We start from the raw sequence: 115,343 nt of genomic DNA, 5'->3' as shown, positions 1-115,343 counted from the left end.
GCAGAAGCCAATGATCTTTTAAATACTTACCAATTGTCATTTTCTTCTCCTATCCTATGGTACGATGTAACCTTGTCCCACTTTTGTCTCAATATATCCTTCCAGGCCTGCCTGCTCGATTTTTTTTCTCAAACGATTGATGTTCACAGTCAATGTATTATCATCTACAAAGCGCTCATCTTCCCACAAGGCACGCAATAATTTTTCTCTCGTTAAAATTTTACCGTGTTTCTTGATCAAGATATACAATAAGCGATATTCATTTTTACTTAAGTCGATCACTTCGCCATTGATTTCCATACTGCCGTTATCAACGTTTAACGTAATTCCATTGTGGGACATAATCTCACTGCCCACTTCAGAATAATTATATGAACGACGTAACAAGGCATTGATTTTTGCGATCAGTACATCAATTTGAAATGGCTTCGTGACAAAATCATCAGCGCCCATATTCATAGCCATGATCATATCCATATTTGTATTCCGGCTGGAAATAAAAATAATCGGAATTTTAGAAATCTCACGGATCTTCTGACACCAATAGTAGCCATCAAAAACGGGAAGATTGATATCCAACAAAACTAGTTGTGGATCTTCACGTTGAAAATCTTCTAAAACAGCGTTAAAGTCAGTCGTTCCAAATGTGTCAAATTGCCATTTCTGCAATTCTTCGCTGATTAGCTCGCGAATCGTTGTTTCATCTTCTATAATCATGATTTTTGCCATTATTTGCCCTCCAGTTGTTTCTTTCTATTGTACCTTATCAGAAAACCTGCGTCATTCATATAGGACTTTTAGCCGACTTTTTAACAGAAAAAAAAGAATGAAATAAAACCAATAACGGTTTTCCCACTCTTTCATACTTCACTCCAAAACAGCAACGCCATTATCTGATATCGCTTTTCCAATAAATAAAAAGACTCCATCTAAAAGTAAAATCGTCATATTTACACCAAAAAATATTGACAATTTTTCGATTCCTTGGATTTTTTCTTTTGTCTTAAGAATCAGATATAAAATAAAATTACTGCCATATGTGAAAATTGTCAGCACTATAACTAGTTCTATTAACATTTTTTCACTCCCACAAACTCATTCATTTTTGTATACACTTACATTTTACGCTAATACAGTTTTTTTTTAAAGGAAATAATATCTATAAATTTTCTGAATCGGTAAAATGAAAAGTGACTAGAACAAAAATATTTTTTTACAAGAAATGTATTATGGTCGTAGTTTTTCTAGCCTTGAGGAATTAAAACGAGCTGTTACAAATTATATTGATTATTACAATCATCATCGATTTCATTCCTTGAATTTTCTTTACCAACATTAGTTAACAAAGAATCAAAAAAAACTGGATAAAACTCAATGAGCTTTGTCCAGCCTACTAAAATTGCTTAATATTGCTTTAAGTTGGTTATTTAGACTCTAAAAAACAATAGGGTTCTGTCCCCTGTTTCTCAGTTTTTCGTTTACCTTATCTTAATTTTTAGCAACCATCCATTTACTTATTAAAAACAAAAGGAAGACGTTCAGATGAAAAATAAGCATGATTTAAATATAAGACTTGCTTACTCTTCTCAAACGATATTGGTTCCAATGTGAAATGAAAATAATCATCAATATTCTTTTTACCAAATATTTTTTTCATCCCTGATTCTGTGTATTCAATGTGTAGGATCTTTTTATCATCCGTAATTTTTTTGTACAAAGGATTTTCTTTTTGTAATGCAGAAATTTCCGTTTCTGGAATCTTTTGTTTATCTAAAAGAATTTGAACTTTTGTTTGTTTCCCCTCATAGGTATTGATACCTGCTGCTTGCCACTGCCCTTTATAAATAAATGTATAGCCTTTGACACCCTGATAATTCTCTATTTTAGCTGTCCATGATTTTCCTTCACTTGATAAATTCATTCCAAGTTCAGGATTGCCCCAAGTTCCACTGATTTTAGGTGAAAAAGGGTAGAAAAGATAACTTCCGATTCCGACTCCGATAAGCACTATAATCAATAATCCAAGCAAAACATAAAACATTGCTGGTCTAACTATAATTTCTTCAACTGACTCATCATCCATGTACGTCTCATGTTCTAGCATACATTCTTCAGATAACTCTAGCTCTTCAAAACGACTATCTTTTTCGTTTTCCAGATTGTGCAGCTGGTTTTCTTTTTGCTCCTGATGGTTGCCTTCCTGATCCATTCCTTGCTTCCTTTCCTTTTTTATTAGCTGGTCGTTTGCCTTTAGCTTTTTTTCTACGTTGTTTTTTCTTACGTTTTTTTGATAAAGTAACTAATAAAATAATGATCAAAAGTAATAAAATAGCAGCCCCGATTGATCCATAAATGATATATTTCATATAATCTTTTTCTAAATCAACAGCTTTTGCATTTAATTCTTTGGCTTCTTTCGCACTGATCGTAAAGTTCTGTTTAAAGTTCCAAGTTTGACCCGTGACCTCTGATTTTGCAGTCATTTCTAATTGATAACTTCCTGCTTCGAACGGTTTGTTATCCCATGAAATCGCATAGTCAAAGTTTGTATTTGGTGCTACTCGATAATTACTGACCTTATGTTCGTGAAGTACGTCAGAACTGCCTTTTTTCATGATTTTTGCATCATATGTTACTTTATCAATAATTGTCGGTGTAGGATTTTGTAAATTAACTTTTACTGCATTTCTGCCAACGACTTGTGATGCTAAGATCTTCTTTACTTTTAGATCTGATTTTGGAAGTTCCTCATTTTCACGTATTCTCATTGCAATCGTATATGCATACTTATTTGCTATGCTAAAGCCGCTATCTTCTTTTTCTGATTTTGAGTTACCTTCCTTCTCTCCTTCAGCATCTGTTACTCGAATACCGCCATATACAATCCCTTCAAAAGGTTCTGTCGGAATCGTTAAATTAATCTTAACGTCTGCTTCACTTTTAGCAGGTATACTTATAAATTCATCCGTTTTAGCAATATCCGATAATGGTAATGTCATGCTTTCATCACGTTTTGAAGCATCCAAGGCATAGACAAACGAGCCACTTGCCCCTGTATAAGCAGGATTGATTTCGATTTTTGCTGTCGTTTCTTTATCACCCATATTATAGACTTTCAACGTCAATTCTTGTGTTTGACCAGGTTTTACCTCTAAGTCATAATAGCCCGCATCTTTTGTCAGCTGATTATCTGGTAATTCTGCTTTAACAGATAAATTAGATTCTTCGCCTTCTGCATAGGTATTCACGGGAATAAAAAAACAAAGTATAGTTATTAAACTAAATAAAAAAAAGCTCTTCTTAAATAAAGAAGTATGTATTTTCTGAGTTACGTTTTGCATGATTACTTTCCTCTCAGTTGCTTGATTTACGAATAAAAGGATAGGTGTAAAAGGGGACAACTCTTTGTATTCTTGATTCCTACAATGAATTACTTTTACACCACTATTTATTCATTTTTAGAGGGTGTGGTGAACTCATTTTACCCTTTCACCACAGCCCTCTTAAATTCTTATTTATTCTTCTCTTTTACGGCTCTACAGTTAAAGACCATGTAAGTTTTGTTGCGTACGCTTTCGCTTGTGCTTTATCTGAAGCTGGGACATTTAATTGAACGTCATCATATCGTGCATCTAAAGCTGGTGCGTCAGTTGCCTTTGGACCGTAGTTAGCTTCATCATAAGCTTTTTTGAACACAACAGATGAAATCGAACCATTCGTCGTTCCTTCATCTGTATCTAGCATTTTCGAAGAAAATACACCTAGTGAATCTGGAGTATCACCCGCTACAGGAATCACAGCATGTCCATTTTCAGGTATCGTTATACCATTCACCATGTTGCTAGCATTAGAATTATTTAAGTTATTTGTAAACGATTGATTGAAAATACGGATACGTGAATTAGTCAACTCATGGCCATCAGCTTCTTTGAAAGTTGCATCTTGAGTTACAGAGACTTTCCAATCTGTTCCACGTTTTCCTGAAAAATCTCCAACTTGGACAAATAATGGTACAGCATACTTAACCTCTTTATTGTCAGCGTATGAAAATGCTTCATGGACAACATTTAAGTCATCCCCTTTTGCTTTTAACTCGTTTGTACCAAAATCAAATGCTGGTGCATGCAATAATTGCACACCTTGAACGTTTATTTTGTCACCCTCGATTACGATCTCTTCATCTGTTCCAGGTTTGACAGGATTCTCAGTATCCTCTGGTATTTTAAACGTTGCTTTACCATCTGTTTGTACGGATTTTACTTCTGCTGATGCGATTTGAGCTGTTGCAAATAAGCTAGTTAATGCCACTGCGCAAATTCCACTATATATAATTGATTTTTTCATTTTTTTTCCTCCTTGATTTTAAAACGCCTTAAAATAAATACCCCTTTTGTTTGTAACTGCTTGCTATTACTCAGTAGGTGCTGATTCTGCTATTCCTGGTTCTACAGCTAAAGTCCAAGTTAATTGTGTTGTATATTTTTTCGCTTTTGCTTGATCACTCGCTGGAACATTTAATTTTACACCATCATAAGCTTCTGCTACATTCGTTTTTTCTGGACCATAATTTTCTTCTAAATAGCCATTACTGAAAACAGCTGACGTCGTTGAAGCATTGGTAAATCCCTTTTTTGTATTCTTCAATACAGTTAGTGTTCCTTCGTTCGTCTCAGCATTAGCAACTGGAATAGCAGAGTAGTTGCTACTCGTTACATCCTCGTTCTCTAGTCCAACACCTGTAATTCCCTCTGCTAACTTTTCACTATCATGCAGTGTGTTAGTAAAGGTATTACCAAAAATACGGATACGCGTATTCGTTAATTTTGAGTTGTCCTTTGATTCAAATGGTGTATCTTGTACAACAGATAGACTCCAAGTAGCATTTTCATTCCCTGAAACATCACTTACTTGAACTGAATGAGGCATATAAAAAGTATCTGGATTGCCTGCCTCAACAGATTTCAATTTGCGCATTTCTGTATAAGCTTGGTATTCTTTCGTTTTAACACTTGTTTGATTATTCTCTCCAAAAGAGAAATTCGGTAAATGGGTGACATAGATTCCACCATTATTTGGTAATGGTATAGGATTCTTATCCTCATCTAAATCCTCTTCAAGAATTTGTCCATCTTCTTTAGGACCTTCTACTGGTTTCGTTACATCAGGTTTTCCCCCATGAATGAAAGTAACATCCCCAGTTGTTTTGCTACTTTCTAAGTTTTCAGCAGAAGCCGCTTGCGCCCCAACTGATAAAACAATAGCGCTTAATAGTAAACTTGCTAACATTTTTTTCTTCATTCTATACTCCTCTTTCTTCTCTTTTTATTATTGTTAAACTAGACGTGTTGTCTACGAGCAACCCTGTTTATTTCGCCTCTTTATTAAGACAATAACCGCTGTTACCGCCAATGAAATCATTCCAATAATGGTTAGATATCTCAAAAGTTCTTCCCCGGTTTTTGGTAATAGTCCGCTACTTTCCTTTTTGGGCTTTTCTTGATTTATCTGATTTTCAGATTCTTTCACTACTTCTTCATTTCCATCAATAAACCCGATTTCCCCACCTGTTTTTCCATTTGGTTGAGCAGCCACCGCTGTCACATTGTTTACAAAAAACACACTTATCAACAGAAGGAACAGTAAACAAATTTTTTTCTTTTTCATTTCTTGATCCCCTTGTCTCATGGTTCTTGAACTAATTCCCAAGTGATTTCAGCTTTGTAACTTCCTTCAATTGCGCCACTGCCTTTAGGAACAAGTAGTTTCAAGCCCTCTTTTTTGTCTGTTTGATTTGCCAGTTCTAACTCATAATTAGTTTGTGGACGTGCTGTTTTGTTATTGTAAATCGTTACCCCATTCACATCAGAGATCTCGTGCTCCGCTTCACCATTGTTATAAATAATTTGAGCATCTTTTAATACGTCTCCACTGATTTCATGTTTAAAAGGTTTAGATAACGAACCATTGATTGTAAATTGACCTCGCTTAAAGCCTTCATTCGGAGCTGTCCGTCCACGTTTATCTGCAATATTTAACTTAAATGGACCTGCAGAAGCATATTCTAATTCTTGATCACGGGACTGGATCAATCCGGTTTTAAAGATCATTTCATTTGTTGCTCCTATGGCCACTTGACCTTTAAAGACATAGGTTCTTTCATTTTCACCTACAAGTATTTCGACTTTTGTCTCATCAGCTGGCGGTGTAAGTAGTTCATACAAATCATCTTTAATTGCTTTAACGACCGTTGAAATTTCTGTTTCTTCAGTTAAGTCAACCAATTCTTTTGGTTTTTTCAAGAGCGTAACAACTGGTTTGATCTCATTGCCATCCTCGTCTTTAAAATAAACATTTAATTCAACTTCACTTTTACGATAGAATAACTTGATGGTTTGAACTTCTTTTTTTATTGTACCTGTTAAAGGTGCACCTTCAGAACGTACATAATCATAGTCCGTAACTACCTCAGTTAGTGGATCGATTGTATAGGAATCCCCAATAATTCCTGAAATTGATTTACTCTCTTTGAGTGTTAAATTAGTTAAATCTTCATAATATTCAACAACGATATTTGATTCATTTGATTCTGCATATACTTTATAGACATTTTTAGCAGCATCAAATGTTATCTTCTGTGTTGCAGCAGTCAAAGAACTCGCACCTGCTCCATTAAAGTCTAATTTATTGTACTCGGCTACACCTAGTTTATTACTAATAATTTTCAACGCTTTAGCTTTCGTCAGCGTTTCTCCATATTTCAATGAAGATAAACCAGAATCTTTTAATGAATAGTCTTTACCACTGTATAATTGATAATTAGAGCCTACAATCGTTTGTTTTAGTTCATAATTATCTGCACTAGTAGCTGCTCCTGTCCCTTTATACTTATAGACCTCTATAGCCGCTTCTGTATACGGATGGAACAAGTTCGGTAAGGTTTTGAATGGAGTATTATGCGACTTATATTCTGAAGCTGAAAAAGTTACTCCGTTCGTTGTTGTTCCTAATGCGCTAGTTGTTCCCATTATAGAAGAAGTCGCATCATCAAAAACTGCTTTAAACGAACCTGTATCACCAATATCTGTATCACCATCATTCTCATTTGCAATCGTTAGCGTTTTTTTCGTTGGTGACGTTACGACAGGATTGTTCTTTGAACTCAACGAAGATGCAACATAACCATATTTTCCGAAATTTAAATCTGCTTGATATGCTCGTGACGGGTTAACTGGTAACGAGTCGGTAAATAACTTCATAAATGTAGTCGTTGCATCTGATGCCGGAACTGCGTGTGGATCCGTGCTGGTTTTATTTGTCGCTGTTACAGCCATCCAATTCCAGAACTTTCTATCTTTTACCACATCATCTTGTAAACTATTGTAAGTTCCAGTTTGACCTGGGCTTTCGATTTTTCCGCCAGCCCAACGTGGCAATCCGGTCTTAGGATTATAATTTCCTGAATGATCGTATCTAACCGCAATATAGATAGGACCTTGATCCCCTTGCACAGGGATGTTATTAAACCTGGTCAGAATATCTTTGTAATCAGTGACTACATTTTTAGTTGGCGTGTTAGTTGGTCGAGCTGAAAGCTGAAAATCGGTTAAATAAACAATAACAGGGATCGCATCAGGATTCCTTTCCTTTTCCATAAGCGGCACGACATATTCTAAGTTACCAACCTGATTATCTTCATCATATGTCTTGTCTTTTTCAAATGATTTCTCCACTATTTGTTCCCAACCAGGAACCTTTTCTAGAAATTCTTTTTGATTCACATCATCGTTAATTGTCGCACTGTTTCGGGTAGGCGAATTTAAACCAAATATGCGGATTCTACTTCCACTGTAATCATTCAATACTAGCTTTGACAGGTTTATAATCATTTCTTTACCGTGAAAACGAGGAATCGCAGGCTCTAATCCAGCAAGTGTCGGACTATTCATCGAACCTGACCAGTCTAAGACAAACATCACATCATATTTCACCTTTTTATTTGCCGGCAAACCTAAAACAGTTGGTAAGTCATATTCCAGTTCATACTGACCAGCATCATTTGGAAAGTTGTTCAATGCTTTAACTGAAGGATCTAGCCTACCAAGCGTAGTAGCTTTTTCCAATTTCCGTACTGTTTCTATCAGTAGCATTCGAGATAAATCTGAACTAACACCTGATTCTGCAGTCAAACTTGACTGATAGGCTTTATCTAGGGCTGCCAACGAGCCTTCTGTCCATTCTTTATTCCCTTTATAAGGTCTGTTTTTATCGGTTCCTTTTTGCTTATCTAAAAAACCTTTGACCTCACTTTTAGCTGTTGATAAATTCTCAGCTTCCCAAGTTTTATAATTTGAACTTTCGACAGCAAAAGATACTAGGTCATTTTCTGCTTTGATTTGAGTGACGTTTTTTGCTATCAGTAAGCTAATCAATAAAATACCCATGATACCTATTACCATCATAAATATAGTTTTGCTCCCCTTTTTATTTATCATTCCAGCCCTCCCTTTATTATAAATTAGATATAAATTCCATAAAATAATACAATTTTCCACACTAAAGCTTGTACACGCACACAAACCCAACTGAATTTACATCTTATTTTTATCATTATTATATCTTTTACGTCACTTTTTAGTTATACACTTTTTTTAAACGAAAAATAAATCATTATTTCCTTTACTTGTAGGAAATAATGATTTATTTTTACTAAACATTCATGTTACATGATTCTTTTTTATCACCAGGATCTATTTCGACTAATTTTCTTTGTTATTTCTTTCAGTATTGTTTCACACATTATATCAAAATATTGAGAATCAGAAAATGTTGGGATATAGACCCTTGAAGGATGTTCGACTTGATCAGAATAGTTCTTATCAGAAATAACTAAATCTATTGATTCATCATAACAATTGACGATTTCCACATTTTCTGCAAATACTTGCTTAATTTTAGTTTTTAAAATATCTGCCACATATACTTTAGAAATCTGAACATAAACACGAACTGTGACAATATTTTCTAACTCAACTCGAGATATCAAGCTATAAATCAGTAGGAAAAGTTGATTGATCAACATATCAACTTTTTCTCCATGAAATAATCGTTCAAAAAGCGGATTCTTCGGAAACTGTTGCAGTGTTGGATCTGCAAATCCTTTGATTTTCTCTAATAATTCTTTTTCATATTTGGTTCTGGAATAATAGTTATCTTCATCATAAACATATAAAAAAAGTCTAGAATCAATAAAACTATAATAAACATACAATAAAAATATTGTTACATCTTGTTTAACTAATCGTCGTCTTTCAGGATCCTCTTCAAAAAATTCTGTGATTATGTTTTGGGTAAGATATTCCCTAGTCTCATTAAAACTTTCTAGATGGTCAATTTCAATACTCATCTCTTCCTCTAAATAAGGACTTGGTATGATCAGTTGTCCACGAAGGCAAAAGAAAAAAAAGAACTGAATTTCTTCCTCCTTATTTTTAAAATAAGGACAATATGTATTTATAAATCTAGCTATTCCTTTATAAAAACGCTCATGAGCACCATTTTTTTTGAAATGAATTGTCGTTTTTTGATCCAAATAAAAGCCTTGATTGTTTCTGATTTTACAAATAAAAAGTAGTAAACAGATCATACTTTTTTTGGAAGAATCAAACGATACCTTGTCAAAAAAAAGTTCTGATAATGAACGTTCAATCTCTCGATAGCTTTCCTCTGAAAAAAACCAATTTGAATGTGCAAAAGAAAAAAATAAGAAATAGAAATTACGAATGCGGTACTCTTCACCAACTAGTGTATTTTCTTTAGATAATTCAAATTCAAACTTTTTCAGAATTTTCTTCAATTGATTTTTATATCGTGTAAAAGTTGATTCACTGATGAAATGATTTTTGCAAATTCTGCTCTTATCAAGATAACCACGTAAGAATAAGTCTTTTACCATAATATAAATAACTGACTTTTCTAAGTAAAAAAATGCTGCATCTGCTAAAGAGATATTAGAAACAATAATTGAGTTGATTTTCCCTTTCTCATTATAATTAATCGTCATTTTTGTTTCATCAAGATAGGTATTATCTTTTAAAGATAACACGATCCCCCTAACCGTTTTATCAGATAAACCTGTTACAGCGACTAGATCAGCTATTTTTACTTCTTTTAATTCTTTAATTAGATACGCTAACACTTCGATTTTTCTATTATCTATATCACTGATAAATAACTTCATAAATCTCCCCCTCTATTTTTAATGATTTCAGACCTCACTCCGTCACTATTGGAGTCTTCTTATAATAGAATACTCAAAAAAAAGGCTTCATTCCTTTCTTCAAGCACTACAGATGCTACTAATTCTCCATTTACCTCGATGATTCTTCACCCATTATATATGTAAAAAATAAAATAATCACTAGAATTCAATAAAAATTATACTTTTAGTCTATCTTCTATACTGTTAAAAACATATCAGAAAAAAAGAATAATAAAAACATTTGCAAAATAAACAAGCATTCAAAATCTAATATAAAAACATACACACTTATTATTTCATAAATAATATAATTAAGTTCTTCTTTTTTACTATTTTTTGTTTTTTTATAATTGAACGATTGTTCTAATAAAAATTGCCCAAAACTTTTCCCTCATTTTCCTCTTGGAGAGTACTATGACTGTATGATATACTAAGAATGCTTTGTTCTAAAGTATTTTCCTAGTAAATCTATCATGAAAGGAGTCAATTTATTTTGGATGAAGAATACTCTCGACGTAAACAACAACGTCCCCCATCTACATCAAAATTCACCATCGTAATCGTTATTTTATTATTGTTAGTCAATACACTTGCATTAGGCGGATTGCTCTATTTGAATGTTCAGGCTAGTTCTAAGCAAGAAGCACGATTAAACAGTATAGAAAAACAAGTAAGCAAACTTGATCTCGGAGCAAACGCCCCAGTTCTTGCAACTGACAATACAGAACATAATGTTCCTGTAAGAGAAAGTTCCACTCAAGTAAGCAAAATGGAAGAATCAAGTTCGACTATTGAAAGTTCAGATCAGCCAGCACAAACGCCCCCATCATCTGAGGCTGTAGAACAACAAACTGAACGCTCAACCGAACCATCACAAGTTGCAGCTACAAGTTACACAGTTCAATCTGGAGATACACTTTCTGTGATTGCTGAAAAAAATAAAATATCGCTTCAAGATTTAATGCTAAAAAATAATTTAACTGATTCAACAGTCTACGTTGGACAAGTGTTATCATTGCAATAAGCAACTTATTTTTCTCTACATAATTTTGCCTAACAAATTGATTACACACATTTTTTATAAACAGAGGGTGCAAAACTTTTTTTAGTTTTGCACCCTCTGTTTATTAGCTATACTGTCGCTTACTTACAAGCTTGTTTCACTCTGTAATTCAAGCTTTTAGGCAATACAATCTCGTTTTGTGACTGAATATAGTCAACGATCAACCCGACAATCTCTTCTGCCCCTTCATTGATTACTGGACATTCTAGGTAGGTTGGAAAACCACCTCCACCACTTGCTCTATAGTCGTTTAAAGAAATAGTAAATTCGTCCGTATCTTTAATCGATTGATTTTTATACCGCAACTCAGTTACGCGCGCTCCAACCTTCTGGCAAAGATCAATCGTATAATCAATCCCAACAAAAAAGTCAAAATGATAATGTTCAATTTTAGGATATAAATAACTTGGCGAAATGATTACTTCATTTTGTTCATCTAAACTAAAATAATCCGCATTTTTATCCACAACTTGCTTCAATTGAGCACCAGTGATTTTTAGCGTCATCAACTGATTCGTATATGGATAAGTTGCGATCACATCTCGCATCGTTACATTTTTGTGGAATCCAGGTGACGTATTGGCCAAAGACACGACTGTGATCTGAGCTTTGCTAGCTTGCAGTTGAACTGCTCCGATCAATTCTACAACTGGAGTTCCATGTAGTGCCATCTCTAGTTTATCCTTAGCTAATGCATCTCTGTTCAATTTACCGATTGCTTGATCCAACCACTCTTGAACTTTTGTTTCTACAGGTTGTAGCTCACCCGTTAATTTCGGTTTTGGTGGAGTAGTCGGTTTGCCGATCGTTGAAGTTATTTCTATATTATTCTGTACTTTTTCAATATTGATTTCAAAGTAATTCTGGGCATTAGACGAAGGCTGCACAATATAAGTGCCATGTAGTAACTGTCCCTCGATCAATAAATGCTGATGCCCTGTCAACAGTATGTCAAAATCAAGTTCATCACATATTTTATACCCTATATTTTCACTCGTTTTGGATAGAATAGTACCAGATTTTACATCTCGTTCAAATCCACCATGATAAATACAAATCGTAAGATCAACGTGTGGTTTGACTTCTTCTAATGCTTGTTTGGCAGCTGTAAATGGATCTGAAATGATAACATCTTTAATATTTTCTGCTTTTTCCCAAACATTGATGTAATCTGTCACTACACCGACAATCCCGACTTTTAAACCATTCGCTAACGTCTTGATGGTCCATGGAAATTTTTTGGTTTGATCTGCATTTAGTAGATTCTCACAAACACACGTTGCATCAAGTGCCTCTAAATACTTATACAGATAACTTGTTCCATAATTGACGTCATGGTTACCTAATGTTACAAAATCATAGCCAGCATAATTCAATACCTTGGCTTGAGGGAATCCTTCTTCTGGATGGGCTTGACAGTAGGTTGCTAAAGCTGAGCCTTGTAGCATATCTCCACCATCGATAATCAATGTATTCTCGTCTTTTTTAAAGTTTGGGATGCATTTTAACAGTCCCATATCTTTTTCCTGGGTATCAGCGTAATTGGTTGGAAATAAATAGCCATGTACATCTGATGTATAGTAGATTTTCATTTGTTGTTTCATTTAGTTTCACCTCAAGTTTAACTTACTCTTTTATGCTTACACTAGCAATATATTCGTCGAAAACATTATAAATATAATTCGTTTCTAAGCGATAACTTGGAAAAATCGCTTTATTAGATGTTATGCGATAGTCTGATTGATCTGGTAAAGGTTGACCATTTTTTAAACGTATCCCTTGAACTGTTCGACTTAATAATAATTCTACCAGTTCACTTTTTGATACATGGTAAGTTGACAGAGTGTATGGCGGCTTAAAATTAGTTAAAAATGCTCCAATTGTTGGCGCATTAAGTTCAACTGCATAATAAGTGCCCGGAACTTTTCTAGCCAAATATTGATCAAAATGGCTTAAATCAAGTGGCGTTTCCAACCATTTTTCGAAACTTACTTGGTCGTATAATTGCTCATTCACTACTTTGTATTTTTTTGTATCAATCAATTGTGCTTTTTTATCAGACATATGATTCCCATCAATAGAAAAAGTCAATTCCCCAATAAAATTCCCGCGATATCCAGGCTGCACAAAAGCTGTACTATTTAATACACCTGCATTAATTCGATGTTGATGCCCACAAATTACACCGTCAATCCCCGCTATTTCATGAATGATTCGATAGGTTTGGTCTTCTCCTGTATCATATTGCGTTGGTTGACCTGTGCTCATATCTCGCTCGATCCCACCATGATAACTTATGATCAATACATCAACTTGTTCACGTACTTGTGGTACCCAATGGTTTAACGTATCGATTACATCGATGAATTTCAGGTCTTTGATTTGCTCATAGTCAGTGATTTGCGGCATCGCGCCAGTGATCACACCAATTACACCAATTTTCAATTCACCACGTTCAATGATTGTATAGGGATCAAAAATCAGTTCATCTGATAAATCTAACACATTAGCGCAGAGATACTTTCCATTAAAAGCCTCCGCTTGGCGTTTCAAAAAATCGATTCCATAATCAAAATCATGATTTCCTGGAACCATTACATCAAATCCAATTTTATTAGCTAATTCGACCAAAGGCGAAATTGTCATAGTTGTATTAAAAAAAGTAGTCTCAGGACTACCCACTAAAAAATCGCCATTGTCGATCAAAATCGGTTCATGATAATTTTCAGCAATCGCATGAAGAGAACAAAGACCGTTCTCTTCGTTTGCTGCGGCTGTCAAAAAACCATGGACATCTGTTGTACTTAATATTGTTACTTTATCCATTTTTTTATCCTCACGAATTACTGTAGTTTTTTACGTAAATAACCAGTTCCAGCATCAATCAAAAATACTGTAATAATGATCCCAAACAAAATAATGCCAACTTTATCCCAGGCTCTTGATTGAATTGCAAAAATCATCGGTGCACCGATTCCTCCTGCTCCAACTAAACCAAGCGTTGCAGCACTACGAACCGCTATTTCAAAGTGATTCAAAGCTAGTGATAAAAATGTTGGAATCAATTGCGGTAAGCGTGCATAAAACATCGTTTGCCAGAAGTTTGCGCCAACAGCCGTCATTGATTCTACAGGCGCTTCATCCATCGACTCAATTTCTTCCGTATATAATTTACCTAGCATTCCGATTTGATGAACACCGATTGCCAAAACACCAGCAAAAGGTCCAGGACCAACCATCTTTACAAAGATGATAGCATAAACAAGTTCAGGAAACGCTCTTAAAACATTACAGATAAACTTGCCGATTTTAGAGACGATCGTATTTGATTTCCATAGATTATGAGCGCTGATAAAAGTTAACGGTAACGCTAAAACAGTCGCAATAACCGTCCCTAAAAAGGCGATTCCAATCGTTAACAATAGTAAACTCAGTAAATCCTCTCCGCTGCCATCATAGACATAACCCCAGTCAGGATGGAATAACCCAGAAAGAACGGATTTGACCATATCAAATGACATGTTTCCAGCTTCTGAATAATCAATCCCTGCTGCAGAATAAAGAATGATCGCTAAAACAATAATGATTGGCAAATAGCTCTTTAACTTCCGATTCATGCTCATTATACCAACCTCTTTCTGATAATTTCACTAATCCAGTCGATCGTGATCACCACAACTAAAATAGATAAAATAATAATCGACACTCGGTCATAGCGCATCAAGCTCAATGAAGAGTTCAAAATCACACCGATTCCGCCAGCACCAACATAACCTAAGATCGTTGAAGCACGAATATTGACTTCAAAGGCATACAAAGAATAGCTGGCAACTTGGTGAGATATTTGCGGCGCAATCGACCAAAAAGCAATCTGAGTCTTTGTTGCACCGACCGATTCAGCCGCTTCGATTGGCCCATGATCGATTGTTTCGATGGCTTCGTAAACTAACTGTGAAACCATACCGAAAGTAAAAACTGCAATCGTCAATACACCTGTAAATTCACCGATACCAAACATGGCTACAAACAAAGCTGCCAATAACAAGTTAGGAATCGTACGAATAATACTCATTAGAAAACGAATGATCGTTGTCACAAAAAAGTTTCTAGTGACCACTGTTGTAGCTAAAAATGCAAATGGTACTGCAAAAACGACCCCCATTGTTGTTCCCACAACTGACATTTTGATCGTTTTCAACATCGGTTCAATAATTTTAGGAATATAATGCCAATCAGGACTAAGAAAACGTTGTAAAAAAATACCCATCTGATCTAAGTTATTGAAGACATCCGCCATTTGCGCTCCAGTGACTCTAGCACTTGAAAACACACATAAAAGAACCAATACTAAAATAAATAGATGCTTATATAAATCACGGTGAATCGTATCTTTTAACTTCATTACGCAACACCTTCAGTTTGCTTCAAAATATCCGCACCATAAATACTTGTCAACACTTCATCGGTCGCTTCTGCTGCAGTCCCATCAAAAACTACTTCACCATCACGTAAGCCAATGATTCGACTAGAAAATTCACGAGCTAAATCTACTGAGTGAAGATTGATCACCACAGTATGGTTCAATTCCTGATTGATTTTCTTTAAGTCTTTCATGATTTTTTGTGTTGTGATCGGATCTAAAGACGCAACTGGTTCATCCGCTAGAATAATCGATGCTTGCTGAACCAGCGTTCTTGCAATTGACACACGTTGTTGTTGTCCACCACTCAACTCATCACTTCTTGAATGTAGCTTATCTGCTAATCCAACACGCCCTAATGCATCATTGACTAAAGCGTAATCGTCTTTTGAAAAAATCCCAAAAATACTTTTAATGGTTGAATAATAGCCTAATCGACCTGAAATAACATTTTTTTGAACAGAACTTTTTTTCACTAAATTGAAGTGCTGAAAAATCATCCCGATATTTCTACGGATTCGACGTAAGTCTCTTTTGTTTGCTTTGGTAATTGAAGCACCATCGATGATAATATTGCCTTCACTGATTTCATTTAAGCGATTGATCGAGCGTAATAAGGTACTCTTACCCGCACCACTTAATCCGATCACGGATACAAATTCACCGTCGTTGATTGTTAAATTAATATTTTTAAGCCCTTTAACTCCATTATTATAGGTTTTTGTTACATTTTCAAACTGAATCATGATTTCTCCTTTTAATAAAAAATAGAAAAGCTGAACAAATTACGTTCAGCTTTTAAGTCACTCATTCATGTAGCAAAGCTTTATTCTGCTGCTTTTTCTGTATATTCTTCAACTGTATCGTAATTTTTATCGTCCGCTTCTACATAGCCTTTGTGTCCCCACATTGCCATCGCTTCTGCGCCTTCTGTATCTTTAGGCATTGCTATGAAAACGTCTTTGACTTTCGCTTGTAAGTCTTTGTCCATTTTTGGCTGAACAGCGATTGCATCGTTTGGAATATCACCTTTTGTTAAATACAGGACTTTTAAATCTTTAAACAAATCGTCTTTTTCAAATTTTGAGGCAAACACATTACGTGCTCCTTCAAAAACAAAACAGGCATCTTGCTGACCATTTAAAACAGCTGTGATTTCACTAGGGATATCATTAACAGTTGTTAGCGTAACATCTTTAGTTGGATCAATTCCTACTTCTTTCATTTCAACCACGGGATAAATATAACCACTAGCTGAATTTGGACTTAAACTAGCAATTTTTTTGCCTTTTAAGTCTTTTAACGAATTGATTCCGCTATCTGCACGAACTAGAACTTCACCTTTAAATGTGCTTGATAGCTTGTCTTTTTCAGGCTTCCCTGTTTCACTATTAAACGCTCCTAATTCAGAGGATAAAATCGCTGTTGCCGCTTTTTGGTTGCGTGCTTGAACATATGCTGACGGCGGCATAATTCCGATATCTACTTTACCTGACGCCATTGCTTCAACGATTGTTGAGTAATCTGTTGCTAACGTAACATTGACATCCCGTCCTAATTTTTCAGTTAAATATTTTGCGAAAGGTTTCGCTTTTGCTTCCATTGAGCCATCGTTGTTGGTTGGGACAAATTGTAATTCTAGTGGTTTCGTATCGTCAGCGGCTTTTTTATCGCCACTTGACCCACATCCTGTAAGTAATCCTACACTCAAACCAATAACAGACAGCAACCCTAACAATTTCGTTCTCTTTTTCACTCTTTCCATCCCTTCACATGTTTGGTATTACTCAAGCAAGAAATTATTCCTATGCTTAGTTATACCTATTGTATTTTAGTGGTGTAAATTTATCATAATAATGACGTAAACGTTATGTAAATATTTCAAGTCAACTTCATTATTATTAAGTAAAAAAATGGAGCCCATGCTTGATACTTTTCAGTAATTTTCAGTGTTACTCTCATAAAAAAATGAACGTACCAAACTAAAATCAGTATAGCATAAATTCTAATTTTTTCTAGACTAGTTTTCATTTTTTACTTATTTTACTCTCATTTCTATTTCAGAAAAAAAGGTAAATAAAACCTTTATTCATAAGGGTTCGATTGTTTCCGACTAATTGTCATTGTTCGATTACATTAAAATATCGTTGGGCTTTAATCTTAAATTTGATTACAAAAAATATATAAAATCAGCGTATAAATTCCATTCGATCCTCCTCTACAAAAATCATATTTTTTTTACACTTCGTTTAATATATACTATTCCCAATAACTCTAAGACAGATGAAATTTTCATATTTCACAAGATTCAAAAGTCTATTTTTATTGAAGAAATAACACAACTTTATCGGTTATAAAAATAATTAGGTACATAGTGATCGAATACTGACATTGTGAGTAAACTATAGTTATTTTTTATAATAAACTTTCAACATTGGTAAACTAAAAATTAGGAGGCTATTTATGAAACTTTTCAAAAAATTATTTATTGTAAGTACCATGTTCGTATTTTTTGGCACATTCTTTTCTAGTTCTGCAAATGCAGAGAGCGCAGAATCACCTCGCTCTGGTGCGTATACATCAACTACAGCATTTTTATCAAACCTCGATATGAATATCGATGGTGAAGTCTATGAGGGTAAAATGAATGATTTACTATTGAATGTAGACAAAGAATCATTTACTCTTACCTTTAAATTGAACAATGAGACACATGTTTTTAAAGGAAAACGTGATCCGAGCAAATCTGTATTTACAGCTTGTGATCGTTTCTTGATTGACACGATCGATGATCAAAAAGTTGGAACACGCGTAGTCATCGAATTTTTCCACTACTCTAGTTCTAAATATAGAAGTTATCAAGCTTATTCTCCAGGACGAGCGAAAGTTACGAATGGATTAGATGTAAACTTGAGAACAAGCGGCGTTTTATATAACAAGTAATTACTGTTGTTTTACCAATGTTGAAAACTAGTAAAATAGAAAAGAAGGTCAAACACATCGCTCTTTTTGCTTTGTGTCGACCTTCTTTTCTATTTTTCTGGATACATTTGATCTGCTAATTTTTCGATTCCATCTAACGACTGGTACCCATAACCAAACATATAATTATAATCGACCGCATAAACTTGTTTATTTTTAATGGCTTTCATACTTGAAAGTTTTTGATTTTTCAACACAGCATCGATCATTTTGTCACCAGAAATGCCATCTTTCATCGTACCCCAATCCGCTACGATCAAAACGTCAGGATCCGTTTCGATCAATTTTTCTACGCTAACTTCGCCTTTTTCATCTTTGAAAATATTGTCTAGTTTTACCATTTTGAAAATATCATTGAAAAAAGTTTCATTGTGGGCAGGATAAATATATAATTCTGCTGGATCTGCAGTATGAAGATAAGCGAATGTTTGATCCTCTTTGATTTTAGCTAGTTTTTTATCTACTTTTGCTTGACGCTCTTTTAACTCTGATTTGAATGCATCTGCTTTATCTGATACGTTAAAAACTTTACCTAAGTTATCAATATCATCATAAATAGAATCAAACGTGCCACCAGTTACAGAAGAGTTCAATACGAAGGTTTTGATTCCCATATCATTAAGCGTATCAACTGTGCCCACGCCCCAGTCTTGGTTATCAAACAACCCACCACGTCCGTATACCAAATCTGGATCAACACTTAACGCCATCTCTTTGCCGATATAGTCTGTCGATAAATGATTCAATTCATTAAATTCTTTTTCAACTGCTTTATCCGGTTCACCAAAGACCGCGCCTACGCCGACGATTTTATCTTTTAATCCTAAGTGCAGTAATAATTCTGCTGCAGGTTGCGTATTCGCTAAGACTTTTTCTGGTGCTTTATCAAAAGTTTGTTCTTTCTTTTGCCAGCTTTCTGCACCTTCTGCTTTAGAAAAATTCTGAACGGTTACAGGATAGCCTTCACTTTGATTTTTTTCAGTAGCTTTTTGTTCTTTTTGACCACAACCTGATAACATTGTTAAACCTAATAAACTAATAATAAGTGCTTTTTTCATTTTTTCGCTTCCTCTACATATAAATTTAAATCTGGTGACTAGTCCAATGAATAGGCAAAGCCTAATCGCTGGGTCACTGGATTTTGATAAATCGTACATTTAACGCCATATATCTCTTCGATCAATGCCGCTGTAAATAAGTCCGCGGGTTTACCTTCTGCAATGATTTTGCCTGCCTTCATCGCATAAATATAATCACAATAATGTGCGGCTAATTCTAAATCATGTAGTGCCGCTAAAACACCGATCCCAAGATTTTTTACACAATTCAATATCTCAAGCTGATAGCGAATATCCAAATGATTGGTTGGCTCATCCAAAATCATATAACTAGGTTGTTGGGCAATCGTTCGTGCTAAGATCACCCGTTGTTTTTCACCACCAGATAATGATAAAAAACTTCGATCAGAATAGCTCGTCAAATTCGTCTTAGTCAACGCATCCATCACAATCTCAATATCTGCTTGTGTATCTGATTCTAATAACTTTTTATGGGGCGTTCGTCCTAATAAAACCATTTGAAAAACACTTAAGTCAAAATTCAGTTCATTAAATTGATTTACTACACCTAATTTTTGAGCCACTTTCTTTTCGGAAACCGCTAAAAGGTCCAATTCATCTAAAAATACGCGACCTGCTTGTGGTTTGATTCCTTTATAAATTCCTTTTAACATCGTTGATTTCCCACAGCCGTTGGCACCGATGATCCCCACAAATTGTTTCTTTTGTGTTTGAAAAGAGATACTTTTAACGATCGATTCTTGTCCGATCATGATTTCTAAATCTTTTACAGTTAATTCCATTGTTACCCTCCGAAATTGTAACCTTTTTTGACAATAATATAGATAAATAACGGTGCACCGATCACTGACGTAATAATCCCTATCGGCAGTTCTACACTTGGAATCATAACTCTTGAAAGTAAATCCGCCCAAATCATAAAAAGAGAACCTGACAAAGCTACGATTGGCAACAAGCGTTTATGATCAGAACCAATCAAGCCACGAACGATATGAGGAATAATCAATCCTACAAAACCGATCATGCCAGAATACGCCACAATCACTCCTGTCAAAAGAGCAGCCAATAGTAAATACAATTGACGATATTTACTCAAAGGAACTCCCAACGTAATCGCCGCTTCATCGCCTAACAACATCACATTCAAGATACGATGTTGAAATAAGAAGAAACCTGTGATCACAATAACGGTGATCGACAAAATGGCCAGCTTATTCCAACTTGCAGAAGCCAAACTCCCCATCGCCCAAAACGTCACAGTCTTTATCCCTTCTGCATTATTGGCAAGATACACAATAAAGCTAGAAATAGAACTGCAAAGAGCACCAATCACTGAACCTGATAAAACTAATTTAACTGAAGTCATCCGACCTCCGATCCCCGATAATATCAATACACCAAAAGCCGCTGCCATCGCGCCCATAAAAGCACCAAAAGCCAACCCAAATTGAGAAAAAATACTCCCTGTACCAAATCCAACTAAAATCGCAAAGGTCGCACCAAGTGAAGCCCCCGAAGAAATCCCTAAAATATAAGGATCAGCTAAAGGATTTTGAACAACTGCCTGCATCACAGCCCCAGTTATTGCTAGACCCATCCCTACAAAAACAGCTAAGATCACTCTTGGCGTTCGCACAAACCAAATAATATTCACCGCTGAATTACTGGTAATCCCATCAAGCGATCCAAGTCTACCACCAGATATTTTCGTTAACAGAATCTGAAATACATCTTCCATCGAAATATTCGCTTGCCCATTGATCAACGAGTAAACGATTGAAAAGAAAATTAGTACGATTAATAATAACAGTATCAACGGGAAAATTTGCTGATTTTTCGTCTTATTCCTTACATCACTTGCCTTGATTGCTTGCAAAAAAATACGCCTCCTGTGTATCTGAACTATTCATTACCTTCACTCATTTTCGCTATTTTATCGGACAATTGAGCTGTCCAGTGTTCTAACGGTTTTCTACGACTTGTCGGTATTTTCATCGTTTCATCTATTACACTGATATCAAGCAACCCGATAATTTGTCGTTCTGCAGTCACGCCAACTGCTTGTTTGAATTTGCCATCAAAAATTACTGGAATCGTACGCCAAGTGACACCAATTTGCTTTGACCAAGCAGCTAATTGAAAATTCTGGATAAATGCTGAAACAGCCCCTACCGCTTCCAAGTTCAACTTTTCACTTTTATGCTTAGGCGCTGTTATGATCAATGTTAAAGGAACATCTAAAAAATAATCCCGTGTTCTTTTTTTAGCCGTTTCTAGATTTTGCTGCTCGTAACGTGCCCAAGTATCTAATCGATCATAACTTTCCATGATTTTTTCTACGAATAACTGACGATCTTGTGTCGTCTCGACGATGACGACTTCCCACGGTTCTTCTCTCGAATGATATGGGGCATAACTGGAACTTGCTAGTAGTTCCTCTATAACTTCCATAGAGATCGCTTGATCCGATAATGTCCGAATCGTTCGGCGCGCTCTAATGAGCTGTTCAATTGAGTCAATGTCCATCATTTTTCTCCTATTCTTTTATCCTTGATAGAGCTTTAGAATAAAACTTCACATTAATTGACAATGAAAATCATTCTCAATTAGAAATTAAGAGTACCATTTCACTATTTTATTTGCAAGTCTCTTTTCTATTTTTAGTACAAAAAAATGAGCTTGAGACATAACTCTACGAGTCATATCTCAAGCTCAGCTTTTATTACTCATATCAATGAAAGATTCTTTAATCGTCTAACTCTTTTTCTAAGACATCTCCGGTTTGGGCGTTGATTTTCACCGTCATTTCTTTATTACCAGTTTGTACTTTTACTTCCCAATAAGTAACGGATAACTCTCGTTCTAATGACCATTCTATCGCCGTGCCTTCTCCCAGACTATCTTGAGCGATTTTTGACACATCATCTACGGATCTGATGTCCTTTAAATCTAATGCTTCATTTTTCTTTTCTACACCATTTTGTTCATCTTTATCTAGAGTTTCTTCACGCTCTTTTTTTAGCTCTCCAGTTTCTGCATTAATTTTCACTTCATATTCTTTAGAATCATCCACGCCTTTGATTTCATAATAATAGACGCCAAATGAAGGATCCAAATCCAGAGAGGTAATCGCTGTATTTGGGTATGCCTCGTTGTAAGCTTTTATCGCATCCTCAACATTTATTTTTATCTGCGGTTGATTTTTCGTAATACTATTTGAAGTATCATTAGAATTTTGAGTTGCTGATTGACTCGTTTGTGTGCTCACTTTACTTTGTTGTTTTGTCTCCAATGACTTATCCGTATTTGTACAGCCCGCTAGAACAAAACCTAAACATAGTGTACCGATCATCATTTTTTTATTCACGTTATCCATCCCTTTCAATGTTCCATTTCTGAGTTTGCTTTACATTATTATTTTAGCAGGTAAATCATGTAAAAAAATAAATCAGCATGAAAGTTAAATGAAGAAATCTTCATTTTTATGTGTGTTTATAAATTCTACTGTGAAACGTGTTCCTTTAGGTGATGCATCCGTTACATTTATTTTACCTTGATATTTTTCAACAAGCTCTTTAACAATCGATAAGCCGATTCCTGTACCAGAAATTTCACTAGAATGTGATTGATCCACTCGGTAAAAACGTTCAAATATTTTCGTTTTCTCTTCATCTGGAATCCCCATACCAGAATCTTCTATTATCAATTGAATCGTATCTTCATCTGAGAAAAGTCTAACGGTGATCGTCCCAGAAATATCCGTGTATTTCATAGCATTTTCCAGCAAGTTCCGAGCGATTTGATAAAAATGTTCTGCTTGTCCCTCTACAAAAATGCCTGTTTCAATTGTAATAGTGATATCTTGTGGCATCATGACGTTCAGTTCGTCGACCGTTTGTTGTATTATCAAAGATAAATCTAGCTGTTCCATGTTAAATTGTGTATCTAATCGACCTAACAATAACAATTTCTCTACAAGTATTTCCAGACGTTTCGATTCCTTATCGATATAATCAAGTGAAGTTGGGATCACTTGTGGATGTGACTTTCCGCGACGTTTGATCAAATTCACATGCCCACGAATTGCGGCGATCGGTGTTCTTAGCTCGTGAGAAGCGTCTGTAACGAATTGTTGCTCCCTTTTCAAATACATTCTTTGCTTCACCAGTAGCTGATTAAATGACTTCGAGATATTTTGAACTTCTTGTGGTGTTTTTGGAACCGTTAGTTGTTGTTTAGAATCTGAAACCTTTAACTGATTGATTTCTTCATCCATAACAACTAACGAACCGCTTAATTTTTTAGAAAAACGATACGTAACCAACGAACCAAGCGCAATCACAGCCAACGTGATAAAAATCGTTAACGAAAAAATACGCCCAATCAGTTCAAATTGGTTTTCCATATCCACTAGGATCGTCACTTTCGTCTCATCTTTTTGAAAACTTGTATAATAATAAGGCTCTACCTCACTTGTCCATAAGATACGATCAAATAAAATGAACTGCTTCAATTGAGGAAACTCTTGAAATATCTCTTTGGCATCTTCAGAAGAATACACGACCTCACCAGAGTTTAGCTGAACATGAATAAGATAAAGAGAATCGTCACTAAATGTATCCTTCACTAGAACTTTTTGCCAATCTTTCGCTTCTTTTGCACCACTATTTTTTAAAGAATCTTCCAACAAGTCGGCTTGCTTTTCTGTTGATTCATATAGTTCTGCAGCTGTAATCCCCATAATCGCTATACTTAAAATCAGCACAGCTGAAGTAAGTAAGCTAATAAACCGAATAGTCAATTGAAATTGTGTTGTATTTTTTCGTTGATTCAACGTCCTTTTATTATTTTTCATTGGTTAGCCTCAATACATAACCTACTCCTCGAACAGTTTGTATCAATCGGCAAGTCGGCTCATAATCCATTTTATTTCTAAGCGAACGTATATAAACATCTACTGTATTCGTTTGACCAAAATAATCATATCCCCAGACTGCATTCAGCAATTCGTCACGCGAAAGTACTTCTTCTGGATGTTGGATCAATTCTGCCAATAACTCAAACTCTTTTTGAGTCAATTGAATCTCTTCACCGTATCGTTTAACTACTCGTTTGGTTAAATCTAAGGTTAAATCATCATATTGAAACAATACAGGTTGTTGTTGCAGTTTTTGTAAGTGTTCTTTGCGGCGGATAATCACTCTGATTCTAGCCAACAATTCTTCAATCTCAAATGGTTTCGTAATATAATCATCTGTGCCAGCATCCAATCCAATGATTTTATCTGTTAATTGGTCTCTGGCGGTCATCATGATGATCGGTACTTGACTATTTCTGCGAATTCTTCTAGCAACAGTAATACCATCATATTTTGGCAGCATCCAGTCTAATAAAAGCATTGTGATTTTTTCTTGATTTTGTTCATACAGCTCCAACGCTTGTTCACCATCCGTTGCGTGCAACACTTCATACCCTTCAAATCGAAGTTCTTGCGAAATAAAACTTGCTAAACTCGCTTCGTCTTCCACTAGTAAAATGACTATATCCTTCATTTTTCCACCTGCCTTTTTGTATAGAGTACCCAGTATTTAAAACAAGGTCAATCAAATCATGATGAAAAAATCTTCATTTTGTGTTTCTACGCAAAAAAAGAGCGTGGACAAAACTAAAGATTAGTTTTGTTTCGCGCTCCAAATCCGAATAAACGGCGAGAAAAAAGCAACTCCTTCGAAAATAAGCTTTTATCTCGGCCTCTTTTAAAGATTACTTAATATTACGCAATTGGAAAAATGAAACAATTTCGCCAATTCCCATAAAAATCAGAATGCCGCCAAATAATTGGAAAAGTACGAGCAAACTGCTAAATGGATTAAACGTTAATACTAATCCGGCAATAATCAAAATCACACTATAAATCATCATCGGCATCCAGCTAACATTGACATATGTGCGTAAGTTGACTGATTGAATCGCACGAGTGACACCAACGATCACAATCACTAACCCAAGGAAAATCGGTAAAATACTTACGATTCCCTTTGCAAAAACCAGTACGATTCCTGCAAACACTAATAAAATGATCCCACCTAGAAAACTCATTCCATAGGTTCCCGTTGCTTTTTTTACTTTAAAACCGTCATAAAGATTTAATACACCCATAATTGCAATATAAGCAGATATAAAATAGACAGCCAATTGGAATACACTTCTTGGATTGATCAAAATCAACAACCCAAAAATCATATAAACAATTCCACGTAAAAGTGCATACTTCCTTAATTGCTCCATAACGTTATTCATTATTATCCCCTCCATTAATGCTTTACTTGTTTTCTATTATATTGTATAGAATTTCTTTGAATAAGACGAGTAATATGGATCAGTAATTGTTATTTTTATGAATTTAGCCAGATAATAAATCGATCAGAAAAAGTTCCACCCATAATTAAATCTTTTGGGCGGAACTTTTTCACATTTCTATTAAGGTGTTTGTTCAACTTGCCATAAAATCGTCGCTCGATAGCCACCTGCTTGCAACACTTCCCCAGAAGGAACTTCTAACAACAAGCCGGATTCGTTTTTATCCCACTCATTACTCACGTTATATTGCCCTTTGGTTTCATGTGTTCTTTTCGCTATTGGTTGTGTCGTATTCTCAGATAAGATGACTGTTTCTGTCTCACTTACCTTGTAACGAATAGCCGTAGGTAGAATTTTGCTCGGGTCTTCTTGGCTGGTCAATGGTTTCTTTAATGTTGCTGTTAAATTCCATGCACCGCCGTTTTTGCGATTATCCCAAACGATCAATGGTTTGTCGTATTTTGCTTTTTCGACTTTTATAAACGGAATCCCTAAAGTCTTACGCCCAAAATTCAAGAAAGTTGGGGAAGATTGTACAAACAGCATCCCTTTAAATTGGTATTGAACAGTACTTTCTTCACTTGTAACAGGAATCTTCGTTTCGTTGTCTGGCTTTTTCACTAATTGATAGTTCTCAGCCTGAATAGATTCAAGTACTTTTTGGACTTCTTTTTCTTCCGTCAAATCAATCGTTGTTCCGATTACTTTATCGAAAGTGATTTTATCATGTAAAGCAGCTCCTGTTTCATCAACAAACTCTACGTTCACTTTTTGATTACTTTGAATATCGATCGTGATTGTTTTCTTGACCGTTTCTGTTCCTCTGACCGCTTTTAATGTTGCTTTATAGCTTCCTTGTTCAGGATTTAGAGGAACTGTCGTTGACTCTACTGAAAGCGTGATATCTTTACTTGAACCTGTCGCAACGTCCCAAGCAATCGCTTCAGATTTTTTAAGAATCAGTTGATTGATTTCACTTTCAGTTAAATCTTGAAATGGTTCTGGTCTGCTGTTGAAATCGTTCGCTGCAATATAAAGCCCTCTAGATGGCGGTGTTTCATCGATCACTTGGACTGGCACTTTGATCAACGTCGTCTTATCTGGTTGATTTGCATCGGTCATTCGCACCATTACGCTGGTTAAACCTGTGATCGAAGTATCTGGCATATCACCTTCATATTCGTATGAAGCCGTATGCCCAGGTAAGATAACTGCATCCTGAATCACTTCAGAAGCTTTTTTATTAAAGGTCGTTCCTTTTTTGATGATTTGCGGAATTGGTTTTGCCCCAAGATTATAGACATTGATTTTCACCGCATAATCTTGTGAAGGCAATCCATTATAAGGTCCTTCTGACTCGTTAATAGCTAATAAAGAAGTGTCATAGTTTTTGATAGTTCCAGGTTCGTTGTTTAACTCTTCAGGTAATCCTGTCCTTGGAATCGTCAATGGACTATTAAATTCTTTTTGACTATTCGAGATAAAGGGCATTGTAACTTCAACACCTGTAGGATAAGTGACATAAACAGTCCCATGATCAGTTGCTGTAGGGATTTTGCTTAGTTTGTAACTCGTATTAAAATCATCTACATAATCTGGATAAATATTGAAGACTTCTGGATCAGCTTTTATTTGCATATAGGGAAGCTCATCACCAGCAAAAATCTCGTACCCTGTGTTTAATGCTTCATCTGGGGAAATATCTTTCCACGGTGCACCTAGTTGATAGGCTGAATCGACATTGGATGCGATGACTTGTCCGGCAGTGTAATTTTTGCTTTCAGAACCTGATCCCATAAAATCATTTCCAAAGTAATTGGTTCCCCCAGAAACTCCTGTTCCGCTGTATGAACCAGCTATATATTTAGTATAATCTGATAGCCAATTTCCTCGGGAATCTTTTAGTCGAATTGTAAATCTCTTTCCAGAAGAGGGCTGAATGTAAAAGCCGCTACTATTCCCTAATGCATAGATTGGAACTGAATCTGTATAATAATCCGTATCCACACTTTCTAACATCGAAAAATTCTTCGTTGTATTAGAAAGGTTGTACATGTCTAACTGGACAGTGAAATTTAAATTTCGATTCAAAGATAAATTATATACATACAGAATCTGATTTGGTTCATCTATTAGAATTTGCTTTAACTCATTTCCTTTTCGCAAAAAGTATTTAGAGGTCATTTTGGGAGCAACTCCATCATAGCCAAGTCCGCTTCCTCTAGCCCAAGCAGTCCCATAAATAGGGCTCTTATTCAGCCCAGGAATATCTGATACCCGACCTTCACCACCACTGTAAATATAGCCTCTTCCAGCACTATCTTTGATAATAAAACCTACTTCATTTTTCTGTGAAGTTACAGAAATCCCTCTTTCAGGAAAGCCCATTTTAGAACCATTTAATGGATTCGTAATAACACCATCAGTAGAATTTAAAGGAATGTTGTTCCACCCCTCGAGCGTACTATTTCCAAATACCTGGTCTGGAAGAACCAATACATTAAACGTATAGGTCAACAGTTGCTCACCTAACGTTATCGTAATGGTCACTTCTTTGGAGCCTCGACTGGAATTCACAATCATTGATTTGGTGATTCGTGCATCAAGATCTTGTCCTGTCATTAGATCCCAAGCTTTTGGGGCTAATTTCTTAGTAAGCAATTGAATAATTTGCGGAACAGTTTTCCCTTTAACTTCACTTACATTCAAAAACGGTAGGTAATTAAAACTCATTCCTGCTTTTGACTCTACAATAACTGTTTGATTATCTAGTGTCACTGTAATAGGGACCGGAATAATTGTTGAAACAGCGGTATCCTTCTTATCCGTCATTTTTATATAGCCCCAGTGAAATCCTGTTTTGCTCGTATCAAACTTATTGACTGGCTCAGTCGGATCACCTGCTGGATTCTTGACCCATTCGTAGGTGGAGCTGGCTGCTGCTGCGTCATTTAAAGACTGGTATTTTGAAAAAACATTAGCAGCATTCGTGCCCATCGCCATGTCTTTGTTTTGATCCACTTTAAAGTAATAAGGCGATTTTACATCTGCACCGAATATCGTGACATTTCTAGTTGTGGTCGCTGATGTACCATCCAGCTCTACTTTAATGGTTCCAGTATAAGAACCCACTGAATTATTGACCGCAGTCGTGTCAGTAAATGACACTGGGATTGCCGCTCCTGTACTCATATTCCAAGCACTCAAATGTGCGCGTGACTGAATCATCGCGATTAGTTCTTCTTTGCTTTTCCCTTTTGTTTCATTTGGGTAAAAAAGGACTTTTGCATCAGCTTTTACCATTACTTTGTTTGTTAAAAGGGCTGTAGTATCTGCGCTTGTCACGTTGATTGGAACTTTGATGATCGTCGACACATTTGCATCAGCTTTCTCGGTCATTTTTACATAAGCCCAGTGAAATCCAACGGTCGACGTATCGAATTTGTCTATTGCTTCACCATTTTCGTTAACAAATTGATACAGCGCATTTGTCGAAGTTGCACTATTAACTGTTTGAAATTTCGCAAATAGATTAGTTGGATTTGTACCTAAAGATAATGTAGCATTTTGAGCGATAGATACAAACGGTTGCGGATTAGCACCAAACACTGTAACATTTCGTGTTGTCGTGGCTGATGTACCATTTAGCTCTACTTTGATTGTCCCGGTATAAGATCCTACAGAATCATTAAGTGTCGTTGTATCTGTAAACGATACTGGTACTGCTGCACCTGTACTCATATTCCAGGCACTCAATTGTGCGCGTGACTGAATCATCGCAATTAGTTCTTCTTTGCTTTTCCCTTTTGTTTCATTTGGGTAAAAAAGGACTTTTGCATCGGCTTTTACCATTACTTTGTTTGTTAAAAGAGCTGTAGTATCTGCGCTTGTCACATTGATTGGAACTTTGATGATCGTCGACACATTTGCATTAGTTTTCTCTGTCATCTTTACATAAGCCCAGTGAAATCCAACTGTTGTAGTATCGAATTTTTCCAATGGTTCACCATTTATATCCACAAATTGATAAAGTGCATTCGTAGCTGATGTACTACTCACCGTTTGAAACTTTGTAAATAGATTGGTTGGATTGGTCCCCAAAGCAAGTGTTGTATTTTGTGCTACTGATACAAAAGCTTGCGGATCAGCACCAAACACTACCACATCTTTTTGAACTGACGCTTTTTGTTCACCTTCACCAGTTCCGACAGTAATTTCAAAATCTGCCTTATACGTTCCGATAGAAGTTGCTGAAATAGTTGTTTTTGTAACATCAGCAGGAACAGTACTGCCATCTTCCAATTTCCATGAACGTACATTAGATTTTGTTTTTACTAACTGCTGTAGCTGCTCTTCTGTCTTATTCGCAATTTCGTTTGGATACAAAATAATTTTACCATTCACGTTATCGACTTGAAGGGCAATTTGATTATCTAACAAAAGTGAAGTCCCTAAATCGGTAACCGTTACAGGTATAGGAACGCGAATACTCGTCAGATTATAATTTTCGGTAATCTCTACATAAATTGTCTGAAATCCTGCTAGCTCACTGCTAGGATTAGCAGGTGTGCCATCAGCATTCACATATTCATATAAAGCACCATATTCCGGGTGCGGAATAACTCTTTCTGAAAAAAGTTTTGCGAGACCTGCTTCACTATTAAGATCTGGGAAGACTTCGTTTTGCTTCATCGTTAACACTTTAGGTGTAGCTTTCAGTCCTTCTTCATTTTCAACTGGATCTAGCGCTCTCACTGTATAACTTTGTGTTGCCTTTTCGTTTGCTGCTTTTAAAGTACTTGCATCAGACTCTTTATTGATTGTCTGTTTTGTCTGTTTTTTTACGCTCGTTTCAGGTTTAGCTAATATAGGATTCGTTGCGGTGAACAAAACGGTGACAGAAAAAATGCTAAATACAGTTAGTCCGATGAGTGTCCAACGTAGTTTATTTTTAGTAGGATTCTTTTTTTCATTTTCCATTTTCTTCTCCTTTCTTTATTATTTTTGATCGTCTATCAGATACACTCTTATCGCAACACCTCCTTTGTATCGCTATCACCTATTTAGTTCAACCACTCGAACCAGATTATTGATTGGGGTATTAGAAGCGATGCCGAAGAAGAGTGTTCGTGTTGATTTACTACTGTCTATTTTAAGTTGTTCCATTTTCATGATTTTATTTCTGAAAAACGACTACTTATTCGTTTCATTTTTACTTCGTTTACGTTTTATCGTTTTATAACTCAAAATAAAGACAAATGCACCCACACATAAAATCAAAAAACACACTAGAAAAATCAGTTTATTGCCGGTTTTATTTTCGACTAATTGCCTATTGAGACCATTCGCTTCTAACGCGTTGACCTTAAAATCTTCTGTCCAAGACCATTTACCACCATTTTTTGATGTGACATTGATTTGAGCTGAATAATCTCCTGCAGTTATGCCTTTATCCGCTAAATCAACAGGAAGATCGATCATCGAATTTGGTGCCATTCTCATTCCTTTTTTTTGATACTCAAATAACACCTTTTGTTTATTGGCTTTTCTTACTTGAATGGCTACCTCCATGCCTTCAACATAAACAGGACGGACATTGGAAATGTTGACAAAAAAATGGCTTTTACTCTCTTTAAATGCTATGTATGTTTTATTTAGTTTTAGCTCTGGTTCTATGGGATCAGTATCACCAACTCTTACTAACATCCCAACTAAAAAAGCAAATTCGTTTACTACGACATCTTTTTTACTTTGATCCTTCGTTTTACTATCTACCACCGGCTGCAATTGAATCCCACCTGCTATCAAACCTACGGACGTCTCTTTAGGTAAAGAAATCATTAAGTCGACCTGCGTACTACCTTTAGAAGGGATCGCTACTTTTTTGGGTCCCTTGACGATGTTGATAAAATCATTTGTCAAAGATGAGTCTTCTTTTAAATCGTTTGGTCCATATTCAACCTTACCGATGCTATTGGTTTTTGCAGTATTTAACCGAACTTCTACTGTTAACTCTTTCGGTAATGAATTGTATAATTTTAGGGATACTTTTTGTTCTTGTCCTGGCTTCATTTGGAGATCAAAATAACCTAGGTTCTTGTTTTTTTGGTTTTCTGGATATAAAACTTCATACGACAATCCACCAATCAAATTCTCCACATCTTGTTTAGCAAAACCTTTACTGGGATCAAAGAATAATGCAAGGTAAAACAGGACTAGTAATACGCAGGTAAGATGTTTTTTCATCTACGGATCCCTCTCTCTTTGTAAAAATAAAAATTTGTTTTTAAGTAGTATCTATTAATTCTGTGAACAACTTATAACAATAACTGTCAACCAACCTATTTACTTATTTATAGAAACACATGACCAAGCTATTTCTTAGTATGTGTTGTCAAGACTCCAGTTCACGCTACCTTTAAATGCTTTACCAGCAGCGCCAGTACCTGTAGTTACAGTTAATTTAGTATCAGTTAGTTTTGTAGCAAATCCGCCTTTAACAGCATCTGCTTGTGTTTTAGCAATGATGTTTGTTGCAGTTGTATTGCCAGCTTCCAATGTTACGTTTTTACCTACAACGATATTGTTAGGATCAGCAAGAGTACCTAAGTTTCCTTCAATCGGATTTGGCAAGAAGTCATTTGTATCTGGATCAACTTCACCAATATCATAAGATTGTGGATCGCCTAAAGTAAACGTTAATTTTGATGGCAATTCTGTAGCTGAGCTATCTTTAGAGACTAATTTAGACAATGTCGCGCTAACTTTCCAAGCAGACGTTGTTACAGCTCTTGTTCCTTCGCCGCCAGTTTCAGTACCTTGTCTGTCATCATTTACGACAACATATTGATCTCCGGCTACAGTATTGCTATATGTAGCAATATTCGCTGTTGCTGCTTGACGACCAAAATCAAATTTAGATGGTGTCCATACCAATGCTAAGTTATCTTTAAATGGTCCAGGTCCAGGTTTTACTGGTCCGTCAGTATCAAAACGAATCCCCAAATCTGTTTGCTCACTGCCAACTTCTTCTGCATTCGCAGGTTTTGCAAAAATCAGCAATGCTGATGAAGCAAGTAATGTTGTAAATAGTATTTTTTTCAAAATTTAATCACCCTTCTTATTTAGCGTAAATAAAATTGGCGACAGTTACTGTTGTAAATTGTTCACAGAATAATGCTTGTTCTTTCTGATCTAGCCAATCAATCTGATTTGGTCTTTTAGTAACACAAATAAATAAATAATCAGCGTTAAACTTGTGATCGACACTGCTAATAGAGTGAAATTGACTGCTAGATCAAGCTTCTTTTTCTTTAGTTTTCTTGCTAAAAATACATCTCTGGAAAGTGTTACCAGAAAAAAAATCAACGACACAGAGGCAATGCCTCCCAATATATAAATCCACAAATAATCTTTCATCTTACACTCCTATACATGTATGCTATATACCTTACGTAAACTGATAACACCTAGAAATACGATCAAACAAGTGACACCCAACAATAATAAAATGAACGATGTCATCATTTGTCCTAAATGCGGCAGTGCACCATCTGTTGCTGGATAGACTGGTGGTTTCGTTTCATAAATAGGTGGTTTGGGTTTATCTGGTTCAACAGACTGGTTGAAGGATATGCCAGTTTCTGTCTTTTCTTGCTCGGCAAACGCATGTGGTGCTTGACTGAACAAGAGTCCAAATACACAAATCACAATAAATAGCGGCCAAATAAAGTAAGTTTTTTTCATCCTTATTCACCATCTTTTCTATTGATTTTTTTTCGTTTTTTCTTTTGATTCCCTTGTTTTTTACGTTTCGCGATTCTGATTTTTTTCCATTGTTTCTCCCATTTTTTTCTTCTAAAAAGAGTTAATGACATAATCAAAACGGTAAGCACTAATAAGCAAATCGCGCTACCTTTGATCCATGTTGGCGTAATGATCTTAAACGCACTTTCTTCATTCATTTTTTTGGCTTGTTGGTTGGTGATCGTGAATTCTTTACTAAGTTGCCATTCTTGATAGTCATTTGATGCATCCAATTTCAAGGTATAAGTACCTGACGGCAGATTCGCAATCCCCCAATCCATTTCAAAATCAAATGAACTGTTTGGTGCCATACTATAGTTTTCTACAGATTTTCTTTTAACGACTTCATCCGTTCCTTTTTTAGTCATCGTACCGACGATACTTAGATTCTCTAAGACTTTAGGTTCAGGATTTTGTAAGTTCGCTAAAACCATTTTTTTCCCGCGTTTGATTGAGGCCTTTACTGAATTTAAATTCAGCGTTTGCGCATTATTGAATTCATCTCCTGATTGGGAAGTGATCAACCCTACTCGATATGAAAATTCTGTTGAAACACCACTTTTTGCTTTTTCGCCTTGATCTAACGCAAAGACGATTGCACCCATTTTCACACCATCATACTTTTCTTTTGACGGTGTAAGTTGAAATTTCACCGTTTTCTCTTCATAATTACCAACTGTAATTTCTGGAGTTGGAATTTGGAGCATCGACGTTACTGGCTCTTTTAATGTCGAATCGTAATATGTTTTATCATCGCTATATTCGATCGTTCCGCCGTCACCTGTGATCGCATTAGTTCCAGATATCTTAATTCGCACATTCTCTTTTTTGGTACTTTTGATTCTTACCTCTAACGTTTGTGCTTCTCCAGGTGTGGTTTTCACATAAAAATAACTTTTATTTGGATCTATTTGCGTGTTCGACTGTACTAGGGTTACTGTATAGCCTAAATTATTATCATCCTCTGCAGCCATCACTTGATCTGCAAAAAAAAATGATAAAAAGACACAGATAAATGATAGATATATCGCATTAATCTTTCTCATGAAAAAGGGTTCTCCTAACTACTAATATTTGTTCTTATTTAATCGACTGAACGATGATCTCTACATGCCATTCATTACTTGCATCACATTCTATATATTCCACTAAGTTATATCCTTTCTTAGTAAAATAGTCTGTCCAATGAGCTAAAAACTCTTTTGAGTATTTTTCAGCCGCTTCTTTCGTTTGAAAAGGGCCTTCTACTTTAACTGTTTCATTTTCTTCATATCGGTCATCTTTTTCTTCATATAAATACTTCGTAATAACGTATATGATATAAACAATCGTCATTGATACAATAAATAGTAGCAAGAATAAGGGCCAGATAATCGTCGTCATTAGTGCGATAACATTAACGACCAGAAGCACCAGAAATGCGATCATTGAATAATTCATTTCTTTTTGCTTGGTTACTTCTTGCTTGTTTTTAATATAAAATATCAAGATCAGGAAGAGATTTAGAGTCATTAGTAAAAAGGCAACAAACAAATACTTTAGTAGATCTTCTAAGTAGTAATTCACCACGAACAATAGCTGAATAATCAACTTGGCATTTTTATCTACATAAAATATGGCTTCCTCATAAAACCTTGAAAAGAATACAAAGTTAGTGATCCACCCAATTAAAAGTAAAATTTCACCAAGATAATAATATCGATATTTTTGATAATAATTCTTTTTATCTTTCACACATTTAGCCTTCCATTTCTTTACATAATTGCTTAGGTTCCTCAAATTATTTTCTCTCTTACCTGAATCAAGTTAACTGGTACGACAATCAATTTAAGGATCGTTGTTCTTGCTAATCGTTGCTTATAAAAAAACTAGATTATTGTAAAACTTTTTCACTTGTATTTTTGAAAGAAAATCGTTCGTTTTTTGAATAAGTAAGAAGATAGCCCTTTGTTCGAATGATTTCAATTTCAAAATACGTTTGTTCTTTTAGTTTATTTCTGATATGAAAAATGAAATTTGCTACTCTGTATTTTTCTAGCGCTTCTCCTGTTGTCGCACCATAGATTACTTCGTTGATTTCATCGTAGGTAACAACATTGCCTAAATTTTCATATAACAGCTCAATAATTTTGAATTCTTTTCGGGTTAATGCTATTATTTTGTCATGAACTACCAGACTCAGCTTTGATGGATCTAGGAAATGATCGTCAGATGCTTTTTTTGGTCTCCCTCTGTTTAGTAACTGGTTTTTATAATTGAGTGCATTTTTTATTACGGTCCCAAGCATCTCAAATCCTTGATCTGATGAAATAATTTCTATTACAGAATTTTTACTCAAGTGAGGATACAATTTTGTCAATTCTGAGTCAGAATCTCCATTTAGAATCCAAATAAACAAGGGATGATCTTCTTGTAAGTCAATCAACCATTGCATCGCCTTAACATAGTCTGATGATTTCTCCAAATTAATGACTAAACCATCTAATAAACCAATTTGTTTTTTTTCTGTAATTTCAATTAGTGAATAACTTTGTTCATTGAGGGCCCTGTTTATCAATAAACCTATGTTATCGCTCTGTTCAGAATCATCTCTGATATGTAATATGCCAATTGTATTTTCCATTTGGCTTCCCTCCTCTTCAATTTTTTCTACTATTTTTTCTTGTTTTATTAACAAACAGGAAAAATCACTATGAACCTATAAATATCAACAGTTTCAGGGACTTTTGACGGCAAATTTGACGGCTTAAGTCGTAGTATGAAACAAACAGATCAGAACGATTTAGATCAGATAAAATCAATTAAACTAATTTTTCGAAAAAGGTTCGTTAATTGAAAGCGAAAAAAAGACTATCTACTTCCCAAACGTGATAATTTTTGAAAAGTAGATAGACTAACTGATTAAATTAATAGCTTTTCTTTTTTCTGACATAAAAGAATTTACATAAACATCTAGCGTCATTTTCGTAGAATGATGACCCAACAAAGCGCTGATTGTCGCTATATTAACCCCTTTTTCTAGACAACGAGTAGCGAAGCTGTGTCTAAGTTGATGAAAACGAATATTTGCAAAATGAAAACTTTGACAGATTTTTTTTAGCCAGTTTGAAATTAGACGCGGTTCTGCTGGCTTGTTCCCTCCTAATACGAAATCTCCATTACTTTTTTGTTTTTGTTTGCTCAAAAGTTGATTTACATTCTCAGAAAACGGGATAGTCCGCTTGGAGGTAATGCTTTTAGGTGTTCCTTCAATAATTTGTGTTTTTCTGTTTAAGCCATTAACCACTTGTATTCGTTGAATTGTGCGTTGAACTGTAAGTATACTTTCTGAAAAATCAATGTCTTCCCACTTTAATCCAGCAATCTCTCCGATTCTCATCCCAGTTTCTAACGCTAATATAATCGCAAGCCCCTTAGGGTGTGCGGCAGCTTTTTCTTTTAGTTTTGTTTGATCCTCCGATGTAATTGCATGTATATTATTTGGAGTTTTTTTCGGTAAAACGACATATTTACAAGGATTGTCTACAATTAATTCCCTTTTTACTGCAGCTGTGCAGCACGACATCAATACTTGATAGACGATTCGAACAGAATTAGGAGACAAGTGCTCCTCTATTTTTTTAATCCAGTCATTTAAATTGACCGTTGTGATGGATTGTAGAGGGATGTCTCCTAAAAAAGGCAGGATGTGTTTTATCATTTTATTTGTGTAACTAACATAGGTGCTGGGTTTCAACTGATCTTGTATTTCTGTTAACCAACAAGTTGCCCAATCATTGAGCGTGCCTTGATAAGCAATTGTTTTAAAAGTATAATTATGTGAATAGAGTGCTTTCATTGTTAACAGTCTTTCTTTTAAGTCCATATATGTTTTATTATATACATATCCGTATATAGCACTTCCATCACTTTTTCTTCCTTTTATGTATCTTCCTTCCCAACGACCATCTTTTCGTTTATAGATATTTTCACCTTTTCTTACCATAAATCATTTCCCCCTTAACTTTATTTTGACGGCGATTTGACGGCGAATAAAATTATTGTATAAAAGCCATTAAACAATAAGATATAAAAGCAAACACAATGATTAAAATACAAAAAAATACATAAAACAGTGTTGACAAACTGAACAAAACATTATATTATCAGCTGAGAGACCTGAAAATAACATTATTCTTTCAGTTTTCTTGTTTGTTAATATAACAAGAATAAATTATTTAAAATAACATATATAAAACAATTTTTTCTGCAAAAAAATAATCTTTTCAGATTCATTTTGCTACGCAATTTTCTGTATTATTTGAATTATCCATAGGCATCATTGGGGATTTTTACTTTCTAGGTCTTTTTTTAATGCTTATGTATGTTTCAGTTAAGTGAATAGAGTGACCAAATAGTAGTAGGAAAACGAATGACAGCATGTCACTCTATTATACCTTTTATAAATATAACTTCTAGTTCCATTTTTTGTTGACTTTGTGATAGTTAAATATTGGATGTTTAGAGGTTTTTAATGGATAAAAAAGAAGAAAACCAGGCTAAAATGCTTGGCTTTCTTCTTTTAGTTATTTTATTTTGATGTAATCAACTGATTTTTAGTACTTGATGAGCTATCCTAAGATAACTATAAACGTTGTAATCGAATTTCGCTCTGAACAGAGCTAGACAAAATAAAACAAGAGCCTACCTCATCCGCAAAATATTTCAATCCACTAGCTCTAAACAGAGCTAGACCCAATGATCGTTGTAAATAACAGAAGAATGGTCATGCACCTCCTTTCTGCGATACGTATCGCCATCGCAAAAGAGAAAGCGACCATTTTCAGCTTATCAAACTTTTTATCCCTCGCTACTTTTTCCTTATAAATAATTCTGATTTTGTCAAACTTGTCCTATTTTTTGGACTCATTTGATTATATACTCTATTTTACGCTCTGCAGAAATAGTCAGCCAACTCAAAAAAAGTTTTGTTATTTTTTCTTATATATAAGGGACATGTTTTTCGTGTTATTTAATCCCTTCCCCCAAAAAAATTCGTTGTGAACAAGCCACTCTTTCTGTATAATAAAACGCATAGGATAGAAATAACTAACATTAAAAATAAATAAATTGGCTCTTCGTGGTCTGGCGCCAACCAAACCAGAAGCCTTGTTTAAACAGCAATCCCTGTAAAACAACTTTGCCAATAGCGTAAGGATCGATCTATTTTTGTTGTACACTTCTATAGTGACGACACATTTTATAGTTTCTTTATCTTGCCTATTTGTAGACGATTACAGGTCACCTGTGGATCGTCTTTTTTTGTTTCTATCCTATAAATTTTGAGAAAAAGAAAAATAGGCACTTCATTGTTCGGCGCCAACCGTTCAATGAAGCCCTGAATAGAAAGCAATCCCTCTCTATCCAAGTTGCCCATTTACCAGTACCGTAGCACTAGCTTCTTTATTGTACCTAATTCTTTTAAGAATTTCTAGACACTTTTTGAATTTTTCTCTGGTTATACAAAGAAGTCCCTACATACTGGCCTAATTCAACGATAGAGACAGACAGCTTTCATTTTTTCTTTTGTTCTACATACCAATAAGAAAAGGAGAACTATCATGAAAAATTCCGTCATCTGCATTAAAACTGTCCCGTATCAAGAGATTCTAAATCTTCGAGATTCACTGGAACGCTTAGAATCTTGGAAACAACCATTGGAAGTTCTTGAAAAGTATTTTACCAATCCAACGACACCAATCAACAAAAAAAAGGTCGTTAAACAGTATTACGCTAGTGCAAAATTGTTCGAGACGTTTAATAAAGAGTTTGAATCTCTGATAGCTGAGTCACAAAAACAATTGGCTATTATTACACAAAACCAAAATAGTTGATTAAAAAAAAAGGAATGTTTCTTTGCGTACTTAGATAGTGTAAGGGATAAATTGATAGGCTAAAAATTTAATACAACATCCATGTAATTACTTGTAATTACATGGTATAATTGTAAAAAAGGAGGTCATCTCATGGATACCGTAAAAGCAAGAAAACAAGGCAATGCAATTATGGTTACCTTATCAAGTAAGTTAGCTGTAAAAGAAGGTCAGGAATTTTTTTACTACAAAGATAATGAAGGAATTATTTCTCTCATTCCAAAAGTTGATGATTACTTTGCTAATGCTAAACTAGGTCAATTTACAGATAGTGATGACCATTTAGCAACTGATTTTACACCTAGAGGAAATGAACTCGATGATTAAACAAAGAGACATTGTAACCATTGATTTTGAGCCTTCAAAGGGCAGTGAAATAAAAAAAAGACGTCCCGCTTTAGTCATGAGTCGTGATGAATACAACCTTTCTTCAAATTTAATTATTGTCTGCCCAATCACTTCAACTAAGTCGAAACAACCTTACTTTGTTTCAATAAATAATGAGGTTTTTGAGAAAGAAAGCAAAGTAAATACAAAACAAGTTTATTCACTGGATTTTACAGAAAAAGGTGGACGTAATGTTCAAGTGATTGGTCATCTACAAACAAAAGAATTTTTAAATATTGCCCAGCATTTCCTACTAAACTTCAATTTCCCTTTTTAAAACAAATGAAAGGCTTAGAAGCGAATAGTCACTTGCTAAGCCTTTTTCTACTATTCATTTATAAACATCTTTCCTGTGTCCTATTGTCACAACAAGAATCGTTATTGTCTCATCGTCTATATCCGCAATAATACGATAGTCTCCAACTCTATAACGCCACTGTCCATCTTTGTTACCAACTAATCCCTTACCTATCATTCTAGGATTCTCAATACCTTCTAGATATTTATCAATCCATGAGAGAATTAGCTTTGCTTGGAATCGGTCCATCTTTTTTAATACTTTTTGCGCTTCCTTTTCATACCGAACAACATACTTTTTCACCGTCATAAACCAAGTTCCCTCATCATTTCCGCATGAGAAATACTTTCGTCTTTCGTTTGATGTTCTTTCATCAGTTTATTATAAGTTTCTAAATCAATTTGATCTTCTAAACTTTCCAAAATTTTAGTTCTAGCAAGCTCAGATAAAGATAATCCATTAAAATCAGCCATTTTTTGCATGAATTCTTTTTCATCATCAGATAATCTAAATGTCACAGTGCTCATTTCATTACCTCCTTTTGTACACGTTTGTCTTACTGATTATTGTAACACAAAAGTGTACACATTCAAAGGGATCGTCCTCCCATTTCGGACTCTTTATACCAGACACTCTAATCCTCAACCACAAACTCAAAGGTCCTTTTAATCAGTAGGGTCAGCACCAGCAGTTCTTAGTTCTTGTTTGATCGCTTCATAGTAACCTAACTTGTAAAAGTTATACCATTGTTCCACTTCTTTTTCAGGCATTACTTGAAGTGCCAACAAAATTTCTTTCGCAAACTCTAAATACCCAGTCCCATTGGCTGTAATCAGGTTGTTTGCTCTTATTGCTTGAACTTCTAAATAGTGATTCCCACCAGTATAACGCGCGCCAGCGTAATCTTGTAAGTCTTGTAATTGGTTACTTGTATGCTTGTGATCATTTAGTAACCCTAGACTTCCCAGATAGACAGTCGCATCACAAATCGCTGCAATCACAGCACCTTGTTGTTCCGCTTTGGCTACTAAAGCATCGACTTCTTTGGCTTTATCCGTTCGCCAAGACGTTCCACCAATTAAAATCAACGCAATAAACTCTTTTTGACACGCTTCGGCAAGCGTATAATCTGGTAATGTCGAAAAACCGCCCATTGAATGAATCGCTTGTTTTTCATTTGAAACAGTTTTAACCGTGAACCCCTCTTGCTGATTCAAGACTGCTGCGATTGATGCTGCTTCCCAATCTGCATATTCTTCTAATAATACAAAAAACACTTCTGTCATGATTTATTCCTCCTTATATACAGGTAACAACGTTCCGCTATGCTACACCTTGTACTTTTCAACATCAGTTCGTTTTATTCACTGTGTTTCAAAGCAAAAGCGAAGCGGGCTCGTTTAACTCTGACAGGAAAATAGGAAAATCTAACTGAGGTACTTTTTGCCTCATTTAGATTTTATCTTTTTCCCGAAGAGTTAGCCCGCGTAGCTAGATAACATACGGTAACAACGTTCCGCTATACTACACCTTGTACTTTTCAACATCTTAATAACAGGAGGAAGCAACGTTCCTTTCAGTCACCTTGTACCAATCAATATCAACTCATAACTTCGTTGTATTTCTTGGCATGTTTCAAAGCAAAAGCGAAGCGGGCTCGTTCAGCTCCGACTGGAAAATAGGAAAAATCGATTGTGGTGCTCTTTACCACAAACTATTTTTATCTTTTTCCTGAGGAGCTAGCCCGCATAGCTAGATAACGGTAACAACTTCCCCATTTGATGGAAAAAGGATAAGCTAGATACCTGTTGGAATTCATCATACAACAGAAGTGTGACAACTGATTGTCAGCTTTTGTAAAGAAAATACATTTCTTCGATTTTCGCTTTGACTGCATCAACTATGCTCGGCGGTTCAATAACTCGCACTTTATCTTGTAAACGTAAAATAAAGTCTACCGATTTTTTATGATTTATTAGTGGAAATACAATCGTTCCAGTAGTTAAATCTTTTTCATGTTCCTGAAAAAATTCTGCCCCTAGTTTATCAATCAAATATAATTTATCTTTTTGCTCATAAGTTAAGACGATTTGCTGAACGTCTGGCGATACCATCGCTTCTAAATAATCAATTTCAGACTCTCTGGTTAGCTCCACAGGGTCTAGCGGTCTAAGTTCAAATCGCTCCTCTAACAGTGTGTATGTTTGAATCCTTGTCAGTTTAAATAAGCGAAACGCCTTTCTTTTTAAACAAAAACCATACAGATACCAATGTGAAGCTTTAAAAATAAGCTTGTATGGTTCTATTTCCCGTTCAGAATAGCCTTTCTTGGAATGGTATTGAATCACAATGATTTGCTGCGTTGCTATCGCTTGTCGTAAATCATCCAATTTATTGTTTCCTTCATTTGGTTTATACCAGGAAGATAAATCGATCAGCAAATCACTTTGCGGCTGTTGTACCTTCGTATTCGGGGCAATTTTTGCCAGTAAAGGACTAATTTCAGAGGATGTTGAAATACTTTGAATCGCTGAGAGTCCTGTCATAATCGTCGAAATATCCTCAGTTGAGAAGACATGTTTACTTACTTTGTAACCATCGACGATACCGTAACCACCATGAATCCCTGAATAAGAAATAATCGGAATCCCCGCTAAATTCAAGGTTTCAATATCACGATAAATGGTTCGTTTAGATACTTCCAGCCGTTCTGACAACCCTTTGGCGGTCATTCGGTCATTTTCCGTCAATAAATTTACCAAGCTGAGCAAGCGATCGATTTTCATAATTTCTCCTTTTCACTGTATCTATACAGATAAAAAAGGAATCCATTTGCTAAATGCTCATCGATTCCTTCTTTCTTGATTTTTATATTATCATTATACTTCGTAACTGGTTATCACACAATTTAATCCAGTAAGCAAACAGTCCAAAATCAGAATTTCTCTACGTGGCTCTACAAAATAATATTATCCTTCAAAATCTCCAGATCTGTAATGACAATCTTCCGTTCCTGAATCTTGATCGCTCCTAGATCCTTCAACTGCTGCATCATTCTATTGACGCTACTAGCAGAAGTGATGCCACAAAAATGAGCAATCTCTTCATTTGTCACCACAAAATCAATCAATAATCCGTCATCTATTTGCACACCAAACGTATCATATAACTCATAAATCTGAGTACAAACTGCGCCAAATTTTCCATTCATCAACATCTGCTGCATCTTTTTCATTGAATACATCAAACGCACACGATAATAATCTTTCACATACATCTGCAGTTCTTTGCTTTGATTGATATCCTTCCAAAACTGAACACGATCGATCTGATACAACTCTGCCTGCTCTGACTCGATTCGAATGTTAAACGGCGCATCGATAAACTGGGAATATTCATCCCTTAAAAGCGAAACGATTTCCAAGCTATTGATATATCTAAGATTGAATTCTCGTCCATCTGGCGAAATAACGCTGGTTTTGATAATACCGCTTTTTAAAATATAGGCATAGCGATCTTGTAACCCTTCATAAGTAAGGTACGTTCTCTTTTTCTTCACTACGATTGGAAACGAATGATCGTCTAAGTATTCTTGTAACACGTGGCTGTCCATTTAGTAACTCCTCACCATTTATATGAAAATTTCCTGTAAAAGCTATTCTTATTTAAGATGATAACACATCGAATAGCAACAACAAATGTATATGACTTTTGTTGTGCTTTTTTGTTACTAACTTTTTTTAAAAACAAATCCGCATTTTTTTTACTAACTTTTTTCGTATAGTATCTATACAACTAGCTTTCAGAAAAGAATTGTAATTTGCAATTTAAGCTTATCCTAACAAGAAAGAAGGAACGTGCAACAATGACGGAACATTCAGAAGAAAAATTATTCAATAAAGGGTTTATCAGCATTACGTTGATCAATTTTGTGGTCTATCTCGTTTATTACTTATTGATGGTAATCATCGCAGTGATTGCGCAAGATACCCTTCATGCTTCACTAGGTCAAGCCGGTCTGGCCTCTGGGATTTATATTATTGGTACTTTATTTGCTCGGCTATTTATGGGAAAAATGTTGGAGTTACTTGGTAGAAAAGCGGTCTTGCGATATGGCGCTTTATTTTATCTCATCACAACGATTGCTTATCTCTATATTCCAAGTATCGGAATTCTTTATTTTGTTCGTTTACTCAATGGCTTTGGTTATGGAACGGTGTCGACTGCGACAAATGCGATCGTGACGGCCTATATTCCTAAATCAAAACATGGTGAAGGAATCAATTATTATGGGCTAAGCACTAGTTTAGCTGCAGCGATTGGTCCATTTATTGGGATGATTTTGTTAAATACAACGAGTTTTTATTTTATTATTTCGTTTTCGATCGTGCTGATTTTCCTGACAACGATTGCTTGTTTTATCTTCCCTGTAAAAAATATTCAATTAAGTGTAGCTCATAAAGCCAGTTTGTCACGTTGGACATTTGATAGTTTTATTGAAAAAAAAGTGCTATTTATTTCGTTTATTGCCTTTTTGATGGGACTTTCTTATTCAAGCGTCCTTTCATTTCTTTCCTCTTATGCCAAAGTGATCGATCTGGTCGGTGCTAGTTCCTTTTTCTTTGTAGTCTATGCGCTGGTGATCACAGCGACTCGTCCAATGTCTGGCAGAATCTTTGATGCTCGTGGCGAAAATGCGGTGATGTATCCTAGTTTTGTCTTTCTAACGGCAGGATTACTCTTATTGAGTGTGACCACAAGTGGTTGGATGTTGCTTGTTTCAGGTGGATTGATTGGTTTAGGTTATGGTACGTTTATGTCTAATGGTCAAGCAATTTGTTTAAAAGCCAGTCCCAGCAGTCACCGAATCGGTATTGCCTTGTCCACTTACTTCATTGGTTTAGATCTTGGTTTGGGTGTAGGACCTTATATTTTAGGAGAGTTGCGAAGTGTCCTTTCATTCCAAGGTTTATACTTCGTTGCAGGTTTGATTCCAGTGATTTGTATAATTCTATATGCCTTGTTTTACAAATCAAAAGCACCTATTTATGTAAATAAATTGAACGAACAATAAAAGGAGACTTATGATGAACACAGATGAACGTATGCTTGAAGTTTTACAACAAACGTTAACTAGAATTGAAGAATTAAACGCTCGCTTAGGTCATATCGAAAAAGATCTCACTTCGATCGACAAGTATCAAACCAATATGGATCACTATGCAAGAGCTATTGAAGCCGCCACAGAAAATAATAATATCATGGGGTAAATCGACACAGATAAAAGGAGCTTAGGAGACTGAGCTCTTTTTTCATTGGTTTTTCATTTTTCTATTTTTTTTATTTAATTATCGTATATTTTTATTGATTATTTTAAAATAAGTATTATGATTCACAAAGGAGGTGGTATCCTGTGAAAAATTTTTTTATGAAAAAAAGTGATAAACAAAAATTCGAACTTTTCAAATTAATTGTGTTTAGTAAAAATGGGGTCTCTGTCAATACACTTGCAGAGAAATCTGAGTTGTCCTTAAATTTGATTTATCGAAAGCTTAAAGAGCTCAATGACGACTTGACAGAAATTTTTTCTCCCGAAGATGTTTGTATAATCAAAAATGATATTTTTCTGTCTGTTTTGATCGATAATTGTACAAATATAAGCTTGGTTATTGATTCAGTAAGGCTCTTTTATATACAGCAATCCCATGAATATTTGATTTTCCATTCTGTTTTCTCAAACTATTTCTACAGTGTTGAAGCACTTTCTCAGGAGATTAACCTAAGTGTTGCTCAAACTTATAAAAGCCTCAATACCATCAATAAAGCTCTGGGTTATTTTGATGTCAAACTTATTTTTAATGATGATAATTTACAATCAAATTTCCAGGGCTCAGAGATAAATATTCGATTATTTTTATTTTATTATTACTGGTCTGTTTTCAAAGGGGTGGTTTGGCCATTTAGAAAATCTTTGAGCTATCTTCAAGATATTGATGTCGCTATCTATGATGTTTCGGAGTCACAAAGAGGGCGCTTAAAGTATTTCCAAACCTTATCTATTTGGAGAATTCTTTATAGGAATAAGTTGGTAGACATTGCACCTGATTTTTTAGCAGTAATTCAGTTACTCAATTCCATTCATCCAATTAAATTTTCTGTTGGCCTAAATATTCCTGAGGAAGCTCTAATTCAAGAAGAATGCTATTTTGGTTTTCTATGTCGACTTTTTATCTACAATAGCGATACGCATGCTCAAAAACTAGAAACAGCTACTGCCTTTATCCAGTCTGATTTACCAATTTCAAAGAGTTGCACGTTTATTTTGGATAGAGTTTATGCAGCTTATGCTATTGAACCTAAGCATGAGGATTATCTTTTTGCTTATTATTCACTATTGCTTGCTTTGACCTCTATTACGTACTTATCTATCGATAATACTGATTTGTTTGAAAATGACCAAAATATTTCAAAATTAGGGACTGACTATGCTGATTTCCCACAAATGGAAGTCGAGCTTTCAGAACTTGCACAGCAATTATTTTCAGAAGCACCTTATCTCAGTGAATTAAAATCAAAAGGCTTTTTCACATATATGGTTTATTTATTTTATTTCTTTATAGACAACTCTAAACAATCGCAAAAGTTAAAAATTTTTATTCAATACTCTAAAAATCATATTACCGTAGCTGAAATAAAAAGAAGTCTCGCCAGTTTCTTTAGCTCGGAATCAATTGCCTTTGTCGATGATCCTCACCGATCCGATATTTTGATTTCAGACTGTTATGAAAGAGATTGTCCTAATGAAAATTTCTTTTATTTTGATAACCCTGTGAATACAAATGAATGGCAGGCATTGATCAGCTTTATTAGTACCAAGCTTTACAAGAATGTTTTCTACAAACAATTATAATCACTATATAAATTTGATTCTAACTCTCTCTACTCTTAAAGGAAAAACAACGCAAGGGACAATCTTAATCCTGTCCCTTGCGTTGTTTTTCGTTTTTTTAAAATGCTGGAGTCAACGTTTCACTGTATTTCGTTTCTAGTAATTCTTTGACTTTATCACTTGTCATCGCTTTTTTCAACGCTTTAATTTTATCTGAATCTTTGTTATCTTCTCTGGCAACCAGGCTGATTGCAAAACGATCATCCACTTTCTTCTCCAATAAAATCGCATCTTTGGGTGTCAAACCAACTTTCGCAATATATGTGGGGTAATTGTAGACCATTGCTATATCTTTTTCATTATACGCTTCCGCTAAGTTTAATAAGTCGACAGATACCCAATCAAATTTTTTCGGATTCTCTATGATATCTTTGATTGTCCCATTAAATCCTACGCCTTCTTTTAATTTGATCAAACCAGCTTCATTTAAAATAGCTAATGCACGACCTTCATTAGAAACATCACTTGGCAATGCGATTTTCGCCCCTTCTGGAAGATCTTTTATATCTTTAAACTCTTTAGAATAAAAACCAACTTTTGCATTATAAATTTTTTGTACAACTACTAAATTACCGTCTTTTTCTTCATTAAACTTTTGCATAAATGGCTCATGTTGAGCAAAGTTTGCATCGATTTCTTTAGCATTCAATAATTCATTGTATTGAATATTATCATTGACTTGAACTAGTTCTACTTTGTAGCCAGGTTCAATTTCTTTTCCCGCTAACTCAACTACTTCGACCGTTGATGGGATGTGTGAAGCAACTTTGATGATTTTATCTTCTTTTTTCTTTGTATCCGCAGCTTTTTTCTGACCACCGCATCCAACAACTGCTACCCCTGCCAACACTAACATACTGATCAATAATTTTTTTTTCATGATTTTGCCCCTAACTATTATTTTTTATTTATTTTTTTAGCAAACCAACTACCACTAATTTGAATAACACTGACAAAGATGATCATAAGCACAATTGCCGTATACATTACTGCATACTCATAACGTTGATACCCATAACGCAATGCAAAATCTCCGATTCCACCGCCGCCGATCACACCCATCACGGTTGAGTAAGAAACCATGCTGATTACGACTGATGTCAACGCCAAAACTAAACCCGAACGTGCTTCCACATAAAGAAAACGGCTGATCAACTGTAACTTGGTACTACCTAAAGATTGAGCAAGCTCTAAAATATCGTTGGGTATTTCTAAAAGGACTTGTTCCACAAGTCTAGCGTATATTGCGACTGCTACAAAACTTAACGGTAAAGACGCTGCATACGTCCCAAATGCAGTTCCTAATACAAGTCGCGTAAAAGGAATAAGCGCAACCACAAACAATAAAAAAGGAAACGAACGAACAATATTAATATAAGCATTTAAGAAAATACCTATCCAGTGATTGGATTTAGTCGGCATTTTTTTTGTTAAGTAAACAAACGTTCCAAGAGGTAAGCCAATTACCACAGCCGCAATGATTGAAATCAGAATCATGATGCCACTTTCAGATAAAGATTTCGTAAGTTCTGGAAGGTAATAACTAATTTTCTCTATATAAGCTGTCATCATCCTAAACTCTCCCGAATTCTTTCATAATAGGTGCTAAACTGTGGTTGCTGCTGGCCTTGTTGAATTGTTAGTGTTTCTAGCACCTTTCCTTTTTCTAAAACTGCAGTTCGGTTACACAATTGCTTGATCAAATTTAATTCGTGGCTAACAATGACCATCGTTGTCCCAAAGGTTTGATTGATTCTGCGCAATAATGTCAAAATGTCGTACGCATTTTGACCATCTAAAGCAGATGTCGGTTCATCACAGAGTAAAATCTTGGGTTGTGTGATCAGGGCTCTGGCAATGCCCACACGTTGTTTTTCGCCCCCACTAAGCTGTCTAGGATACTGCTCCCCTTTGTCTGTCAAACGTACAAAATCCAAAACCTCTTGAACTTTTTGGCGATCATACTCTTTATTCAACCGTAAAGGCAGCCCGATATTTTCATTGACTGTTTGGTTGTAAAGTAAATTAAATTGCTGAAAAATCATACCGATTTGTTTACGACTTTGCCTTTTTTGTGACTCACTTAACGTCATCAAATCAATTCCAGCGACTTTTATAGAACCACTGCTAGGTTGTTCTAATGTATTGATCATTCGTAATAATGTTGATTTTCCAGAACCACTTTCTCCAATCACACCAAATAACTCGTGCTCTTGAATTTGTAGATCAACATGATCTAATGCTGTGACAGTTGCGCCATTATGAGTGTAGCTCTTTGAAACTTGATTAAACGTAATCATCTTATTTCCTCCACCTTAGTCAACCAACAACTGAATAAACTCAGCTTTAGAAACATTGTTAAAATAATCCCCCACTGAAGTTTCAGCCAACGCTTGTTTAATTGATTCCTGATCATACTTACAGCCAAGCAACAAGTCTGTGATTTCCTTCGTATCTTTTTGGCTAAAATAATCACCATAGATTGTGATTGCTGAGATTAGGCCTTTCTCTACAGAAATATTCGCTTCTATTAATCCGCCTGTAAATTTTTCTTCTCTTTTGATTGTAAACTTCGGTTCCTCACCAAATACCCAAGCATCATTTCCATAAATTTCTGATACTAATTGATCGATTGCTTGCTCATCTTCTTTTGTTAGCTGATATTCCTGTGATTTGATTTCTTCCAACCTTGTGGCCTTAAACAAATGTAGCAATAAACGATCACGAAATGCTTCCGTGGAAATTTCTTGGTATTCTTTCGCTAAATATGGTTTAAGATTAGTTACTCGGCTTCTGACTGACTTCGTCCCTTTTGATGCTAGTTTTTTTTCAGAAACAGTCAATACTCGACTGACTTCATCCAAATCAACATCCAGCATCAATGTACCATGTGAATACATTTTTTTATTTTTCGTATACATAGCATTGCCTGAGAATTTTTTCCCATCGATCAATAAATCATTACGGCCACTGATTTCAGCCCCTAGTGCACCCATTTCGTGTAACGCATCAATGATCGGCTGAGTAAATAGTTTAAAATTGCCAAATGATTCGTGCTCTGCATTCACAACAAAACTAAAACTCAAATTTCCTAAATCATCATACACTGCTCCGCCACCAGATAACCTTCTAGTAATCGTGATTTCGTGTTCTTTTGCGTAAGTCAAATCAACTTCTGCCCTTACATTCTGATTGCGCCCAACGATGACACATGGTTTTTGAATATAAAATAATACCAGTGGATCATCAAAAGTTCGCTGATTTAGCAGATATTGTTCCGTCGCTAAATTCCGACGGATATCGTGAGAGGGCATAATCATATAGTACATTTTATTCCTCTTTTCCTATTGTCTATCTCTTACATAAAAGTGCTTTCAATATAAACGGTAAAAAACTTTCTGATAATTCTAATAACAGGTTCAGTCTATCATTCCTAACTATAATATTACATATATTTGCTCAAAAAAGCTTTATATTATAAGGAAAAACGATATTTTATATAACAGAAATTTCAATTTAGAACAGATTTTAGTACACAAAAAAGTAATTTACTAGCTAAAAAAATAGGAGAGAGCTTGGAACGTAAATCCCAAACTCATCTAAAAATGTATTATTTGTCATATATTAATAAAAAAATTAAGAAATAGATAAAATGAATCTTACTTATATCAAATTATAAAATACGCCTACGATGTTTTAAACATTCTATTCATCACGATGACTGAGGTATCTATGCTATTTACACATTTATTAAAACTAGACCATTCGCTCACATCTGGCATTCTTTTACGTTCTATGTTATTCAATTATTATCGATTGAAGCCTACTGAATTAGTTTTTTCAGCGTCTAAACATGGCAAGCCATTTTTAGCTTCTCATCCAGATATTTTTTTAATTTAACTCATTCTGAGGACTATGTTTGCTGTTCCGTAAGTAACGCTCCTGTTGGCATTGACATTGAGCAAATGAAACCAATTGATATTCTGGGCATAGCTAGTTTCTTTTCTGTTTCTGAACAAGAATACATCCATTCAAAAAAAACTGAAGCAAAACAATTAGAGGCAGTTTATTCCATTTGGACATTAAAAGAAGCTTTTAGTAAACAAATTGGTCTGGGTCTGTCCGTTCCCTTGGATACGTATCAATTTATTTTAAATGACGAAAAAATTTTACTCTCAACACAAATAAAAAATGATGCTCAATTTTACTCTCGCACCATTGATAATCACTATAAATTTGCTCTTTGCTCATCGATTCTTTCAAAAAATATTCAAAAACAGTTAACACTTACTGAGCTCGTTACAAAAGTCCACTTTTAAATAAAAATAGATTGAGTGACAACTTCTTTAAGTTATCACTCAATCCCCTATAATTATCACAAGTACTGAAATTAACATTCTTACATAAGTCTGTAACTCGATTCTTGCTCTATATTTTACTGATTAAAATTTTCAAACGAATTCTTCGAAAAATAACTCACTAGTAGCATAACGAATCCTGTAAATAAAAACAAAATATAAACTGAATTCGAAAAAATATCGAATAAAAGTCCATATACAGCTTGAGAGAGCGGCTGTGCACATAAGCTTAACGTTGTTACATAAGACATTACTTTTCCAACTAATTGAACAGGTGTATTCGCTTGGATATTTGAAACCACGAAAATTGAAAAAAGCGTAAACAAGGCTTGTAGCAACATGATCGTCAGGGTAAACAAAACAAAAGTTACTGTATCAGGCATGTTGATCATAAAAATAACGCCCATAAGCAGAACCAAAAGACTAGATAATCCAACAATCAAATAGCTATTTTTCATATTCAGTTTTTTTGAAAATACCCCGACCATAATAGCGCCTCCGATTCCTGCCAAAGAAATCAACCCTTGATTGATTCCTAAATACTGGCTGTTAAGACCTAAAACGATCCTAATAATATAAGGAATACCAACAAATAACAAACCTGAGATAAAGAAACTGATCGCACCTAAAAGAATGATTATTTTTATTATAGCTGGCTCTTCTTTTCTAATGAACATCCAGCTTTCTTTCAAGTCTTTGATAACAGTTGCGATTGCTCCATTTTCAAATTTAACTATTAAAATCGGTATTTTAATAAAACACTCAATGCAGGCAGCACCAAAAAATAAAATAAAACAAATAATAAAAATCCATTCGATTTTCACTAGGCTATATAGAAATCCTGCAAGAATAGGTCCAACAAAATTTGCAAACAGCTGGATTTGATTAACCACTGAGTTTGCTTTTAATAAATTATCTTCTTTGAATAGTAATGGCATACTAGATTGAACAATGGGTGTTTCAAATGCCGAAACGACTGACATCAATAATAGACACATTGCTACAACAGCTATGTTTGCTCTTGAAACAACAGCCAAATAAACCAAAATAGCAATACAAGCGTACAGACCATCCATGATGACCATCATATTTTTCTTATTGAAATTATCCGCCAAGACACCGCCTATTGGTGAAAGGATAATTGTTGGAATGATTGAGACAGCTAAAAGTGTACCAAATAAAGCAGCTGATTTTGTTAAATCTAATATATAAAGCGACAGAGCAAATTTCATAACAGAATTTGCTAAAACAGAAAGGGTTTGCCCCATTATGATATATCCAAAGTTCTTATTCCAAATCACACGATTTTCAATTTCCATTCTTTTCCTCCTAAATATAAAAGCGCCAATTCCTAGAATGAACACTTTTATTCAACGCTTTTTATTTATTAATAAAAAGTTAGCACCAGCTAAAACACCTGGTATTAGAAAGATAAATGAGATCTTTATACAAAAAAGGCTAATAATCATAATGAGTAAACTAATCAAAGAATACTTGTTTGTTACTTTAGGTAATTTCACTTTGATCCCTAAGCTTTGACCAATATTTTCAAAAAAACGAGTCATCTGATCCATTTAAAAACATTCCTTTCTCTCCTATAATAAACTGGTTAGTAATTGCGCTCCCTGTGCTAAAACAATAACAACGCCTCCCCAAATCAAGACCTTAGAAACATTTTTATTTTTACTCTTATTTCTTTTCCCTAAAATCAACCCCATAATAAGCAACACAATCCCCAAGATAATCGTTCCGCTCCACACATAGATTAAAACTGATTGATCAGGAATTTTGATAAATGAATTGTCTAAAATTTTGTTTGGCATAATTATATTCTCCTCAATATAAAAGCGTAGCAGGCTTATTTATCTGAAACTACTATTTAAGTAGTGATTACTTAGTTTGGTCGAAGCAAACCGTAATGCTAGCCTGCTAAGCTAAATTTTTTTAAATTTCTTTGACTAACATTGAACGGTAAGTCACGATCATCAAGATCACACTGACTGCACCTAAAAATAATGAAACGATAGGAATTCCTAATAGCCCTGCAGGTGTGGCTTGTGAATTAGAGCCGATTACTACAATAACTAATGATGAAACAACTGTTGCAATAACTGAAACATTCTTCATCCCAATAAATAAAGGTAAAAAACCCAGACAACTATTTGAAAGAAGTACGATGATCAAAGACCATATACTTTCTTGAACAAATGTAACGAATGTAAGTCGTTGGCTCAATAAATAAATGCTAACTTCCTGAAATAGTGTTGAGAATACCGCAAATGCTACAGTTAACAGAAAAATAAGTAAAAATTTAGTTAGAATCAGCTGGTTTTTCCCGTATGGATAAGTAAACAAAACTGTGATCGTTTTGGTTTTGTATTCTTCAATGATGATTTGAACAATTAAAATCGCTTGCCACACAATTAAAATAGCTCGTGTAATCAGTAAGGCTAACTCGGAAGTCCCTAGTTGAACTGCTATACCTGCCGAATTGGCTTCACTTGTTGGGTCAGCTAATAGACTTGCTGTGAAAATAGATAACAACAACACAACGATATTCATCACAATTAGTGAAATGATCTGGTTTTTTAAATTGATTTTTTTTAATTCATTTTTCAATAGCTTCGTCATACACTCACCTTTTCTTTAACTAAGGATAGGTAGTACTCTTCAATATCCAGCTCCAGCTCTTCTAGCCTATTTTTACTAATTTCTTTGATCAGTTTCCCTTTAGAAACGATACCTATCATATCAGCTATTTTGAATACTTCAATCAGAATATGACTAGAAATCAAGACTGTCGTCCCATATGTTTGATTAATCGATAAAATCAACTTTCTAAAATCAATAATACCTTCCGGGTCTAGCCCATTTATCGGCTCGTCCAAGATTAATAATTCAGGCTCGTTCAAAAGCGCTCTGCCCAGACCTAATCGTTGCTTCATGCCTAATGATAGTTGATCGATCCTTTTTTCTTTCTCATTGAACAATCCGACATCTTGTAGTACTTTGTCTATATTATTTTTAAATTGTTCGCCCATATAATCGCAATGAAGGAGTAAATTTTCTTCCACAGTCATATTTTCGTAGAAAACAGGCGTTTCAATAATACTACCTACTTTTTTGTATTGTTCTACAGACTGGGGCATTTTTTCATTGAAAAGATATATTTCTCCACTTTGAGGTTTTACAAGATCAAAAATGGCTTTGATGATTGTCGTCTTTCCAGCGCCATTAGCACCTAATAATCCATAGATCATCCCTTTTTTCAATGAAAGAGATACGTTGTCTAAAACAAGCTGCTCTCCAAATGCTTTCCTCAAATTTTTAATTTCTAACACATTATCCAATAACAATTTCACTCATTTCTTTTTTGAATATTTATCTATGAATATTCATAACTTCATATTCACATAATAATGCTTACAATTATTTCTGTCAAGTGTTTATAATATTTTTAGTAACAGATACTAATTTCAAATATTTTTTTGGGTTATATATAGGATAAAAACTTGACAAATTTTTTATTTAATCTACAATTATGAATATTAAGATAAATATATTCAACGTTAGAAAGTAGGCTACTAATGAAGACAGGCACTAAGGGATTTTCGGAAGAAAAAAGAGCAGAATTAAGAAATACTCTATGTATGGAATGCGAAAAAAGCTGGGGAACTAACGGCTATAAGAAAACCAATATTGCTGAATTAACGTCCAAAGCTTCTATTTCTACTGGTGCATTTTACTTATTATATGGAACAAAAGAAGATTTATTTGTTGATACATTAGACAGAGTACAAAATCGTTTGAAAACCAATTGGCGTAATATCTTAAATGCAAACCCTTCTAAAAAAGGTTTTGTCGAAGCCATGAAATTTTTATTCAGAGAATACAAAAATTCGCCTTTTCTTTACGATTTCTCAAATCCTGATTTTTTAGCCTTCATTGGTAAATTACCGCCAGATCTCATTACTGAGCTTAAAACGGACAACTGGAAGTTTTTTGAAGAAGCCTTACACATTGCTAATTTAAACCTTAAAGTAAGTGAAAAAAAAGCCTTTGAAATTATCAATACTTTATTAAGTATCATTATTATTCGTGATAGAGTAACAGATGACTTTGAAAGTATTTTTGAATTTATTTTAGACTCTACCATTGATAATGTGATTGAATAACTATATGACTGGAGGAATACTATTGTTAACTGAAATTAATTCTACTTTAAACAAGATCAATGATTCATTGAATGTAAACGTTGCTTTGCCCACACCTAATGACGAACGATTAGCTAAAGCTTCTACTATTAATTTATTATTGGGCACAACAGCAATCTGTTATGGTTTGATGAGTAAAAAGAAAAGTTATTATTTAATGGGTGGACTTTCTGTACTGTCTGCTTGGTTTTTAAAAGAAGAAATAGGTCAAGATAAGTAACTTTTTGTATTTTTACTAGTTATTTATCCGAAAAAAAAAGAGTGGATCAAAACAAACAACATTTTGATCCACTCTTTTTTTTGCTATTTTCAGGCTTTAAATGTGGGGTTATTTTGAATGATTTCTTGATACCAATCAAAGGATTTTTTCTTTTTCCTTTCCAAGGTTCCTGTCTGATCATCATTTTTATCTACATAGATAAAACCATAGCGTTTTTTCATTTCGCCAGTCGTTGCGCTAACTAAATCAATAGGTCCCCACATTAGATATCCAAAACACTCAACATAATCTTCAACGATTGCTTTTTCCATTTGATCCAAATGTTTTTGTACATATTCGATCCTGTAGTCATCTTGAATAGAGCCATCTTCCTCCAACTGATCAAGTGCGCCCAAACCATTCTCAGTAATAATGATCGGCAACCCGTAACGTCTGTAAACATAATTCAATAGATACCTTAACCCTGTTGGATCGATCGCCCAGCCCCACTTACTTTGCTCTAAATAAGGATTTTGGACACCACCGAATAAGGTTTCTTCGTTGTTGTCATCCCCTTCATAATGGGCCACACTGGAAGAATAATAGTTCAAACCGATAAAATCTAATTTTCCTTCTTTAAAAGCTAGTTGATCTGCTTTAGAAACAGTTAAATCGATCCCTTGTGCTTGATATTCTTTCAGTTTATATTCTGGGAATTTCCCCATACACATCGCATCGATCTGATAAAATTCGCGATCAGTTTCTTTCAATGAATTCATGACATTTTGCGGATCACAATTTAAAGGATAGGCCGGTGTCAATCCGAATACACAACCAACTTGATTGGTAGGATCGATCGTACGCGCTAATTTAACAGCCTTCACACTTGCTAACGTCATATTATAGCTAATGGTTGCCAGTGTTTGCTTTTTATTTTCCATTTCCGTATACTTCAACCCTGCAATAATATAAGTAAAAATATCTGAAGCTTCTGTCTGAGGGTCGATGTGATTCATTTCGTTAAAGGTCACCCAATAACGGACTTTTCCTTTTAAGGCTTCAAACATTGTTTGACAATAATTTAAATAAAAATCGATCACCTTTGGATTCGTCCATGAGCCGTATTCTCTGACCAAATGAACTGGCATTTCAAAATGATACAACGTAACGATCGGTTCGATATTATTTTTCAATAGCTCACTAACAACATTTTGGTAAAACTGGATCCCTAATTGATTTGGCTCTTGTTCATCTCCCTTAGGGTAAATCCTCGACCAATCAATTGAAATTCGTAGTGCTTTGAAGCCCATTTCGGCAAACAATGCAATATCTTCTTTGTATCTATGATAAAAATCGATACCGTCATGAGAAGGATAATATTTCCCAGGTTCAATCGTTTGGCAGATTTCACGTGGCGTTTCATACGTACCTTGCGTGACAAGATCCATAATTGCTACACCTTTGCCATCTTGATTCCAAGCGCCTTCGCATTGGTGAGCAGCAATACTTCCACCCCATAAAAATTCATTTTTATTCATTTAAAAACCTCCTTGATCCGTTAGTAAAAAATGGATGCTTCTTTATTATACTAGAAAGAGAACGTGTATGTGTCTGTCCTTTTTGTAGTATTATTTTTTACAGAATAACTGTTAAACACTCATCCGTAGTAAATAAATTTTCTTGAGCTACTGGAATCACATCTAGATAATCCATTGTATTCGTCACGACCACTATCACTGTTGGGTCATAACCATCTTTTTGAATTCCTGCAAAATCAACTGTAGATAACAATTGCCCTTTTTCTATGATCGCGCCTTGTTCTACGATCGTATCAAAATGCTTCCCATCCAGTTCTACGGTATCAATACCAATATGGATCAGCACCTCTACTCCCTCTTCTGTTTTTATCCCAATAGCATGTTTTGTTGGAAATACAGCAGAAACTTCGCCAGAAACTGGCGCAAGGACCTTGTTATCTGTCGGAATGATTCCTAATCCTTTACCTAAAGCACCTGTTGAAAATGCTTGATCATTAATTTCAGCTAAAGGAACTACTTTTCCTTCAACAGCAGAAGATAATGGAACCTTCTTAAATTCAATCGTTTTTTCCAGAACTTCTTCTTTGGGTGCTTCTTTAGCCTGAACTGATTTCTCCTCTTGAGGAATCCCTAAAATATAAGCTGCGACTGCTGCTGTAACAAAACCGATCACAACACTAATAATCATAAAAACTAAGTTAGAAAAATCTTGATTATCCGCATAAGATGGTAACCCCATCAAGCCCCAAACGATAGAATACGTTTTAACATTCATTAATCCTGCAAACAAACCTCCCAGGCCACCACCGATCATAACGGCAATAAAAGGTCTTCTAAATTTAATAAATGCACCATAAATCGCAGGTTCGGTAACCCCCATTAAAGCACTGAAGCTAACTGTTCCAAACAATTGCTTTTGTTTGGAGTCTTTCGCTCTTAAAAAATATCCTAACATGGCACCTGATACTGCTAAATCAGAAATGGTTGCCGCTGCCAAAAAGATCGGATCATACCCCATTTTATTCACAAAATTCAATGCTAACGGCATCATGAAATTCCCTGCACCCAACATAATCAAAAATGGCTGAAAGGCTGCATACAGCATTACCACGATCCAACTGCCAAACGTATTATGAAGTACTTCAAAGAACCAGCCAATACCATCACCGATCCAAATGCCAATTGGTCCAAAAATCAGCAACGTCACAGGCAAACAAATCACCATGATCAACAATGGATTTAAAAAGTACTGTAAAAATTTAGGGACATATTTCTTTAATAAGACTGTTAATTGTCCCATAAACCAAACAGCTAAAATAATTGGTATAAAAGAATTCGCATAAACCATTTGTGGTAGCTGAATACCGAAAATACTTAAACCAGCCACATCATTGATTGAACTTGAAACAAGTGTTGCAGCTAATGCCACTGCTAAATATGGACTAGCTTTTAAACGTTTTGCACAAGACATTGCAATAAAAATTGGTAAAAAGAAGAATACAGCTGAACGGATCGAATCTAATAATTGATACGTTGGACTATCAGCAGAAATCAGTCCTGTGATTGAGAATAAGGATAAAAATCCAGCTAACAATCCAGAGGCAATGATTGGCTCGATCACTGGTGTCATTGTTTCAGAAAGTAGATCCATTGCAGCTTTGAATGGATTTTTTTTCTCTTTGACTTCGTTTTCCTCACCTACATTGGGTGTTAATCCTAGCATACTAATCAATTCAGCGTGAACTTCATTAACATGCGTGCCAATAATAACTTGATACGCCACATTATTAGAAACAACATCGATTACACCATCAAGTGCTTTCAATTCTTCTGTGTTCGCTTTTTCACGGTCCTTTAAGGTAAAACGTAAGCGAGTCATACAATGTACCACTGCTTGGATATTTTCTTTTCCGCCTACTAGACGGATGATTTCTTCATTAAATGATTGATATTTCATTGTCTTATGTCCTCTCTTTTTGACTCCGATTCGTCACTCGATGGATATGGAGCATAAGATAGGTTTCTTCATCGATCGTTAGATCACAGGCGTACTTTTGCTTGATATAGACTCTGATTTTCTGCACGCATTCAAATGAACTGGCATACATCAATTTAATTTGCTCATTTAAAATCGTGTCACTTTCTTCATAACTATTTTTAGCCATGATTCGTTGAATAAAATATTGCAGATGGGTCATCAGTCTCATATAATTCATAGAGCCTTCATCTAATTTGATTTGAAAATGGTACTGAATGATCGATAAGATATCTCTTAAACTTTCCATAGAGCGGATCGTTTCGTCTAGATTATTCTTATCCTCCTGCAGATTGACAAAGTGTAACGCGATCGAAACGGCTTCATCTTCTGGAAATGTCAGTTGAAATTGTTCATTGATCAAGTTCAATGCATACATACCAATGTCAAAATGCTGCGGATAAAATTTCTTTACTTCCCATGTTAGCGGGCTGCGAATAAATTGTCCTTTGGCTGCACGTTTCAATGCAAATTCAATATGATCTAGTAAAGTCAAACTGAGATAATCATTTGATTTTTCACCCAACTTTTCTTCTCCGTAAGCAATAATTTGATTGACTAAAGTAATGTGATTGGCATCAGAATGGGACAACAAATAACTAAAATGCTCTAACATATCATTTGAATCTAGAACATAGGTCTTTTCAATCTCATTTTCGTAGATTACCTGTCCGACTTTTTTTCTAAAGGCCAATCCTTTAGCATAAACAATAACCTCATTGTTTCCACGACTTACAATTGCTACATTGTTGTTTAAAATTTGACTTACTTTCACTTGTTTTACTCCTTTCCAGAAAAAAAACTCAAACTACCTAGGAAAGGACATTCCTAGGTAGTTTGAGTTCTGCCTGCATTATTCAGTAACATACTCTATAAAATGACTGCTTCGCCATTAACGTTTTTTTTCTTATGTTTAGTATAATCGATTGAAATGAAATAAGCAACGCTTACATGAATATATTTCGGGATTATTTTCTTACTCTAAATTGGCTCCATTTGTTTCAATTACTTTTTTATACCAATAGAAAGAATCTTTACGAGAACGATCTAACGTGCCTTTCCCTTCATCATCTAAATCAACGTAAATAAAGCCATAACGTTTTGACATCTCACTAGTACTAGCACTAACTAAATCAATACAGCCCCAAGGAGTATAGCCCATCAAATCTACGCCTTCATCGATGGCTTGTTCCATTTGTTCGATATGACTTCTTAGATAATCAATACGATAACTGTCATGAATACTGCCGTCTGCTTCAACCACATCTTTAGCTCCTAAACCATTTTCCACGATAAACAAAGGAATTTGATAACGATCATATAGCTTATGCAAGGTTACACGAAGTCCAACTGGATCAATTTGCCAACCCCAGTCACTTGCCTCTAGATATGGATTTTTCTTAGAACCAAGCAGATTGCCCCCTGTTGTCTCTCCGTCTTTCTTATGAGAAGCGATACTACTCATATAATAACTGAATGACATAAAATCAACGGTTCCTTCACGTAAAATTTGATCGTCACCCGCTTCTTTTTTGATGGTAATATTATGATCACGGAAAAATTTGTTCATATAGCTTGGATAATAGCCGCGAATTTGGACATCTGAATAGAACAAGTTAGTATGGTCACTATTGACACTTTCCATCACATCTAGCGGATTACACGTTTCAGGATAAGCTTCCATTCTCGCTAGCATACAACCGATTTGTGCATCAGGAATAATTTCATGACATGCTTTGACTGCCAAAGCACTTGCGATAAATTGATGGTGCGCTGCTTGATATTGAGCTTGCAACATGTTTTTCTGTCCATCAGCTAAAATACCACCACTTAAATAGCCAGTCATGCCGATGATATTGATTTCATTAAATGTCAGCCAGTATTTCACTTTATCTTTGTAACGATTGAACAAGACACGAGCATAACGTTCAAAAGCTTCAATCGTGTCGCGACTTTCCCAGCCATTTTGTTTAAACGTTAAACCTAAAGGAAACTCATAATGAGAAATCGTCACTAACGGCTCAATATCATATTTCAAACATTCATCAAAAACTGCATCGTAAAATGCGAGACCGGCTTCGTTTGGCTCTAATTCATCCCCATTTGGAAAAATCCGCGGCCAAGAAATCGATAAACGGAACGTTTTGAAACCCATTTCGGCAAATAATGCGATATCTTCTTTATATCTATGATAAAAATCGATTCCATGTCGTTTAGGATAAACGCCTTCTTTATCGTTCATCGCAAATTCAACATCTGCTTTTGTCGTTGGTCTTAACAGTTCTGCCATACTGATTCCATTTGCTTTGATAAATCTTGCTGTATCAGCCGTTGACCAGCCTTTACCATCTTCTAAAAATGCCCCTTCAAATTGATTAGCTGCTGTTGCGCCGCCCCATAAAAAATTTTGTGGAAATCCACTCATCTTTTTCCATCCTCTCAGTCATTGATTTAGTGTATAATTGACTTAATAAACTTATCTTAACACGAGAAGATGCGAAGTTATTTTTATGTTTCTTGCGTGATTTTCATTATTTACATCCATTTTCATACTTGTGAAAATGAATCATTTTAAAGGAGTTTTTTTGATGCTTGATCTATTTGATTTTCTCCATTATTTAAATACAAATAAACGAGATGCCACCTATTCTCGAATCATCATTTACCTTTTTTCTCATCTCACTGATATTCAGATACTGACCATTACTGAAATCGCTGAGCGCTGCTTTGTCTCGCCAGCAACACTAACACGATTCTGCCGTCACTTTGGGATATCAAGCTTTGCTGCTTTACGGGAATCTTTGGTTTCTTTAGAAACGATGAAAAAACACAGCGGTTTACGAATGAAAGAACACGAATTAACTGATCTAAGAAGTGATCCTAAAAGCTATCTTGCTTCATATGGAACTGAAATTATCACAGCAATAAACGATGTTCAACAAACAATCGATATTGCGCAAGTCGATCAGATATTAGCAGATATCCATGAAGCAAAAGAAGTCATTCTGATTGGCTATAGCTCAACCTTGGAATTAGCAAAAGATCTGCAAACATCTTTTCTACTAAGTCAAAAGCTGATTTTTGTAGGTGAAACAGAGGAAACACAAGAAGCATTTGTTACAGATCTCAGTAAAAAATCAATTGTGATCGTTATTTCATCTTACGGCTCATTACTGAATCGCAGTAGTGAACTAATGAGAAAAATCAGTGATAGTCCAGCTAAATCGATTCTTTTGACCCAACATACACAAAATACACTGACCAATCAATTCGATTTATCTATTAACGTGACTACGACAAACTATGTGCGTATCGGTAATTATCCTTTAACATTTTTTCTGGATTATTTTGCACGACGATATGCAAGTTTGTATCAACAAATTTAGGTAAAATCATGGATACATTACTATAAAAAAGGGAGAAAAATATGGGGTTATTTGATTTTTTTAAACACACCGAACCAAAAAAGAGCATCAATTTAGATAAGGAAGTAGCTAAAATCATCGCAATCTATGAAACGTATCCAGAATTCCCAGTAATGTCGGAAACTCGGAATGTTGATGCCTGGCTAGAATCCATTGCTAACGGTACAGGGAAACTCGTTCCAAAAGAAAGCATGATCCGTAATGAAGATGGTTTACTTCCCGGTGAAGTGATTATTCTCGATTGGGTCAATGGAAAACAGTCCACTACTGAACTGTTTCCAGAATTCTTCGAAATGGAGCTAGGAATTGATCCAGTAGAAACAACCAATGAACTGCTATTTGCTGACTATTTAGATATTTTGAATGATGCTACTGTTATTAATTATTGGTCTTTGTTCCAATTAAATGAGGTATTGAAAGAAAATGGATTGACTAAATGTGATACCAAAGAACAAGCCATCCAATTGATGAGAAAAGAATTTACTACTGATTATATTGTCAATATGGTCGATCCTGGCATTTATATTTTAATGGATAAAGGGCAAAAGATCGTCGAAAAATATGCGGATGTTATTCATGATTATTTAGACACTCCGCCAAAATAAAAAGAAAAGCTGGCCTAATAATGAAGTTAGGCCAACTTTTTTTATTTCTATCCAACTAATTCCCAAGGTCCCCATTGTTCTGTTCCTGGTACGTTGCCTTGAGTCCACCATTTCGCTTTATATGTTTTACCTTTATATGTCACAACATCTCCACCATTATAAGCTTTCGCTGCATCCCATGCATTACTTACAGGAGGAGTTGTACTTTCTTTTGTTTTTACAGCAAGAGTATTACTATCTGCTGAAAGATTTCCAGCAGCGTCATATGCTTTCACTGAGTAGTTGTAAGCAGTATTCGCTTTTAAGTTTGCATCTGTATAGGTTGTTTCAGCAACTGTTCCAACTAATACACCATCACGGTATACTTTATATCCAGCAAGCTTCACGTTGTCAGTAGAAGCTGACCAGCTTAATGCAGCACTATTTTCGGTAACTGTTCCGGCAACTAGATTTGCAGGCGTTGTCGGTGGTGTTGTATCTGTCGGATCTGGATTGACTGCTCCTCCGCCATAAATCGTTTGTTTGCTAAGTTCGGCACCATTTTTGGCAATCCGTTGAGTCAAAGCAATACTGCTGATTCGATTTACATCAACTGTTGCCGCACTAGATTTCAATCTAAAAGTATAGCTTGCCCCTTGTGGAATTTGCTGTGCATCGTAAACCGAAGATAAGTCCACTACCACATTACCATTTTCTACTGTTACGGTTCCAGCTTTATAATCACCTGCTGTCAATGTTTCTGCTGCATTGACTGGGATATATAATTTGGGCAGTTTCACTGTTTCAAAGGCTGCTTCAACTGCTTTTAAAACGTCTCCTGTTTCTCCAGAAGTTTCATTATTTTTGACTGTAATTTCATAGCCAGCACCATTTTCATTATATGGTACAATCGTTGCTTTGACATTTAAGTCTGCATAGACGGTTTTATTTGCTTGTAGAGCAGCTGAACCAAATAAACCTGTTTTGATCGCTTTCGTTAATTCATCACGTTTCGTTGTATCTGTCGCTTTATCTTGTGACTGCATCCATGAAATCACGCCGCCTAATTGGTTATTTTTCACGTATTCTGCTTTATAACTGATTGAACGAGGATTGTCATAGGTATAGAATTCACCCGTTTTTTGATTGTACATATAAGGCGCTTTGGCTACATCATCCCAATATTCTTTTAAGTCAGGTGATTTCACTTTAAGATCTGCGATATTACGATACGGCCAAACACCACCTGCACGGCCACCATCACCCGATTTTAATGGGTTTTTATTATTAGCACCATAGGTTGGTGATAAATCCGCATCTTTATTATTTTTTTCTGCCGCTTGGAACAAACCAGGATGTGCTGAATCTGTTCCAGCTGCTACTTTATTCCACCCACGAGTATAGAAGGCTGCTCCGATCACGATTTTACTTGATGGTGCACCATTTGTCTGTAAATACTTCACTGTTTGATCAACAGAAAAACCACTGGCATAATTAGGATCTGCGGGGTTACCATAAAGTGCACTATGATGCGCACTATTTGGTGTCCAAGCACCATTCATATCATAGGTCATCACATTAGCAAAATCGATTACTTTAAATAATTGCGCAACATCCACACCATTTTTCAAAGTATTTTGTGAAGCAGGTAAAGCAACTGAAAGTTCATATGTTTTTCCTAAATCTTTCCCTTGTTTGTCAATTGCGGTACGAATATCTTGTAACAATGTGATAAAATTTTGTTTGTCAGCTGGTTTGGCATGTGGTGTTCCTTCGTCGTTTGTATTATCCACTTTATCTGGTTCGCGAACAGAAGCAGGATACTCCCAATCCAAATCAACGAAATCCATATTTGTATATTTGATAAATTTAGCAATATTGCTAACAAAATTAGCTCTAGTCGTCGGATTTGCTGCTACATCAGAGAAATCGCCTGATTTAGACCAACCACCGATTGAAATACCAATTTTTAAATTAGGATTTTTGGCCCGAATATCTTGAATAGCATTTAAAACACCCGCACTGGCACTATTCCACTGAACACCCTCTTGCCCAACTGGTGCACCGACTGCGGCATCTTTATCTGTAAATTTCAAATTTCCACTACTGTCAAAATCTAAAAAAGCATAGTTTAAATGCGTCAATTGATCCGCTGGAATATCTTTAGGATAAAAATTATCTTCTCCACCCCAGATTGACCAATCACCATAGTACATAACATTACGGTATTGCGAGGGTTCTGCCGCCTCTACAGCCTTACTTGGTACTAACACAGATAAAGATAAAACCAAACTTGAAACTACGAGCACTAGAGCAGATAAAACGTTCACATTCTTTTTAAACACTTTTTTCACATTTTCCACCTCGTTTTAAGTTTTGTGTGTCGTTTAACCATGTACACTGGATTCTCACTATTTATTCAATGAGAAAAAAACTATTCTTTTAAAATTGCACCTCCTACTAGCCTTTTAAATCTCTCTTATAATAATATAACATTTAGAATGCAAACGCTAACAATATACTTTTATAGATATATTTTTTTATTATTAAAAAAATAATAAAGGTGGAGTAAACTGAAAAAAATCAGCTTACTCCACCTTCTTGATAAGTATAAATAATGATAAAAGAATCTTTTTAAAAAAATTCCTACTTCTATCAAGGCTTATTCATCCAATATATTTTTTAAATACGGTAATCTCTAGCAACAGCATAAATTTCTGTTATTATTCCATTTGCTCCATATTTTACACCAAAGCTCTTTCCAAAAAGACGTTTTTCTTTTGCTTCATCCAAATTGCGATAGAGTATTATTTCCTGATTTATTAATGATTCTTTTGCCTTGGATTCTTCTTCAAATTTTTTCACTAACTTATCTTGATCTGCTAAATCTAACCAACTACCCATATTTTTTAAGGTAGTAATTGCATTCCCTCCATGGAAAATCCCTTCATCCGATGCATTATAGATCACTAATTTTTCACTAGATAGTTTAACTTTTTTTTGAATCGGAATGTAGTTGTATGTCAAATTGATTTCTCCATAAGACAAATACTTTCCAGCTTTGTTTTTGTATTTTACAAAACATGAAAACGCCAATGTATTCTCAGAGCTATATATACTATAGGTGTCTGCTTCTTTTTCGCTTCCTTCGATTGCAAGATCTTCTGCAATTAATTTCTTAGCTGCATTGATATTATCAGGTATTGTCACTTTAAATTTCTTATCCATTAGTTCTTGTGCTTCTTTTTCTGAAATTTTCCTATATTCGAAATCACCGAAGGGCGTTTTACGGTCCTCCCACCAAGCAAATTTTTGCTCACTTTTATCCAGTTTATGATTTGCAGTGGATGCTGGTTGTTGTTCTGTGATTCCATTACAGGCTGTTAAAAACAATAATGGCAATAATAATAATACAATCTTTGCATGTTTCATAATAAACCTGCTTTCTACTTAGTTTTTAATTGGCATAATAATCTCTTTTTGCCCTTTAAATTGCTCCTTATCAAATAAAAAAATAATATTTGACAACGATTGATCATTCAGTTTATAAACTACTGCACTTTCTATCGAATCGTTCTTTCCAATTAACTGCTTACCATTTTCTAGTAAATAGGCTAGATCTTCTGCCTGTGTATGTTCTGTTATTGGACTATTTTCCAATACTTTATCATCCTGTTTGACAGTTACAAGTGTTTCCAATAAGTTTGCGGATTTTTTTACTTCACTCTTATTTTTAAAAACATAACGTACAATTAAAAGATTTTGCTGCTTATTTTCAGAAACAATTTTGTAACCCGTCAAGTCAAATACATAGGAGTCATTTTCAATTTTATTTAATTTTTCTGGAGATTGTTTTGATGTTGTTTCTGTTGTATGTTCTAATTTTAATGTTGCTACTGATTGATCAAATACCGTTGTTCTTCTACTTTCTTGATTATCTTGCGGTGTATAAAAGATATACTCAACTAAATGCTGTTTTTGAAGAATATAATAAGCTGACACCCATACAGGTTTTTGCTTAAATAAATATTTAAATGAAAAACGTAGTGCCGGTTGATTGTCTAACGTTAATTTTTTTGAAGAAGCAGGCTCAACACCAAAAGATTCTTTGACTAATTTTTCCGCTTTTTTCTCTAATGTATTTTTTTTAGGTTCCTCTATACCACGCACACGAATAAACATATAAGAATTACTAGTTGTATCTTGTGCACCGAAAACTGCGGCCTCATTATATTGCTCTTGATAATCCTCTTGTCCATTCCACCCAGTTGGCAAATTGAAGGAATATTCTACGCCTTCTTTTGAAAAATATTCTTTTTTTCCAGACAACTCTTGATGAGCACAGCCAGTCAAAAGAAATAGTAATGCACAAAAAATGATTTCCTTCAATTGCTTCATGTTGCCTCTCCTTTACTTTTTTGATTTATTTTATGCTTCAATCTTTATCGTCAATTCTTTTTTTATCCTGTAGATATAGCCAACAAATAATAGTATACAAAGCAGGAATAAAATTGTGCCCATCACAAATCCTTGCGGTAAGAAAACAAAATTGATTTCATGTTCACCGGCTGGCACTGGGATCGCTAAAAAAGCATCTTTGAATGTTGGAATTGTCACCTGTTTTCCGTCGATATAGGCTTTCCAACCTTTATCATATGGAATCGTTGTTAACAACACCTCCTCTTTGTCAGAAGTAGTTCGAGCCTGTGCTTTACGACCACTTGTTTTAAAATCCACACTTCTTTCTTGAATCTTTTTCACCGACTTTTCAAATTCCTGTGTATTTAAAAAGACAACATCTGGTTTGAACAATGTAGTTCTTTGATTACCACCTGTAAAACTAGTCGTAACTTTTAATGTTTTTGTTTTGTCATAATACCCTATTGAATGATATTGACCATCATCGCGTAAATCAGTCCTACGTGTTACCCCGTCGACCGTCACATGCACTTTAGTATCTACTGCGGCACCTAGGTCTGTTGGCACTAAGCTTAAATAACCTTGTGAATTAGCAGGAACTGTGATTAACCACGTAACTGATTTTATTTTATTCGGCTCTTCTTCACTAAAGCTGACTGTATTTTCTTCTTCTGTGACAATGACATTTTTCGAGTCCACCATAGTGGCTTCTCCAAAGCTAAATAATTCCCCTTCTGAACTGGATAAATAATTGAAGAGTTCTGTTTGATTTCTGACTGCTTCTTTTTCATAAATACCTTTGTCAGTCATAATTCCGAGCGGTAGTGCATAATCATTTTTATAAAGGCTATAATCACCTGATTGGCCAATTTTTTCATAGCCAAACTTGTTTAAGTTTCCTTTGGCAATGGTATATTTCATTCCAATCAACGAATCCATCAATAAAGTATTATTTTCATAATGAACTTGCAGATTGCTACCTAAAGAACGAAACCCTAGTGCATTCATGTATTGTGAAGAATGCCTATTACGAATCGATGAAAACATCCCGATACCATGGTAACCAAAATTAAAACTATCATCTAAAGAAATTGGATTTAAATTTTCCATTCTAAAAAATGTTTCGTTTTCTTCAAATGCTTGGTCTGACAACGCCTTGATATGAGGATAGGGCTTAGCAATCAAATCACGTGAAGGATAGTTCCAATCCTGTTTAATTCCTTTTACTAACGCTTGCGCATTTACAAAAGCCTCTCCACTCATTAACAAAACTATTAACACGGGAAGCCACTTTTTCCACTTAGGCTGATACGCATAAAAATATAAAACTAAAACATACGCTGCTAAAAGACCAATTGTTACTACTAAAGACATTGTCGTGATAACACCATATCTTTTCTTATTCGACATAATCAAAAAGACAATGAAAAGGCCTGCTATCCCCAATACACCATTCAACAGTTGATTGAAGTCGCTCTTTTCAAATACTTCTAAACCATATCCAGCTAATAAAATCACTAAAAATGAAAATAAAAAACTAAACCTAAAAAGCAACATATTTGGCGAATGCATGCCATGCCATGCTAAATTCAGCGGTAAAATGTAGACACTTGCAATCACTAAAATAAACAAACTCCCAAAAAGTAATTTATTTTTAATTGCAATCTTGTTGCTGATAAAATAAAACATGCAAAAAATCAGCGCAAATAAGCCAATATAAATAAAAGGCATACTCTCAAATTTTGACGTATCATAAACACCCACTAAACTTTTTGCAACGAAATCCCATGGACCAGTATCAGGTGTTAAAAAAGTTGTGATTGCCGATAAACTTTCGCCATTATTACTAAGATCAAAAATTGTCGGCAAAATGGTGATCATTGAAGCCCCACCAGCAAGTAACGAAGTGATCAGATAAGTCGGAATCCTTTTTCTATAAATACTCCAATTGCCGATTGCTCTGGCAAAGAAGTACAGAAAAGAAAATACTCCTACCATAAAGGCCATATAAAAATTAGATAAAAATAAAAGTAGATAACTAACAAACAACAGAATTGGTTTCTTATCGTCCATCAACCGGTGGATACCTAGAATAATCAACGGTAAATACATAAATGTATCTAACCACATGATAACTTCCGAGTATCCTACACTGTAGGACATTAGTGCATAAGATACACTTAAACCGACAACGAACCAACGATTGATTTTAAACGTATTGTGGGCGAATATCCAAAAAGCCAATCCGCTTGCACCAAACTTAAGTAGCGTTAAATAATACAAAGCATCTGCCATATTTCCATTATCAAAAAAGAAAACGAATGGCGTGAACAAGCCATTTAAATAATATGCCATCAACGCCCAGTAATTTAATCCTAATGAACCAGACCAGGTATAGAAAATATTTTGTTTGCCATGTAAAACATTATTAAAACTGGCATGAAAATTTGCATACTGCGTAAATGAATCACTTGCTAAAACCGTTAATTTACTACCTGGATAAATATCGTTAAAATAATAAGTCACTGCCATTAATACAACAGGTATACTAAAGCTTAGCAGCATCGCTAAACAATTTTGTTTTAGAAACTCTTTTATTCTATGTTTTCTCATTTTAGATCTCACTTTCTTTACAGTTCCCAGAATTTTATCGGACAACGCCCATCTTATTAAATGGATAATAACGATAGACAACTACTCCTTCGATTTGATTCTGATCTACCAAACCAAATATTCGACTATCTTCAGAATGATTTCTATTGTCACCTAAAACAAAATAAGCATTTTCAGGTATCTTATAATAGACTGATAATGCTCGTGCAACATTTGTTGTAACATTGACTCGAATGGTTCCGTCTGGTAATTCTTTAGCTGCTAGGTTTTGACCATAGAGATTTTTAGGATTATTTTCTGCTTGGTGGTTAATATACAACGTATTTTCCTCTACCCAAATAACATCGCCAGGCATCCCTATGACTCGCTTGATATACGATTCTTCCTTCGCCGTTTTTGGTTCAAACGTGACAATATCATATCTGGACGGATGGACTCCTTTAGCAACCAACACACGATCTCTGTTACTAAAAGTTGGTTCCATAGAATGCCCTTCTACTCGATGCGTAGCCATACGAAATAAGAACAGAAAACAAGCAATGATAAAAAACAGAAAAATCAAGTTAGAAAAATAGTGACGTACTTTCCCAGCCCGACTTTCTTTTTGTTTTTTTTCTCCTTTAGCTATGTGCTGTCTTTTTATGTAGCTAAGTCTACTCTTTTTTTTATAAAGTGTTCTTTTTTGAGCATGACCAGCTGGGCTCTTTCTATGTACTATTTGTTCTGACTTTGACTGTTTCATTTTTTTCCCTCGTTATTCATATACTAAAAATGGGTCATTTCATGAATAGGAAATAATCGAATTGTCACCACACCAATAATATCTTTTTCATCAATCAGCCCAAAGTACCGACTATCTGTTGAATAGCGCCGATTATCACCTAAAACAACGTACTTACCTTTTGGTATCCGCTTTACTTGCAATATATCCTGAAGCGAAAAATCTGGTGTGATGTTCGTGTTTTTTTCTTCGTTAGATTGGGTCTCTTGAGACATAAAACGTTCCACTATCTCTTCTCCATTAATATACAACTTGCCTTTTTCATAAAAAAAATCTTCACCTGGTAAGGCGATTACACGACGAATCATGACTTCATTTTTTTTAGGCTCTTTAAAATAAATTAAACTGAACCGCTTGACTTGTCCCCATTTACTTACAAATAAGCGGTCCTTATCGTTTATCGTTGGCGTCATAGAATATCCTTCAACTTTAGGAATAGCGAATATAAAATAAGCAATCACAGAGATCAAACTCAGAGTAGAAATAATTGTAATAATCAACTCTAAAACAAGCTTTTTGCGTTGCATTTTCTTTAACGCTATCCGTTGTTTTTTTGTTAATCGATTACGTTTAGCACTCTGCTGTTTTTGTATTTTATGAGTTTTTGCATTTATTGAGGCATTTTTTTTATTGCTAGATTTCCTCTTTTTTCGCTCTTTGTGATTATCATTAGATATTGGTTTCGTTTTGGTTGTTGGTCGTTGCTTCTTTTTTTGGCTTCCTTGCTTCATTTGATTCACCTCGACCTAGCTACTACTTTTTGGTCTTCAAAGCAGCTTCATTGACTTTAAATCGTTTGAATACTTCTTGTTGACTATCCCTCACTTTTTTTACATCTTTTTGATAGCCTTCCATCGTATCAGCTTTGCCTAATGAATCTACTGTCTGACTACTCAAATTAGTTCCAAGTTCTTTCAACAAAACAAAATGCCGATTTAACAGCATTTGCCCATCTTCAGTTAGACCTTGATATGCTCTTCTTGCACCATAACTAGATAATGATAGTGAAAGTTCTCTTAGATTCTTAATAGATTTTTGTGGGTTTTCATCATTTTTAATATTGTTCAATTGCAGTTCAACTTCATCTAATAAATAGTAGCTTTGAACGATCGACTCTGAATCTTTTGCATGTAAATTATTCATTTGGTAGTGTCGAGTATATAAGGCGCTACCTGTTGCTATCAACATTAGAACAAAAAGGGTAATACCGCTGTTACGCTGACGTTTAACTTGTTTTTCAACTTTACGCCGTTTCATAATAAATTGTTTTCGTTTACGCTTATCTTTTGGCGGTCTCCTTTTAAATCGACGCAATTTCCGACTAGTTATTATCGAAAGAACAACAGAGAATAGTGCAAATAGGAAAAAGAGCAGGGCACTAGACAGTAATGTCACAAAAGACCAATCTAACATACTCATATTCGGCTCTCTCTCCTTTTTTAAATTTATTTTTATCTATCACTTACTTTTATTATTTTTTTTAGCATTCTTTTTCTTTGCAGCTCTTTTTTTATTCAGCATTCTTACAACAAAGAATATGATCAATCCTAAAATAAAGATACCAGCAACAATCGGTATGATAAGTTTCCAGTTAATTCCTTGTTCTTGAACTAGATTGACATCTTGTTTGTTATATTTATCAGCATCTTCATCCGTAATTGTAAACTCTTCGTCCCATTCCCATTTTCTATCTTGAGACGTTGCACGAACATGCGCTCGATACTTACCTGGCACCATTTTTTCTCCATTCATTGAAATTGGAAAATCCATCATACTGTTTGGTGCAAATCGCATACCTGCTTTTTTAGTATCATAAATAACACTATCAGATTCTTTTGACATGATTTGAACATCCAATGTCAAATCATCTAAAATTGCTGCTTTTATATTTGAAAGATTTACAAAGATGCTATTGCGGTAATTACTTAATCCAGCATATACCTTGTTCAATTTTAACTCCGGTTGAACTACAGTATCTGTTTCTGTCAGTACCATACCGACTAAGAATGCATATTCATTAACAACACCTTTTTGTTTTTCTTGTTCTTGTTTACTAATATGGCGTTTCATTTCAATACCGCCAGAAATCATACCATCATAACTGCTGTCAGGCATTGTAATTGCTAATTTCAACGGAACAGTTGTTTTGGGTGGGAGTTTTACAGATTCTTCTCCTTTGACAATATCTTTAAAATCATATTTCAATGATTTATCATTATCGATCGCACTCGGTCCATATTCAATAACACCGTTACCGTTAGTCTTAGCGCCATTAATTGAAACCTCTACTTCTACTTCTTGATCTCCATCGTTTGTCAAATCAATTTGAACAGTTTGTTTTTGTCCCGGCATCATTCTTAGATCATAATAACCAACTTGCGGATTTTTTTGATTTTCTGGTTTAATGACTTTATAACTGAATCCCAGCGGATTTTTTTGTCCTTCTTGTTTCTTCGAATCATTGGCGTATGCCAGCTGCGTTGGAAAAACAAAACTAGCTATGTATATAAGGGAAAGTAAAAATATCGTTGCTCTTTTTTTCATTCCTTTTCTCTAACCTTTCTATAAAATGAAATTCACCGACTCAATGAGCCGGCGAACCTCACTCAGTACTTATTTTTCTTTAAAATGAAGTTAATGGTTGCAACTTAAATTACGTCTGCCATCGTCCAAGTAATTTTTGCAGAGTAATCTCCTTCACCAATTGCGGTTGTTGACGGGATGTTTAACATAACCGCTTCTTCTGCAGTACCATCAGAGTGTAAACCAAAGTTAAGTTCGAATTTACCATAACCAACACCCTCTGCAGCATCTCTGTTATCCACAAAAATTTCTGATCCACCAGCAGTTGCACCATCGCCTGCTATAAGTTTTACAGTCCCTGATTTTTCAACCGGTTTTAAGCTTGGATCTGCAGTTGATGTTACATTGATGTTTTTGTACGTAATGTTAGCACCTTTAAGGTAAGTGCCACTTGTCTTTTCTTTAAAGTTTTCACTGATTTTAGCAGTTAGTTGGTATGGACGGCTATCTGTCGCACGTAAATCTTGGAACCATACAGCATTTTGCATGTCAAATTTCCCAGTGTTAGTAGCTTTATCTTCTTCTGTACTATCTGGGTTTGCTGTGATAAGCAACGCCTTGTAATCACGTTGTGTTTGACTTGTTAAAATATCGTGTGAATCAAAGTCTAATGGGCTAATACCAATAATACCCATAGGCCCAGGGTTTGTAGTTGTAATACCCGTTGTGATTGTTGTACCCGTTGAATTACCTGGATCAGTGATGATTGGATCTTCATCTGTATTATAGGTAAATTCAATATGCCCCGATCCATCAAGATCGTTCGCTTTTGTTGTGTTAGGCATTGCTAAAGCAACTCCTGTTGCTGCTAGTAATGTAGCCCCGCATAATTTGTGTGTTAATTTCATGTGTGTTTCCTCCTAGTTTTGTGTGTTTTGATTTATGGTAACTCGGCTAATGTCCAAGTTAGCACCGTAGTGTAAGGTACCGGATCTTTTTTCGTTGTTCCGGGTATTGACAACGTTATTGCACTATTTTCTTGCATTTGCTTATTTTCAAAGTTTGCATCAAGCATTGGCTTTCCATCTGCATCGACTTTTGGTTTCAAGGTGTTTTCTCTTCCAAGCGGATTATCAGAAGATCCTCCGAATGAAATAGACCACGTGCCTGCTCCTGTGCCTTGTTTTGCCTCTGCTAAATTATATGTTTCTCCAATATTTTCCAGACGAATAATATCACCTGAAACAACTGGGGCATATGAGTTATCTACCGTAGAATTCGTCCATGATTTGTCTAAAGACAACACGGCACCATTTAATTGATTGTTTGATGTTTTAGTATTCTGAAATTGTGTCTCTTGTTTTAACTGAAGAGTCCATCCTATTGCTCCGCCACGATAATCTGAAATCTGGATGAAATTCCCACGAGCTTCAGTCGCGCCATGAAATAATTGAGCATTCACCGAATACGTCATATCTTTATCGGATATTTTATTGCGTCCAGTAAAATTGAATTGTGGAACAAAATCAATACGAAGTTTTCCAGATGTACTCGGACTTTCTCCTGCATCGACAATGTCATCTGGATGTTCAGGATCTTTAATCCCTCTACTTTCATAGTTACCAGTAAACTGAATGTTCCCTGCGCCATCTAAACTTTCTTCAGCGAATACAGTCTGAGTCCCTGTTATAAAAGGTCCTGTTATTAAAAGAGTCGCGGCAAGTAAAGACAATGTCACTGTTCTTTTCATTGCTTAATGCCCCTTTCCTTCTTGCTTTTCCTTTTTCCGTCTCAAAAGAAAATAGCCTAAAACAATTACAACTACAACAGCACCACTAATGGATAAACTTTTTTTTACTAATTCACCCGTTGAAGGATATCTGCCTTTAGGCTTGATAGATGTTTCCTTATCAATTGGTTTTGATGAACTAGTTAATGTTGATGATTCTGTAGAACCATCTTCTTCGTAGAAACCAATTTCTCCATTCGTTTGAACTGCACCACCACCATTTTCATCCTCTTGTGCATTTACTAACTGAGGTGGCAAAATGACTAACGTAACCCAAACTATGAAAAAGATAAGCAGATATGTGACTTTTTTTGTTCTCATTTTATCCCTCCATTATTGGGTTTCACTTAAAGTAAATTTGATAGTCGCAGTGTACTCGCCAATTTTTCTATATTGGTTTGCTTCCAGAACCATTTTAAATCCATTCCCTTTTTTGACCCATTCCTCTTCACTAATGTTTTGACTACCTCTGGCTTTTTTGATAATGTCATATGGTTCTTCTAATTTCAGCACATTATCACGTGCACCATCTTTGTAGATAAGCGCTTCTGGTAATTTATAAGATTGGTCGTCGGTTGATTCCATCACTTTTGTTACTTTAGCGGATAGCTTCCAATCAGTTAAGACTTCTCGGCTATCACTAACCACAAGAGATTGATCAAATTCTGGGTTATCAGCAGAAAAGTTCCCATAACTTCCCGATTCTTTTAGCCCAAAATCAATCATTTTTGGTGCTGAAACAAAGGAAAGAACACCTTCTACTTTACCTCCTGGCAACCCAACTTCATTAGAACTTATTGTAAGAAGTTCATGAGCTGAGTCTGGATTGATTGGCCCTTGGATAAATGGCTTCTCTCGGGGTGAATCACCATTTGCCTTTGCTAGATTTTTAATATCATTACCCACAATAGCATCTTGCCCAAGTTTAACTTTAAAGCTTGCTATTACCTTTTTATTGGCCGCTAAATCTCCAACATAAATTTTTAATGTTCGTGTTTCTTCATCATAACTAAATTTACTTTGATCTGTACCAATTGATTTACCATTGATGGTAATACCATTATCTGTTGGATCAAAAGATAACCCAGTTGCTAGAACATCGACTAATTCAACATTCTTCCAAGGTTCAGATCCCGTCTTAGGATTTTCAGCTTGCAATGTATAGGTCAGTGTGTCACCAATTGCAGTTTTACCTGAACCTCCACTTGATACAACCGATTTAACTAATTTTGATTGATCTGGGATGACATCTTTCGTAATCAAACGTTTTGCTTGATTAAATCGCTCGTCTTTGTTGCCAATTTTCACTGCATCATGATAACCTGCATAAGTGCTGTAACTATCTACTTCCGTATTTATATTTCCGAATACCCCATCTGGTTCTTGAGTATACGTATCAGGTAACGTATAAGATGGTAATGGACTGATCAACGTCGTATCTTTTAGATAGACATCAACTTTATCTGTTTTTGTTAAATATTCTGGCAAATCAATTTCCCATTTCCCAGCATTTACAATCGTAGATATCGTTTGACCATCTGTTCCTTTTAGCCATGCACCATTTACTTTAAAGTAGACTTTTGCACCATCCTCATCACTCGTACCTGATAATTGTTTTGTGGCATTACTCAAGTCTGTTGTTACTACTGCTTGAGTTGGTGGGGTAACATCAATAACGGTTTGAATAGTTGTTTGAATATCTTCTGGCAAACTTTCATGCATTTTTCCAGATTGACTATTAGCTCCCGCTCGTCTAGCGCCCGTTACCTCAACTGTTTGACCCGTTTTGAGGAACTTCCCTTCTGGCAGATCGATTTTGAACATACCGTTTTTAGGATTTTCTCCCCATAAGCTTAACCCGGGTGCACCGATCGTATCGTCTGTCAACGTTTGATAGGCAATCGTTCCATCCGCATTTTTTACAGTTACATCAACTTTGACTTCATCCGTCCATGCATCACGAATTCCTTCAACCCCTTCTGGGACTGAAACGTGACCATATATTGATTTATCCGCATTTGTCGGTGTTCTTAGATCATCGACGATTGGTCTAGCATTATTCCCACTCATTCGAGCATAATTATTCGGCTGTCCAAACAATGATTTAAATCCTGGGTCACTAGCACTTGCGATCGTTGCCAAGTTAGAACCATTCAAAGTAAAGTCAAGCAATGTCCAATCGTATAACGGATCATCTAAATAAACGTTTTTTCCTTTTTGCCAAACACTGACATCTGTATTATTTGCTACAAATTTTCCACCAGCACCAGATAAACTGAAAATATTTGCTCCTCCAGGTCGTGTATTGGCAAAGTCGTAATAAATTGGATTATCAATCAAGACACTTGCATTAGCTGCCATGTTGAACACACCATATGCTGCACCACTCGTATTCCCTCGAGCAATAAATTCTGTATCTGGTCCTGCATCAATCGTAGAGGTATTTGAATTCCCGTATACAGCAGGTCCATAGTCCGCAATCATATTTACTTGACTATCTTTGTCTCTAATTAGAAAAGTATTATTACGTCCCGGCAAGTTCAATGCTTCATTAGAATTATTGCTTGCACTGCCAGATCCCTTATTATAAAGATTTAATTTAGATTTCCCAGAGACATTAGTAATGAATCCATCACCATTTAAACGTAAAGCTGGCGCTACTCCTGCCAAATGTTGGATGTCTATCACTGACCCATTTGAAATATTAAATTCATTATCAGGATTGGTCGTCGAAAAACGTACAGTTGCAGCCTCACCACCAGTTGTATCAGTAATTGCAGTTAACTTAGAATTATTTGCAACATTAAATTTATTACCGCCATAACGTAAACGAATGGAGGAAGAACCCGTAGAATGAGCCATTAGACTTGCGTTATCCAAATTAATCGTTCCACCACCACGATCCCCATCATTTATACCGACTGCCCATACCTCTAGTGAATTGCTGCTTTGGTTAGTAGTAACATTGCTTTTTGCCCCATTATTGGAAAATATATGCAATATGGTAATCGTATTACTTGTTGCATAAAAGTTATTTTCACCACTTAAGGTCAGGGTACTGTTTGTAGCATTAACAACGCCAGCAGCGTTATTTTCTGGAGTTTTAACGTTATTAAATTTGATATCCCAAACCGCTGAAGCGTTGGAATTAAAGATCGCAGTTCCACCAAGTTTGGTAATAGTTGCATCATTGACGATTAATTTATTAGTTGTAGTTGCTCCTAACGTCAAATTTCCATTATTGGCACCAAAATCTATTCTATGATTGTTTCCATTGATCGTTAAATCTCTTGTCAAGGTTCCTGGAGCAGAAGCAGCATTTGTAGCTGTTCTAGTAATATCAGCTGTTACATCTATCACATCTACTGCCGGATTACCTAAAGCGGCTTTAAAAGTATCCCAAGTGCTCACAGATAGCGCGCTTCGAAGTCCTTTGGGCTGCACTTGCGCTTCATCACTAACAGCAGTTGTTTCAATCATCTCTTTTTGATAGTCCAAATCAAAACTAGCTTTAGAAATTTCTTTTTCTTCACTCAAGACTTTCAATGTATCAGAAATTTTTTTATTGTATTCTGATGCTCTAAAAACGATTGGCAAGGTATAACTGCCTAGTGATTTTTTAAACGTAATTATGACCTGATTTTCCGTATCACTGTCCGTAATTTCCAAATCATTTAAAACTTCTTCTGAGAGATATTCAAGAATATTTTCAGCATATAAAATGCTTGATTCAGACTTATCTAATGCCAATGTGATTGTGCTTTTTTGCGGATCTTTCACTTTCAAATCAAATTCAACTTGATTTTTAGTTTCAGACTTTTTTTCTAAAACATATGAGCTTCCTTCATTATCAGAAGCTTTTATTTTAGTTTGGTTACTCAGAACTAAAAAACTTATTACGCTAAATATTGTGACTAAAATAGCGGCCAAAGAACTTTTTTTCCGAATTCTCATTTTTTTCCTCCTTTCCTCAAAAATGACATGTCTTTTGAGACAAATTTATTTCAATTTTCTCGTATTATCAATGAAAAAAATATCAATACGATAGAAAATGGAAACCAAACTATTTATACTCCTTATCAACTAGATAACATATATCCCCTAGAACGAACAGTTCGGATATATTTTGGCTTAAAGGAATCGTCTTCAAGTTTTTTTCTCAAATGAAAAACCAGATTAGCTACGCGATATTTTTTATCGCCCTTTTCTTCTCCCCAAACTTTTTTATACAGTTCTTCATAGGTGATTGCTTCACCTTTTCTCTGAATCAATGATTCCAGCGCTTTGAATTCCAACTTAGTCAGTCCTACTTCCCCTTTTCCTTCAATACTTACGGAGAAATTATTAGGGACTAGTCGAATTGCTGGTGGTTGTCCTTCCATTGTTGGATGTACAGTATCAGTAATAGTCTCTTGTTTCTGCTTCTTATCAGTTCTTCTCTCAAGTGTATTCATAATAGACAAACAAAATTCATCTGACTCTGTCCGATTATCAAAAGTACCATCCGCTCCAAGTTGAAGATGGACAATACGATTTATCTTTGTTGACTCATCAGATAAAATCCAGACAAAATGATTCGTCAAACTTCTCACTTTGATTATCGACTCACACGTCAAGCCAATATCTTCTATAGTAGGTTCATTGATGATCACCGCGTCCATTTGGGGAATCCTTTCCTCCATTTCATTTAAATTGACATGATGAAGCGTGCATTTTTTTTCTTTTAAAGCAACTATGTATTCTGATCGATCCTCTTCAATAGTATTTACTAAGGCTATGTTAAACATTTGTTTCCTCCTAGTTCTTAATAATGGTCGGTTCCAGTTATTTTCAATTCCTTTGTCATTTTCATTTCTAGATTTAAAATAATAAACTTAAAAGCCAAAAATTATTATTTTATTCAAATTCATAGTAGAATTAATTTTAATTATTAATATTTATAAATTTGACAGAATTTTCTCGTTCTAAATAAGAACAGGAAATCACTGCATAAATCGTTTGATATCAACGATTTGAATTTCCTTTGACGGCGATTGTGACGGCGAAACCGTAATTTTCTACTAGATAGCAGCAACTGCTTCCACCGCAATTCTTTCTTCTGTTAAGTTGGAATTTGTATAAATATCAAGTGTCATTTTGGTTGATGCATGTCCCAATAAAGAACTGATTACAGCAATATTTACCCCTTTTTCTAAGCAACGAGTAGCAAACGAATGTCTCAAGGCATGAAATGAATAATCTGCTAATTTAACCTTTTGCAACAACCGTTTAAATTGATAGCGAATCGTGCGTGGTTCTGTAAACCCTTGAGTTTTAGAAACAACATAAGCACTCTTGCTCAATTCTTTCTTACTCAATAGTTGCTCTAATAAATCAGATGATAAAGGTATCACTCGCTCTGAATTTTCTGATTTTGGTTTTTCTTCGATAATTTGCGTCTTATCGCTACTTTCGGTATAAGTTTTTACTCTCTGAAGGGTACGCTTGATTGATAGCACTCTGTTTTCAAAGTCGATATCTTCCCATTTCAAGCCAGCAATTTCGCCAATTCTCATACCTGTTTCTAATGACATCAACATTGCTAGACCGTTAGAAGATCTTTTTGCTTCTCTTATCAAAAGTTTGTGTTCAAATTGTGAAATAGTTGCAATTTTAGGTTTCTTTCCTTTTGGAAGCTCAACATTTTCATAAACTGAGCTTTTCACAAAATGTAGTTTTTGTGCATATCTTAAAGATGTTTTTAATACTCTAAAAACAGAATGAAGTGAATTGATTGATATCTTTTTCTGCGTATTGTCAATAAATTTATTGATATGTTCAACTGTTAAGTCACTCAGTCTTATCTCCCCAATTAAGGGACGAACATGACAGTCTAATTTGCTTTTATAACTATCAAATGTTCCTGGTTTCACTTTTGTACTGATTATTTTCTCTAACCAATAATCTAACCAATTGTTGAGACTTCCGTAAAACTGTTCTGACTGGTCTTGAGCACTGAACATCGTTGCTTTTTTTATTGTCAATTTTTTCTTCACCTCTGTATACGTTTGACCATAAACATAACCATAATGGATAAGCCCATTCGCTTTTCTTCCCTTAATATATCGCCCCTCCCAACGACCATCTTTTCTTTTATAAATATTTTCACCTTTTCTAGCCAAAGTAATCTTCCTCCCATAAAAAAATAATTGACGGCGAATCTGACGGCGAAAAAAAAAAACAGCTTTTCTCAAATTATTCAGAAATTAATGAAAAAATTGATATGTTCTTAGGATAAAAATGAGTTATACTTACAAAAGATAAAAAAAAGATATCATATCCACATATTTCACTTTATTTTTATCTTTAAAACAAGTAATTAAAAGATATTTCGCAAATCATATAACCGTTTAAAAGTGATGAAAATAAAAATATATCCACATTTTCTTTAATCCGCCATTTTTTTCCTGTTCTTATTTAGAACGGGATTTTTTATATATACATATTTCTATAACAAGTATATATAAAATAACTACTTTTTTATTATTAAAAAAAAGAGAAAATATCATACTTTTTTGATAAACAATATAAAATTTATCTATTCCTATCCAAATACCATAAGAAAGACAACCGTTAAATAGTGTTGTCTTCTTCAATGATGACGTAAAAAATGGTGATTTTAATTTTCTTCTTCTATAAACATCTGATTTTCTAAGCCAATTGAAAAAATAATCGTATAAAGACGTTCTCACCAGAACAATACTTGCAAAAAACAGTATTAGAAAACAGTTGTTAACGTCCGATGTTGTTTCCTTCTACTTGATCAATCGGGAGCAAAAAAAAACCGAAGAAAAGTGTTTTACCTTCTTTTCTTCGATTCTCCTTATTTATCTAATTTAATAAACGGCAATGCACCATCAGTGAAGATTTCGTCACCACCACCGTTACGTCCATGATAACTCGTAGTGAAGTGTTCAACTATTTCAATAGAAACAGATTGATTTGACCGTTTAAGCATACCTAAAACAAAGTCTCGCTCTTGATCGACATCTGAATTGATTTTATGTGTGATTTGTCCTGTAAAAAATGAGAAACCAACTTTTTTATCATAGGTTGCTGCACCTAGCCAATCGGCATTCCTTCCTCCAGGTAAATACCAATCTTCTGGTGTTTTCCAAAAGCGAACATGATGTCTTCTTCTTGGATTGTTGTCTATCTCTCGCTCAAATGCTATGTCTTGCTTCTTATTAAATAGAAATAATGAACTGACTGGTGCTTTAGGATAGGACTTACCTAAAACACTCGCAATGATCATATGCAGACTAGATTTTATTGATAATGGCTCCGCTATTGTCCAACCAGCTTTTATAAAAAGTTGATTTAATTCTTCTTGCGATCCAATAAAAGCAAGGTTGATTGGATCGCCAAGTAAACCATCCCCTGTTCTCGAGCGTCCGATAAAATAATCTGGCAAATAGCGTCCTGTCATTAATTTATTAATAAAAGGAAGAACCAGATAGGAACTAAATAGCCATAAAATGATATAAAGAAAGATATGGATTTTTCTTGTTAAGATCTCTGAAAATAAGGCCTTATAAGCTAAGTAACCGATAATAGCGATAAAAATAAAACGAACTAATCTAAAAATGGTGTTTAACAACGCCTGCTTTTTCATATAAATACTTCCCTTCTCTACTTATTATTCTTTTCCTTTTGGATCATAAGAAACATATTTGAAAATGAACTAGATAATTTTCAAATATGTTATTAACAATTATTATACGAGTCTCTCCCTATTATTGCGAGTTCTATATTCTTTTCTATTCGATTATTCATGATTTTATTGCATTGATTATTCTAGCTACTTTGAGATTTTTGTAAGGTTCTGGTATTTTACTTCACCTTGCCTAAGATAAAGTTCATTAAATTATATTCACTTATTAAAGGTAGTGTATTATCATTTCGCTTACTTCATAAAAAAAGAAGCCCCCAATAAAATGGTTGCTTCTCTTATTATTTATTTAATTGTTACCTATGAGACTGTATTGTTTAATACCAGCCGTTAGCCATCCAGAAAGATTGTGCTGCTTCCCATGACCCGTAACGTCCAGCTACATAACTATCCGCTACACGTTCCTGATTGGCTTCAGAATAGTCACCATTTAAGTAAGAAGCATCTAATTGATATCTACCGATATATTTACCATTTGTTGCACCATAAGAACCACTTGATTCTTTTTGCGCAATCCATTCCTTTGCAGAAGAGCTATCTGCTGCAACTGTCGATGATACAGGTGTCGATTCTGCAACTGGTGCTTCTTGTACTTGCGTTTCTTGGACAGGTGCGGCTACTGGCGCTTGTTGTTGAGCTGATGCTTGAGTCGCTTCTTCATCTGTACGAATGACTAATTCTTCGCCTTCGAAGATCATATTTACATTAAGGATATTGTTATCTTTTGCGATTAAATCGATTAAGCTATTGTCTCCATTAAATTGATGAGAGATAGTAGATAATGTATCTCCTGATTTTACTGTATATAAGCTATCAGCATGCGCGTCAGTCGTTCCCATAAAAATTCCAAATCCTGCAGTCAAAGTTGTTGCTAATAAAATCGTTTTAAGTGATTTCATGTTGTTTCTCCTTTGTAAAAAATATTTTCGTCGTTTGTTTATCGACTTTGCATACTTTAACATCTAAAAATATTTCATAGGTGAAGATACCGTAACAATTCGTTACGAGTGTTTGCATTGCGTAACAGCTTGTAAAATACACTCATCAAAACACTTGTTCGCACTGGATTTCTTTTTGATTTTAAGAATGTAAAAAAACATGTTTTTTTCTGAAATATTCTTCTTATTCATTTTAATAACAAACGTAATGTTACAAAAATCTAGAATTATTACAGAATTGCAGCTCGCTTTTCTAGTAAAAAATGACCTTTTACTACAAAATCTATGAATTTTAAGAAAATATATTGTAGCAATAATGACTGTTTTACTTCTTTAATCGACAAAAAAAGCAGAAACCTTTCTAGTTACCTAGCGTTTCTGCTTTGTTCATTAATGATTATACATCAAATTCTTTTTGCTCGATCACTGATTCTAGTAATCTATTTTCAGTTTGAATTATATCAAAGAAGGCACTGATCTTCTCTAATTGTTCATAATCGATTTGATATAATTTTACTCTGGGTTTTAAAAATAGGAAACCAGGACGAATTTTTACTCGCTCATTGATCAAATGACATTGCTCCATCATTGATTGTAAATCCATTTCTGATACACTATTTTTAATTTTTTCAATTCGTGCACGTTCATAGACCCATTGATCTTTCGTTACGGTCATTTTTTCCGTAGTTGTTACTAATTGACGATTCAAGCGCCAAGATTGTTCAATAAACTTCGCCTTTTTATAAAGATCATCATATTTTATCAAATCGATCCGGACTGGTTTATACCAGTCTTCTTCATCAATTGAGCTTTTTTGATGTTTCTTAAATCTTTTTAAGCCACTAACGAGCAAACTGTTTTCTATGGCGAGCAGCTCGTACTCTAATTTTTCTTTTGCTACCCGCACACGTTCCTTTGACGCTTTCTCTCTCTTTAGACTTTCTTTTAAGAAAAGAACTTCGCTTTCTTCTGAACGAGTAACTGCAGTTATTTCGACTTCATCTCTTGGTTCTACTTCAGATATTTCTTCCTCTTCTGAATCATCATCTAAAAATGAAAAATCGACATCTACTGCATTTTCAACATTTTCTTCTATAGATACTTCTACAGGAAAAGTTAGTGTCTCACTAGATAAAGACATCTGCTCTTCTTCTTGAAAACTAGCAAGGAGTATTGCTTCTAAGATACTGCTGACTGATTCAGATTTTGAATAGCCCATCTGTTGTAAACTAGCTGAAACAATAAATTGAATTGGTTCTTCCTCTGAAGCGAAAGAAATGGGAATCAATTCACAGAAATATGTACTAAAAATACCGTCCACTTCTTCAACTATTTTTGTCCAAATAAACTGTGGGAAAAGTTCTTCCAGTTCTTCCAGTAAAACATCCCAATTTAATTGAGCTTGAAAAAACTGGATTTCCACATGTTTTTTGATCGGTGAAGAAATAATTTTTTCAGAAATTTCATCATTTTCCAGAAAAGTTAGAAAATCTCCCGTTGAGCGTTCATAGAGTGTTTCACATGCATCAACAATTTCTTCCGTACTATCTTTTTGGTAGAGAACGGTTCCCATAGTGAATGGAATTGCTTGTTGATGAAAAAACACATCGAAATAATCATTCATTAAACCGTTCTCCTTTCTTGTTTTCTACGATTGAAGATCATAAACTGGCGCTAAAATAAGCTGCTGTCCTTCTGTTAAGAAATATTGATCTAAGTCGTTCCACTCTTTTAACGACCAAACTGAAATACCAGTTTTTTTAGAAATACTAGCTAAAGTATCGCCTTTTTTCACCTCATAGGTTTCTTTTGTTTTCTTACGAGTTGCACTTACTTGATAATCTTTTGTATCTTTTTTAACTGTTGTTTTCTTTTTAGTTGCTGTTGTTTTTGTTTCTTTTTTAACAGCCGACTGTGTTGTAGCTTGACCTGTGAATGCATTCGATAATTTTTGAACCATATCCAATGAACGATCTACTGCATCTTCTTTTACTAGAGTTGTAACTTTGTCTTCTTGTTTAGGAACACTTAATTTCTGACCAATAAATAACATACGTCGGTCTAATTGATTTTTTTCTAGAATTGCTAGTGTAGAAATATTATATAGCTCACTAATTGATTTAAGTGATTCACCTTTTTTTACAACATGCGTAAGGTATTCAATATTTTGATCTTTTTGATCATTTTTCTTCTCTAACTTATCAAAAGACGTGTTTAATGTAATTTTCTTAGCTTTTTTAGTTTTCTTTTTGTCTTTTAATGTATCATATTGCGTTAAATCATACGCATCAATCAAGCCATTCAATTTTGAATTATAGCTAGTATCTGTCGCATAACGCCCTGTTAAAAACTTCGTTGCATCTTTATATGATTTTGTGTTTGTTTTCCATGTACCACTATAAAAACTACTGCTTGCATCAGTTCCACCGCGAAGAAGCTTCACATAATCGCCTAAAGATTCTTTGTATGATGGATACTTTCTAAAATTAGAACGAATCGTAAACATACCACCAGAACCATTGTCTTCACTAGTTAGAAAATTAGCACTTGAACCTTCATAACTCCCCTTGATACCAAACAAATTGTAATTTGGTGCAGAAGCTAGTGCACTGTTTCCAGAAGCACTTTCTAAAATTGCTTGGGCAATCATCACTGATGCATATAAATTATTCTCACCAGCGATTGAGCGAGCATCCTCACCAATTACTTTAACAAAACTTTTTGTTGTCAGATTAGGACTTATATGGAATACCTGATCTGAGCCGCCACTATTGTTCCCAGTTGTCGTTCCAACAGTAGAGCCGGAATTTGGTCTGCTTGGCTGCGGAGTTGCTACACTCGGCCGTTGGATTGGCCCTTGAACGGGTGGTGTTGGATTGTTTGGTACTGGTTTCGGTTTTGGTTTACTCGGTTTCGGCTTGCTTGGTTTTGGTTTTGACGGAGTTGTTGATGAACTCGTCGTCGTACTTGTTGTACTAGTACTGCTTGTTGTACTAGTACTTGACGTTGTTGTCGATGTACTTGAATCTGATGTACTCGTTGAATCATTCGTGTCTGACGTAGAACTTGTATCATCTGACGAACTTGTCGAATCACTGCTTGTCTCTTCAGTCGATTCTTCAGTTGAAGACATCGCACTATTTTCGGTAGAAGAGCTAGTTTCGATTCCTTCTATTGTACTTTCTGTTGTTTCATGTTCCTTAGTTGAAGATAAAATTGCTACACTTTCTTGTTCTTCGGAGCCTGAGGTTGCTTGATTGTTAATTTCTTTAGCAACAATTGGTTGAACATCGGTAACAGAAAGGACAGCACTTGAAGTAAGCAACCCTACACTTAATAATCGTAACTTTTTACTGTTTAGATTTCTTTTTTTCATACTGTGTCCTCTCTTTCTTATTGATATGGATCTTCTTTCACCAAGTTAATGATCTGGTTAAAGGCTTGTTCTGACTCTTCCTTAACATCTTTGATGCGTTTGTAATAATTTTGGTATTCTTGTTCGGCACGTTCTAAGCGTTTTAGGACACTCGCTTTTTTCTTTGTTTCTTCATTGATAAGCTGTGCATGTTGATTTGCTTGATTTACAATTTCTTTTGCTTGTCTCTTCGCATCTAATAAAACTTCGCCAATGTCTTCTTTAGATAGTTGTTGATCCACATCGATTGTTTTTTGAGCTAGTTGACTTTTAGTTGCTTCTAGTTCCTGGCGAACCTTCGCTAACTCTTCGTACACCCCTGAATCTGTCGGTGTATCTGATGCCATAATTACGATACGATCTTCTGAAAGTTTATCGATTTCTTCTTGTTTCGCTAACAGCTCTTGTTCGTACTGTCTAATTTTATTTGCAAAGCGCTCTGCTTTTTTGCGGTTTAAGTCTGTTTCATCAATTTGACGATTGCTTTCACGTAATAAGCTGTTATATTTACTTCTTATTTGTTCAAGTTCAGCCATACGAGCATCGTAATCTTTTGGCACAGCTTGTACCATTGATAGTTCATTCTCTAAAGATTCATTCGTTTGACGGACAGCTTCTATTTCGTTTTGTAATTGAGAATTTTCTCTCTTACCCTTACGTAATTCAGCTTTCAACTCTCGAAGCTCACTTTGAAGTTGCTCATTTTCTTCTTGAAGTTCTTCTAGTTCTTCATCATCGATAACTACATTGACTGGTGGTCTCTTTTTCTTTGGCTTAGGCTTTCTAGCAACAGGAGCCTGTTTTGTTTTTTTCTTTTTCAGTGAGAATAACGGTCGGTCATCTTCATACTCGTCATCATCATCATATTCGTCATCGTCGTCATAATCTTCATCATCATCGTCGTATTCGTCATCGTCGTCATAATCGTCATCGTCATCGTCGTATTCGTCATCGTCGTCGTCATAATCTTCATCGTCATCGTCGTAATCATCATCATAATCGTCGTCATCGTAATCATCATCATCTTCGTACTCATCGTCGTCATAATCTTCATCATCATATTCATCGTAATCTTCGTATTTTTTTCTTTTTTTACCTTTGCCAAAAATTTTTAGCATATGCTCACTTCCTTCTACAAAAATGGGACTCTCTCTTGTTATTGATTATTTTGAATGTACTAACTATAAATACTAAGTAAATTATGTGAATTGTCTTTATATGTAACTATAGTGACAAATGGCGTAATCGTTTTATTTGTAAAATAATCAACTATTCTTTCATTAGACAAAAAGCTTCAAAAACGTACCTACCTTTTTCTATTTTATCAGATAAAGCTTAAACAAACAAACTGAATTAGTGGTTTATTTCGGGTTTCGTGAAACTAAAATTGTTGTCAGTTTTATTTTCAAAATAAAAATATCTATAACTAAAAATTTATATGTTTTTTTATTATCACAAACTATTGAATCGACAAATTTATTCCATTTTATTATATATATATAATAGAATTAATATATTTTTAGACAGTTCTGTTTTATCTGTCTTTCCTTAAAAACAAACTGTCCATTCTTAGCTAATATTGTTACTATTTTCTTTTATACTATGGATTAAATCCATTTTTAAACGTTAGATTTTATTCTAAAACAAACGAAGTGGTCTCTAATAACCTCAGAGACCACTCTTCTTAAAATTAAATATTTCATTTTTAAAATCAATAATATATAAAATAATCAAATTTCTCACTAATTATTTTTTGTTATTAATTTAATTAAACTTTAGGAATACTATCAAATATTCTTTTTCGTAATTTGCTGTTTTTTCACACAAAATCCTCATTTTCTTCACAATTAATGAACCAATTCCTTTAGTTTTGACACCTAAAACAGACTAACTTTAAAAAAGTTGCTCCTGAAGTTGATAGCTTAAGTCTCAACTTTTTTCTTTACTCTTTAGATGGGATCAATAAACGTAATCCATTTAAAATAACTAGTAATGTGCTTCCTTCATGGGCGATAACACCAATCGTGATATCCATTTTTCCAAGAATATTCATCGTGATCAATAGAACTACGATAAACATTGAAAAGATGATATTTTGCCAAACAACTCGATCCAACCGTTTAGAAATCTTATGGGCATAGCTGAATTTAGTTAAATCATTCTGCATCAATACAGCATCTGCTACGTCAATTGCGATGTCTGTCCCTTCTCCCATTGCGACACCGATATCCGCTGTTACTAAAGCTGGCGCATCATTGACACCATCTCCTAACATTGCCACATTGCCAAAACGTGCTTGTTGATCTTTAATAATTGCAGCTTTGTTTTCGGGCATTACATTCCCAACAACTTCGTCGATCCCGATTTGCCGGCCAACTGCTTGCCCTGTTAATTCTGCATCTCCAGTGATCATCGTTGTATGGATGCCTTGCGATTTTAGATAAGAGATGACAGTTTTAGCATTTTCATTTGGTACATCCATCATTGCAATCAAACCAATTACTTCATTATTTTTCGCAAAATAAACAACGGTTTTTCCTTCTTTTGCGTATTGTTCATTATGGGAGTTGATCTGGGTCTTGACTAAACTGAATAATTCGGGTTTGCCAATTTGATACGTATCGCCAAGATATTCTGTCACTAGCCCTTTACCAACTTCATTTTCTACCGTTAAGGTCAATTCTGTTTTTGCTTTAAATTTGTCCAATATGGCATTAGCTAACGGGTGATTAGCTGTTTTTTCCATTGCAACAATTAAATCAATACATGCTTGTTCTGTTAATTGTGCTGAGTCTGTCAAAAAATAAAAATCGGTCACAGATGGTTTTCCCTTAGTCAATGTACCAGTTTTATCAAAAGCGACTGACTTGATTGTTGCTAAGTTTGCTAGATAAGAACCACCTTTAAATAAAACACCTCTTTTAGCCAAATTTGAAATCCCTGATAAAGTGGCTGGTACCGCGCTTGCAGCCAAAGCACAGGGTGACGCAGAAATCAGAAATACCATTCCTCGATAAAAGCTTTCATTCCATGACCAATTAAATATAAATGGTCCAGCTGCTATAAAAATTGGTACTAAAATCAAAACACCCGTCACGTAATAAGGTTCTATTTTTTGGATCTTCGTAGCTGTTTTTGACAAGTTTGATTGCGATTGATTAACTAATTGAAGAATTTTGGCAAAGACAGTATCACTGCTATCTTTTGTAACTTCCATTGTAAATGTACCACTACCATTAATCGTACTACCAAATACTTCATCACCGATTGTTTTTTCTCTAGGTATACTTTCTCCATTAATAGAAGATTCATCAATTGAAGTTCTTCCAGTCAAAATAACTCCATCAGTTGCAATTTGGTCGCCGTTTAGCACTTGTAATTTGTCGCCGATCTTTAATGTAGCGACATCAACTATCTTCACGCTACCATCAGCTTGAATCAAACGAGCTTCTGTTGGATTCATTTTAAGTAGATTGGTAATTTCTCTTTTACTACGGCCTTCTGCATACTCTTCAAGAAAATGAGCAGCTGCGAAAATGATAATCAGCAAAGCTCCTTCTTCATAATTTCCAATAATCGTCGCACCAAATGCGGCTAAAGTCATCAAAATATGAACATTTGGGACAAACTTTCTTTGCTCTTTTGATTCATTGATCGTATCTACAATACCTTCTAAAATAATATGATAACCGGATAATAACATCGCACTGACAAAGAGAATATTCTGCAATAAAGAGCCTTCACCGATAAAGAATGCCACGATAAAAATAGCTAACCCTGTAAAAAATAAAATGACTGGCGATTTCCCATGACTATGATCGTGTTCATGACCATGTCCTTTCTCATTTGAGCAACTGTGATTATGTTCTTTTGTTGTTTCCATTATACTCTTCCTCCTTTTTGGTTGTTTTCTGAAAAGATACACCTTTTTTCTTTCAAATGAATATCCGTTCATATATCATATACCTATAATACATGAACGGATATTCATGTGTCAAGTGAAAACTTATTCTTTTTTTTGCAAAAAAAAAGCTGAGACAAAGCGTATTTCCGAAACCTTCAATTCTAAGTGCTTTGACTCTTAGAATTTGATGTTATCGAAGCCTAACGAAGTAGTTGCTTTGTCTCGCTATTTATTTGGGTTTAAAGCGCGAAACAAAACTGATTTTTCGTTTTGTCTCACGCTTCTCTGCTTATTCTGTTTCTTCTACTTGAATATATTTAAAACTATAGGGTGAACCAAAACTGTGTTTTACTACACCACTGATATTTTTCTTTTGTAATAAGGCTGTTTGTTGTTGATAAATTGGAGCAATTGTGTAATCTTCAGCTAATAAAAGATGTTCTGCTTGCAATAGATCTGACCATCTTTTTTCTTCATCTGCTGCATCTGTATCAGAAGCAGCTTGAATCAAGCGATCATATGCTGGATTTTTGTAATTGACATGGTTTAAACCAGAAGTTGAGGCAAACATATCTAAAAATGTAATCGCATCTTTAAAATCAGGCATCCATTGACCAAAAGCGATATCATAATCACCAGATAAATAGCGTTGCTGCAGGTTATTACTTGGTAATGTGGTGATTTCAAATTTGATGTCTGGCAGTACTTCAGCGATTTGGTTAGCTAAATATTCAGCTGTTTTTTTCTCTATGTCCGTATCTTTCGTTAGATAAACTAATGTGATCGCCTCTTTATGCAACTCTTCTTTCGCTTGTGTAAACGCTGTTTGTGCGGCTGTTTTATCGAATGTTTGCTGAACACCATTTTCTTTACGGAAATCTTCCCCTGTTTTTGGATTTTGAACAAAGTTTTGAGGAATAAAACCAGTTGCCGCAATAGAACCGTCTCCTAAAATGTTTTTTACAAAGGTCTCACGATCGATTGCTAAAGAGATTGCTTTGCGTAAATTGACATTCTCCAATAATTTATTTTGGCCTTGATTAAAGCGGAGATAGCCCATTTTTGTATCATTTTGGTTTTGAAAATCTGGATCATTTTTATATTGTTTAGAAAATTCTCCGTCTAATACAACTCGATCTAACTCATCCGTTTGATATAAATTAACGGCTGTACTGGTTGATTTTACAACGGTCGTTTGAATTTCATCAACCTTCACATTTTTCTCGTCCCAATACTTTGGATTTTTGATGTATTTCCAAGTATCAGAATTTTGTTCCCAACCGTCTAGAGTAAAGGGCCCATTATAAAGAGTTGTTTTTGCTGACGTTCCGTAGTCGCTGCCTTGTTTTTCAGCAAACGTTTGGTTGATTGGGAAAAATGTTTCAAATGTCAATAAAGACGTAAAATAAGGAATTGGTTTGATCAGATGGATCACTAGCGTATGCTCGTCTGGCGCTTCTACTCCAAGTTGATCCGATTTCATTTTCCCTTGATAAATGGCATCTGCATTTTTGATTGAAGAAACAAATAAACTAGCATATGATGGTGCTGTTTCCGGTGTGACGGCTCGTCTCCAGGCATATAAAAAGTCTTCAGCCGTTACTGGATCACCATTTGACCATTTTGCATCGTCTCTTAAAGCAATCGTATACGTTTGTTTGTCTTCGCTGATTTCTGGTAGCTCTTTGGCTACAGCTGGAATTGCTTCATCTTTTTCATTTAATTGGTAAAGCCCTTCAAGGACTTGATTTTGGGCATTGAAACTAGTGAAATCTTCTTCTTGTGTGGTATCAAGGGTTAGCAGTTCTGCTGGCTCAGTGAAATGAACGACTGCTTTTTTCGATTCAGTCGACTCTGACTTTCCAGCCGGATTGCAACCTGTCACAAAAACTAAAAGTGCCAATATACTAATTGCAAAAACCTTTTTCATCTCTTTCCTCCTCAACACTTGATGCTAAACTAAACAAAAATCACATTTTCAACAACCACTATTTCTGGATCTAACGATTGTATGACTGGACAATTTTTGCCAATCAGTTTTAATGCACGCTCAGCTTTTCCTTGTGCTTCTTCTGACACGTGGATCGAAAAATTAATTGCAACACGGCTTAAAGGTTTCGCTTGTTTATCTTCTGCTCGTTCATAAGAGATATCTACCTTTTCAATAGTAAAATCAATGTGAGAATTCGTTAATATTTTCTCATAAACATAGGCTCCACATGCACCAATAGATGCAACTAACAGTTCAACTGGCGAAAAACCGATATCTTTTTTTAGTAACCAGTTACCACTTTCATGTACCAATTCAAATCCTTTTTCCCCTGAAATTAATTCCATTTTTTTCGCTCCTCTGCTTTATTTTATCGTTTATTTTTATAGCGTTTTCTTTATCTTATTATGATAGTACAAAACAGCAGAAACTGATAATAGTTTATTCCCAGATATGATAACCAAAAGCTATCAATAAAAAAACGTGACTAGGAATTCACTCTTTTGAGTGAGTTCCTAGTCACATAAAATCTGAATAAACGGTAGGGTCAAAAGCAACTCATCCGAAAATAAACGTTAGTGTCCCAACCTCTTCTGTTAAGAAGTAGTTTAGTCAAAATTCTTTTTCAATTGATTATCTTCTTGATTTTTATCTTGAATAATCGAATCAATGTATTCTTTTAAAAATTTGCTATTCTCAGAAATAATTTGATAACCAGCTTCTGCTTTGATTTTCTCCACTTCTTTATCCGTAATAAAATCATCCCCAGAGAAAAAGCGATAATTTACCTGTCCTACAAATTCAGCGGCGACATCCAATTTTTTGCTATCAGATAATCCTGCATCAATCAATTGACTGTACCCTAATCTCATTCCATCGTTAATAAAAAGTTCTTTGATGTATTGCGGATAATTTTCTAAGTTGGAAACTGAATGCGTATTTGTTTTTTTTTGATACTCAAATGAATTCCCCTTTAGTTTCACTACGCCGTAAGCTTGAGGTGCAATCGAAAAAGAACTAGACACAATTTCAGTTAGCGGATGGTCATCCGTTGTTTCTGTCATGATATCTTGCGCATGAATATGACCTGAAAAAACGATCGGTACTTGGTATTCTGCTAAAACTTGCTTGAATTCGTTCGCATTATTAAGAACAAAACCGCTTGATAATAGTTTGTTGTGGGCATATATATTATGATGCATGAAAACGAGCGTTTTTTTCTTTTCATGCTTGGCTTTTTCTAATTGTTTTTTGATCCATTTCATTGTTTTACCGCGAATCGTTCCACCTGTTGTGGGACTTGTTTTGGGTTGATTGTCCTCGGGATATATATTGGAATCTAGAAAAAGAAAATGATACTGTGGATTGACTGCTACTGAATAGCTTAATGAATTTTTGTCGTAGTTTGTGGCATTTTGATACCCAAAATCAGCAAAAATTTCTTTAAAATCAGCAATCGAAATCGGATCAATTTTTTCCTGCTTGTCACCAACAAATTTTCTGGCCCAACCATCGTTGACATCATGATTTCCTGGAATCACAAAAACATTGATGCCTTCGTTTGTTAGTTGTTTAAGTAATTCAGCTAGCTTTTCCGCACTGATTTTTTCTCCATTTAACGTTAAATCACCTGTAATGATCAACATATCCGGTTTTTGCTCGATGGCTTTGTTTATAAAAGCTTGCCAACTTTCTTTTTGATAATCAAGTTCTTTTCCAGCTGCTGTTTCTTTGATTTTTTTGAAGGCTAAACCCGAATCAGTTAAACTTTTATCAATATAATGAGGATCACTGACCACCCAAAATTCAATGGCTTCTTTTTTTAATAGCGTCTCCTCATTATGCTCTTTCTCTTTACCAAAATAAACAATTGCCACTACGACAACTATTATGCTGAGTAAACTTAACCCAATTTTCTTTTTCATTCATTACCTCCCCAATCTTCATCATTCCATTCTATTTTATGCTTTTTTACGCAAAAAAGCTCTCACTGTATTTAATTTACTAAAATACAGTGAGAGCAGCTTCAATAATAATGGAGTTTAGATTTCTGTTCCATTGGTTTGGATCAAATGTTTATACCATTCAAATGAATCTTTTTTAATCCGTTTCAGCGAGCCATTCCCTTGATTGTCACGATCTACATAAATAAATCCGTATCGTTTACGCATTTCTCCAGTAGTAAATGAAATCGGATCGATACAGCCCCAAACGGTGTAACCTAAAACATCTACTCCATCTAGCTCGATTGCTTTTTTCATTTCTTTAATATGCTGAGTAAGAAAATCGATTCTTTCTGCATCGTGTACTTTATCTTCTATTAAAGTATCTGCATAACCAAATCCATTTTCTACGATAAAGATCGGCCGTTCATAACGATTACTTAGTAGGTTTAGATAATGACGTAAGCCCACAGGGTCGATCGACCAGCCCCATTCCGTCATACTGACATATGGGTTTTCAACAAGTGAACTATCTCCAAGTAGATTATCTTCCAAACGAACGGCTTCTGGACGTGTTGAAATCGTATTACTTAAATAGTAGCTGATCCCAATATAATCAACCGTTCCAGCTTTTAATACCTGTAAATCTTTATCCGTAATATCTAGTTCATAACCGTTTCTTTCCCATTCCCTGATTGCCCATCGTGGATAATTTCCTCTAACTTGGACATCAGTGAAAAATAACTGCTTTTCATCTTCTTGTTGGGCAGCGATAATATCCTCAGGGTCACTGGTTAGCGGATAGTTTGGTGTTGCAGCTAGCATACAGCCAATTTGAAAATCAGGATTGATTTTTTTCCCTTCGGCAACTGTGATCGCTCCTGCTACAAATTGATAATGTGCTGCTTGATACATCGTTTTTAATTTATCTTCATCTTCTTGATAAAGGATACCTGAGTTGGTAAATGAATAAATTGGATTTTCTAAAATACGTTGATTGTTTATTTCATTAAAAGTCATCCAATATTTCACTTTATCTTTATAGCGTTCCATCACGGTTACAGCAAATTTAGTGAAAAATCCGATCAGTTCGCGACTACGCCAACCACCATAGTGTTTCACCAAATAATAGGGCATTTCAAAGTGTGATAATGTAATGACAGGCTCGATGCCATGTTTCAATAACTCATCAAATAAATCGTCGTAAAATGCCAACCCAGCTTCATTAGGTTCTGGTTCATCACCATTCGGAAAAATTCTCGTCCAAGCAATACTTGTTCTTAGACATTTAAAGCCCATTTCAGCAAATAACTGAATATCTTCCTTATAATGCCCATAAAAATCAATTGCTTCATGGTTAGGATAAAATTTTCCTTCTATAACACCGTCTGTAATTTCTCTAGTGTGATCTTTTGAACCAGCCGTCATCACATCGGCAATACTCACACCTTTGCCGCCTTGTTTAAAACCACCTTCAACTTGATGAGCAGCTACCGCGCCGCCCCATAAGAAATCGTTTCTCATTTATCCGCTTCCTCCTTGCTTGAGCCTACAACGAAAAGCTTCGTTTCTAGTGTTACTGACTCAGTAGTGTTGATGATGTTCAGCGTATCCATACTTGGTCCATCAGTCAAAATGACTGGTGATGTCATCGCATAACCTTTTTGTTCGATTTTTTCACGATCAAAGACTAGCAATGTTTGGCCACGTGTGATTGTATCACCCATTTCAACTTTCGTTTCAAAATATTCACCATTTAAATTGACTGTGTTGATTCCGATATGAATCAATAATTCACTACCGCCATTCGATTTCAAGCCAATGGCATGTTTTGATGGGAAAATTGCTACGACGGTTCCATCAAATGGTGCAACAACTTTATTGTCAGTTGGGATGATTGCAACTCCTTTTCCGGCAATTTCACTAGAAAATACATCATCGTCAACTTCTTTTAACGGAATTACCGTACCTTCAAGCGGTGCATAAACCGTTGTTTCAGTCGTTACTTGTTCGTTCACTGTTCCTTCTTGAAAATCATCTTCTCCTTGATCTGTTTCAGGTAAGAAATCAGTCATTTCATCTTCTTTAACACCGAAGAAATACGTCAAAACTGCACCCGCAATCAACGCAGAACCTACTCCGATAAAGTAACCCACTTTCGGTGTATAAACGGGTATAGAGAAAATATTATGGAACACATAGGCATTCATCGTAACACCTGTCACACCACAAATTGCGCCACCAATCGCACCAGAAATTGCTACAATCGGTAATAAGCGTTTGTATCTTAAAATCAACCCATAAACGATTGGTTCAGTTACTCCTGCAAATAAACCCGTTAATGCCAACGGTCCAGCCAAAGCTTTCATCTTAGAGTGTTTTTTAGATTTTAAATAAAAACCAATTGCGATCCCGATTTGAGCAAAAACAGCTGCAACAGCCATTCCTTCGATTGGATCACCGCCCATAACTGTTAAATTTTCAAGTGTGATTGGAGAAAAGCCCCAATGCAAACCAAACATCACCATAAACGGCATTCCGCCACCTAAGACGATACCTGAAAGCAGCGCACTTTTGCCAATCAACCACATCACGCCTTGAGAAAGCGCATCTCCGATAACCGTTCCAAATGGACCGAATAATAAAGCAGTCAATGGTACCATGATCATCAAACTAAACATTGGTACTGCAAATAATTGAAGGTCTCTAAAAATAATTTTACGTAAGAATTTATCCACGAATGAGTAAATGAAGATCGCTACAAAAATCGGGAAAATCGTTGTTGCATAATCGACAACATTTAAATTGATTCCTAGAAAATCAAGCTTTTCCTGACCAATCATGCCAGTGAACGACGGTTCCAGTAATGCGGCACCGATCACACCACCAACATACATATTCCCACCGATTTTTTTAGTCAACGTGATTCCTAAGAAAACAGGTAAGAAGTAAAAAATCGCATTACTTGCTGCACTTAGAACCATATACGTTGAACTAGTATCCGCCAATAATTTCATTTCAACTAAAATCGTTAAAATAGCTTTGATCATCCCTGAACCTGCCATTGCTGGAATCAGTGGTGAAAAGGCACCAGAAATGACTTCGAATACGTAATTGAAACTTAATTTTTTCTCGGTCTTAGGTGCATCTTCGTTTAAATCAGCGAGTAATTGGATTGCCGCATAATAATCTGGTACTTTACTGCCGATCACCACTTGGTATTGTCCACCGCTATTAACAACTGACATCACATACGGCAACTTCTCCAATGCTTCTTTATCCGCTTTTTTCGTATTTTTCAAGCTAAATCTTAAACGTGTCGCACAGTGAACTAAACCATTGATATTCGATTTGCCACCGACAAGTTCGATGATTTTTTTACTTTCTTCTTCATAACGCATGGGAATATTTCCTCTCTTTGATTCATTTTTTATAAAAAAAGTGACCTAAGAAACACTTATACACTAAGTGTTTTTCTTAGGTCACGCCTGCTTTACCAGTAACGATCCTATTGATTGCTTGATAAGCGATTTAAGTGAAGTGTTAGGTACATCAATTCATCATTGGAAATCGTCCAATCATATTGTTGTTCCAAAAATGTTTTGATTTTAACTGCACACTGGTAATCTTGTTCATACTTAACAGCGATTAAATTGATCAAGGATGAATCCTCATTTGATGAAACTTCTTTATCTAGTTGTCTTTTGACAAAGTAACGAATATGGGTAATGAAACGAGTAAAATCATAAGACGTTTCATCATATTCTTTACCATAATGATATTTAATAATATCGATAATGCTTTGAATGATTTTCGTTGTCAACATCGTTTCGTTCATATTACTAGTAGAGTTATAGGCATTGACAAAATGAAGGGTAATAAAAGCTGCTTCTTGATCTGGAATAGCAATACCTGTTTTCTCCCGCATCATTTGAACGGCTTTTAATGCAAACGCATATTCTTTTGTATAAATTTGTTTAATGTCCCATTCTAGTGGTGAGCGCATTTGTAACCCTTCTGCTGCTCGATTTATGACAAATCCGATATGATCGGACAATGTCAGTAAAATGGAATCATCGATCGATTGTTCTAATTCTGCTTCGCCTAATTGAATAATATCACTGGCCAGTTCAATATCTTCAATATCGATTCGTGCAAGCAGATTGTCTAAGTTATTAACGGAATTGTTACCTTCAAGAACAAATCTTTTTTCAATCAGGGCTGAATCGATCACATCGCCTTCACGCTTGTTGAAGCCGACACCTTTGCCCATAATGATTTCTTCGATGCTATCATCATTTAAAACCAAAGAAACATTATTATTAAAAACTTTCAGTATTTTCATTGAAATTATCTCCTGTTCTTGACTTGAAAAACGAAAAAAGACCTGACCATATCAAACATCACCAAAAAAAGTAATGTGAGAGGTCACGCCTGCTTAACCAGTAACGATCCGTTGACCAAAGTATACAACGACTTATTTTCTTTGTCAATAGTACGCTTACATTTTGATAACAAATCCCTCACTTTGCTCATCACATCTGGCTTTCTTCAAACGAATAAATTTGCTCAATGGACTCAGTTAGCTTTTTAAACTGAACAAATTTTCCTTCTCGAATATATTCTTTTCCATCAACGAAAAAAAGTAACGTTGGTGCTGAGAAAACCAAATATTCAGCTGAAATTTCTTTGACTTTCTCTGCTTCCACTTCTCTTAGTTCGATTTTAGAATAGTTTTTTAATAGCTCAATCAATTTGGGTCTAAGTGAATGGCACACTGAACAATCTTCTTGCGAGACATACAAAAAAGCAAGATGACTTTCATTTATAAAGGTTAATACCTCTTGAATTGTTTGTAATTTTTTCATAGACTGATCATCCTTTTGTGATTGGCTAAATCATAGCACCTTCTTCTCAACATTACGATTTTTATGCCCAAAACACTATTTATTCACTTCAATCCACGCCTTGTAATAATCTTTGTAAAACCCATCTTGCTCTTCTGCAGTCATGATATAACGTCCTACCATCGTTCCAGTTTGATAGCCTTGTTGCTCTAATTTTTCTTTCATTGATTGGAAATTATTTTCCAAAGGATCATCCGACTTGATTGTAAGTAGAAACTGTTTATATGAATACCGTGGTTGCTCTGGTTGCTGCCAAATCGTCTCTTCCTCCACAAATTCTTTTGTTGTGACAGCAAAACCATAAATGATTTCTTTTTCATGATTAGACTCAATATAAACTACTAAACTTGATGGATTATCAATATAGGTCTGTAATTCGTCTGGATCTTTTAAGTCAATTGGAATAATTCGTTCTACATCTAATGGTTCATCGATAAATTCTTTTTCTTTCAACTCAATTAAACTTAATAATTGTTTTTTTCTGTGTTTGATTCCTTGTTGCTTTTTCTCTAGTTCTGCTAATTCTGCCGCAACTCTAGTTTCTGTTTCATCTAATATCGTCCATAATTCTTCTGGCGATTTCCGGTAAAGATTGGTCATTTTATTAATGGGAATGTCCAGTCTACGATAAAAATCAATATCGTTAATTGTCAAGATATCCTCCATATCGAACATACGATAGCCATTATGCCTATTTCTAGAGGATGTTAATAAATTCATATCATCCCAATAACGGATCTTTGACTTTGGTAATTTCATAATTTCAGCCACTTGTCCAACAGTCAATAACTTCTCTTTTTCCATAAAATCACCTCTTATTTTAATTATAAACAAAAACCGTTGACATTCAAGTGACTTGAAGGTGTAGAATTCCATTTGAGTCTTGAAAAGGAGGAATTTATATGAAAATCATTCAGTTTTTCATTAAAAAGAATCTGACACTTATTTTAGCGACAGTTCTTTGTTTATGTTTACAAATTATCGGAACACTTGGTGTACCGTTACTAGTAGCACAATTGATCGACGTGGGAATTGCAAGCGGCGAGGAACAATCCATCAAAACGATTGGGCTTAAAATGCTCGCAATGGCTTTATTTGGTGCGCTCTCAGCAATTGCTGGAAGTTATCTTTCAGCTAAAGTAGCCGCTAAATTTGGTTTAGCAACACGAGAAATGTTTTTTGATAAACTGCAAACATTTTCTATTAAAGATGCAGATAATTTTGGGACAGGTTCTCTACTGACACGAATGACGAATGACGTGGATAATATTCAACAAATGATCGTGCTGTTTCTGCAATTGATTTTACCAGCACCGATCATTGCGATTTTCTCGCTTTATATGACCTTCACTTATTCAGCAACACTGGCTTTGGTGCCACTGATTGCAATCGCAACTTTTGGCTTGATCGTGTATATCTTAATGAAAAAAGGAACACCTCTTTCACTATTGATCCAACCTAAAATGGACAAGATCATTGTAACTTTACGGGAATTTTTTACCGGGATCAATATGATTCGAGCATTTAATAATCAAGATTATGAAGAAGAACGGACAAATAAAACATTTTCTGACTATGCAGATGGTATGATTCGTGTAAATACTATTTTCGCTTTTATTACGCCAGTAGCCTTCTTGTTAATGGGTGTGGTTTTCTCTTCTATCTTATGGTTTGGCGGAAACTTAGTTGCACTTGGTACTTTGCAAATTGGTACTGTTTCAGCCGTCGTGGAATATTCTTTACTAACACTTGCTTATTTAATGATCGCTGCCATGGTTTTAGTTATGTTGCCTAGATCACTTGCTTCAGTAAAAAGAATCGAAGAGATTTTAAATACCCAAGATCAAATTCTTGATACTGCCCAACCTGTTTTACTTGAAGAGACTGGGCCACAAGATGCTTTGATTGATGTAAACCATGTGACATTCAGTTATGATCAAGCGGATGAACCCGTTTTAGAGGACATCCATTTCAGTATTCCAAAAGGAAAAACAACGGCAATCGTCGGTGGTACAGGTTCTGGTAAAAGTACCGTTGCTAAATTATTGTTAAGGCTTAGCGATGTCTCTGAAGGCGCGATTTTATTTAATGGCGTGGATATCAGAAACGTTACGCAAGAAGAGTTGCGCTCTAAAATCAGTTACGTTCCTCAAAAAGCTTTTCTATTTAGCGGAACCATTAAGAGTAATTTATTGATGGGCTATCCTGAAGCAACGAAAGCCGATATGGATCGAGCTGCTGAAATTTCCCAACTTGCTTCTTACCTTGCTACATTAGAAGATGGTTACGATTCATTCGTTGCACAAGGCGGTACCAACTTCTCAGGTGGTCAAAGACAACGTTTGTGTATTGCTCGTGCTTTGATCAAACCAGCGGATATTTATATTTTTGACGATAGCTTTTCTGCCCTTGATTATAAAACAGATGCTACATTAAGACTCGCATTAAAAGAAGAAATGGCAGATAAAACCTTACTGATCGTCGCTCAACGATTAAGCACGATCCAACAAGCAGATAATATTATTGTGCTAGATGAAGGAAAAATCGTTGGTCAAGGCACACACAGCCAACTGTTGCAAAATAATAAAACGTACCAAGAGTTTGCCCGCTCACAAGGGATTATCATGGAAGGAGCACAGTCATGATGGAAAAATTAAATAAACAAACATTAAAACGATTCTTTCAATTGATTCGACCTGAACGTCCGATATTTTTCGGCTTGATTCTATGTAGTTTGGTCGGCAATGCCTTAGTCATTGCTATGCCTTTCATTATGGGTATCGCTATTGATGATTTGCTTACACTGATCAAAACTCATGGCGTCGGGAATATCACGTTTTCACTGGTTCAAGAAGCTTTATTGACACCTGTTTTGATTTTGATTGTCTTTGCGATCATCAGTAGTTTGCTGTCTTACACGCAAGAACGTGTGATGGCTTCTTTAAGTGAACGGATCACATTAAGAGTCAGAAAAGAAGTCACAAAAAAATTCAAATCACTGCCGATGGCGTTTTTTGACCAACATCAAGTAGGAGATATTCTAAGCCGAACAACGACCAGTTTAAACCAATTGTCTCAAGTATTCCTAACTGGGATCAATCAATTCTTTACATCTGTCTCAACGATTGTATTTGCTGGTATTATGTTATTCTACATTGATGTAAAACTAACGCTGATCGTCGTTGTCCTAATTGCTGGAAGCTCATTCTTAACTGGTAAAATTGCCAATAAAAACAAGAAACTGGCTGAAGCAAGTCAGGCTGAACTTGGCATTTTAAATAATAAAACAGAAGAGTTTTTATCTGGAAATTTAGTGACGAAAACTTTTAATCAACAAGATCATGCCAAAGACGTTATATCAGAAACAAACCAAAAGCATTATAAAGCATTTTTAAGTGCTCAATTTATGAACTTTGCGATTTATCCAGCAATTCGTTTGATCAATCAATTAGCGTTTATCGTCAGTGCGATCATCGGTGCCTTCTTAGTTTTACAAGGCGGCATCACGATTGGGCTACTTCAAGCTTACCTACAATATATCAATCAAGTTTCTGAACCAATTTCTACAGCGTCTTATGTCATCAACTCAATTCAAGCAGCCTTAGCTGCTGTTGATCGAATCTTTGAAATTTTAGATGCAGAAGAGGACGTTCCAGAAAAAGCAAACTTACAAGTCATCGATCGACCAACTGGTGCTATTGCTTTTGATAACGTTCAGTTTGGTTATACCGAAGAGAAAATGTTGATGAAACAAGTTGATTTCACAGTTAAACCAAAACAAATGGTTGCAATCGTTGGACCAACTGGTGCTGGTAAAACAACGTTAGTAAACTTATTGATGCGCTTTTATGAGTTAAACAGTGGTCGCATTACCTTTGATGGCGTAGATATCACAGATCTTTCACGAACAAATTTACGTGCAATGTTTGGGATGGTTTTACAAAATACGTGGTTATTTGAAGGAACAATTGCGGAGAATATTGCTTACGGACGAATGGATGCAACACGAGAAGAAGTTATCGAAGCTGCTAAAATTGCCCAATGTGATCACTTTATCCGAACGTTGCCAAATGGTTATGATTCGATTATTTCAAGTGAAAATGGCTCTTTATCACAAGGTCAACAACAACTATTGACGATTGCCAGAATCATTTTGGCAAACCCTCCTGTCGTTATTTTGGATGAAGCAACATCTAGTGTAGATACTAGAACAGAGGCTCATATTCAAAAAGCCATGGATGAAGTGACGAATAATCGGACAAGCTTTGTAATCGCGCACCGTTTATCTACGATTGAAAATGCTGACCTAATTTTAGTGATGAAAGATGGCGATATCGTGGAAAAAGGAAATCACCAAGAGTTGTTGGCGAAACCCTCATTGTATGCATCGTTGTATAATAGTCAGTTTCAACAGACTTAGATAAGTGTATACACAAAAGGCTATCTGATTTGTTTTAGATAGTCTTTTTGTGTTACTAACTAAAAGAGTTTCACTTCCTAATTGATTGTTTTAATCTATCCCATCATTATAAGAAAAAAGTTAGTTGAGTCGACTTAATAGTCTACATAGTTGTCCTTCATTTTACTCAAGGAAACTATTGAGATTGCGATCAACAACATTCCCATAAACGCTGGCCCAGCAGATCCAATGGTTATATAAAGCTGTCCGCCAATAACTGTTCCTACACTCATGTTTGCGATTCCTACCTGTTTACTCTTTTTCGTTCATGTTCTATTGGCTTTCTCCTATAAATTATATTTTTATCTCAACAATCATACTAACTACCTTTTAAACAGCATTTTTATAACAAATATATTTCTTTATTGCTATTCCCTAAAAGTTATATTATACTTTATGTATACAATATTTCACTAACAATAGGCTACGAACTCAAAAAAGGAAAGGAATTACTATCTTGAAAAATTTAAAATTAGGTTTAATTGGTATTTTTTTACTGGGAGCAACGTTGGTTAGTTTAGCTCCTGAATCTGTATCCGCAGTAGAATCTCGTTCCGTCATTGGTAACGATGATCGTGTTCAAATCACTGACACTACAGCCGTGCCTTATCAAAGTACTGTCTTTATTGGTGCAAATGGCGCTCTCGGTTCGGGCTCTGTTATCGGAAAAAACACTGTACTAACAGCTGCTCATGTCGTATCTGGTATCAAAGACAATCCAAATACAGATTCTAACTATGTTGTTCCCGGAAGAAACGGTGCAACTCTTCCTTATGGAAAATTCAAAATTAAAGAGGTTCATATCTTTAAAAAATATTTAACGACTTCAAGTACAAGTGATGACGTGGCAATACTTACTTTGGAACCAAATGATGGTAAGGGGATTGGGGATATTGTTAAACAAAATCCAATCATCTTAACGGATACCGTAACGATTGGAGACAATGTGTCGAGTTCAGGTTATCCCGGGGATAAACCATGGGGAACCCAATGGGAAGCGAAAGGTAAAATCATTGGAAAACAAACAGCTAGCCTAATCGATTACGACTTTGATACTTTCGGTGGTCAATCTGGTTCTTCCGTATTTAATGACAAGCATCAAATAATCGCTGTTCATTCTGCTGGCGGCGGCAACCGAAATGTTGGTGTAAAATTAAATTCAGAAAAAATTGATTTCATTTTAGAACATATTGGTGAAGCAAGCACTCCTATTGAGATAGCGCCTAAAGAAATTGTCATTGAAAAAGACGCTGTCGAACTAAATGCTGGGGACTCTATGACTCTTAAAGCTTCTGTTTTACCAGAGAATACAACGAACAAGCAATTACACTGGGAAACTGCCACTGAAGAGATTGTGACTGTTGATAACAATGGGAATATCACAGCTGTAAGCCCTGGTTCTGCATGGGTTTCAGTATCAACGGCTGACGGAAAAATCACAAAATATATTGATGTTGATGTAAACGAAGTTGCTCCTGAAGAAATCGTTGTTGATCATGAAAACGTAGAGTTATTCCTAGGTGAATCAATGACACCGAAAGCTTCTGTTTTACCAACCAATGCAACTGATAAAGAACTATTCTGGATCTCAGATGATGCCTCTATCGCTGACGTTGATGATAATGGCACAATCACAGGTAAAAAAGTCGGAGCAACTGAAATTAAGATTCTTTCTGTAACTAATTTTGGTGATATCGAAAAACGCATTACGGTTACAGTCAAGGAAAAATTAAAACCAGCGGACTTAACTTTCCCAGCTAGAATCGGTTCGCATTTTTCTAAGCAAGAAATGAAAGAAACTCGTGAAGTAATCTCTAATACTGACAAACTCACTCATATTCTATTCCATCTAAAAAAACCTAATGCTTTATACGATTTAAAAATTGGTGAATTTGATTTCAACGGTGAAACTGGCATTTATAATGTCCAAGCCATTACACTAGGAAAACCATTCACACAATTTTATTACACAATCGATACTGACAGACAATTAGCGGATAGTAAAATCGTTATAATGTATGTCGACAAGAAAAATCCAAAAATCGTAAAGGATTATTTCTTCGTTGAAAAAAGATAAAACTTTAACATAAAATTTTTAAGTGCTTGAGACAAAATAGTTATTTGAATTTAGAGAGTGAAGCAAAACAGATCGTTAGTTTTCCCTCGCTCTTTTACTTTTTTAACAAACCATTGTAAAACAGTTAGAAATCACTAGACTTTCCAAGCAAAATATTGACTTTTTTAATCAATTAACGTACACTATGAACTTGAATTAACTAATTAAATAGTACCTCAAATTGAGGTAGAGGTTGCGATTTTTATTAAGCTTGTGGAGTGAGAGGCACGTCGAAGCAAGTCTAGGAAAAATCGCCGAAATGCATAACAGCCTCCCTGTTATGTGTTGGGACGTAAGCGAATAACTTGCGGACTGTCTTAGTAGTGATGCTAAGTTGCGCTATGTTTTTGTTGAGAGTACCTGACGATAGTAGGCAGCTATGCATTTTGCATAGTTGTTTTTTTGCGTAAAGGAAGAATAGGTTTAGACACATTCTTCAAAACTCTTTAAACTAAATTATAGTAGAACAAACTCAAGGATGTACAAGAAAGGAAGACAAACATGAACAAAAAATTATTTTCACTTGGCTTGTTAGTTGCATTTATTTTAAGTATTTTTTGTGCCCCAGTATTCAGCCAAGCAGAAGAGCCAGCGGGTGAATTCCGCGTCGGCATGGAGGCAGGTTACGCACCATTTAACTGGTCTCAAAAAACAGATGCAAATGGCGCTGTGCCAATCCAAGGAAATTCTTCTTATGCAGGCGGTTATGATGTCCAAATCGCGAAAAAAATTGCCGATGGATTGAATAAAAAACTGGTTATTGTCCAAACAAAATGGGATGGTTTAGCACCAGCCTTACAATCTGGGAAAATCGATGCGATTATAGCAGGGATGAGTCCAACAGCTGAACGTCGCAAAGAAATCGATTTTACCGATCCCTATTATGAATCACAATTAGTTGTTGTCGTTCAGAAAAAAGGCAAGTTTGCAGATGCTAAGAATTTGAAAGATCTATCTGGCGCAAAAATCACTGCACAATTAAATACTTTCCATTATAGTGTAATCGATCAAATTCCTGGCGTTAGTAAACAACAAGCCATGGATAATTTCTCAGCAATGAGAACGGCCCTTGCTTCCGGCATGATCGATGGTTATGTCAGCGAACGACCAGAAGGTGTAACGGCCACAAGTGTTAATAAAGATCTAGAAATGCTAGAGTTTTCTAAAGAAAATGGTTTCCAGACAAATGCTGAAGATGTTCAAATCGCTGTTGGTATGCGAAAGGCTGATCCCGAAATTGCGAAAGTCAACCAAATATTGTCTGGTATTTCTTCAGAAGAACGAACAAAAATCATGGATCAAGCAGTCAAAGATCAACCTGCTGCTGAAACAAGTGAGAATGAAAAAGCAGGCGTTTTAGCTGATTTCAAAAATATCTGGAATCAATACGGCGGTATGTTCTTACGTGGTGCAGGTTTAACCTTATTTATCGCGTTGATTGGTACATTTGTCGGAACTGCTTTAGGTTTATTGATTGGTGTCATCCGCACGATTCCAGAATCTGAAAATAAAGTGAAACGCTTCTTCCAAAAATTAGGTAATGCCCTACTTTCTATTTATATTGAAGTGTTCCGTGGTACGCCTATGATGGTTCAAGCGATGGTTATCTTTTACGGTTTAGCCTTAGCTTTTGGAATTTCCTTAGATAGGACAGTAGCAGCTTTGTTTATTGTTTCTATTAATACAGGTGCTTATATGTCTGAAATCGTCCGTGGCGGAATCTTCGCTGTTGACCAAGGACAATTTGAAGCAGCTCAAGCCATTGGGATGACACATGGTCAAACAATGCGCAAGGTCGTAGTCCCTCAAGTATTGCGTAATATTTTACCAGCAACTGGAAATGAATTTGTCATCAACATCAAAGATACAGCTGTCTTGAGTGTTATCGGAGTAGCAGACTTATTCTTCCAAGGAAACTCTGCATCTGGCGCAAACTTCCAATTCTTCCAAACATTTACGATTGTGGGTATCATGTACTTGATTATGACCTATGCAATCACTCGCGTTTTACGTGTTGTTGAGAAGAAAATGGACGGCCCTTCTGCCTATGTGAAACTAGAAGAAGCAGAAAATCTAAAAGAAAGCTAAGAGGAGAGTATGATGAACGCAATTATTGAAGTCGAACATTTAAGAAAAAGCTTCGGTGAAAATGAAGTGTTAAAAGATATCAATGTGACAGTAAATAAAGGAGAAGTCGTGACAATCATCGGCTCTTCTGGTTCTGGTAAATCAACTCTTTTACGTTGCATCAACTTATTGGAAAAACCTACAGGTGGCAAAATCATCTATAACGGTGAAAATGTCTTAGAACGTGGCTATAACTTACCGAAATATCGTACTCACTTAGGTATGGTGTTTCAATCGTTCAACCTATTTAATAATATGAATGTTTTAGAAAATTGTACTTCTGGACAGATTACTGTCTTGAAACGCAGCAAAGAAGAAGCTAAAAAGATTGCCTTAGAAAATCTTGAAAAAGTTGGTATGGAGCGTTTCATTGATGCGAAACCCTCACAACTTTCTGGTGGACAAAAACAACGTGTTGCTATTGCTCGCGCCTTGTCCATGAATCCAGATGTCATGCTTTTCGATGAACCAACTTCAGCACTTGATCCTGAAATGGTCGGTGAAGTGTTGAAAACAATGAAAGATTTAGCCCATACAGGGTTAACAATGATCATCGTAACGCATGAAATGGAATTTGCAAAAGAGGTTTCTGATCGTGTGATTTTTATGGATAAAGGTGTGATTGCTGAAGAAGGCACATCTGATGATATCTTTGTTCATCCAAAAGAAGAGCGGACAAAAGAATTTTTACACCGTATCTTATCTAAAGCCTAAGCAAAGAAACTCGTTTGAATGGTCAGCATTCAAACGAGTTTTTACTTATTTATATTGTCTAATCGCTGGTGGTGTGAAAGCCTCAATAAATTGTTGTATTTCAGCCAAATCATCCGAAAAGAAAATCTTGTCCCGATCTTCCTTTGTTAAAAATCCATCTGCAACCATCTTATCAAAGAATTCTGCCAACAGATCATAATAGCCATCTACATTAAAAAAGATACAAGGATTTTGATGTTCCCCTACTCTTCCCCAAGAAACGACCTCTGATATTTCTTCTAACGTTCCAGGTCCACCAGGTAATGCTAAATAGCAATCAGCGAGATCAATCATCTTACGTTTACGTTCATGCATATCATTTACAATATGCATCTCCGTAATATTTTGATGCGCCAACTCTCGCTCTAATAGAAACGTTGGCATAACACCGATTGCCTTTCCACCATTTTCAATAACCGTGTCCGCCAAACTCCCCATTAAACCGACGTTGCCGCCGCCATAAACAAGATCATACTCATTGTCATGCATCCACTGCCCTAATTTTTTTGTTTGCTCCTGATAAATTGCCTTGTTCCCTACACTGGCACCGCAATAAACCGCCATCTTTTTCATAAAATCCCACCTACTGTAATTGAATAAGAGCCTTTGCTCGTTTCGTTTTTATGCTTCTTCACTTTGCGATTGATACGAAATATCATTAAATGATTTTATCGTATAGTTCTGTTGATTGGTTTCTTTTTCTAAAATTGTAATACTTGTATTCGCAAGTGGGCCGCCTTCACGCCATTTTGCCTTTTCTTTTCCTACTAGTGAATTGATCAGTGTAATTAGTAAAACACCATGAGCTACGATCAACACTTTTCCATCTGGATAGGATTCACTAATTTTTTCGATTGTTTCAGTCGAACGTGCAACTAAAGAATCAATCGTTTCACCGTCAAAAGCTGTCGGATCATATAAATCTGGCCGATTACGTAAGTGGTCAGTTTGTTCATCAGTATGATCAATTTCGACGCCTTCACGTTTACCGAATTTGATTTCTCTTAATGAATCATAATATTGCACAGTCAATCCATCTAAAAAATTATTTTCTTTAAGAATATAATTTGCCGTATCCATTGCTCTTTTTTGAGTGCTGACATACACTGCATCAAATGCTATATCCCCAAGATAGCGTCCAGCTTGAATCGCTTGTTCGATACCAATTGGTAACAATGGTGAGTCAATCTCTCCTCCTTGGAATCTCAAGCTTAGATTCAGCTCCGTTTTTCCATGTCTAATAAAATAAAAAGTAGTCATATGCTTTACCTCCATTTTTAAACTCTTCCTTACACTTGCATATGATACTACAAATAAGAAATCTTTGCTTTATTTCTCAGTAATAGTCAAAAATAGTACGTCATAAAACTTTTCTTCCCTATTTCTACCACTCAATCAATCCTGTTGGTCTGAAATTTCAGCATATATTTCTCTAAGTGTTCCTTCTTGATCGTGTCCCACTGCGATTTCCTTTAAAAATTCTTTGGATTTGTTAAAGTCATTTGAATTGGAAACAACAGGTGTATAGTCCGATGTTAGCCGCTCATTGCTTTCTTTAACTTGTTTCTCGTATCCCGCTATTCCTTCAGAAATTTGCTTATCTGACATCTTCATGTTTTTTCCGATTGCTTCGATAAGCTCTGTTTCATTGTTATTTGGTAGTTTTCCTTTAACAGGAGCAATCTTAATGCTTACTGTTTGCGATTTTAAATAGGCTTCTTTCTTTTCTAAGGAATAGACATATTTTAAATTTATTTCTGAAAAAGCTTGTAACTCGTTCCCTCTGTAAAAAGAAGACACCGCTTGAAAGTCTAATTCTTTATTTCTAGCAAAAATAGCATAATTCGTTCCTTTTAATTGTACAGTTTTTGAGGTCAAGTTATTCGAAAGGGTCTTATTCATTTCTTTATAGTATGTTGGAATCAGTACTTTGTATTTATCTTGAAGGATATCAAACGCATCTTTTTCTGTTTTTATTTTTGTGTAATCATAGTCTCCAAAAGTTTTTTCCCGTTCTTCAGACCAGCTCATTGCTTGATCTTCATTGGAAAATTGAGCGTAGCGTTCTGCTTTTTTACAGCCCACAATCCCCAGTAGCGTAATGAGTATCACTACTCTTAATAATTGTTTTCTCTCTGTCATGCCGGCACCACCACTTTAACAGCTTCTTTCCCTGGAAATGCTTCTTGGGAGAAACTTAATTCAACTTTGCTTGTGTCCAATAATTCATATAAAACCACACTCTCTACGCTCTCAGCCTTCTTCACTTTTTGAGATTGTGTTTCAGCTAGCTCTTCGACATCTAAAAAACTCGTATTTTCTGATAATGCCCCCAGCGATAAAACCTGTCCATTTTGTTTCGCTACTACAAGGTCTTTCCAAATAGAGGGTTGAGTTGTTTTCATACTTAAATTAGTAAATGTATATCGGATAGCTAACATTTTTTTATCTTCTTTTCCAGTAATTTGTCGTACACCAGTTGTTTCTATTTTTATGTCAGAATTCTCAATCGTTATAACGTCTCCTTCTTCTTTTTTTTGCTCTGCTTGTACTTTTTTGGCTTCAGATTCATCAAAATCTATTTCTTTAAACGTTGCAACAGATTCATCAATTTTCTCAGAACGTTTTTCATATGAATTATCATCTGCTGAATAGAAAGTGAGTTGAACAAACCCATGTTTTGTCCATATATAATAGAAATGCGCCCAAACACTTTTGTCTTTTACTTTTGTATTCAATGTGTACTTATAAGCTGGATAATTTCCTACTTCTAGCTTTTTCATATAGATATCTTTTGCCTGTTTATACCTATAACGTTCTTTTAGCTTGATTCTTGTTTGCTCGCCAAAATCTTTTTGAGCTACTCCCTTTACTGGATTAACAGAAACCACTAAACTAGAGTTACTTTTCGAGTCTTCTGCACTAAATGCCGTCTGAAGTCCATACTCTGTTTTCTTTTCTTGAGTCACTTTCCAGCCACCAGGTAACTGTAATTCATAAGTAATTCCATCAGCATTAAAGTGTTGTTTTTTTTGGTCTAATTTTTGTGTACATCCTATTAAAAAATATAGGCTAACTGCAAACAGTAGAATTGTCATTCCTTGTTTTTTCATTGTGTATTAGATTCCTTTCTTTTTTTGATAATGATAAGTGTATAGACCAAATATTAAAATACAGCTGATAAATAATAGACTGCCTAGTTTTATTCCTTTTGGATAGTAGGTTAATTGAATGGTATGTTTTCCTTTAGGAACTTTAATTGAAATTAGGGCGTTTTGCACTGCTTTAAGTTCCACTTTTTTCCCATCTATTTTCCCATTCCAGCCTACGTCATAAGGAATCGTAGTGAAAATGACTTGCTCTTTTTTAGTATTTATCGTTGTCTTTGCTTGATTTCCCTTTACATCGAAAATCACTTCTTTTTGCTTGATTGCTTTTATTGCTTGATCCAGCTTCTCAGTTTTTAAAATAAGGACAGAAGGACGTAGTAATCGTACAATGGAACTATTCATAAATTTAACGTTCACTTTTACTGTTGTTGCCTTTTCATAATAACCAATATTATAGTTGATTCCATTTGAGATCAGCTCACTACTCGTTTTATAGTTAGGAACGCTCACTTCCACATTTCCTTCTGCTAGACCGCTAGAACCTCTAGAATCAAGAGTCAGATAGGCTTGGCTTTTGGCAGGAACATTTACTTCCCACGTAATATTTCTAGCTGTGTTGCTATTCGTTTCCTCTGAGAAATAAGTAAAATCGCCTTCTTCTCGAATAGACATATTTTCACGAGAAACTTCTTTCAATCCAGTAAATTGGAATAATGGATCATTTTGACCGGATAAATAATTGAGTAATGCTGTCTGATTGTCATTATTTTTTTTCTGATAAATCCCTTGATCTGTTTGTATTCCTAAAGGTAGGGCATCGTCATTTTCATAAAGTCCATATACCCCCTTCGAAGCAATTTTTTTGAATCCGTATTTTTCCGGATCTTTCTTTGATAGATTGTATTTTACACCGAATAGATCATCCATTAAGATTGTGTTATTTTTGTATTGAATCGTCAGATTGGTTGCTGGAGAACGATAACCTAGTTTATCTAAATAGTTTGATGAATGGCGGTTACGAACGGAAGAAAATAGTGTAATTCCAGAATAATTATAATTAAAACTGTCTGTTCGACTGACTGGATCTAAATTTTCTATCCGATGAAACGTCTTATTCTTTGCTTGTGCTTCTTTTACTAATGGATGAATTTGTTTATAGGCCTCTGTATATTTTTTTCGACTTGTATAACCCCACTCTTGATTAATCCCAGCCATAATCTGTTGTGTATTAAAGAACTGTTCTCCGCATACACATATGACGAACAAAACAGGAACTAGCCAGTTGTATCTCAGGTGCTTGGTTTTAAGAATAGCCAAAAATACATAGAGAACAAGTAGAATATTAGTAATAATCAATGATTCTTGTGTAAGATAACCATATCTTTTTTTATTGGATACGATTGCAGCTAGGATAAAAATCCCTATAACAGCAAATGTACTATTCACCAAGGTATTCAAATCTTTTTTCTCAAATTTTTCCAATCCAAAACCTGCCAAAATCAAAACTAGTGTAGAGTAGAGAAAACTATAACGGAATAAAAACATATTTGGTGAATGCATGCCTTGCCAAAATAAATTCAATGGTTGAATATAGACACTTGCAATTAACACAATGAGTAACCCACCATATAGCAGTTTATTTTTTAATGAAATTTTATTCGTAGCAAAATAAAAAATAACAAAGAGTAATGGCAATAAACCGATATAAATAAACGGACCACTCCCGTACTTCGAAGTGTCATATACTCCAGGCATACTTTTGACTACAAAATCCCAAGGCCCTACATCATTCGTTAAAAACGTTTTTACTACATCTGTCTTTTCTCCATTTGATTTTAAATCAATAATGGACGGTAGAATGATTATCATCGATGCGCCGCCTGCTAAGAACGACGTAATAAGATACGGTATAACAGATGATTTATACTGTTTCCAATTAGTACATGAACGTGTTACAAAGTATAAAAAACTAAATATT

General features: G+C 35.2%; 104 protein-coding genes and 1 riboswitch (2 of these 105 only partly in view). Of the genes, 19 read left to right on the top strand and 85 right to left on the bottom strand.

Annotated elements, in window-relative coordinates; all coding sequences use genetic code 11:
• The 3 genes from sapS to IGJ02_RS02965 all read right to left on the bottom strand — a co-directional run.
• Window positions 1-40, bottom strand: partial view of a two-component system sensor histidine kinase SapS gene (sapS, locus tag IGJ02_RS02975; protein ID WP_010760323.1) — the beginning only. Its footprint begins 986 nt before the window's first position; 40 of the gene's 1,026 nt are visible here — the first part of the coding sequence; the start codon lies at window positions 38-40; the stop codon falls past the left edge of the window.
• A 14-nt stretch (window positions 41-54) separates the two neighbouring features.
• Window positions 55-729 (bottom strand): two-component system response regulator SapR, encoded by a 675-nt coding sequence (sapR, locus tag IGJ02_RS02970; RefSeq protein ID WP_010760322.1) that lies wholly within the window; start codon window positions 727-729, stop codon window positions 55-57.
• A gap of 138 nt (window positions 730-867) precedes the next feature.
• Complete coding sequence (locus IGJ02_RS02965; protein ID WP_010760321.1) at window positions 868-1,077, bottom strand: hypothetical protein; 210 nt, start codon at window positions 1,075-1,077, stop codon at window positions 868-870.
• Window positions 1,078-1,222: 145 nt separating this feature from the next.
• On the opposite strand from IGJ02_RS02965, the gene IGJ02_RS02960 reads away from it, so the two are divergent.
• A complete protein-coding gene (locus IGJ02_RS02960; RefSeq protein WP_430603242.1) occupies window positions 1,223-1,339 on the top strand; it encodes an IS3 family transposase in 117 nt (38 codons plus the stop codon).
• Window positions 1,340-1,510: 171 nt separating this feature from the next.
• Here IGJ02_RS02960 and IGJ02_RS02955 read toward each other — a convergent pair whose 3' ends face one another.
• From IGJ02_RS02955 to IGJ02_RS02925, 7 genes are all read right to left on the bottom strand, one after another.
• Window positions 1,511-2,209, bottom strand: coding sequence for a hypothetical protein (locus tag IGJ02_RS02955; RefSeq protein WP_430603241.1), 699 nt, complete (start codon window positions 2,207-2,209; stop codon window positions 1,511-1,513).
• Window positions 2,139-3,341: a DUF916 and DUF3324 domain-containing protein gene (locus IGJ02_RS02950; RefSeq protein WP_430603239.1), complete on the bottom strand. Its 1,203-nt coding sequence runs from the start codon at window positions 3,339-3,341 to the stop codon at window positions 2,139-2,141. The genes IGJ02_RS02955 and IGJ02_RS02950 overlap by 71 nt, the downstream gene beginning before the upstream one ends.
• Before the next feature lie 187 nt (window positions 3,342-3,528).
• Window positions 3,529-4,344, bottom strand: a complete 816-nt coding sequence (locus IGJ02_RS02945) for a WxL domain-containing protein (protein WP_430603238.1) — start codon at window positions 4,342-4,344, stop codon at window positions 3,529-3,531.
• 66 nt (window positions 4,345-4,410) lie between these two features.
• Window positions 4,411-5,298 (bottom strand): WxL domain-containing protein, encoded by an 888-nt coding sequence (locus IGJ02_RS02940; protein ID WP_430603237.1) that lies wholly within the window; start codon window positions 5,296-5,298, stop codon window positions 4,411-4,413.
• A 51-nt stretch (window positions 5,299-5,349) separates the two neighbouring features.
• Window positions 5,350-5,664 carry an LPXTG cell wall anchor domain-containing protein gene (locus tag IGJ02_RS02935; RefSeq protein WP_430603236.1) on the bottom strand — a complete coding sequence of 105 codons (315 nt, stop codon included), beginning with the start codon at window positions 5,662-5,664 and terminating at the stop codon, window positions 5,350-5,352.
• A 17-nt stretch (window positions 5,665-5,681) separates the two neighbouring features.
• A complete protein-coding gene (locus IGJ02_RS02930) occupies window positions 5,682-8,492 on the bottom strand; it encodes a MucBP domain-containing protein (RefSeq protein ID WP_430603234.1) in 2,811 nt (936 codons plus the stop codon).
• A 245-nt stretch (window positions 8,493-8,737) separates the two neighbouring features.
• Entirely contained in the window at window positions 8,738-10,237 is a 1,500-nt protein-coding gene (locus IGJ02_RS02925) for a helix-turn-helix domain-containing protein (RefSeq protein WP_430603232.1), read from the bottom strand.
• A gap of 514 nt (window positions 10,238-10,751) precedes the next feature.
• Here IGJ02_RS02925 and IGJ02_RS02920 point away from each other — a divergent pair.
• Window positions 10,752-11,282, top strand: coding sequence for a LysM peptidoglycan-binding domain-containing protein (locus tag IGJ02_RS02920; RefSeq protein WP_430603230.1), 531 nt, complete (start codon window positions 10,752-10,754; stop codon window positions 11,280-11,282).
• A gap of 119 nt (window positions 11,283-11,401) precedes the next feature.
• Here the strand turns inward: IGJ02_RS02920 and IGJ02_RS02915 are convergent, their stop codons facing one another.
• The 6 genes from IGJ02_RS02915 to IGJ02_RS02890 form a co-directional block, all read right to left on the bottom strand.
• Complete coding sequence (locus IGJ02_RS02915) at window positions 11,402-12,925, bottom strand: bifunctional metallophosphatase/5'-nucleotidase (protein WP_430603228.1); 1,524 nt, start codon at window positions 12,923-12,925, stop codon at window positions 11,402-11,404.
• Window positions 12,926-12,947: 22 nt separating this feature from the next.
• Window positions 12,948-14,147: a bifunctional metallophosphatase/5'-nucleotidase gene (locus IGJ02_RS02910; protein ID WP_430603227.1), complete on the bottom strand. Its 1,200-nt coding sequence runs from the start codon at window positions 14,145-14,147 to the stop codon at window positions 12,948-12,950.
• 17 nt (window positions 14,148-14,164) lie between these two features.
• Complete coding sequence (phnE, locus tag IGJ02_RS02905) at window positions 14,165-14,944, bottom strand: phosphonate ABC transporter, permease protein PhnE (protein WP_010760310.1); 780 nt, start codon at window positions 14,942-14,944, stop codon at window positions 14,165-14,167.
• Window positions 14,944-15,723, bottom strand: coding sequence for a phosphonate ABC transporter, permease protein PhnE (gene phnE, locus IGJ02_RS02900; RefSeq protein WP_010760309.1), 780 nt, complete (start codon window positions 15,721-15,723; stop codon window positions 14,944-14,946). The genes phnE (IGJ02_RS02905) and phnE (IGJ02_RS02900) overlap by 1 nt, the downstream gene beginning before the upstream one ends.
• On the bottom strand, window positions 15,723-16,487 hold the full coding sequence (gene phnC, locus IGJ02_RS02895) for a phosphonate ABC transporter ATP-binding protein (protein WP_430603224.1): 765 nt from the start codon (window positions 16,485-16,487) through the stop codon (window positions 15,723-15,725). The genes phnE (IGJ02_RS02900) and phnC overlap by 1 nt, the downstream gene beginning before the upstream one ends.
• 80 nt (window positions 16,488-16,567) lie before the next feature.
• Window positions 16,568-17,506, bottom strand: a complete 939-nt coding sequence (locus IGJ02_RS02890) for a phosphate/phosphite/phosphonate ABC transporter substrate-binding protein (RefSeq protein ID WP_430603223.1) — start codon at window positions 17,504-17,506, stop codon at window positions 16,568-16,570.
• 698 nt (window positions 17,507-18,204) lie between these two features.
• On the opposite strand from IGJ02_RS02890, the gene IGJ02_RS02885 reads away from it, so the two are divergent.
• Window positions 18,205-18,684, top strand: a complete 480-nt coding sequence (locus tag IGJ02_RS02885) for a hypothetical protein (RefSeq protein ID WP_430603221.1) — start codon at window positions 18,205-18,207, stop codon at window positions 18,682-18,684.
• An 89-nt stretch (window positions 18,685-18,773) separates the two neighbouring features.
• On the opposite strand, the gene IGJ02_RS02880 is transcribed toward IGJ02_RS02885, so the two are convergent.
• The 17 genes from IGJ02_RS02880 to IGJ02_RS02800 form a co-directional block, all read right to left on the bottom strand.
• Window positions 18,774-19,781, bottom strand: a complete 1,008-nt coding sequence (locus tag IGJ02_RS02880) for an ABC transporter substrate-binding protein (RefSeq protein ID WP_430603220.1) — start codon at window positions 19,779-19,781, stop codon at window positions 18,774-18,776.
• 38 nt (window positions 19,782-19,819) lie between these two features.
• A complete protein-coding gene (locus IGJ02_RS02875; protein WP_430603218.1) occupies window positions 19,820-20,584 on the bottom strand; it encodes an ABC transporter ATP-binding protein in 765 nt (254 codons plus the stop codon).
• A 2-nt stretch (window positions 20,585-20,586) separates the two neighbouring features.
• Entirely contained in the window at window positions 20,587-21,678 is a 1,092-nt protein-coding gene (locus tag IGJ02_RS02870) for a FecCD family ABC transporter permease (RefSeq protein WP_430603216.1), read from the bottom strand.
• A gap of 26 nt (window positions 21,679-21,704) precedes the next feature.
• On the bottom strand, window positions 21,705-22,328 hold the full coding sequence (locus IGJ02_RS02865; RefSeq protein WP_430603215.1) for a nitroreductase family protein: 624 nt from the start codon (window positions 22,326-22,328) through the stop codon (window positions 21,705-21,707).
• A 220-nt stretch (window positions 22,329-22,548) separates the two neighbouring features.
• Window positions 22,549-23,178 carry a PepSY domain-containing protein gene (locus IGJ02_RS02860; protein WP_430603214.1) on the bottom strand — a complete coding sequence of 210 codons (630 nt, stop codon included), beginning with the start codon at window positions 23,176-23,178 and terminating at the stop codon, window positions 22,549-22,551.
• Between the two features lie 84 nt (window positions 23,179-23,262).
• A complete protein-coding gene (locus IGJ02_RS02855; RefSeq protein WP_430603213.1) occupies window positions 23,263-24,657 on the bottom strand; it encodes a sensor histidine kinase in 1,395 nt (464 codons plus the stop codon).
• Entirely contained in the window at window positions 24,647-25,354 is a 708-nt protein-coding gene (locus IGJ02_RS02850; protein ID WP_430603212.1) for a response regulator transcription factor, read from the bottom strand. The genes IGJ02_RS02855 and IGJ02_RS02850 overlap by 11 nt, the downstream gene beginning before the upstream one ends.
• A 211-nt stretch (window positions 25,355-25,565) precedes the next feature.
• A complete protein-coding gene (locus IGJ02_RS02845; RefSeq protein ID WP_010760298.1) occupies window positions 25,566-26,102 on the bottom strand; it encodes an HdeD family acid-resistance protein in 537 nt (178 codons plus the stop codon).
• 180 nt (window positions 26,103-26,282) lie between these two features.
• Entirely contained in the window at window positions 26,283-31,142 is a 4,860-nt protein-coding gene (locus IGJ02_RS02840; protein ID WP_430603211.1) for a MucBP domain-containing protein, read from the bottom strand.
• Between the two features lie 213 nt (window positions 31,143-31,355).
• Window positions 31,356-32,408: a DUF916 and DUF3324 domain-containing protein gene (locus IGJ02_RS02835; protein ID WP_430603209.1), complete on the bottom strand. Its 1,053-nt coding sequence runs from the start codon at window positions 32,406-32,408 to the stop codon at window positions 31,356-31,358.
• Between the two features lie 135 nt (window positions 32,409-32,543).
• On the bottom strand, window positions 32,544-33,266 hold the full coding sequence (locus tag IGJ02_RS02830) for a WxL domain-containing protein (RefSeq protein WP_016249904.1): 723 nt from the start codon (window positions 33,264-33,266) through the stop codon (window positions 32,544-32,546).
• Between the two features lie 90 nt (window positions 33,267-33,356).
• Entirely contained in the window at window positions 33,357-33,581 is a 225-nt protein-coding gene (locus IGJ02_RS02825) for a hypothetical protein (protein ID WP_010761576.1), read from the bottom strand.
• Window positions 33,582-33,590: 9 nt separating this feature from the next.
• Window positions 33,591-33,908 (bottom strand): hypothetical protein, encoded by a 318-nt coding sequence (locus tag IGJ02_RS02820; RefSeq protein ID WP_430603208.1) that lies wholly within the window; start codon window positions 33,906-33,908, stop codon window positions 33,591-33,593.
• A 2-nt stretch (window positions 33,909-33,910) separates the two neighbouring features.
• Window positions 33,911-35,014: a DUF916 and DUF3324 domain-containing protein gene (locus tag IGJ02_RS02815; RefSeq protein ID WP_430603207.1), complete on the bottom strand. Its 1,104-nt coding sequence runs from the start codon at window positions 35,012-35,014 to the stop codon at window positions 33,911-33,913.
• A gap of 34 nt (window positions 35,015-35,048) precedes the next feature.
• Complete coding sequence (locus IGJ02_RS02810; protein WP_430603205.1) at window positions 35,049-35,702, bottom strand: hypothetical protein; 654 nt, start codon at window positions 35,700-35,702, stop codon at window positions 35,049-35,051.
• A gap of 139 nt (window positions 35,703-35,841) precedes the next feature.
• A complete protein-coding gene (locus IGJ02_RS02805; protein ID WP_430603204.1) occupies window positions 35,842-36,591 on the bottom strand; it encodes a winged helix-turn-helix domain-containing protein in 750 nt (249 codons plus the stop codon).
• A 270-nt stretch (window positions 36,592-36,861) separates the two neighbouring features.
• Window positions 36,862-37,953, bottom strand: coding sequence for a tyrosine-type recombinase/integrase (locus IGJ02_RS02800; protein WP_010761580.1), 1,092 nt, complete (start codon window positions 37,951-37,953; stop codon window positions 36,862-36,864).
• 1,615 nt (window positions 37,954-39,568) lie between these two features.
• On the opposite strand from IGJ02_RS02800, the gene IGJ02_RS02795 reads away from it, so the two are divergent.
• The 3 genes from IGJ02_RS02795 (at window position 39,569) to IGJ02_RS02785 (ending at window position 40,544) form a co-directional block, all read left to right on the top strand.
• Window positions 39,569-39,841 (top strand): hypothetical protein, encoded by a 273-nt coding sequence (locus IGJ02_RS02795; protein WP_430603203.1) that lies wholly within the window; start codon window positions 39,569-39,571, stop codon window positions 39,839-39,841.
• 132 nt (window positions 39,842-39,973) lie between these two features.
• Entirely contained in the window at window positions 39,974-40,207 is a 234-nt protein-coding gene (gene mazE / locus IGJ02_RS02790; RefSeq protein WP_111248475.1) for a type II toxin-antitoxin system PemI/MazE family antitoxin, read from the top strand.
• The gene (locus IGJ02_RS02785; protein WP_181429534.1) at window positions 40,191-40,544 is read left to right on the top strand and encodes a type II toxin-antitoxin system PemK/MazF family toxin; all 354 of its coding nucleotides are present in this window, start codon (window positions 40,191-40,193) and stop codon (window positions 40,542-40,544) included. Before mazE ends, IGJ02_RS02785 begins: the two co-directional genes overlap by 17 nt.
• Before the next feature lie 54 nt (window positions 40,545-40,598).
• Here the strand turns inward: IGJ02_RS02785 and IGJ02_RS02780 are convergent, their stop codons facing one another.
• The 5 genes from IGJ02_RS02780 to IGJ02_RS02760 form a co-directional block, all read right to left on the bottom strand.
• Window positions 40,599-40,874 carry a type II toxin-antitoxin system RelE family toxin gene (locus tag IGJ02_RS02780; RefSeq protein WP_430603201.1) on the bottom strand — a complete coding sequence of 92 codons (276 nt, stop codon included), beginning with the start codon at window positions 40,872-40,874 and terminating at the stop codon, window positions 40,599-40,601.
• The gene (gene relB, locus IGJ02_RS02775; RefSeq protein WP_111248472.1) at window positions 40,871-41,092 is read right to left on the bottom strand and encodes a type II toxin-antitoxin system RelB family antitoxin; all 222 of its coding nucleotides are present in this window, start codon (window positions 41,090-41,092) and stop codon (window positions 40,871-40,873) included. The genes IGJ02_RS02780 and relB overlap by 4 nt, the downstream gene beginning before the upstream one ends.
• 138 nt (window positions 41,093-41,230) lie before the next feature.
• Window positions 41,231-41,851, bottom strand: a complete 621-nt coding sequence (locus IGJ02_RS02770; protein WP_430603200.1) for a type 1 glutamine amidotransferase family protein — start codon at window positions 41,849-41,851, stop codon at window positions 41,231-41,233.
• A gap of 561 nt (window positions 41,852-42,412) precedes the next feature.
• Complete coding sequence (locus IGJ02_RS02765; protein ID WP_430603198.1) at window positions 42,413-43,351, bottom strand: helix-turn-helix transcriptional regulator; 939 nt, start codon at window positions 43,349-43,351, stop codon at window positions 42,413-42,415.
• Window positions 43,352-43,521: 170 nt separating this feature from the next.
• On the bottom strand, window positions 43,522-44,178 hold the full coding sequence (locus tag IGJ02_RS02760) for a Crp/Fnr family transcriptional regulator (protein ID WP_430603197.1): 657 nt from the start codon (window positions 44,176-44,178) through the stop codon (window positions 43,522-43,524).
• A gap of 252 nt (window positions 44,179-44,430) precedes the next feature.
• Between IGJ02_RS02760 and IGJ02_RS02755 the strand changes: the two genes are divergently transcribed.
• The 3 genes from IGJ02_RS02755 (at window position 44,431) to IGJ02_RS02745 (ending at window position 47,475) form a co-directional block, all read left to right on the top strand.
• Window positions 44,431-45,639, top strand: coding sequence for an MFS transporter (locus IGJ02_RS02755; RefSeq protein ID WP_430603196.1), 1,209 nt, complete (start codon window positions 44,431-44,433; stop codon window positions 45,637-45,639).
• A 13-nt stretch (window positions 45,640-45,652) separates the two neighbouring features.
• Window positions 45,653-45,835 (top strand): hypothetical protein, encoded by a 183-nt coding sequence (locus tag IGJ02_RS02750; RefSeq protein WP_010761596.1) that lies wholly within the window; start codon window positions 45,653-45,655, stop codon window positions 45,833-45,835.
• Window positions 45,836-45,978: 143 nt separating this feature from the next.
• Window positions 45,979-47,475, top strand: a complete 1,497-nt coding sequence (locus IGJ02_RS02745; RefSeq protein ID WP_430603195.1) for a helix-turn-helix domain-containing protein — start codon at window positions 45,979-45,981, stop codon at window positions 47,473-47,475.
• Between the two features lie 97 nt (window positions 47,476-47,572).
• On the opposite strand, the gene IGJ02_RS02740 is transcribed toward IGJ02_RS02745, so the two are convergent.
• Genes IGJ02_RS02740 through IGJ02_RS02725 form a run of 4 tightly spaced genes read right to left on the bottom strand, consistent with a single transcriptional unit; the run spans window position 47,573 to window position 50,843 of the window.
• A complete protein-coding gene (locus tag IGJ02_RS02740) occupies window positions 47,573-48,394 on the bottom strand; it encodes a MetQ/NlpA family ABC transporter substrate-binding protein (RefSeq protein WP_430603194.1) in 822 nt (273 codons plus the stop codon).
• Window positions 48,395-48,411: 17 nt separating this feature from the next.
• Window positions 48,412-49,086, bottom strand: coding sequence for a methionine ABC transporter permease (locus IGJ02_RS02735; protein WP_430603192.1), 675 nt, complete (start codon window positions 49,084-49,086; stop codon window positions 48,412-48,414).
• A complete protein-coding gene (locus IGJ02_RS02730; RefSeq protein ID WP_010761600.1) occupies window positions 49,083-49,814 on the bottom strand; it encodes a methionine ABC transporter ATP-binding protein in 732 nt (243 codons plus the stop codon). The genes IGJ02_RS02735 and IGJ02_RS02730 overlap by 4 nt, the downstream gene beginning before the upstream one ends.
• Window positions 49,815-49,829: 15 nt before the next feature.
• The gene (locus IGJ02_RS02725) at window positions 49,830-50,843 is read right to left on the bottom strand and encodes a lipoate--protein ligase (RefSeq protein WP_430603190.1); all 1,014 of its coding nucleotides are present in this window, start codon (window positions 50,841-50,843) and stop codon (window positions 49,830-49,832) included.
• 534 nt (window positions 50,844-51,377) lie between these two features.
• On the opposite strand from IGJ02_RS02725, the gene IGJ02_RS02720 reads away from it, so the two are divergent.
• A complete protein-coding gene (locus IGJ02_RS02720; protein ID WP_430604062.1) occupies window positions 51,378-51,833 on the top strand; it encodes a 4'-phosphopantetheinyl transferase family protein in 456 nt (151 codons plus the stop codon).
• A gap of 116 nt (window positions 51,834-51,949) precedes the next feature.
• Here IGJ02_RS02720 and IGJ02_RS02715 read toward each other — a convergent pair whose 3' ends face one another.
• The 5 genes from IGJ02_RS02715 to IGJ02_RS02695 all read right to left on the bottom strand — a co-directional run bounded on the left by IGJ02_RS02715 (window position 51,950) and on the right by IGJ02_RS02695 (window position 55,213).
• Window positions 51,950-53,191, bottom strand: coding sequence for an MFS transporter (locus IGJ02_RS02715; RefSeq protein WP_430603189.1), 1,242 nt, complete (start codon window positions 53,189-53,191; stop codon window positions 51,950-51,952).
• A 51-nt stretch (window positions 53,192-53,242) separates the two neighbouring features.
• Complete coding sequence (locus IGJ02_RS02710) at window positions 53,243-53,446, bottom strand: hypothetical protein (protein ID WP_430603188.1); 204 nt, start codon at window positions 53,444-53,446, stop codon at window positions 53,243-53,245.
• A gap of 21 nt (window positions 53,447-53,467) precedes the next feature.
• A complete protein-coding gene (locus IGJ02_RS02705; RefSeq protein WP_430603187.1) occupies window positions 53,468-53,695 on the bottom strand; it encodes a hypothetical protein in 228 nt (75 codons plus the stop codon).
• A 121-nt stretch (window positions 53,696-53,816) separates the two neighbouring features.
• Window positions 53,817-54,503 (bottom strand): ABC transporter permease, encoded by a 687-nt coding sequence (locus IGJ02_RS02700; RefSeq protein WP_430603186.1) that lies wholly within the window; start codon window positions 54,501-54,503, stop codon window positions 53,817-53,819.
• On the bottom strand, window positions 54,500-55,213 hold the full coding sequence (locus IGJ02_RS02695) for an ABC transporter ATP-binding protein (protein WP_430604061.1): 714 nt from the start codon (window positions 55,211-55,213) through the stop codon (window positions 54,500-54,502). Before IGJ02_RS02695 ends, IGJ02_RS02700 begins: the two co-directional genes overlap by 4 nt.
• Window positions 55,214-55,459: 246 nt before the next feature.
• Between IGJ02_RS02695 and IGJ02_RS02690 the strand changes: the two genes are divergently transcribed.
• Entirely contained in the window at window positions 55,460-56,047 is a 588-nt protein-coding gene (locus IGJ02_RS02690; RefSeq protein WP_430603185.1) for a TetR/AcrR family transcriptional regulator, read from the top strand.
• Window positions 56,048-56,069: 22 nt separating this feature from the next.
• On the top strand, window positions 56,070-56,306 hold the full coding sequence (locus IGJ02_RS02685; protein ID WP_010761613.1) for a hypothetical protein: 237 nt from the start codon (window positions 56,070-56,072) through the stop codon (window positions 56,304-56,306).
• 89 nt (window positions 56,307-56,395) lie between these two features.
• Here the strand turns inward: IGJ02_RS02685 and IGJ02_RS02680 are convergent, their stop codons facing one another.
• The 4 genes from IGJ02_RS02680 to IGJ02_RS02665 all read right to left on the bottom strand — a co-directional run bounded on the left by IGJ02_RS02680 (window position 56,396) and on the right by IGJ02_RS02665 (window position 62,283).
• Window positions 56,396-57,823, bottom strand: a complete 1,428-nt coding sequence (locus tag IGJ02_RS02680) for a family 1 glycosylhydrolase (RefSeq protein WP_010761614.1) — start codon at window positions 57,821-57,823, stop codon at window positions 56,396-56,398.
• A gap of 97 nt (window positions 57,824-57,920) precedes the next feature.
• Window positions 57,921-59,780 carry a beta-glucoside-specific PTS transporter subunit IIABC gene (locus tag IGJ02_RS02675; RefSeq protein ID WP_430603183.1) on the bottom strand — a complete coding sequence of 620 codons (1,860 nt, stop codon included), beginning with the start codon at window positions 59,778-59,780 and terminating at the stop codon, window positions 57,921-57,923.
• A gap of 4 nt (window positions 59,781-59,784) precedes the next feature.
• The gene (locus tag IGJ02_RS02670; RefSeq protein WP_010761616.1) at window positions 59,785-60,633 is read right to left on the bottom strand and encodes a PRD domain-containing protein; all 849 of its coding nucleotides are present in this window, start codon (window positions 60,631-60,633) and stop codon (window positions 59,785-59,787) included.
• 201 nt (window positions 60,634-60,834) lie between these two features.
• The gene (locus tag IGJ02_RS02665) at window positions 60,835-62,283 is read right to left on the bottom strand and encodes a glycoside hydrolase family 1 protein (RefSeq protein ID WP_430603181.1); all 1,449 of its coding nucleotides are present in this window, start codon (window positions 62,281-62,283) and stop codon (window positions 60,835-60,837) included.
• 163 nt (window positions 62,284-62,446) lie between these two features.
• Here IGJ02_RS02665 and IGJ02_RS02660 point away from each other — a divergent pair, with 163 nt between their 5' ends.
• Window positions 62,447-63,244 (top strand): MurR/RpiR family transcriptional regulator, encoded by a 798-nt coding sequence (locus IGJ02_RS02660; RefSeq protein ID WP_430603180.1) that lies wholly within the window; start codon window positions 62,447-62,449, stop codon window positions 63,242-63,244.
• Window positions 63,245-63,285: 41 nt separating this feature from the next.
• Window positions 63,286-63,888 (top strand): hypothetical protein, encoded by a 603-nt coding sequence (locus tag IGJ02_RS02655; protein ID WP_430603178.1) that lies wholly within the window; start codon window positions 63,286-63,288, stop codon window positions 63,886-63,888.
• 47 nt (window positions 63,889-63,935) lie between these two features.
• On the opposite strand, the gene IGJ02_RS02650 is transcribed toward IGJ02_RS02655, so the two are convergent.
• The 28 genes from IGJ02_RS02650 to IGJ02_RS02515 all read right to left on the bottom strand — a co-directional run bounded on the left by IGJ02_RS02650 (window position 63,936) and on the right by IGJ02_RS02515 (window position 101,604).
• Window positions 63,936-66,230 (bottom strand): glycosyl hydrolase family 18 protein, encoded by a 2,295-nt coding sequence (locus IGJ02_RS02650; RefSeq protein ID WP_430603177.1) that lies wholly within the window; start codon window positions 66,228-66,230, stop codon window positions 63,936-63,938.
• Between the two features lie 319 nt (window positions 66,231-66,549).
• Entirely contained in the window at window positions 66,550-67,299 is a 750-nt protein-coding gene (locus IGJ02_RS02645; RefSeq protein WP_430603176.1) for a hypothetical protein, read from the bottom strand.
• An 18-nt stretch (window positions 67,300-67,317) separates the two neighbouring features.
• A complete protein-coding gene (locus tag IGJ02_RS02640) occupies window positions 67,318-68,265 on the bottom strand; it encodes a DUF5067 domain-containing protein (protein ID WP_430603174.1) in 948 nt (315 codons plus the stop codon).
• 30 nt (window positions 68,266-68,295) lie between these two features.
• Window positions 68,296-70,899 carry a YfhO family protein gene (locus tag IGJ02_RS02635; protein ID WP_430603172.1) on the bottom strand — a complete coding sequence of 868 codons (2,604 nt, stop codon included), beginning with the start codon at window positions 70,897-70,899 and terminating at the stop codon, window positions 68,296-68,298.
• Between the two features lie 34 nt (window positions 70,900-70,933).
• Window positions 70,934-71,641, bottom strand: coding sequence for a signal peptidase I (gene lepB, locus IGJ02_RS02630; RefSeq protein ID WP_010761624.1), 708 nt, complete (start codon window positions 71,639-71,641; stop codon window positions 70,934-70,936).
• A gap of 23 nt (window positions 71,642-71,664) precedes the next feature.
• Complete coding sequence (lepB, locus tag IGJ02_RS02625) at window positions 71,665-72,411, bottom strand: signal peptidase I (protein WP_430603170.1); 747 nt, start codon at window positions 72,409-72,411, stop codon at window positions 71,665-71,667.
• Window positions 72,412-72,433: 22 nt separating this feature from the next.
• Window positions 72,434-73,099 carry a hypothetical protein gene (locus IGJ02_RS02620; protein WP_010761626.1) on the bottom strand — a complete coding sequence of 222 codons (666 nt, stop codon included), beginning with the start codon at window positions 73,097-73,099 and terminating at the stop codon, window positions 72,434-72,436.
• Between the two features lie 39 nt (window positions 73,100-73,138).
• Window positions 73,139-74,224 (bottom strand): DUF916 and DUF3324 domain-containing protein, encoded by a 1,086-nt coding sequence (locus tag IGJ02_RS02615; protein ID WP_010761627.1) that lies wholly within the window; start codon window positions 74,222-74,224, stop codon window positions 73,139-73,141.
• Window positions 74,225-74,328: 104 nt separating this feature from the next.
• Window positions 74,329-75,111, bottom strand: a complete 783-nt coding sequence (locus IGJ02_RS02610) for a WxL domain-containing protein (protein ID WP_430603169.1) — start codon at window positions 75,109-75,111, stop codon at window positions 74,329-74,331.
• Between the two features lie 32 nt (window positions 75,112-75,143).
• A complete protein-coding gene (locus tag IGJ02_RS02605; RefSeq protein ID WP_430603167.1) occupies window positions 75,144-75,953 on the bottom strand; it encodes a WxL domain-containing protein in 810 nt (269 codons plus the stop codon).
• 3 nt (window positions 75,954-75,956) lie between these two features.
• Window positions 75,957-76,313 carry an LPXTG cell wall anchor domain-containing protein gene (locus IGJ02_RS02600; protein ID WP_430603166.1) on the bottom strand — a complete coding sequence of 119 codons (357 nt, stop codon included), beginning with the start codon at window positions 76,311-76,313 and terminating at the stop codon, window positions 75,957-75,959.
• Between the two features lie 12 nt (window positions 76,314-76,325).
• Window positions 76,326-79,946 (bottom strand): pectate lyase-like adhesive domain-containing protein, encoded by a 3,621-nt coding sequence (locus IGJ02_RS02595; RefSeq protein ID WP_430603165.1) that lies wholly within the window; start codon window positions 79,944-79,946, stop codon window positions 76,326-76,328.
• A 125-nt stretch (window positions 79,947-80,071) separates the two neighbouring features.
• Window positions 80,072-80,779 carry a winged helix-turn-helix domain-containing protein gene (locus tag IGJ02_RS02590; protein ID WP_430603163.1) on the bottom strand — a complete coding sequence of 236 codons (708 nt, stop codon included), beginning with the start codon at window positions 80,777-80,779 and terminating at the stop codon, window positions 80,072-80,074.
• 273 nt (window positions 80,780-81,052) lie between these two features.
• On the bottom strand, window positions 81,053-82,153 hold the full coding sequence (locus IGJ02_RS02585; RefSeq protein ID WP_430603162.1) for a tyrosine-type recombinase/integrase: 1,101 nt from the start codon (window positions 82,151-82,153) through the stop codon (window positions 81,053-81,055).
• A 701-nt stretch (window positions 82,154-82,854) separates the two neighbouring features.
• A complete protein-coding gene (locus IGJ02_RS02580) occupies window positions 82,855-83,646 on the bottom strand; it encodes an LssY C-terminal domain-containing protein (protein WP_430603161.1) in 792 nt (263 codons plus the stop codon).
• A 374-nt stretch (window positions 83,647-84,020) separates the two neighbouring features.
• On the bottom strand, window positions 84,021-84,602 hold the full coding sequence (locus tag IGJ02_RS02575) for a LysM peptidoglycan-binding domain-containing protein (protein WP_430603160.1): 582 nt from the start codon (window positions 84,600-84,602) through the stop codon (window positions 84,021-84,023).
• Window positions 84,603-85,038: 436 nt separating this feature from the next.
• Window positions 85,039-86,265, bottom strand: coding sequence for a hypothetical protein (locus IGJ02_RS02570; RefSeq protein ID WP_430603158.1), 1,227 nt, complete (start codon window positions 86,263-86,265; stop codon window positions 85,039-85,041).
• 24 nt (window positions 86,266-86,289) lie between these two features.
• Window positions 86,290-88,017 carry a glucosaminidase domain-containing protein gene (locus IGJ02_RS02565; protein ID WP_430603157.1) on the bottom strand — a complete coding sequence of 576 codons (1,728 nt, stop codon included), beginning with the start codon at window positions 88,015-88,017 and terminating at the stop codon, window positions 86,290-86,292.
• Between the two features lie 17 nt (window positions 88,018-88,034).
• Window positions 88,035-89,174 (bottom strand): hypothetical protein, encoded by a 1,140-nt coding sequence (locus tag IGJ02_RS02560; RefSeq protein WP_430603156.1) that lies wholly within the window; start codon window positions 89,172-89,174, stop codon window positions 88,035-88,037.
• Window positions 89,175-89,998: 824 nt separating this feature from the next.
• Window positions 89,999-91,939 (bottom strand): heavy metal translocating P-type ATPase, encoded by a 1,941-nt coding sequence (locus tag IGJ02_RS02555; protein ID WP_430603155.1) that lies wholly within the window; start codon window positions 91,937-91,939, stop codon window positions 89,999-90,001.
• Window positions 91,940-92,249: 310 nt separating this feature from the next.
• Window positions 92,250-93,890 carry a peptide ABC transporter substrate-binding protein gene (locus tag IGJ02_RS02550; RefSeq protein WP_430603154.1) on the bottom strand — a complete coding sequence of 547 codons (1,641 nt, stop codon included), beginning with the start codon at window positions 93,888-93,890 and terminating at the stop codon, window positions 92,250-92,252.
• Between the two features lie 29 nt (window positions 93,891-93,919).
• The gene (locus tag IGJ02_RS02545; protein WP_430603153.1) at window positions 93,920-94,297 is read right to left on the bottom strand and encodes an OsmC family protein; all 378 of its coding nucleotides are present in this window, start codon (window positions 94,295-94,297) and stop codon (window positions 93,920-93,922) included.
• Between the two features lie 261 nt (window positions 94,298-94,558).
• A complete protein-coding gene (locus IGJ02_RS02540) occupies window positions 94,559-95,875 on the bottom strand; it encodes a metallophosphoesterase (protein ID WP_430603152.1) in 1,317 nt (438 codons plus the stop codon).
• 117 nt (window positions 95,876-95,992) lie between these two features.
• Window positions 95,993-97,417: a 6-phospho-beta-glucosidase gene (locus IGJ02_RS02535; protein ID WP_430603151.1), complete on the bottom strand. Its 1,425-nt coding sequence runs from the start codon at window positions 97,415-97,417 to the stop codon at window positions 95,993-95,995.
• Window positions 97,414-99,294 carry a beta-glucoside-specific PTS transporter subunit IIABC gene (locus tag IGJ02_RS02530; protein WP_430603150.1) on the bottom strand — a complete coding sequence of 627 codons (1,881 nt, stop codon included), beginning with the start codon at window positions 99,292-99,294 and terminating at the stop codon, window positions 97,414-97,416. Before IGJ02_RS02530 ends, IGJ02_RS02535 begins: the two co-directional genes overlap by 4 nt.
• Window positions 99,295-99,401: 107 nt before the next feature.
• On the bottom strand, window positions 99,402-100,238 hold the full coding sequence (licT, locus tag IGJ02_RS02525; RefSeq protein WP_010761645.1) for a BglG family transcription antiterminator LicT: 837 nt from the start codon (window positions 100,236-100,238) through the stop codon (window positions 99,402-99,404).
• Window positions 100,239-100,428: 190 nt separating this feature from the next.
• On the bottom strand, window positions 100,429-100,761 hold the full coding sequence (locus tag IGJ02_RS02520) for a thioredoxin family protein (protein ID WP_430603149.1): 333 nt from the start codon (window positions 100,759-100,761) through the stop codon (window positions 100,429-100,431).
• Between the two features lie 75 nt (window positions 100,762-100,836).
• Window positions 100,837-101,604: a MerR family transcriptional regulator gene (locus tag IGJ02_RS02515; protein ID WP_010761647.1), complete on the bottom strand. Its 768-nt coding sequence runs from the start codon at window positions 101,602-101,604 to the stop codon at window positions 100,837-100,839.
• Window positions 101,605-101,702: 98 nt separating this feature from the next.
• On the opposite strand from IGJ02_RS02515, the gene IGJ02_RS02510 reads away from it, so the two are divergent.
• Complete coding sequence (locus tag IGJ02_RS02510; protein WP_430603148.1) at window positions 101,703-103,445, top strand: ABC transporter ATP-binding protein; 1,743 nt, start codon at window positions 101,703-101,705, stop codon at window positions 103,443-103,445.
• Window positions 103,445-105,220, top strand: coding sequence for an ABC transporter ATP-binding protein (locus tag IGJ02_RS02505; RefSeq protein ID WP_430604060.1), 1,776 nt, complete (start codon window positions 103,445-103,447; stop codon window positions 105,218-105,220). The genes IGJ02_RS02510 and IGJ02_RS02505 overlap by 1 nt, the downstream gene beginning before the upstream one ends.
• A 134-nt stretch (window positions 105,221-105,354) precedes the next feature.
• Here the strand turns inward: IGJ02_RS02505 and IGJ02_RS02500 are convergent, their stop codons facing one another.
• Window positions 105,355-105,492 (bottom strand): tetracycline resistance protein, encoded by a 138-nt coding sequence (locus IGJ02_RS02500; RefSeq protein WP_430603146.1) that lies wholly within the window; start codon window positions 105,490-105,492, stop codon window positions 105,355-105,357.
• Window positions 105,493-105,716: 224 nt separating this feature from the next.
• Here IGJ02_RS02500 and IGJ02_RS02495 point away from each other — a divergent pair, with 224 nt between their 5' ends.
• From IGJ02_RS02495 to IGJ02_RS02485, 3 genes are all read left to right on the top strand, one after another.
• Complete coding sequence (locus IGJ02_RS02495) at window positions 105,717-107,336, top strand: Ig-like domain-containing protein (RefSeq protein WP_430603145.1); 1,620 nt, start codon at window positions 105,717-105,719, stop codon at window positions 107,334-107,336.
• A 218-nt stretch (window positions 107,337-107,554) separates the two neighbouring features.
• A riboswitch (Lysine riboswitch) is annotated at window positions 107,555-107,725 on the top strand.
• A gap of 151 nt (window positions 107,726-107,876) precedes the next feature.
• A complete protein-coding gene (locus IGJ02_RS02490; RefSeq protein ID WP_430603144.1) occupies window positions 107,877-109,463 on the top strand; it encodes an ABC transporter permease subunit in 1,587 nt (528 codons plus the stop codon).
• A gap of 9 nt (window positions 109,464-109,472) precedes the next feature.
• A complete protein-coding gene (locus tag IGJ02_RS02485) occupies window positions 109,473-110,216 on the top strand; it encodes an amino acid ABC transporter ATP-binding protein (RefSeq protein WP_174270355.1) in 744 nt (247 codons plus the stop codon).
• A 45-nt stretch (window positions 110,217-110,261) separates the two neighbouring features.
• Here IGJ02_RS02485 and IGJ02_RS02480 read toward each other — a convergent pair whose 3' ends face one another.
• The 5 genes from IGJ02_RS02480 to IGJ02_RS02460 form a co-directional block, all read right to left on the bottom strand.
• Window positions 110,262-110,828, bottom strand: a complete 567-nt coding sequence (locus IGJ02_RS02480) for a TIGR00730 family Rossman fold protein (protein WP_010761654.1) — start codon at window positions 110,826-110,828, stop codon at window positions 110,262-110,264.
• 48 nt (window positions 110,829-110,876) lie between these two features.
• Entirely contained in the window at window positions 110,877-111,515 is a 639-nt protein-coding gene (locus IGJ02_RS02475) for a histidine phosphatase family protein (protein ID WP_430603142.1), read from the bottom strand.
• Between the two features lie 135 nt (window positions 111,516-111,650).
• A complete protein-coding gene (locus tag IGJ02_RS02470) occupies window positions 111,651-112,397 on the bottom strand; it encodes a hypothetical protein (protein ID WP_430603141.1) in 747 nt (248 codons plus the stop codon).
• Window positions 112,394-113,368, bottom strand: coding sequence for a DUF5067 domain-containing protein (locus IGJ02_RS02465; RefSeq protein ID WP_430603140.1), 975 nt, complete (start codon window positions 113,366-113,368; stop codon window positions 112,394-112,396). The genes IGJ02_RS02470 and IGJ02_RS02465 overlap by 4 nt, the downstream gene beginning before the upstream one ends.
• Before the next feature lie 6 nt (window positions 113,369-113,374).
• Window positions 113,375-115,343, bottom strand: the 3' portion of a protein-coding gene (locus IGJ02_RS02460; RefSeq protein WP_430603139.1) for a YfhO family protein. Its footprint extends 623 nt past the window's final position; 1,969 of the gene's 2,592 nt are visible here — the last part of the coding sequence; its start codon lies beyond the right edge, outside the window; it ends in the stop codon at window positions 113,375-113,377.

The sequence above is a fragment of the Enterococcus sp. DIV0724b genome, from assembly GCF_050531475.1.
Taxonomy (GTDB): domain Bacteria; phylum Bacillota; class Bacilli; order Lactobacillales; family Enterococcaceae; genus Enterococcus_L; species Enterococcus_L haemoperoxidus.
The sequence above is the reverse complement of the archived record's forward strand: the minus strand, read 5'-3'. Positions and strand labels throughout refer to the sequence as shown.

What these genes read in the sequence shown, in the direction of transcription:
- sapR (WP_010760322.1), bottom strand. Translation starts at nt 729, where the DNA reads ATGGCAAAAATCATGATTATAGAAGATGAAACAACGATTCGCGAGCTA.
- IGJ02_RS02965 (WP_010760321.1), bottom strand. Translation starts at nt 1,077, where the DNA reads ATGTTAATAGAACTAGTTATAGTGCTGACAATTTTCACATATGGCAGT.
- IGJ02_RS02960 (WP_430603242.1), top strand. Translation starts at nt 1,223, where the DNA reads ATGTATTATGGTCGTAGTTTTTCTAGCCTTGAGGAATTAAAACGAGCT.
- IGJ02_RS02955 (WP_430603241.1), bottom strand. Translation starts at nt 2,209, where the DNA reads ATGGATCAGGAAGGCAACCATCAGGAGCAAAAAGAAAACCAGCTGCAC.
- IGJ02_RS02950 (WP_430603239.1), bottom strand. Translation starts at nt 3,341, where the DNA reads ATGCAAAACGTAACTCAGAAAATACATACTTCTTTATTTAAGAAGAGC.
- IGJ02_RS02945 (WP_430603238.1), bottom strand. Translation starts at nt 4,344, where the DNA reads ATGAAAAAATCAATTATATATAGTGGAATTTGCGCAGTGGCATTAACT.
- IGJ02_RS02940 (WP_430603237.1), bottom strand. Translation starts at nt 5,298, where the DNA reads ATGAAGAAAAAAATGTTAGCAAGTTTACTATTAAGCGCTATTGTTTTA.
- IGJ02_RS02935 (WP_430603236.1), bottom strand. Translation starts at nt 5,664, where the DNA reads ATGAAAAAGAAAAAAATTTGTTTACTGTTCCTTCTGTTGATAAGTGTG.
- IGJ02_RS02930 (WP_430603234.1), bottom strand. Translation starts at nt 8,492, where the DNA reads ATGATAAATAAAAAGGGGAGCAAAACTATATTTATGATGGTAATAGGT.
- IGJ02_RS02925 (WP_430603232.1), bottom strand. Translation starts at nt 10,237, where the DNA reads ATGAAGTTATTTATCAGTGATATAGATAATAGAAAAATCGAAGTGTTA.
- IGJ02_RS02915 (WP_430603228.1), bottom strand. Translation starts at nt 12,925, where the DNA reads ATGAAACAACAAATGAAAATCTACTATACATCAGATGTACATGGCTAT.
- IGJ02_RS02910 (WP_430603227.1), bottom strand. Translation starts at nt 14,147, where the DNA reads ATGGATAAAGTAACAATATTAAGTACAACAGATGTCCATGGTTTTTTG.
- phnE (WP_010760310.1), bottom strand. Translation starts at nt 14,944, where the DNA reads ATGAGCATGAATCGGAAGTTAAAGAGCTATTTGCCAATCATTATTGTT.
- phnE (WP_010760309.1), bottom strand. Translation starts at nt 15,723, where the DNA reads ATGAAGTTAAAAGATACGATTCACCGTGATTTATATAAGCATCTATTT.
- phnC (WP_430603224.1), bottom strand. Translation starts at nt 16,487, where the DNA reads ATGATTCAGTTTGAAAATGTAACAAAAACCTATAATAATGGAGTTAAA.
- IGJ02_RS02890 (WP_430603223.1), bottom strand. Translation starts at nt 17,506, where the DNA reads ATGGAAAGAGTGAAAAAGAGAACGAAATTGTTAGGGTTGCTGTCTGTT.
- IGJ02_RS02885 (WP_430603221.1), top strand. Translation starts at nt 18,205, where the DNA reads ATGAAACTTTTCAAAAAATTATTTATTGTAAGTACCATGTTCGTATTT.
- IGJ02_RS02880 (WP_430603220.1), bottom strand. Translation starts at nt 19,781, where the DNA reads ATGAAAAAAGCACTTATTATTAGTTTATTAGGTTTAACAATGTTATCA.
- IGJ02_RS02875 (WP_430603218.1), bottom strand. Translation starts at nt 20,584, where the DNA reads ATGGAATTAACTGTAAAAGATTTAGAAATCATGATCGGACAAGAATCG.
- IGJ02_RS02865 (WP_430603215.1), bottom strand. Translation starts at nt 22,328, where the DNA reads ATGGACATTGACTCAATTGAACAGCTCATTAGAGCGCGCCGAACGATT.
- IGJ02_RS02860 (WP_430603214.1), bottom strand. Translation starts at nt 23,178, where the DNA reads ATGGATAACGTGAATAAAAAAATGATGATCGGTACACTATGTTTAGGT.
- IGJ02_RS02855 (WP_430603213.1), bottom strand. Translation starts at nt 24,657, where the DNA reads ATGAAAAATAATAAAAGGACGTTGAATCAACGAAAAAATACAACACAA.
- IGJ02_RS02850 (WP_430603212.1), bottom strand. Translation starts at nt 25,354, where the DNA reads ATGAAGGATATAGTCATTTTACTAGTGGAAGACGAAGCGAGTTTAGCA.
- IGJ02_RS02845 (WP_010760298.1), bottom strand. Translation starts at nt 26,102, where the DNA reads ATGAATAACGTTATGGAGCAATTAAGGAAGTATGCACTTTTACGTGGA.
- IGJ02_RS02840 (WP_430603211.1), bottom strand. Translation starts at nt 31,142, where the DNA reads ATGGAAAATGAAAAAAAGAATCCTACTAAAAATAAACTACGTTGGACA.
- IGJ02_RS02835 (WP_430603209.1), bottom strand. Translation starts at nt 32,408, where the DNA reads ATGAAAAAACATCTTACCTGCGTATTACTAGTCCTGTTTTACCTTGCA.
- IGJ02_RS02825 (WP_010761576.1), bottom strand. Translation starts at nt 33,581, where the DNA reads ATGAAAGATTATTTGTGGATTTATATATTGGGAGGCATTGCCTCTGTG.
- IGJ02_RS02820 (WP_430603208.1), bottom strand. Translation starts at nt 33,908, where the DNA reads ATGAAAAAAACTTACTTTATTTGGCCGCTATTTATTGTGATTTGTGTA.
- IGJ02_RS02815 (WP_430603207.1), bottom strand. Translation starts at nt 35,014, where the DNA reads ATGAGAAAGATTAATGCGATATATCTATCATTTATCTGTGTCTTTTTA.
- IGJ02_RS02805 (WP_430603204.1), bottom strand. Translation starts at nt 36,591, where the DNA reads ATGGAAAATACAATTGGCATATTACATATCAGAGATGATTCTGAACAG.
- IGJ02_RS02800 (WP_010761580.1), bottom strand. Translation starts at nt 37,953, where the DNA reads ATGGTAAGAAAAGGTGAAAATATCTATAAACGAAAAGATGGTCGTTGG.
- IGJ02_RS02795 (WP_430603203.1), top strand. Translation starts at nt 39,569, where the DNA reads ATGAAAAATTCCGTCATCTGCATTAAAACTGTCCCGTATCAAGAGATT.
- mazE (WP_111248475.1), top strand. Translation starts at nt 39,974, where the DNA reads ATGGATACCGTAAAAGCAAGAAAACAAGGCAATGCAATTATGGTTACC.
- IGJ02_RS02785 (WP_181429534.1), top strand. Translation starts at nt 40,191, where the DNA reads ATGAACTCGATGATTAAACAAAGAGACATTGTAACCATTGATTTTGAG.
- IGJ02_RS02780 (WP_430603201.1), bottom strand. Translation starts at nt 40,874, where the DNA reads ATGACGGTGAAAAAGTATGTTGTTCGGTATGAAAAGGAAGCGCAAAAA.
- relB (WP_111248472.1), bottom strand. Translation starts at nt 41,092, where the DNA reads ATGAGCACTGTGACATTTAGATTATCTGATGATGAAAAAGAATTCATG.
- IGJ02_RS02770 (WP_430603200.1), bottom strand. Translation starts at nt 41,851, where the DNA reads ATGACAGAAGTGTTTTTTGTATTATTAGAAGAATATGCAGATTGGGAA.
- IGJ02_RS02765 (WP_430603198.1), bottom strand. Translation starts at nt 43,351, where the DNA reads ATGAAAATCGATCGCTTGCTCAGCTTGGTAAATTTATTGACGGAAAAT.
- IGJ02_RS02760 (WP_430603197.1), bottom strand. Translation starts at nt 44,178, where the DNA reads ATGGACAGCCACGTGTTACAAGAATACTTAGACGATCATTCGTTTCCA.
- IGJ02_RS02755 (WP_430603196.1), top strand. Translation starts at nt 44,431, where the DNA reads ATGACGGAACATTCAGAAGAAAAATTATTCAATAAAGGGTTTATCAGC.
- IGJ02_RS02750 (WP_010761596.1), top strand. Translation starts at nt 45,653, where the DNA reads ATGAACACAGATGAACGTATGCTTGAAGTTTTACAACAAACGTTAACT.
- IGJ02_RS02740 (WP_430603194.1), bottom strand. Translation starts at nt 48,394, where the DNA reads ATGAAAAAAAAATTATTGATCAGTATGTTAGTGTTGGCAGGGGTAGCA.
- IGJ02_RS02735 (WP_430603192.1), bottom strand. Translation starts at nt 49,086, where the DNA reads ATGATGACAGCTTATATAGAGAAAATTAGTTATTACCTTCCAGAACTT.
- IGJ02_RS02730 (WP_010761600.1), bottom strand. Translation starts at nt 49,814, where the DNA reads ATGATTACGTTTAATCAAGTTTCAAAGAGCTACACTCATAATGGCGCA.
- IGJ02_RS02725 (WP_430603190.1), bottom strand. Translation starts at nt 50,843, where the DNA reads ATGTACTATATGATTATGCCCTCTCACGATATCCGTCGGAATTTAGCG.
- IGJ02_RS02715 (WP_430603189.1), bottom strand. Translation starts at nt 53,191, where the DNA reads ATGGAAATTGAAAATCGTGTGATTTGGAATAAGAACTTTGGATATATC.
- IGJ02_RS02710 (WP_430603188.1), bottom strand. Translation starts at nt 53,446, where the DNA reads ATGGATCAGATGACTCGTTTTTTTGAAAATATTGGTCAAAGCTTAGGG.
- IGJ02_RS02705 (WP_430603187.1), bottom strand. Translation starts at nt 53,695, where the DNA reads ATGCCAAACAAAATTTTAGACAATTCATTTATCAAAATTCCTGATCAA.
- IGJ02_RS02700 (WP_430603186.1), bottom strand. Translation starts at nt 54,503, where the DNA reads ATGACGAAGCTATTGAAAAATGAATTAAAAAAAATCAATTTAAAAAAC.
- IGJ02_RS02690 (WP_430603185.1), top strand. Translation starts at nt 55,460, where the DNA reads ATGAAGACAGGCACTAAGGGATTTTCGGAAGAAAAAAGAGCAGAATTA.
- IGJ02_RS02680 (WP_010761614.1), bottom strand. Translation starts at nt 57,823, where the DNA reads ATGAATAAAAATGAATTTTTATGGGGTGGAAGTATTGCTGCTCACCAA.
- IGJ02_RS02675 (WP_430603183.1), bottom strand. Translation starts at nt 59,780, where the DNA reads ATGAAATATCAATCATTTAATGAAGAAATCATCCGTCTAGTAGGCGGA.
- IGJ02_RS02665 (WP_430603181.1), bottom strand. Translation starts at nt 62,283, where the DNA reads ATGAGTGGATTTCCACAAAATTTTTTATGGGGCGGCGCAACAGCAGCT.
- IGJ02_RS02660 (WP_430603180.1), top strand. Translation starts at nt 62,447, where the DNA reads ATGCTTGATCTATTTGATTTTCTCCATTATTTAAATACAAATAAACGA.
- IGJ02_RS02655 (WP_430603178.1), top strand. Translation starts at nt 63,286, where the DNA reads ATGGGGTTATTTGATTTTTTTAAACACACCGAACCAAAAAAGAGCATC.
- IGJ02_RS02645 (WP_430603176.1), bottom strand. Translation starts at nt 67,299, where the DNA reads ATGAAACATGCAAAGATTGTATTATTATTATTGCCATTATTGTTTTTA.
- IGJ02_RS02640 (WP_430603174.1), bottom strand. Translation starts at nt 68,265, where the DNA reads ATGAAGCAATTGAAGGAAATCATTTTTTGTGCATTACTATTTCTTTTG.
- IGJ02_RS02635 (WP_430603172.1), bottom strand. Translation starts at nt 70,899, where the DNA reads ATGAGAAAACATAGAATAAAAGAGTTTCTAAAACAAAATTGTTTAGCG.
- lepB (WP_010761624.1), bottom strand. Translation starts at nt 71,641, where the DNA reads ATGAAACAGTCAAAGTCAGAACAAATAGTACATAGAAAGAGCCCAGCT.
- lepB (WP_430603170.1), bottom strand. Translation starts at nt 72,411, where the DNA reads ATGAAGCAAGGAAGCCAAAAAAAGAAGCAACGACCAACAACCAAAACG.
- IGJ02_RS02620 (WP_010761626.1), bottom strand. Translation starts at nt 73,099, where the DNA reads ATGAGTATGTTAGATTGGTCTTTTGTGACATTACTGTCTAGTGCCCTG.
- IGJ02_RS02615 (WP_010761627.1), bottom strand. Translation starts at nt 74,224, where the DNA reads ATGAAAAAAAGAGCAACGATATTTTTACTTTCCCTTATATACATAGCT.
- IGJ02_RS02610 (WP_430603169.1), bottom strand. Translation starts at nt 75,111, where the DNA reads ATGAAATTAACACACAAATTATGCGGGGCTACATTACTAGCAGCAACA.
- IGJ02_RS02605 (WP_430603167.1), bottom strand. Translation starts at nt 75,953, where the DNA reads ATGAAAAGAACAGTGACATTGTCTTTACTTGCCGCGACTCTTTTAATA.
- IGJ02_RS02600 (WP_430603166.1), bottom strand. Translation starts at nt 76,313, where the DNA reads ATGAGAACAAAAAAAGTCACATATCTGCTTATCTTTTTCATAGTTTGG.
- IGJ02_RS02595 (WP_430603165.1), bottom strand. Translation starts at nt 79,946, where the DNA reads ATGAGAATTCGGAAAAAAAGTTCTTTGGCCGCTATTTTAGTCACAATA.
- IGJ02_RS02590 (WP_430603163.1), bottom strand. Translation starts at nt 80,779, where the DNA reads ATGTTTAACATAGCCTTAGTAAATACTATTGAAGAGGATCGATCAGAA.
- IGJ02_RS02580 (WP_430603161.1), bottom strand. Translation starts at nt 83,646, where the DNA reads ATGAAAAAGCAGGCGTTGTTAAACACCATTTTTAGATTAGTTCGTTTT.
- IGJ02_RS02575 (WP_430603160.1), bottom strand. Translation starts at nt 84,602, where the DNA reads ATGAAATCACTTAAAACGATTTTATTAGCAACAACTTTGACTGCAGGA.
- IGJ02_RS02570 (WP_430603158.1), bottom strand. Translation starts at nt 86,265, where the DNA reads ATGAATGATTATTTCGATGTGTTTTTTCATCAACAAGCAATTCCATTC.
- IGJ02_RS02565 (WP_430603157.1), bottom strand. Translation starts at nt 88,017, where the DNA reads ATGAAAAAAAGAAATCTAAACAGTAAAAAGTTACGATTATTAAGTGTA.
- IGJ02_RS02560 (WP_430603156.1), bottom strand. Translation starts at nt 89,174, where the DNA reads ATGCTAAAAATTTTTGGCAAAGGTAAAAAAAGAAAAAAATACGAAGAT.
- IGJ02_RS02555 (WP_430603155.1), bottom strand. Translation starts at nt 91,939, where the DNA reads ATGGAAACAACAAAAGAACATAATCACAGTTGCTCAAATGAGAAAGGA.
- IGJ02_RS02550 (WP_430603154.1), bottom strand. Translation starts at nt 93,890, where the DNA reads ATGAAAAAGGTTTTTGCAATTAGTATATTGGCACTTTTAGTTTTTGTG.
- IGJ02_RS02545 (WP_430603153.1), bottom strand. Translation starts at nt 94,297, where the DNA reads ATGGAATTAATTTCAGGGGAAAAAGGATTTGAATTGGTACATGAAAGT.
- IGJ02_RS02540 (WP_430603152.1), bottom strand. Translation starts at nt 95,875, where the DNA reads ATGAAAAAGAAAATTGGGTTAAGTTTACTCAGCATAATAGTTGTCGTA.
- IGJ02_RS02535 (WP_430603151.1), bottom strand. Translation starts at nt 97,417, where the DNA reads ATGAGAAACGATTTCTTATGGGGCGGCGCGGTAGCTGCTCATCAAGTT.
- IGJ02_RS02530 (WP_430603150.1), bottom strand. Translation starts at nt 99,294, where the DNA reads ATGCGTTATGAAGAAGAAAGTAAAAAAATCATCGAACTTGTCGGTGGC.
- licT (WP_010761645.1), bottom strand. Translation starts at nt 100,238, where the DNA reads ATGAAAATACTGAAAGTTTTTAATAATAATGTTTCTTTGGTTTTAAAT.
- IGJ02_RS02520 (WP_430603149.1), bottom strand. Translation starts at nt 100,761, where the DNA reads ATGAAAAAATTACAAACAATTCAAGAGGTATTAACCTTTATAAATGAA.
- IGJ02_RS02515 (WP_010761647.1), bottom strand. Translation starts at nt 101,604, where the DNA reads ATGGAAAAAGAGAAGTTATTGACTGTTGGACAAGTGGCTGAAATTATG.
- IGJ02_RS02510 (WP_430603148.1), top strand. Translation starts at nt 101,703, where the DNA reads ATGAAAATCATTCAGTTTTTCATTAAAAAGAATCTGACACTTATTTTA.
- IGJ02_RS02505 (WP_430604060.1), top strand. Translation starts at nt 103,445, where the DNA reads ATGGAAAAATTAAATAAACAAACATTAAAACGATTCTTTCAATTGATT.
- IGJ02_RS02500 (WP_430603146.1), bottom strand. Translation starts at nt 105,492, where the DNA reads ATGAGTGTAGGAACAGTTATTGGCGGACAGCTTTATATAACCATTGGA.
- IGJ02_RS02490 (WP_430603144.1), top strand. Translation starts at nt 107,877, where the DNA reads ATGAACAAAAAATTATTTTCACTTGGCTTGTTAGTTGCATTTATTTTA.
- IGJ02_RS02485 (WP_174270355.1), top strand. Translation starts at nt 109,473, where the DNA reads ATGATGAACGCAATTATTGAAGTCGAACATTTAAGAAAAAGCTTCGGT.
- IGJ02_RS02480 (WP_010761654.1), bottom strand. Translation starts at nt 110,828, where the DNA reads ATGAAAAAGATGGCGGTTTATTGCGGTGCCAGTGTAGGGAACAAGGCA.
- IGJ02_RS02475 (WP_430603142.1), bottom strand. Translation starts at nt 111,515, where the DNA reads ATGACTACTTTTTATTTTATTAGACATGGAAAAACGGAGCTGAATCTA.
- IGJ02_RS02470 (WP_430603141.1), bottom strand. Translation starts at nt 112,397, where the DNA reads ATGACAGAGAGAAAACAATTATTAAGAGTAGTGATACTCATTACGCTA.
- IGJ02_RS02465 (WP_430603140.1), bottom strand. Translation starts at nt 113,368, where the DNA reads ATGAAAAAACAAGGAATGACAATTCTACTGTTTGCAGTTAGCCTATAT.